Source organism: Ramlibacter pallidus (assembly GCF_015070875.1).
Lineage (GTDB): Bacteria > Pseudomonadota > Gammaproteobacteria > Burkholderiales > Burkholderiaceae_C > Ramlibacter > Ramlibacter pallidus.
This window is the reverse complement of sequence record NZ_JADDIV010000005.1, coordinates 112,240-222,991: the sequence shown is the minus strand read 5'-3', so window position 1 is coordinate 222,991 and position 110,752 is coordinate 112,240. Positions and strand designations below refer to the sequence as shown.

Annotated in this window: 106 protein-coding genes and 1 tRNA gene (2 of these 107 running past the window's edge); 47 read left to right on the top strand and 60 right to left on the bottom strand. The window is 69.4% G+C overall.

The genetic code is table 11. The annotated features are described in order from the left end of the window. The 23 genes from IM787_RS18010 to IM787_RS17910 form a co-directional block, all read right to left on the bottom strand. Positions 1-584, bottom strand: partial view of a DUF4124 domain-containing protein gene (locus IM787_RS18010; RefSeq protein WP_193678092.1) — the 5' portion only. It extends 217 nt beyond the left edge of the window; 584 of the gene's 801 nt are visible here — the first part of the coding sequence; it begins with the start codon at positions 582-584; its stop codon lies beyond the left edge, outside the window. A gap of 4 nt (positions 585-588) precedes the next feature. Further along, on the bottom strand, positions 589-2,313 hold the full coding sequence (locus IM787_RS18005; protein ID WP_193678091.1) for an ATP-dependent DNA ligase: 1,725 nt from the start codon (positions 2,311-2,313) through the stop codon (positions 589-591). A 3-nt stretch (positions 2,314-2,316) separates the two neighbouring features. Continuing rightward, positions 2,317-2,658 carry a DUF2269 family protein gene (locus IM787_RS21585; protein ID WP_354004441.1) on the bottom strand — a complete coding sequence of 114 codons (342 nt, stop codon included), beginning with the start codon at positions 2,656-2,658 and terminating at the stop codon, positions 2,317-2,319. Further along, positions 2,646-2,795, bottom strand: coding sequence for a DUF2269 family protein (locus tag IM787_RS21690; RefSeq protein WP_354004440.1), 150 nt, complete (start codon positions 2,793-2,795; stop codon positions 2,646-2,648). The genes IM787_RS21585 and IM787_RS21690 overlap by 13 nt, the downstream gene beginning before the upstream one ends. After that, complete coding sequence (locus IM787_RS21580) at positions 2,792-3,091, bottom strand: SRPBCC family protein (RefSeq protein WP_227494469.1); 300 nt, start codon at positions 3,089-3,091, stop codon at positions 2,792-2,794. The genes IM787_RS21690 and IM787_RS21580 overlap by 4 nt, the downstream gene beginning before the upstream one ends. Before the next feature lie 180 nt (positions 3,092-3,271). Beyond that, positions 3,272-4,390: a saccharopine dehydrogenase family protein gene (locus tag IM787_RS17995; protein WP_193678090.1), complete on the bottom strand. Its 1,119-nt coding sequence runs from the start codon at positions 4,388-4,390 to the stop codon at positions 3,272-3,274. Further along, on the bottom strand, positions 4,387-5,412 hold the full coding sequence (locus IM787_RS17990; protein WP_193678089.1) for a ligase-associated DNA damage response exonuclease: 1,026 nt from the start codon (positions 5,410-5,412) through the stop codon (positions 4,387-4,389). The genes IM787_RS17995 and IM787_RS17990 overlap by 4 nt, the downstream gene beginning before the upstream one ends. A gap of 2 nt (positions 5,413-5,414) precedes the next feature. Further along, a complete protein-coding gene (gene clsB, locus IM787_RS17985; protein ID WP_193678088.1) occupies positions 5,415-6,635 on the bottom strand; it encodes a cardiolipin synthase ClsB in 1,221 nt (406 codons plus the stop codon). Positions 6,636-6,641: 6 nt separating this feature from the next. Further along, positions 6,642-7,370, bottom strand: coding sequence for an endonuclease/exonuclease/phosphatase family protein (locus tag IM787_RS17980; protein ID WP_193678087.1), 729 nt, complete (start codon positions 7,368-7,370; stop codon positions 6,642-6,644). Continuing rightward, on the bottom strand, positions 7,367-7,819 hold the full coding sequence (gene nudB / locus IM787_RS17975) for a dihydroneopterin triphosphate diphosphatase (protein WP_193678086.1): 453 nt from the start codon (positions 7,817-7,819) through the stop codon (positions 7,367-7,369). The genes IM787_RS17980 and nudB overlap by 4 nt, the downstream gene beginning before the upstream one ends. Before the next feature lie 119 nt (positions 7,820-7,938). Next, positions 7,939-9,726 carry an aspartate--tRNA ligase gene (aspS, locus tag IM787_RS17970; protein ID WP_193678085.1) on the bottom strand — a complete coding sequence of 596 codons (1,788 nt, stop codon included), beginning with the start codon at positions 9,724-9,726 and terminating at the stop codon, positions 7,939-7,941. A 53-nt stretch (positions 9,727-9,779) separates the two neighbouring features. Then, positions 9,780-10,388 (bottom strand): DUF502 domain-containing protein, encoded by a 609-nt coding sequence (locus IM787_RS17965; RefSeq protein WP_193678084.1) that lies wholly within the window; start codon positions 10,386-10,388, stop codon positions 9,780-9,782. Positions 10,389-10,395: 7 nt separating this feature from the next. Continuing rightward, positions 10,396-10,716, bottom strand: coding sequence for an FmdB family zinc ribbon protein (locus IM787_RS17960; RefSeq protein WP_193678083.1), 321 nt, complete (start codon positions 10,714-10,716; stop codon positions 10,396-10,398). An 84-nt stretch (positions 10,717-10,800) separates the two neighbouring features. Then, complete coding sequence (locus tag IM787_RS17955; protein ID WP_193678082.1) at positions 10,801-12,273, bottom strand: high affinity choline transporter 1; 1,473 nt, start codon at positions 12,271-12,273, stop codon at positions 10,801-10,803. A gap of 59 nt (positions 12,274-12,332) precedes the next feature. Then, positions 12,333-13,889, bottom strand: a complete 1,557-nt coding sequence (ubiB, locus tag IM787_RS17950; protein ID WP_193678081.1) for a ubiquinone biosynthesis regulatory protein kinase UbiB — start codon at positions 13,887-13,889, stop codon at positions 12,333-12,335. After that, on the bottom strand, positions 13,886-14,470 hold the full coding sequence (locus IM787_RS17945; RefSeq protein WP_193678080.1) for a ubiquinone biosynthesis accessory factor UbiJ: 585 nt from the start codon (positions 14,468-14,470) through the stop codon (positions 13,886-13,888). Before IM787_RS17945 ends, ubiB begins: the two co-directional genes overlap by 4 nt. Before the next feature lie 43 nt (positions 14,471-14,513). Further along, the gene (locus tag IM787_RS17940; protein WP_193678079.1) at positions 14,514-15,536 is read right to left on the bottom strand and encodes a Tim44 domain-containing protein; all 1,023 of its coding nucleotides are present in this window, start codon (positions 15,534-15,536) and stop codon (positions 14,514-14,516) included. A 31-nt stretch (positions 15,537-15,567) separates the two neighbouring features. Beyond that, positions 15,568-16,299 carry a bifunctional demethylmenaquinone methyltransferase/2-methoxy-6-polyprenyl-1,4-benzoquinol methylase UbiE gene (gene ubiE, locus IM787_RS17935; protein ID WP_193678078.1) on the bottom strand — a complete coding sequence of 244 codons (732 nt, stop codon included), beginning with the start codon at positions 16,297-16,299 and terminating at the stop codon, positions 15,568-15,570. Position 16,300: 1 nt separating this feature from the next. Beyond that, entirely contained in the window at positions 16,301-16,720 is a 420-nt protein-coding gene (locus IM787_RS17930; RefSeq protein ID WP_193678077.1) for a gamma-butyrobetaine hydroxylase family protein, read from the bottom strand. A gap of 23 nt (positions 16,721-16,743) precedes the next feature. Further along, complete coding sequence (locus tag IM787_RS17925; protein WP_193678076.1) at positions 16,744-18,375, bottom strand: ShlB/FhaC/HecB family hemolysin secretion/activation protein; 1,632 nt, start codon at positions 18,373-18,375, stop codon at positions 16,744-16,746. A 76-nt stretch (positions 18,376-18,451) separates the two neighbouring features. Next, a complete protein-coding gene (locus IM787_RS17920; RefSeq protein ID WP_193678075.1) occupies positions 18,452-19,828 on the bottom strand; it encodes a FecR family protein in 1,377 nt (458 codons plus the stop codon). Positions 19,829-19,966: 138 nt separating this feature from the next. Next, positions 19,967-20,404 carry an HIT family protein gene (locus tag IM787_RS17915; RefSeq protein ID WP_193678074.1) on the bottom strand — a complete coding sequence of 146 codons (438 nt, stop codon included), beginning with the start codon at positions 20,402-20,404 and terminating at the stop codon, positions 19,967-19,969. Beyond that, a complete protein-coding gene (locus IM787_RS17910) occupies positions 20,401-24,297 on the bottom strand; it encodes a DUF3683 domain-containing protein (protein WP_193678073.1) in 3,897 nt (1,298 codons plus the stop codon). Before IM787_RS17910 ends, IM787_RS17915 begins: the two co-directional genes overlap by 4 nt. Positions 24,298-24,486: 189 nt before the next feature. Between IM787_RS17910 and ugpB the strand changes: the two genes are divergently transcribed. The 5 genes from ugpB to ugpQ all read left to right on the top strand — a co-directional run bounded on the left by ugpB (position 24,487) and on the right by ugpQ (position 29,458). Then, the gene (ugpB, locus tag IM787_RS17905; protein ID WP_193678072.1) at positions 24,487-25,797 is read left to right on the top strand and encodes a sn-glycerol-3-phosphate ABC transporter substrate-binding protein UgpB; all 1,311 of its coding nucleotides are present in this window, start codon (positions 24,487-24,489) and stop codon (positions 25,795-25,797) included. Between the two features lie 182 nt (positions 25,798-25,979). Then, positions 25,980-26,861 carry a sn-glycerol-3-phosphate ABC transporter permease UgpA gene (gene ugpA, locus IM787_RS17900; RefSeq protein ID WP_193678071.1) on the top strand — a complete coding sequence of 294 codons (882 nt, stop codon included), beginning with the start codon at positions 25,980-25,982 and terminating at the stop codon, positions 26,859-26,861. Between the two features lies 1 nt (position 26,862). Further along, the gene (ugpE, locus tag IM787_RS17895; RefSeq protein ID WP_193678070.1) at positions 26,863-27,717 is read left to right on the top strand and encodes a sn-glycerol-3-phosphate ABC transporter permease UgpE; all 855 of its coding nucleotides are present in this window, start codon (positions 26,863-26,865) and stop codon (positions 27,715-27,717) included. Then, a complete protein-coding gene (locus IM787_RS17890) occupies positions 27,717-28,727 on the top strand; it encodes a sn-glycerol-3-phosphate import ATP-binding protein UgpC (RefSeq protein ID WP_193678069.1) in 1,011 nt (336 codons plus the stop codon). Before ugpE ends, IM787_RS17890 begins: the two co-directional genes overlap by 1 nt. Then, entirely contained in the window at positions 28,724-29,458 is a 735-nt protein-coding gene (gene ugpQ, locus IM787_RS17885; protein ID WP_193678068.1) for a glycerophosphodiester phosphodiesterase, read from the top strand. Before IM787_RS17890 ends, ugpQ begins: the two co-directional genes overlap by 4 nt. Here ugpQ and IM787_RS17880 read toward each other — a convergent pair whose 3' ends face one another. The 3 genes from IM787_RS17880 to IM787_RS17870 all read right to left on the bottom strand — a co-directional run bounded on the left by IM787_RS17880 (position 29,459) and on the right by IM787_RS17870 (position 31,915). After that, positions 29,459-30,049, bottom strand: a complete 591-nt coding sequence (locus IM787_RS17880; RefSeq protein ID WP_193678067.1) for a DUF3501 family protein — start codon at positions 30,047-30,049, stop codon at positions 29,459-29,461. It abuts the gene before it with no gap. Position 30,050: 1 nt separating this feature from the next. Further along, positions 30,051-31,406 carry a (Fe-S)-binding protein gene (locus tag IM787_RS17875; RefSeq protein WP_193678066.1) on the bottom strand — a complete coding sequence of 452 codons (1,356 nt, stop codon included), beginning with the start codon at positions 31,404-31,406 and terminating at the stop codon, positions 30,051-30,053. 86 nt (positions 31,407-31,492) lie between these two features. Continuing rightward, entirely contained in the window at positions 31,493-31,915 is a 423-nt protein-coding gene (locus IM787_RS17870; protein WP_193678065.1) for a rubrerythrin family protein, read from the bottom strand. Between the two features lie 240 nt (positions 31,916-32,155). On the opposite strand from IM787_RS17870, the gene IM787_RS17865 reads away from it, so the two are divergent. The 4 genes from IM787_RS17865 to IM787_RS17850 are packed head-to-tail and all read left to right on the top strand — an operon-like array spanning position 32,156 to position 37,570. Next, positions 32,156-32,773: a VOC family protein gene (locus tag IM787_RS17865; RefSeq protein ID WP_193678064.1), complete on the top strand. Its 618-nt coding sequence runs from the start codon at positions 32,156-32,158 to the stop codon at positions 32,771-32,773. 41 nt (positions 32,774-32,814) lie between these two features. Next, positions 32,815-34,533 (top strand): FAD-dependent oxidoreductase, encoded by a 1,719-nt coding sequence (locus tag IM787_RS17860; protein ID WP_193678063.1) that lies wholly within the window; start codon positions 32,815-32,817, stop codon positions 34,531-34,533. Next, on the top strand, positions 34,530-34,718 hold the full coding sequence (locus IM787_RS17855) for a DUF2783 domain-containing protein (RefSeq protein ID WP_193678062.1): 189 nt from the start codon (positions 34,530-34,532) through the stop codon (positions 34,716-34,718). Before IM787_RS17860 ends, IM787_RS17855 begins: the two co-directional genes overlap by 4 nt. A 35-nt stretch (positions 34,719-34,753) precedes the next feature. Then, positions 34,754-37,570: a valine--tRNA ligase gene (locus tag IM787_RS17850; protein WP_193678061.1), complete on the top strand. Its 2,817-nt coding sequence runs from the start codon at positions 34,754-34,756 to the stop codon at positions 37,568-37,570. On the opposite strand, the gene IM787_RS17845 is transcribed toward IM787_RS17850, so the two are convergent. Beyond that, on the bottom strand, positions 37,571-38,578 hold the full coding sequence (locus IM787_RS17845; RefSeq protein WP_193678060.1) for an NAD(P)-dependent oxidoreductase: 1,008 nt from the start codon (positions 38,576-38,578) through the stop codon (positions 37,571-37,573). A gap of 102 nt (positions 38,579-38,680) precedes the next feature. Between IM787_RS17845 and galU the strand changes: the two genes are divergently transcribed. Beyond that, the gene (gene galU, locus IM787_RS17840) at positions 38,681-39,568 is read left to right on the top strand and encodes a UTP--glucose-1-phosphate uridylyltransferase GalU (protein ID WP_193678059.1); all 888 of its coding nucleotides are present in this window, start codon (positions 38,681-38,683) and stop codon (positions 39,566-39,568) included. A gap of 12 nt (positions 39,569-39,580) precedes the next feature. Here the strand turns inward: galU and IM787_RS17835 are convergent, their stop codons facing one another. Genes IM787_RS17835 through cysM form a run of 3 tightly spaced genes read right to left on the bottom strand, consistent with a single transcriptional unit; the run spans position 39,581 to position 41,258 of the window. Further along, positions 39,581-39,808, bottom strand: coding sequence for a sulfurtransferase TusA family protein (locus IM787_RS17835; RefSeq protein ID WP_193678388.1), 228 nt, complete (start codon positions 39,806-39,808; stop codon positions 39,581-39,583). Further along, positions 39,808-40,353, bottom strand: a complete 546-nt coding sequence (locus IM787_RS17830; protein WP_193678058.1) for an NUDIX hydrolase — start codon at positions 40,351-40,353, stop codon at positions 39,808-39,810. The genes IM787_RS17835 and IM787_RS17830 overlap by 1 nt, the downstream gene beginning before the upstream one ends. Next, the gene (gene cysM, locus IM787_RS17825; protein ID WP_193678057.1) at positions 40,350-41,258 is read right to left on the bottom strand and encodes a cysteine synthase CysM; all 909 of its coding nucleotides are present in this window, start codon (positions 41,256-41,258) and stop codon (positions 40,350-40,352) included. Before cysM ends, IM787_RS17830 begins: the two co-directional genes overlap by 4 nt. 39 nt (positions 41,259-41,297) lie before the next feature. Between cysM and IM787_RS17820 the strand changes: the two genes are divergently transcribed. Next, positions 41,298-41,384 (top strand) — tRNA-Leu (locus tag IM787_RS17820). 229 nt (positions 41,385-41,613) lie between these two features. Next, positions 41,614-42,717 (top strand): MraY family glycosyltransferase, encoded by a 1,104-nt coding sequence (locus IM787_RS17815; RefSeq protein ID WP_193678056.1) that lies wholly within the window; start codon positions 41,614-41,616, stop codon positions 42,715-42,717. 9 nt (positions 42,718-42,726) lie between these two features. On the opposite strand, the gene IM787_RS17810 is transcribed toward IM787_RS17815, so the two are convergent. Further along, entirely contained in the window at positions 42,727-43,059 is a 333-nt protein-coding gene (locus IM787_RS17810; protein WP_193678055.1) for an H-NS histone family protein, read from the bottom strand. A gap of 126 nt (positions 43,060-43,185) precedes the next feature. Between IM787_RS17810 and IM787_RS17805 the strand changes: the two genes are divergently transcribed. Continuing rightward, positions 43,186-44,208, top strand: a complete 1,023-nt coding sequence (locus IM787_RS17805; RefSeq protein ID WP_193678054.1) for a S1C family serine protease — start codon at positions 43,186-43,188, stop codon at positions 44,206-44,208. 301 nt (positions 44,209-44,509) lie between these two features. Continuing rightward, positions 44,510-46,612 (top strand): hypothetical protein, encoded by a 2,103-nt coding sequence (locus IM787_RS17800; protein WP_193678053.1) that lies wholly within the window; start codon positions 44,510-44,512, stop codon positions 46,610-46,612. A 5-nt stretch (positions 46,613-46,617) separates the two neighbouring features. Here the strand turns inward: IM787_RS17800 and IM787_RS17795 are convergent, their stop codons facing one another. After that, positions 46,618-47,544, bottom strand: coding sequence for an SDR family oxidoreductase (locus IM787_RS17795; protein ID WP_193678052.1), 927 nt, complete (start codon positions 47,542-47,544; stop codon positions 46,618-46,620). 43 nt (positions 47,545-47,587) lie between these two features. On the opposite strand from IM787_RS17795, the gene IM787_RS17790 reads away from it, so the two are divergent. The 10 genes from IM787_RS17790 to IM787_RS17745 all read left to right on the top strand — a co-directional run bounded on the left by IM787_RS17790 (position 47,588) and on the right by IM787_RS17745 (position 59,133). Further along, positions 47,588-48,640 (top strand): CDP-6-deoxy-delta-3,4-glucoseen reductase, encoded by a 1,053-nt coding sequence (locus IM787_RS17790; protein ID WP_193678051.1) that lies wholly within the window; start codon positions 47,588-47,590, stop codon positions 48,638-48,640. Positions 48,641-48,705: 65 nt separating this feature from the next. Further along, the gene (locus IM787_RS17785; RefSeq protein WP_193678050.1) at positions 48,706-49,452 is read left to right on the top strand and encodes a polysaccharide biosynthesis/export family protein; all 747 of its coding nucleotides are present in this window, start codon (positions 48,706-48,708) and stop codon (positions 49,450-49,452) included. Between the two features lie 65 nt (positions 49,453-49,517). Beyond that, positions 49,518-51,869 (top strand): GumC family protein, encoded by a 2,352-nt coding sequence (locus IM787_RS17780; protein ID WP_193678049.1) that lies wholly within the window; start codon positions 49,518-49,520, stop codon positions 51,867-51,869. An 11-nt stretch (positions 51,870-51,880) separates the two neighbouring features. Next, positions 51,881-53,482, top strand: coding sequence for a J domain-containing protein (locus tag IM787_RS17775; RefSeq protein ID WP_193678048.1), 1,602 nt, complete (start codon positions 51,881-51,883; stop codon positions 53,480-53,482). Between the two features lie 7 nt (positions 53,483-53,489). Then, entirely contained in the window at positions 53,490-54,656 is a 1,167-nt protein-coding gene (locus tag IM787_RS17770; protein WP_193678047.1) for a tetratricopeptide repeat protein, read from the top strand. A 68-nt stretch (positions 54,657-54,724) separates the two neighbouring features. Then, positions 54,725-55,168: a hypothetical protein gene (locus tag IM787_RS17765; protein WP_193678046.1), complete on the top strand. Its 444-nt coding sequence runs from the start codon at positions 54,725-54,727 to the stop codon at positions 55,166-55,168. 86 nt (positions 55,169-55,254) lie between these two features. Continuing rightward, positions 55,255-56,604, top strand: a complete 1,350-nt coding sequence (locus tag IM787_RS17760) for an O-antigen ligase family protein (protein ID WP_193678045.1) — start codon at positions 55,255-55,257, stop codon at positions 56,602-56,604. A gap of 101 nt (positions 56,605-56,705) precedes the next feature. Next, a complete protein-coding gene (locus IM787_RS17755; RefSeq protein ID WP_193678044.1) occupies positions 56,706-57,500 on the top strand; it encodes a tyrosine-protein phosphatase in 795 nt (264 codons plus the stop codon). A gap of 27 nt (positions 57,501-57,527) precedes the next feature. Continuing rightward, entirely contained in the window at positions 57,528-58,505 is a 978-nt protein-coding gene (locus IM787_RS17750; RefSeq protein WP_193678043.1) for a Bug family tripartite tricarboxylate transporter substrate binding protein, read from the top strand. Between the two features lie 100 nt (positions 58,506-58,605). Continuing rightward, a complete protein-coding gene (locus IM787_RS17745; protein ID WP_193678042.1) occupies positions 58,606-59,133 on the top strand; it encodes a hypothetical protein in 528 nt (175 codons plus the stop codon). Positions 59,134-59,155: 22 nt separating this feature from the next. Here IM787_RS17745 and IM787_RS17740 read toward each other — a convergent pair whose 3' ends face one another. From IM787_RS17740 to IM787_RS17720, 5 genes are all read right to left on the bottom strand, one after another. After that, a complete protein-coding gene (locus tag IM787_RS17740; RefSeq protein ID WP_193678041.1) occupies positions 59,156-59,872 on the bottom strand; it encodes an ABC transporter ATP-binding protein in 717 nt (238 codons plus the stop codon). Next, entirely contained in the window at positions 59,869-60,690 is an 822-nt protein-coding gene (locus tag IM787_RS17735; protein WP_193678040.1) for an ABC transporter ATP-binding protein, read from the bottom strand. Before IM787_RS17735 ends, IM787_RS17740 begins: the two co-directional genes overlap by 4 nt. A 10-nt stretch (positions 60,691-60,700) precedes the next feature. After that, entirely contained in the window at positions 60,701-61,819 is a 1,119-nt protein-coding gene (locus IM787_RS17730; RefSeq protein ID WP_193678039.1) for a branched-chain amino acid ABC transporter permease, read from the bottom strand. Positions 61,820-61,829: 10 nt separating this feature from the next. After that, the gene (locus IM787_RS17725; protein WP_193678038.1) at positions 61,830-62,759 is read right to left on the bottom strand and encodes a branched-chain amino acid ABC transporter permease; all 930 of its coding nucleotides are present in this window, start codon (positions 62,757-62,759) and stop codon (positions 61,830-61,832) included. 164 nt (positions 62,760-62,923) lie between these two features. Continuing rightward, entirely contained in the window at positions 62,924-64,210 is a 1,287-nt protein-coding gene (locus tag IM787_RS17720; protein ID WP_193678037.1) for a replication-associated recombination protein A, read from the bottom strand. Between the two features lie 23 nt (positions 64,211-64,233). On the opposite strand from IM787_RS17720, the gene IM787_RS17715 reads away from it, so the two are divergent. Further along, on the top strand, positions 64,234-64,605 hold the full coding sequence (locus IM787_RS17715) for a hypothetical protein (protein ID WP_193678036.1): 372 nt from the start codon (positions 64,234-64,236) through the stop codon (positions 64,603-64,605). Here IM787_RS17715 and lolA read toward each other — a convergent pair. The 3 genes from lolA to IM787_RS17700 form a co-directional block, all read right to left on the bottom strand. After that, the gene (lolA, locus tag IM787_RS17710; protein ID WP_193678035.1) at positions 64,602-65,237 is read right to left on the bottom strand and encodes an outer membrane lipoprotein periplasmic chaperone LolA; all 636 of its coding nucleotides are present in this window, start codon (positions 65,235-65,237) and stop codon (positions 64,602-64,604) included. The genes IM787_RS17715 and lolA overlap by 4 nt on opposite strands. Before the next feature lie 81 nt (positions 65,238-65,318). Beyond that, complete coding sequence (locus IM787_RS17705) at positions 65,319-67,655, bottom strand: DNA translocase FtsK (RefSeq protein WP_193678034.1); 2,337 nt, start codon at positions 67,653-67,655, stop codon at positions 65,319-65,321. Positions 67,656-67,743: 88 nt separating this feature from the next. Beyond that, complete coding sequence (locus tag IM787_RS17700) at positions 67,744-68,418, bottom strand: Crp/Fnr family transcriptional regulator (protein ID WP_193678033.1); 675 nt, start codon at positions 68,416-68,418, stop codon at positions 67,744-67,746. Between the two features lie 158 nt (positions 68,419-68,576). Between IM787_RS17700 and trxB the strand changes: the two genes are divergently transcribed. From trxB to rpmG, 3 genes are all read left to right on the top strand, one after another. Beyond that, positions 68,577-69,530 carry a thioredoxin-disulfide reductase gene (gene trxB, locus IM787_RS17695; RefSeq protein ID WP_193678032.1) on the top strand — a complete coding sequence of 318 codons (954 nt, stop codon included), beginning with the start codon at positions 68,577-68,579 and terminating at the stop codon, positions 69,528-69,530. A gap of 230 nt (positions 69,531-69,760) precedes the next feature. Next, complete coding sequence (rpmB, locus tag IM787_RS17690; protein ID WP_193678031.1) at positions 69,761-69,994, top strand: 50S ribosomal protein L28; 234 nt, start codon at positions 69,761-69,763, stop codon at positions 69,992-69,994. Between the two features lie 12 nt (positions 69,995-70,006). Next, positions 70,007-70,177: a 50S ribosomal protein L33 gene (gene rpmG, locus IM787_RS17685; protein ID WP_055899695.1), complete on the top strand. Its 171-nt coding sequence runs from the start codon at positions 70,007-70,009 to the stop codon at positions 70,175-70,177. 117 nt (positions 70,178-70,294) lie between these two features. On the opposite strand, the gene IM787_RS17680 is transcribed toward rpmG, so the two are convergent. Further along, positions 70,295-70,828, bottom strand: a complete 534-nt coding sequence (locus IM787_RS17680; RefSeq protein WP_193678030.1) for a hypothetical protein — start codon at positions 70,826-70,828, stop codon at positions 70,295-70,297. Positions 70,829-70,953: 125 nt separating this feature from the next. Here IM787_RS17680 and IM787_RS17675 point away from each other — a divergent pair, with 125 nt between their 5' ends. Further along, positions 70,954-71,361, top strand: coding sequence for a DUF3597 domain-containing protein (locus IM787_RS17675; protein WP_193678029.1), 408 nt, complete (start codon positions 70,954-70,956; stop codon positions 71,359-71,361). Positions 71,362-71,418: 57 nt separating this feature from the next. Here IM787_RS17675 and IM787_RS17670 read toward each other — a convergent pair whose 3' ends face one another. The 3 genes from IM787_RS17670 to purN form a co-directional block, all read right to left on the bottom strand. Next, the gene (locus IM787_RS17670) at positions 71,419-72,633 is read right to left on the bottom strand and encodes a DesA family fatty acid desaturase (RefSeq protein WP_193678028.1); all 1,215 of its coding nucleotides are present in this window, start codon (positions 72,631-72,633) and stop codon (positions 71,419-71,421) included. Between the two features lie 116 nt (positions 72,634-72,749). Beyond that, positions 72,750-74,018: an RsmB/NOP family class I SAM-dependent RNA methyltransferase gene (locus IM787_RS17665; RefSeq protein WP_193678027.1), complete on the bottom strand. Its 1,269-nt coding sequence runs from the start codon at positions 74,016-74,018 to the stop codon at positions 72,750-72,752. A gap of 7 nt (positions 74,019-74,025) precedes the next feature. Beyond that, complete coding sequence (gene purN, locus IM787_RS17660) at positions 74,026-74,607, bottom strand: phosphoribosylglycinamide formyltransferase (RefSeq protein WP_193678026.1); 582 nt, start codon at positions 74,605-74,607, stop codon at positions 74,026-74,028. A gap of 45 nt (positions 74,608-74,652) precedes the next feature. On the opposite strand from purN, the gene IM787_RS17655 reads away from it, so the two are divergent. The 4 genes from IM787_RS17655 to IM787_RS17640 all read left to right on the top strand — a co-directional run bounded on the left by IM787_RS17655 (position 74,653) and on the right by IM787_RS17640 (position 79,135). Next, entirely contained in the window at positions 74,653-75,348 is a 696-nt protein-coding gene (locus IM787_RS17655) for a YceH family protein (RefSeq protein WP_193678025.1), read from the top strand. Between the two features lie 26 nt (positions 75,349-75,374). Beyond that, positions 75,375-76,553 carry an acyl-CoA dehydrogenase family protein gene (locus tag IM787_RS17650; protein WP_193678024.1) on the top strand — a complete coding sequence of 393 codons (1,179 nt, stop codon included), beginning with the start codon at positions 75,375-75,377 and terminating at the stop codon, positions 76,551-76,553. A gap of 11 nt (positions 76,554-76,564) precedes the next feature. Continuing rightward, entirely contained in the window at positions 76,565-77,680 is a 1,116-nt protein-coding gene (locus IM787_RS17645; protein WP_193678023.1) for an acyl-CoA dehydrogenase family protein, read from the top strand. Positions 77,681-77,761: 81 nt separating this feature from the next. Then, entirely contained in the window at positions 77,762-79,135 is a 1,374-nt protein-coding gene (locus IM787_RS17640) for an alpha/beta fold hydrolase (RefSeq protein WP_193678022.1), read from the top strand. A gap of 3 nt (positions 79,136-79,138) precedes the next feature. Here the strand turns inward: IM787_RS17640 and IM787_RS17635 are convergent, their stop codons facing one another. Continuing rightward, positions 79,139-79,696 (bottom strand): HNH endonuclease, encoded by a 558-nt coding sequence (locus tag IM787_RS17635; protein WP_193678021.1) that lies wholly within the window; start codon positions 79,694-79,696, stop codon positions 79,139-79,141. A gap of 166 nt (positions 79,697-79,862) precedes the next feature. Between IM787_RS17635 and IM787_RS17630 the strand changes: the two genes are divergently transcribed. The 4 genes from IM787_RS17630 to IM787_RS17615 all read left to right on the top strand — a co-directional run bounded on the left by IM787_RS17630 (position 79,863) and on the right by IM787_RS17615 (position 86,118). Continuing rightward, positions 79,863-80,873, top strand: coding sequence for a bifunctional riboflavin kinase/FAD synthetase (locus tag IM787_RS17630; protein WP_193678020.1), 1,011 nt, complete (start codon positions 79,863-79,865; stop codon positions 80,871-80,873). A gap of 96 nt (positions 80,874-80,969) precedes the next feature. Then, entirely contained in the window at positions 80,970-83,810 is a 2,841-nt protein-coding gene (gene ileS, locus IM787_RS17625; RefSeq protein WP_193678019.1) for an isoleucine--tRNA ligase, read from the top strand. Further along, positions 83,810-84,325 carry a signal peptidase II gene (gene lspA / locus IM787_RS17620; RefSeq protein WP_193678018.1) on the top strand — a complete coding sequence of 172 codons (516 nt, stop codon included), beginning with the start codon at positions 83,810-83,812 and terminating at the stop codon, positions 84,323-84,325. Before ileS ends, lspA begins: the two co-directional genes overlap by 1 nt. A gap of 125 nt (positions 84,326-84,450) precedes the next feature. Next, positions 84,451-86,118, top strand: a complete 1,668-nt coding sequence (locus IM787_RS17615; protein WP_193678017.1) for a Na/Pi cotransporter family protein — start codon at positions 84,451-84,453, stop codon at positions 86,116-86,118. 1 nt (position 86,119) lies between these two features. On the opposite strand, the gene IM787_RS17610 is transcribed toward IM787_RS17615, so the two are convergent. The 3 genes from IM787_RS17610 to IM787_RS17600 form a co-directional block, all read right to left on the bottom strand. Next, positions 86,120-87,055 carry a sugar kinase gene (locus IM787_RS17610; RefSeq protein ID WP_193678016.1) on the bottom strand — a complete coding sequence of 312 codons (936 nt, stop codon included), beginning with the start codon at positions 87,053-87,055 and terminating at the stop codon, positions 86,120-86,122. Between the two features lie 31 nt (positions 87,056-87,086). Then, positions 87,087-87,488, bottom strand: a complete 402-nt coding sequence (locus tag IM787_RS17605; protein WP_193678015.1) for a response regulator — start codon at positions 87,486-87,488, stop codon at positions 87,087-87,089. Positions 87,489-87,625: 137 nt separating this feature from the next. After that, positions 87,626-88,609, bottom strand: a complete 984-nt coding sequence (locus IM787_RS17600) for a quinone oxidoreductase family protein (RefSeq protein ID WP_193678014.1) — start codon at positions 88,607-88,609, stop codon at positions 87,626-87,628. A gap of 101 nt (positions 88,610-88,710) precedes the next feature. Here IM787_RS17600 and IM787_RS17595 point away from each other — a divergent pair, with 101 nt between their 5' ends. Next, complete coding sequence (locus tag IM787_RS17595; RefSeq protein WP_193678013.1) at positions 88,711-89,610, top strand: DMT family transporter; 900 nt, start codon at positions 88,711-88,713, stop codon at positions 89,608-89,610. A 4-nt stretch (positions 89,611-89,614) separates the two neighbouring features. On the opposite strand, the gene IM787_RS17590 is transcribed toward IM787_RS17595, so the two are convergent. Further along, positions 89,615-90,412, bottom strand: coding sequence for an SDR family oxidoreductase (locus IM787_RS17590; RefSeq protein ID WP_193678012.1), 798 nt, complete (start codon positions 90,410-90,412; stop codon positions 89,615-89,617). Positions 90,413-90,445: 33 nt separating this feature from the next. Between IM787_RS17590 and IM787_RS21685 the strand changes: the two genes are divergently transcribed. Then, the gene (locus IM787_RS21685; RefSeq protein ID WP_193678011.1) at positions 90,446-91,027 is read left to right on the top strand and encodes an SH3 domain-containing protein; all 582 of its coding nucleotides are present in this window, start codon (positions 90,446-90,448) and stop codon (positions 91,025-91,027) included. Further along, positions 91,024-91,923, top strand: coding sequence for a M48 family metalloprotease (locus IM787_RS17580; RefSeq protein WP_193678010.1), 900 nt, complete (start codon positions 91,024-91,026; stop codon positions 91,921-91,923). The genes IM787_RS21685 and IM787_RS17580 overlap by 4 nt, the downstream gene beginning before the upstream one ends. A gap of 3 nt (positions 91,924-91,926) precedes the next feature. On the opposite strand, the gene IM787_RS17575 is transcribed toward IM787_RS17580, so the two are convergent. The 6 genes from IM787_RS17575 to IM787_RS17550 all read right to left on the bottom strand — a co-directional run bounded on the left by IM787_RS17575 (position 91,927) and on the right by IM787_RS17550 (position 98,940). Further along, the gene (locus IM787_RS17575) at positions 91,927-92,823 is read right to left on the bottom strand and encodes a DMT family transporter (protein ID WP_193678009.1); all 897 of its coding nucleotides are present in this window, start codon (positions 92,821-92,823) and stop codon (positions 91,927-91,929) included. A 97-nt stretch (positions 92,824-92,920) separates the two neighbouring features. Next, complete coding sequence (locus IM787_RS17570; RefSeq protein ID WP_193678008.1) at positions 92,921-94,432, bottom strand: tripartite tricarboxylate transporter permease; 1,512 nt, start codon at positions 94,430-94,432, stop codon at positions 92,921-92,923. A 13-nt stretch (positions 94,433-94,445) separates the two neighbouring features. Next, entirely contained in the window at positions 94,446-94,934 is a 489-nt protein-coding gene (locus IM787_RS17565) for a tripartite tricarboxylate transporter TctB family protein (protein WP_193678007.1), read from the bottom strand. A gap of 127 nt (positions 94,935-95,061) precedes the next feature. Beyond that, positions 95,062-96,852, bottom strand: coding sequence for a type IV pilus assembly ATPase TfpB (gene tfpB, locus IM787_RS17560; protein ID WP_193678006.1), 1,791 nt, complete (start codon positions 96,850-96,852; stop codon positions 95,062-95,064). Positions 96,853-96,883: 31 nt separating this feature from the next. Further along, a complete protein-coding gene (locus tag IM787_RS17555; protein WP_193678387.1) occupies positions 96,884-97,645 on the bottom strand; it encodes a spermine/spermidine synthase domain-containing protein in 762 nt (253 codons plus the stop codon). A gap of 8 nt (positions 97,646-97,653) precedes the next feature. Then, the gene (locus IM787_RS17550; protein WP_193678005.1) at positions 97,654-98,940 is read right to left on the bottom strand and encodes a serine hydrolase domain-containing protein; all 1,287 of its coding nucleotides are present in this window, start codon (positions 98,938-98,940) and stop codon (positions 97,654-97,656) included. Between the two features lie 195 nt (positions 98,941-99,135). Between IM787_RS17550 and IM787_RS17545 the strand changes: the two genes are divergently transcribed. Next, positions 99,136-100,080, top strand: a complete 945-nt coding sequence (locus IM787_RS17545; RefSeq protein ID WP_193678004.1) for a hypothetical protein — start codon at positions 99,136-99,138, stop codon at positions 100,078-100,080. Between the two features lie 3 nt (positions 100,081-100,083). Here the strand turns inward: IM787_RS17545 and IM787_RS17540 are convergent, their stop codons facing one another. Next, positions 100,084-100,899, bottom strand: a complete 816-nt coding sequence (locus tag IM787_RS17540; protein WP_193678003.1) for a TatD family hydrolase — start codon at positions 100,897-100,899, stop codon at positions 100,084-100,086. Between the two features lie 117 nt (positions 100,900-101,016). Here IM787_RS17540 and IM787_RS17535 point away from each other — a divergent pair, with 117 nt between their 5' ends. From IM787_RS17535 to IM787_RS17520, 4 genes are all read left to right on the top strand, one after another. Next, complete coding sequence (locus tag IM787_RS17535; RefSeq protein ID WP_193678002.1) at positions 101,017-102,030, top strand: S1C family serine protease; 1,014 nt, start codon at positions 101,017-101,019, stop codon at positions 102,028-102,030. Positions 102,031-102,067: 37 nt separating this feature from the next. Then, positions 102,068-103,075, top strand: coding sequence for an AAA family ATPase (locus IM787_RS17530; protein ID WP_193678001.1), 1,008 nt, complete (start codon positions 102,068-102,070; stop codon positions 103,073-103,075). A gap of 103 nt (positions 103,076-103,178) precedes the next feature. Next, a complete protein-coding gene (locus tag IM787_RS17525) occupies positions 103,179-104,111 on the top strand; it encodes a DUF58 domain-containing protein (protein WP_354004438.1) in 933 nt (310 codons plus the stop codon). An 18-nt stretch (positions 104,112-104,129) separates the two neighbouring features. Next, complete coding sequence (locus tag IM787_RS17520; protein ID WP_193677999.1) at positions 104,130-105,170, top strand: VWA domain-containing protein; 1,041 nt, start codon at positions 104,130-104,132, stop codon at positions 105,168-105,170. A gap of 418 nt (positions 105,171-105,588) precedes the next feature. Here IM787_RS17520 and lolD read toward each other — a convergent pair whose 3' ends face one another. Together lolD and IM787_RS17510 are read right to left on the bottom strand one after the other, a co-directional pair. Continuing rightward, complete coding sequence (lolD, locus tag IM787_RS17515) at positions 105,589-106,287, bottom strand: lipoprotein-releasing ABC transporter ATP-binding protein LolD (RefSeq protein ID WP_193677998.1); 699 nt, start codon at positions 106,285-106,287, stop codon at positions 105,589-105,591. Next, entirely contained in the window at positions 106,280-107,533 is a 1,254-nt protein-coding gene (locus IM787_RS17510) for a lipoprotein-releasing ABC transporter permease subunit (RefSeq protein ID WP_193677997.1), read from the bottom strand. The genes lolD and IM787_RS17510 overlap by 8 nt, the downstream gene beginning before the upstream one ends. A gap of 156 nt (positions 107,534-107,689) precedes the next feature. Between IM787_RS17510 and IM787_RS17505 the strand changes: the two genes are divergently transcribed. Next, the gene (locus IM787_RS17505; protein ID WP_227494468.1) at positions 107,690-108,619 is read left to right on the top strand and encodes a hypothetical protein; all 930 of its coding nucleotides are present in this window, start codon (positions 107,690-107,692) and stop codon (positions 108,617-108,619) included. Beyond that, a complete protein-coding gene (recJ, locus tag IM787_RS17500; protein ID WP_193677995.1) occupies positions 108,616-110,325 on the top strand; it encodes a single-stranded-DNA-specific exonuclease RecJ in 1,710 nt (569 codons plus the stop codon). Before IM787_RS17505 ends, recJ begins: the two co-directional genes overlap by 4 nt. A 4-nt stretch (positions 110,326-110,329) precedes the next feature. Here recJ and IM787_RS17495 read toward each other — a convergent pair whose 3' ends face one another. Continuing rightward, positions 110,330-110,656 (bottom strand): hypothetical protein, encoded by a 327-nt coding sequence (locus IM787_RS17495; protein ID WP_193677994.1) that lies wholly within the window; start codon positions 110,654-110,656, stop codon positions 110,330-110,332. A gap of 9 nt (positions 110,657-110,665) precedes the next feature. After that, positions 110,666-110,752 carry the 3' end of a hypothetical protein gene (locus tag IM787_RS17490; protein ID WP_193677993.1) on the bottom strand. 237 nt of this gene lie beyond the right edge of the window, so only the last 87 of its 324 coding nucleotides appear in the window; its start codon lies beyond the right edge, outside the window — the gene reads right to left on this strand; the stop codon is at positions 110,666-110,668.

Genomic DNA, 110,752 nt, shown 5'->3' with positions numbered 1-110,752 from the left:
TGCTTGTGCGGCAGGCCGAGGACGTGCCCCATCTCGTGGATCAGGACCGACAGCATGTGGCCTTCGTGGAAACGCGGCTTGAGCGCGATGCCGCTGGAAAGGCTGCCGGTGCCGGCGATCCCGCTGCGGGCATCCGCCGGGTGCGCGAGCCGCATGTACTCGGGCGCCCAGCGCACCGGCACGTGCTCCGGCGTGCCCGGCAGGCGGGCCGGCCGGCGGCCGCCATAGGCGAGGCGCACGTTGCAGCCGGCGTTCCAGGCGGCGATCGCGGCCTGCAGGTCCGCCTCCATCTGCGCCGAGGAGAACCCGACCGGCTCGTCCTTCGGGTCGTAGTAGAAGGTCATGGCGGCCACCTTGGGTGGCGTGTAGCCCTTCCACGCGCTCTGGCGCGGCGCCGCCGGCGTGGCGGGCGCGTCGTCGCGCAGCTTCACCCGCGTCTCGGTCGCACCTTGCTCGCACGGTACGGCCTGGAAGGCCACCTTGCCACCGGGCGCCAGGCAGCGGAACACCGGCTGGGCCCCGACGGCAGGCGCCGCGCCCAGCACGGCGAGCGGCACGAGGAGGAAGCGGAGGCCAAGACGCATGCCCTCAGAGCTTAAGGAGCGCCTCCAGGTCCTGCAAGCTGTTCGCCTCGTGCAGCGGCTTGTCGTGGCGGATGCGCAGCATCCGCGGGAAGCGCACGGCGATGCCGCTCTTGTGCCGCCCGCTGCGGTTGATGCCCTCGAAGCCCAACTCGAACACCAGGCTGGGCTTCACGCTGCGCACGGGGCCGAACTTCTCGATCGTGTTCCTGCGGATGATCGCGTCGACCTGCCGGAACTCCTCGTCGGTCAGGCCCGAGTAGGCCTTGGCGAACGGCACCAGCTGCAGTGCTTCGGGCTGCGCAGGCTCCTTGCGCGCGATCGCTTCGAGCACGGCGTCGGCTTCGGCCTTGTCGACCGGCGGACGGTTCCACACCGCAAAGGTGTAGTCGGTGTAGACCGACGCGCGGCGCCCGTGGCCCGCCTGCGCGTAGACCAGCACGCAGTCGATGGTCATGGGATCGATCTTCCACTTCCACCAGAGACCTTCGGCCTTGGTCCGCCCCGTGCCGTACGCGGCGTCCAGGCGCTTGAGCATGAAGCCCTCGACGCCGCGCTCGCGCGACTGCTCGCGCCGGCGGGCGAACGCCAGCCAGGAGGTGTCGGTCTCGACGGGCGACAGCTTGAAGCCGGTGCCCGCGAGCAGGGCTTCGAGCCGCTGCCGGCGTTCGCGCTGCGGCAGTGCGCGAACGTCCACGCCGTCCTGCTCCAGCAGGTCGTACGCCATGAAGCTGACGGGCGCGTCGGCGAGCACCTTCTTCGTCAGGTTCTTGCGGCCGATGCGCTGCTGCAGCAGGGCGAAGGGCGCGGGACCCGGCACGATCTCGCCGGTTGCCGGATCGGCCGCCTCCTTCCACACCAGGATCTCGCCATCGAGCACCGTCCCGTCCGGCAGGGCCTGCGCCAGCGCCTCGATCTCGGGGAAGCGCTCGGTCACCAGTTCCTCGCCGCGCGACCAGATCCAGGTCTTGCCGCCGCGGCGCACCACCTGTCCGCGGATGCCGTCGTACTTCCACTCCACCATCCAGTCGCTGACCGGGCCGAGCCGCGCGGTGAAGAGCTCCGCCGGCAGGTCGAGCTGGTGCGCCAGGAAGAAGGGATAGGGCTGGCCTTCGTCGCGTTGCTCCGGCACGCCCTCCTCGGCGCGCGCGATGAGGGCCTCGTATCGTTCCGGCGAAGGCAGCGACTTGCCGTCGGTGTAGCCCATCATGCGCTGCGCCACGCGCTTGGCGTCGATGCCCGCGTGCGTGGCAAGCGCCCGCTGCACCAGCAGCTTGCTGACGCCGACGCGGAAGCCGCCGCCCACCAGCTTGGTGAGCAGGAACCGTCCGAGCGTGTCGAGCTCGCGCCAGTAGCCGGCGACGCGCTGCGCCACTTCCTCGTCCGGCAGGCCGCGCAGCGGCAGCAGCCGGTCCTCCACCCACTCGGCCAGGCCGACGTCCGAGGGCTCGTCCCCGCGCGGCAGCACCAGCGCGATCGTCTCGGCGAGGTCGCCAACCGACTGGTAACACTCGTCGAAGAGCCAGTCCTCGATCTGCGCGATGTGGCAGGCGAGCCCGACGAGCGACCCGGTCTTCACCACCTGCCGCGGCTTGCCGCCCGCGAGGAAGTACACGGCCCAGGCCGCGTCGCGCGGCGGGGCCTCGTCGAAGTAGCGCGTGAGCGCCTCCACCTTCTCGTTGGTGGAAGTGGTGGCATCCAGCTCGCTGAACAGGCGGGAGAAGCGTTTCATCCTTCAGCGGAAGTAGCCGCGGGTGATCATCAGCACGAACAGGCCCATCACGCCGAGGAAAGCGGGGATGCCGAGCGCGAACCAGAGGGCGAAGCGGCGATGGAAGCGCGCGTCGAGCCGTCCCACGGTCCCCGCGCGCTGCGCCGCATTGCGCAGCTGCACCTGCAGGGCGACGACGGGCAGCCAGCAGGCACCGACGAAGACGTAGAGCACCAGCACCCACAGCAGCCAGGCATCCGGCCACTGCCCGCCGGTCATGCGCCAGAGGAAGTAGCCGGTGACGGGTTGCAGCACGGCCGCCGTCGCCGTGAAGACGGTGTCGGCGATCACGGTCAGGCGCAGCACCCCCGGATCAGCCCGATGTCGCCTTCCTGCATGCCGCGCCGGTACCCGAACCAGGCGAAGAAGGCGATGCCGAGGCCGGTGCCGAACAGCAACGCGGCGCCGACCAGGTGCAGCCACTTGAGGACGAGGTAGGTCACCGGGACGCCTCCTGCCAGGCCCGTACCTCGGACGCGTGCGCCGCCAGGAAGCGGCGCATCCGCGCGAAACGCTTGCGCGTCTGCCAGTCGAAGGCGGCCTTCGCGACGGGGTCGAGCACCCACCGCAGCGGCCGCGGCGCGGTTTCGAAGCTGTAGGTGTAGACCATCACGGAGCGGCTTTCGTCGATCGGCTGGTGCCGCATGGAAGCCGCCCAGCGGGCGAACGGGAAGGCGCGGCCGCGCATCTTCGCCGCGGCCACCCGGGGACGGTCGTACGCGATGAACTCGGTCTGCATCGACAGCGGGCGCAGCAGGCCGCCCCGGCGTTCTCGGTGACCGCCCCCACGTACGGGCAGGGCGCGCCGCCGAGGACATGCGTGGCGTGCACCAGCGAATCCCAGCGTGCCCGCCAATGATGGTAGTGGAAAGCGTCGAACACCACGTCGGCCGCCGCCGGCATGTCGAACTCGAAGCGCTCATGCACCATGGCCGGCCTCCGGTTCCTCCAGGACCTCGGTGCGCATGTTCCACCGCGAGAACTCCGGCGCGAACTCGAACAGCGCCAGTTCGCCCATGCACGCCCTCGCACCTGGGGCCAGGCCTTCGCCGCGGGCCAGGCGCCGCGCCAGCAGGATGGCCGCCATGCAGGGGATCTCCGGGCCATGGTGGTCGCCCGCGGTGAGATGCCAGGCCAGTTGCAGCGGCACCCCTCCATCACCTTCACCGCGCAGCCGGACCACCATGCCGCCCTGGGGGGTGCCGAGCCGGTCGAACACCTTTCCCGCCTCGTGCATCAGCGCCGGCAGGGCACGCTGTCCCAGCGGCACGCCGAAGCGACGCAAGGCGGCCAGGCCCGCGAAGGCGGACTGCGTCAGGCCCACCTCGAGCGCCGCCCGGAACATCACGTCGCGCACGCCGGCATACCGCGCCGGGAACAGTTCCAGGTCGGGGATGTCGCACAGCGCCCCGCGCCGCGGCTTCAGCCGCGCGAACCGGATGGGCTGGGGATCGGCCCAGCCGCGCAACTGCTGCCAGCGGCCGTCCTTCCAGACCTGCACGGGCGTGCCGCAGTAGCTGAGGACCCCGGCGATCGTGGCGGGACCCCGCGGTGCCTGCTGCGCCGGCGCGATGCAGAAGTCGATCGCGTCGAGTCGCGCGAACCGGGGGCGCAGGGCATCGACCACCGCGGACGACAAGGCCGGCACGGTGCTGGCGCCGGTGATCGCGCAGCGTCTGGCCTGGCGGAAGGTCGCATCGAGGCCACCCGCGAAGTCGCAGACGAAACGGCGGCCGTCGGCGAGGTCGATGTAGTGGCAACCGGCGGCGGCCGCGGCGCGTGCCACGGCATAGCCCTGGTCCTGGAAGGGACCCGCCGTGTGGATCACCAGCTGGGCGCCGAGCGCACGCAGCCTGTGCGCCAGGCCGGCGTCGCCGGTGTCGAGCACCGCCGCGGCCGCGCCCAGCGGACCCGCCAGGGACTGCGCGCGCGCCAGGTCGCGTCCGGCCACGACCAGCGCGATGGCGGGATCGCCCGCGAGGGCACGGACGATGCGTGCGCCGAAGTTGCCGTAGCCCCCCAGCACGACGACCTTCATGCGCCCTCCCCCGCCGGCAGCTGCAGGTCCGCCTCCACGACGTCGTCGCCATACTCCGTCTCGAACGCCTCCGCCTGCAGCCCGCGCTCGCGCAGGTGGCGCACCATCACGGGCACGCTGCCATGGGTGACGATGACGCGCGGCGCGCCGGTGGCCTCGATCGCGGACATCAGGCCCGGCCAGTCCGCGTGGTCCGACAGCACGAAGCCGCGGTCGTAGCCGCCACGCCGGCGGTTGCCGCGCACCTGCATCCAGCCGCTGGCGAAGGCCGTCTGCGCATCGCCGAAGCGGCGCATCCACGGGCTCGCCGCGGCGCCCGGGGGACACACCACCAGGCAGCGCCGCAGGTCCGCCTTGTCGGCGACTTCCGTGACGAGCCGCGTGTCCGGCAGCGGCACGCCGGCCGCGCGATAGGCCGCGTTGAGGGGCTGCACCGCGCCGTGCACGATCACGGGGCCGATCGACGGGTCAATGCCGCTCAGCACGCGCTGCGCCTTGCCGAAGCTGTAGCAGCAGAGCACGCTCGCCCTGCCGTGGCTGGCGTTGCGCGCCCACCAGGCGTTGACGTCCGCGAAGATCTCCTCGTCGGGACACCAGCGGTAGATCGGCAGGCCGAAGGTCGACTCGCTGATGAACACGTCGCAGCGCACGGGCTCGAAGGGGGCGCAGGTCGGGTCGGGCGCCACCTTGTAGTCGCCGCTGGCCACCCACACGCGGCCGCCGTGTTCCAGCCGGACCTGCGCGGAGCCGAGCACATGGCCGGCCGGATGCAGCGACAGCGTCACGCCGTGGTGCTGCAGCCTTTCGCCGTAGCGCGCGACCTGCAGGTGGATGTCGCCGAGCCGCGTGCGCAGCACGCCCTCGGCGTCGGCCGAAGCGAGATAGTGGCCGCTGCCGTAGCGTGCGTGGTCGGCATGCGCATGCGTGATCACCGCGCGCGGCACCGGGCGCCAGGGATCGATGTAGAAGTCGCCGGGCGGGCAGTACAGCCCTTCCGGGCGCTGGACGATGAGGTCTTCCATGGCTAGAGGTACTTCTTGCCCTGCACCAGCAGCGCCAGCCGCATCAGCACCAGCGCCACCCACTCCTTGGCACGGGTCGCGCGGGAGCGGTTGTCGTAGGCGGCGGCCTCCATGCGGCGGCCCTCGTGCTGCACCGCATGCAGCAGGCGCTGGCGCAGCCGGTGCGCGAAGGCGCGGTCCTCGACGATCACGTTGGCCTCGCGCGCGAGCAGGAGCGACAGCGGATCGAGGTTCGAGGACCCGACCGTGGCCCAGTGCCCGTCGACCACGGCGACCTTGGCGTGCAGGAAGCTGGGCTCGTACTCGGTGATCTCCACGCCGGCCCGCAGCAGCGCGCCGAACACCGGCCGCGAGGCGTAGTACTGCATGAAGTACTCGTAGCGGCCCTGCAGCAGCAGCCGCACGTGCACGCCGCGGCGCGCCGCGTTGACCAGGGCGCGCCGCATGCGCGCGCCCGGCACGAAGTACGCATTGGCGATGATCACTTCGCGGTGCGCCCGCCCGATGGCCCGGAGGTAGGCGCGCTCGATCACGGCGCGGTTGCGCAGGTTGTCCCGCAGCAGCAGGGCCGCCTTGGCCCGCGGCAGGCCGTGGCTGAGCACCGGCGGCGCGGGAACCGCCGCGCGGGTGCCGGACGCGCGCAGGGAGGTGAGCGTGCCGCGCAGGTGCGCCGACCGCAGCCGCCGCACGGCCTCGATCCGGCGCCAGAGCCGCTCCATGGTCTCCTGCATGCGCGCCACCAGCGGCCCGGTGACGCGCACGGCGAAGTCCAGGCGCGGTGCTTCCAGCGCGCCGTGGTTCGGGTCGTGGAAGTCGTCCAGGATGTTGATGCCGCCGCAGAAGCCCACCGCGCCGTCCACCACGCACAGCTTGCGGTGCAGGCGCCGCCATTGCCCGGGCCACAGCAGCCCCAGCGTGCCGGTGGGCGAATAGACGTGCCACTGCACGCCCGCCATCTCCAGCCGCTGCAGCTGCGCCGGCGGCAGGTCGCCGGAACCCAGGCCGTCCACCACCACCTGCACCGCCACGCCGCGGCGGGCGGCGCGTTCCAGCGCGTAGGCCACCTCCGCGCCGCTCTCGTTGAAGTCGAAGATGTAGGTCTCGAGCCGGACCTCGCGCAGCGCGGCGTCGATCGCCGTCACCATCGCGGGGAAGAGCTCGACGCTGCCTTCCAGCAGCTGCAGGTGGTGGCCGCTGCGCAGGGGTGGAATGCCGTGCGCCATGCCGGGTCAGAGCTTGAATTCCGCGATCAGCGGAAGGTGGTCGGACATGCGCCACCAGATGCGCCCGCGCGGGATCTCGACGCCGTTCGGCTTCATGCCGCGCGCGTAGACGTAGTCCAGCTGGGTGAGCGGCAGGCGCGAAGGATAGGTCAGCGCGCGCTCGGCGACGAAGTCCTTCAGCCCCAGGCCGTTCATGGTGGGACGCAGCTTGCCGCCCCAGTCGTTGAAGTCGCCCGCGACGACCACGGGCGCGGTGCGCGGGATCTCGCGCTCGATGTAGCGCCCGAGCTGTTCGACCTGCCGCACGCGGCTGGCGGCGATCAGCCCGAGGTGCAGCACGATGACGTGCACCTGCCGCCGCCCGACCTTCACCTGCACGTGCAGCAGGCCGCGCTGCTCGAAGCGGTGGTCCGACATGTCCTCGTGGCCGTGCGAGACCACCGGCCAGCGGGAGAGCAGCGCGTTGCCGTGCTCCCCGTGCTTGGTCCTCGCGTTCGTCTGGTAGACGGCCTGGTAGCCCTCCGGGCAGAGGAACTCCGCCTGCGGCAGTTCGGGCCAGCGCTTGAAGTACATCTCCTCGGTGCGGTGGAGCTTGCGCACCTCCTGCAGGCACACGATGTCGGCGTCCAGCCCTTCGACCGCATGGCCGAGGTTGTGGATCTCGAGCCGCCGCACCGGCCCCAGGCCCTGCACACCCTTGTGGATGTTGTAGGTGGCGATGCGCAGCAGGCTCATGCCATGAATTCTGGCAGCATCAGGATGGCTTCGGCGTTGGACGGCGAGAAGCAGGCATCGGCCGCCTGCCGCCAAGGTAACCAGCGGTAGGTCGTGTGCTCGCGGGGGTTCAGGACGACGGGCGTCCCCGCCGCGACCTGGAGGCCGAACACGTGCTCGGTGTTGCGCGTGACGCCCGGCGCGTAGCGGTGCAGCCAGCGCGGATAGATGTCGTAGACGTTCTCCAGCCGCCAGTCCGCCAGGCGGCCGGCCGCGCAATCGATCCCCGTCTCCTCGCGCACCTCGCGGATCGCCGTTTCCTCGAAGCTCTCGTCCTCCCGGTCCTTGGCGCCCGTCACGGATTGCCAGAATTCCGGTGCGTCCGCACGGTTGATCAGCAACACGTCGAGCGCGGGCGTGTGGATCACGACCAGCACGGACTGCGGGATCTTGAAGGGCCGAGCGGACACGCATCCGAGAATATCGTCATTCCCGCGCAGGCGGGAATCCAGGGCGCCCAAAGAAAAAGCGGCCACCGGCCGCTTCCTCGAAAGCCCTGAATCCCCGCCTTCGCGGGGAGGACGGTTGGTCAGGCCGCGGTCGGGTTCCGCAGCCGGATGTGCAGCTCGCGCAGCTGCTTCTCGTCGACGGGGCCGGGCGCCTGGGTCAGCAGGTCCTGCGCGCGCTGGGTCTTGGGGAACGCGATGACGTCGCGCAGCGACTCGGCGCCCGTCATCAGCATGACGAAACGGTCCAGGCCGATGGCGATGCCGCCGTGCGGCGGGGCGCCGTACTGCAGCGCGTCCAGCAGGAAGCCGAACTTCGCCTTGGCTTCCTCCTCGCCGATCTTCAGCGCGCGGAACACCTTGCTCTGCACGTCCTCGCGGTGGATCCGCACGGAACCGCCACCGAGCTCGATGCCGTTGAGCACCGCGTCGTAGGCCTTGGCCAGGCACCGGCCCGGGTCGGTCTCCAGCCAGTCCTCGTGGCCGTCCTTGGGCGAGGTGAACGGGTGGTGCACCGCGTTCCAGCGCTGCGCGTCCTCGTCGAACTCGAACATGGGGAAGTCGACCACCCACAGCGGCTTCCACTGGCCCTCGATCAGGCCGCGCGCCTTGCCGAACTCGCTGTGGCCCACCTTCACGCGCAGCGCGCCGATGGCATCGTTCACCACCTTGGCGCGGTCCGCGCCGAAGAACAGCAGGTCGCCGTTCTGCGCGCCGGTGCGCTTCAGGATCTCGGCGATGGCGGCGTCGTGCAGGTTCTTCACGATCGGCGATTGCAGGCCCTCGCGGCCGGCGGCGACGTCGTTCACCTTGATCCAGGCCAGCCCCTTGGCGCCGTAGATCTTCACGAACTCGGTGTAGCCGTCGATCTCGCCCCGGCTCATCTCGCCGCCGCCCGGCACGCGCAGGCCCACGACGCGGCCGTCTTCCTGGTTCGCGGGGCCCGAGAACACCTTGAAGTCGACGTCCTTCATGACGTCGGTCAGCTCGGTGAACTCCAGCTTCACGCGCAGGTCCGGCTTGTCGGAGCCGTACAGGCGCATCGCGTCGGCGTGCGTCATGACCGGGAAAGCCGGCATGTCGACGTTGATGACGTTCTTGAAGGTGCTGCGGATCATGCCCTCGAACATCGCGCGGATCTCCTCCTCGGTGAGGAAGGAGGTCTCCACGTCGATCTGGGTGAACTCGGGCTGGCGGTCGGCGCGCAGGTCCTCGTCGCGGAAGCACTTGGTGATCTGGTAGTAGCGGTCGAAGCCGGACACCATCAGCAGCTGCTTGAACAGCTGGGGCGACTGCGGCAGCGCGAAGAACATGCCGTCGTGCACGCGGCTGGGCACCAGGTAGTCGCGCGCGCCCTCGGGCGTCGACTTGGTCAGCATCGGCGTCTCGATGTCGATGAAGCCGTTGGCGTCCATGAACTTGCGCACTTCCATCGTCACGCGGTAGCGCAGCATCAGGTTGTTCTGCATGTACGGCCGGCGCAGGTCCAGCACGCGGTGCATCAGGCGCGTCGTCTCCGACAGGTTCTCGTCGTCCAGCTGGAAGGGCGGCGTGACCGACGGGTTCAGCACCGTCAGCTCCTGGCACAGCACCTCGATCTTCCCGCTCTTGAGGTTGTCGTTGACGGTACCGGCGGGACGGGCGCGCACCAGGCCCTTGACCTGGATGCAGAACTCGTTGCGCAGGCCCTCGGCGGCCTTGAACATCTCCGGCCGGTCGGGGTCGCACACCACCTGCACGTAGCCCTCGCGGTCGCGCAGGTCGACGAAGATCACGCCGCCATGGTCGCGGCGGCGGTTCACCCAGCCGCAGAGGGACACGGTCTGGCCCATGAGGGCTTCGGTCACGAGACCGCAATAGGTCGTACGCATGGATTGGGAAGTCACGGACATCACACCCCGCCTTGCGGCGGCGCGTCCTTCGATTAAGGGCTGATCCTGGGGGCGACGACGCCCATGGACACCACGTACTTGAGCGCCTCGTCGACGCTCATCTTCAGTTCGATGCAGTCGCTCTTGCGCAGCATCACGAAATAGCCGCCCGTGGGGTTGGGCGTGGTCGGCACGTAGACGCTCACGAAGTCGTCGCCGCGCAGGTAGTTGGTGACGTCGCCGCCGGGCGAGCCGGTGACGAAGCCGATGGTCCAGACGTCCGGGCGCGGCCACTGCACCAGCACCGCGGTGCGGAAGGCATTGCCGCTCGGCGAGAACAGGGTGTCGGAGACCTGCTTGACGCTGGAATAGATGGAGCGCACCACGGGGATGCGCGAGACGATGCGGTCGCCGACGTTCACCAGCTTCTTGCCGACGAAGTTGCTGGTGATGGCGCCGACGATCAGCAGGATGGCCAGCGTGAGCAGCACGCCGAAGCCGGGGATGTGGATCCCGAAGACCTCGTCGGGGTGCCAGGCACGCGGCAGGATCAGCAGCGTCTGGTCGAGGGTGTCGATGATCCAGCGCAGGACCGCCAGCGTGATCGCGACCGGGACGATGACGAGCAGCCCCGCCAGAAGCCATTTGCGCAGGGCGTGCATCGGATCCTCAGTGGCAGGCGCAGGACGCGCCGCAGCCGCCGGACGCGCTCGGCGCATCCGTCTTGGTGGAAGCGGGAGTGCTGTCCGTCTTGGCCGTGTCGGCCGGCTTGTCCGCGGCCTTGTCGGCGGCGGGGGCGGCGGTGTTGCCGCCGCGGAAATCGGTGGCGTACCAGCCGGAACCCTTGAGCTGGAAGCCGGCAGCCGTGAGCTGCTTGCTGAAGGACTCCGCGCCGCAGGCAGGGCAGACGGTCAGCGGCGCATCCGAGACTTTCTGCAGGACGTCCTTGGCATGGCCGCAGGACCCGCATTTGTAGGCGTAGATGGGCATGGCGTCGGGCGGGCTAGGGATGCAAAGCCCTCAATTATAGGCGGGGGGCGGTTTCTCAAGCCGCCCGCCGGGGGAAAGCCGCCCTCACCGCGCCGGCAGGCCGGCGACGTGCTTCACCGCCTCGTGGCGGTTGCGCAGCTTCTGCGGCGCCAGCGAACCGGCGATCATGCCCAGGAACGCCGCGATCAGGCCCGCGAGCTGGCCCGGGAAGCCTTCGGCCAGCGCCTCGCCGCCCACCTGCGGGAAGAACAGCACCCAGACCGCGATGCCGGCCGCCACCGAGCAGATGGCGCCCTGGGTCGTCGCGCGCTTCCAGTAGATGCCCATGACCAGCGGCACGAACGCCCCGACCAGGGTGACCTGGTACGCGGACGAGACCAGGTCGTAGATGGAGGTGCCCTTCATGGCGATCGCGTAGGCCAGCACGATGGCCGTGAACGCCACGATGGTGAAGCGCATGGCCAGCAGCTGCTCGCGGTCGGTCATGCCGGGACGCAGGTTCTTCAGGATGTTCTCGACGAAGCTGGTCGAAGGCGCCAGCAGCGTCGCCGACGACGTGCTCTTGATGGCGGACAGCAGCGCGCCGAAGAAGAGGATCTGCATCACCAGCGGCATCTTGGTCAGGATGAAGGTGGGCAGCAGGCGCTGGTAGTCGTTCTTGGCCAGCTCCATGGCGCTGTTGCCCATCACGACCACGGCCGCGGCGACGATGAACATGGGCACGAAGGCGAACAGGATGTACGACACGCCGCCGATCACGGCGCCCTTCTGCGCCGTGCCGGCGTCCTTGGCGGACATGACGCGCTGGAAGACGTCCTGCTGCGGGATGCTCCCGAGCATCATGGTCAGGCCGGCGGCGATGAAGAACGCGATCTCGGTGAAGGTCGGCGCCGGGAAGAACTTCCACAGGTCCTGCTGGCTGGCCAGGTCGAACACGGCACCGGCACCGCCGGCCAGTTCCGCGGAGAACACCGCGATGATCGCCAGGCCCACCACCAGCACGATCATCTGGATGAAGTCGGTCCAGGCCACGGCGAGGAAGCCGCCCACCACCACGTACACCAGCACCGCCAGGGTGCCCACGATCATGCCGGCCGTCTCGGACATCGCACCGTTGGTGAGCACGGAGAACACCAGCCCCAGCGCGGTGATCTGCGCGGCGACCCAGCCCAGGTAGCTCAGGATGATGGCGATGGAACAGAAGATCTCGATGCCGCGGCCGTAGCGCTGCCGGTAGAAGTCGCCAATGGTCAGCAGGTTCTGCTTGTACAGGCGGGCCGCGAAGAACACGCCCACCAGGATCAGGCAGGTGCCGGCGCCGAACGGGTCTTCCACGATGGCGTTGAGGCCGCCCTGGACGAACTTGGCCGGGATGCCCATCACGGTTTCGGCCCCGAACCAGGTGGCGAAAGTGGTGGTGATCACCATCGCGAGCGGCAGCCGCCTGCCGGCGATGGCGAAGTCCGCGGTGTTCTTGACGCGGGTGCCCGCCCACACGCCGATGGCGAGGGTGCCGAGCAGGTAAAGGACGACAAACGTGATGAGCGTGGTGTTCATGACAGTCCCCCTGCCCTCCCATGGGCAGCGGCGGCATTATGCATGAGCAAGTTGCGCGCCTAGAACAGCCGCACGCGCACGATGAACTGCATCACGAGCAGTCCCAGGGCGAACCCCAGGCCGCCGTAGATGATCCCCTGCAGCAGGCGGTTGGTGCGGCGCTGCTCCTGCACCAGCTCGCGCAGCTCCTGCTTCTCGCGGTCGTCCCGGCTCGAAAGGTAGGAATGCAGCAGCCGCGGCAGTTCGGGCAGGATCTTGGCGTAGCGCGGCGCCTGGTCGCGCAGTTCCTGGAACAGCTTGTGCGGGCCCACCTGGTCCAGCATCCAGCGCTCCAGGAAGGGCTTGGCGGTGTTCCACAGGTCGAGGTCGGGGTCGAGCTGGCGTCCCAGGCCTTCGATGTTCAGCAGCGTCTTCTGCAGCAGCACCAGCTGCGGCTGGATGTCGACGTTGAAGCGCCGCGACATCTGGAACAGGCGCATCAGCACCATGCCCAGCGAGATCTCGCGCAGCGGGCGGTCGAAGTACGGCTCGCAGACCGTGCGCACCGCGGCCTCCAGCTCGTCGACGCGCGTGCCGGGCGGGACCCAGCCCGATTCGATGTGGAGTTCCGCCACGCGCTTGTAGTCGCGGCGGAAGAAGGCCGTGAAGTTCTGCGCCAGGTAGTCCTTGTCAAACTCCGTCAGCGTCCCGATGATGCCGAAGTCCAGCGAGATGTAGCGGCCGAAGCTGCCCGGCTCCACGCTCACCTGGATGTTGCCCGGGTGCATGTCGGCGTGGAAGAAGCCGTCGCGGAACACCTGCGTGAAGAAGATCGTGACGCCGTCGCGCGCGAGCTGCCGCAGGTCGACGCCGGCGGCCTGCAGGCGGTCCACCTGGGCGATCGGGATGCCGCGCATGCGCTCCATCACGATCACCTCCGGGTGCACGAAGTCCCAGTGCATCTCGGGGATCATCACCAGGTGCAGGCTGGCCATGTTGCGGCGCAGCTGCGCCGCATTTGCCGCCTCGCGCACCAGGTCGAGTTCGTCGTGCAGGTACTTGTCAAACTCCGCCACCACCTCCAGCGGCTTCAGGCGGCGCGCATCGTGGGAGACGGCCTCCACCCAGCCCGCCATCATGCGCATCAGGTCCAGGTCCTTCTCGATCACCGGCAGCATGCCGGGACGCAGGACCTTCACCGCGACGTCGCGCAGTTCGCCATTGCGCAGCCGGATGGTGGCGAAGTGCACCTGCGCGATCGAGGCGCTGGCCACCGGCTCCTGCTCGAAGGTCTCGAAGACCGCCGCCAGCGGGCGCCGGAATGCGCGCTCGATGGTGGCCACCGCCACCGAGGAAGGGAACGGCGGGACGCGGTCCTGCAGCAGCGTGAGCTCGTCGGCGATGTCGGGCGGCAGCAGGTCGCGGCGGGTCGACAGCACCTGGCCGAACTTCACGAAGATGGGGCCGAGGTGTTCCAGCGCCTGGCGCAGGCGCTGGCCGCGCGGCGCATCGAGCTTGCGCCCGAAAGTGATGATCCGCGACAGGCCCCGCAGCCGGAAGCCGGAGAGCGCCAGCTCGTCCAGCCCGTAGCGCAGGATCACCCAGAGGATGAAGGCGGCGCGCAGGTAGCGCGTCATCCGCCGGCCTGCCCGGGAGGCGTGGGCGTCGCCGGCGGCACCGTGCCGGCGGGCGCGGCGTCGCGGCCGCGACCGGCGAACTGCCGCACGGCGTCGGCCATGCGGCGCAGCACCTGCCCGGCCGCATGGGCCGGCGCGTCGCCGAACACCCGGGCCAGGTCTTCCTCGACGTCCCAGCGGACGTGGTCCACCAGCCACTGCACTTCGGCGGCGAGCTGCACGTCGCCGTCGATCCGCACCGGCGGCTTCTCCCCGCGCAGCGCGGCCTGCGCCAAGGACCAGGGCGAATCCTCGCCCACCGTCAGCGTGAGGTCCGGCGCCTGGGTCGGCGCGGCAAGGTCCAGCAACCCGGCCGGCGTCGCCTGCAGGCGCATGCTGAACTGGCGCCAGTGCGCCTCGACCACCCGGCCGGACTGGCGCCTGAGCCGGGCCTGCGCTTCGGGCTCCTGCTGCAGCACGTGGTTCAGGAGCAGGACGGTGCGGTGCTGGACCTCATGGACCATCCAGGCCGGCGGCTGGAGGGCGTCGCCCACCCGGTCGAAGATCTGCCGCAGGAACGAATCGGGGGACTGTGTCGCCATAGTCCCCCGATTATTGATGATGCAGGGCCCCGCGGGCCCTCGATCACTGCAGGGCCTGCACCCCGGCGACCAGCCAGCCGGCGCTGCCGCTCTTCGGCTTGACCATGTTCCAGACCTCGCGGAACGGCGCGGGCCCGGCGGAAGGATCCTCGCGGATCATCCCGGAGAACTCCACGCTGGCCATGTACTCGGTCGCCAGCTCCTCGATGCCGAGCAGCTGCGCCTCGAGCATCACGACGTCGGTGCGCGCGCCGGCCGGCGCCGGCTGCCGGTCCCGTTCGGCCATCTGGTTGCGGATCTCGTGCAGCATGTCGTCGGTCATCATGCTGCGCAGCGTGCCCATGTCCGAGCGGTCCCAGGCGTCCTGCAGGGTCGTGAAGTTGCGCTTGGCCGCCGCCAGGAAGCCTTCGGTGTCGAAGCCGGGCGGCACGCCCCAGTTCTGCGAGCCATCCAGCGCGCCGCGGGCCTGCGCGCCGCTGCCGAGCGCCGAGCCGATGCGGACGCCGCCGGCCGCCGATTCGCGGGATGCGCCGAAGCCCGACGTCGGATCTTCCCAGGGACGCGCGGAAGCATCGTTGCCGACCTTGGCCGGGTTGTACTGGCGCGGCGACACCGGGGCGTCGGCCGAGGCGCCGGCACCCTGGTAGGCGTAGCCCTGGCGCGGCCCGGCCCCGGCGCCGGCACGCCGGCGCAGGATCATGCCGATGACCGCCATGACGACGACGGCCAGCAGGGCGATCAGGAGGATGTTGGCGAACGCCTCGCCGAAGCCGAGGCTGTGCGCCAGCCACGCCAGGCCGAGGCCGGCGGCCAGCCCCGCCAGCATGCCGCCGAAGCCACGCCGCTGCGGCTGTGCCGCGGCAGGCGCCGTGGCGGGCTGCTGGGTAGCGTTGCGCTGCTGTGCATTGGTCGGCGCGCCCGGGGCGGCGGGCGGGGTTGCCTGCCGCTGCGTCACGTTGGGCGACTGGCGGCCGAGCGATCCGCCGCCGCCGAGGCGCCGCGCCGCGTCGGCGTCCATGGCGCCCACGGCCAGCACGCCGGCGAGCAGTACGGTCCAGAGTTTCATGCGTGTCTCCTAGTCGCCTGCAGATGCGGGCTCAGCACTTGATTGCAACATGCAGCGCCGCCACGCCGCCGGTGAGGTTGTGATAGTCGACGTGGCCGAAGCCGCTCTTCCTCATCAGGTCCTTGAGTTCTTCCTGCCCCGGGTGCATGCGGATCGACTCGGCCAGGTACCGGTAGCTGGATTCGTCGCCGGCCACCAGCCGCCCGAGCCGCGGGAGCACCGAGAACGAGTACCAGTCATACGCCTTTTCCAGCGGCCGCGCCACCTTGGAGAACTCCAGCACCAGCAGTTTGCCGCCCGGGCGCAACACCCTGTGCATTTCGGCCAGCGCGGCATCCTTGTGGGTCATGTTGCGCAGGCCGAAGCCCACGGTCACGCGGTCGAAGCTGCCCGTCTCGAACGGCAGTTTCTCCGCGTCGCACACCACCGTGGGCAGGACGACGCCGGCATCGAGCAGGCGGTCGCGTCCGACGCGCAGCATGGAACTGTTGATGTCGGTGTGCACCACCAGCCCGCCGGGGCCGACCTTCGCGGCGAAAGCCTGCGCGAGGTCGCCGGTGCCGCCGGCGAGGTCGAGCACGCGATGGCCCGGCCGGACGTCGGCGACGAGCACCGTGTAGGCTTTCCAGGCGCGGTGCAGCCCCATCGACATCAGGTCGTTCATGAGGTCGTAGCGCGGCGCGACGGAGTCGAACACGCTGCGCACGCGCTTCGCCTTCTCGCGCTCGTCGACCGACTGGAAGCCGAAATGCGTGTTGCTCATGTCAGTGCCCGCACGAGTGGCCGCCGCCGTGCCCCTTCGGGGCCATGGGCGCGTCGCGGTCGACGCCGGCGGCCTCGAGCCGCCGCTGGTAGTCCTCCCACAGCTCCTGCTGCTGCGTGCCCAGGAAGTGGAGGTAGTCCCACGAGAAGATGCCGCTGTCGTGGCCGTCGGTGAACGTCGGCTTGATGCCGTAGTTGCCGACCGGCTCGACGTCCTGGATGCCGACGTCGCGCTTGCCGGTCTGCAGCACCTCCTGGCCGGGGCCGTGGCCCTGCACCTCGGCCGACGGCGAGTACACGCGCATCAGTTCGAAGGGGATGCGGAACTGGGATCCGTCGGAAAAACCCACCTCCAGCACGCGCGACTGCCCGTGCAGGGTGATGGATTCGAGAGTGGGTGTCGCGCTGCTCAGACCGGCCATTGCGCCAGTTTAAGCGCACGCGCTCAGAAGCGCAGGGACACCGTCACGTAGAAGCGGTCGTCGCCCTTCTTGGGCGCGGCGGAATTCACCGCCAGCGGCACGCGGCTGCCCTTCACGATGTAGCCGTAGTCGGCGGTCGCCTCGAAGGCGCCGCGCACGAAGCGCAGGCCGAGGCCGACGCTGGCGAGGCCATCGCTGCTGGGCTTGTTGAAGCCGTTCGGGTTGTTGTTGCGCAGCAGTCCCGCGTCGACGAAGCCGATGGCGCGCAGGCCCTGCGCCAGTTCGGGCGTCGTGATCTCGACGGTGGTCGAGATGCCGCTGTCGCCGGAGATCGGGCGCTCGAGTTCGGTGCCGCGCACCGAGGCGATGCCGCCCAGGCCGAACTGTTCGCCGGAGATCAGCACGTCCGGGCTGTACTGGAACGCGTAGCGGGCCGACCACAGCCAGTCGCCGGCGAGCGGCGCGGTGTAGCTGGCGGCGGCGCGCAGCGCCTTCCAGTGCACGGTGTCCACCCGCGGGTCCTCGCTCTGGTAGGAGGCGAGGTCGTTGTGCGAGCCGCTGCCGGTGTTCCACGCCAGGGCGACGTCGTAGCCCCAGACGGCGGCGTCGGTTTCGGTGCGCGAGGTGTAGCCGAGCACCAGCGGACGGCTGCGGCGGTCCAGGGCGCCGGGCACCACGATGTCGTTGATGCGCGCGGCGTCGAACTGCTTGTCCTCGATGCCCAGGCTCACGTAGCTGCGGCGGCCGCCGCGCGGCGCGAGGTAATGCGTGTAGGCCAGGGCGAAGGTGTGGCCGGCACCGGTGCTGCTGAAGGCGCCGAAGTTGCCGACGACGTCCGACCGCGTGAAGGTGGCACTCACCACGCCGCCCTGCGCGTAGAGCGGCACCTTGTACGACAGGCCCAGCTGCCGCACGTCGTCCGGTTCGGCCAGCGAGGTCGTGTACGCGGCGACGAACGCGTGGTCCAGGTTGAACAGGTTGGTGTGCCCGCCGGAGACGGTGAAGCGGTCGCGCCCGGTGTTCTCGGAGCCGGCATTCGAGAGCGCCACGCCGAAGGTCCACGGGCGCTGCTCCTTGACGGCGATCGTGGCGTCGATCCGGTCCGGCTGCTCGGATTCGCGCAGGCTGACCTGCACCTGCTTGTTCGGGTTCTCGTTGCCGATGGCCGTCTGGATGGCGAGCGTGCGGAAGTTCGGGCTTTCGCCCTCCTTCAGCTCCGGCAGCGCGCGGCGCACGTTCGTGGCATCGTGGATCTGCGCGCCTTCGATGGCCACGCGCCCCACGGTGAACTTGACGATCTGCAGCCTGACCGTGGCGCCCACGTCCTGGGGCGGCAGGGCGACGCGGTGCAGGCCGTAGCCGGCATCGCGCAGCGCCGTCTCGAGCGCGGCGCTGGCCTGCTGCAGCGTCTCCATGGTGGCTTGCGGGCGGACGAACGGGGCCAGGACGCGCTGGGCCTGCGCTTCGCCGAGCGGGTTCTCGCCTTCCACGCGGAAGCCACCGATGGCGAACACGGGCGCCGCCGCCGGGGTGGCCATGGGGGGTGCCGCGCGCTGGACCGCGGGTGCCTGCGCGCCGGCGGCTCCGCTGGCCAGGGCGATGAAGGCAAGCAGGACGTGCCGGGCGGGCCGCGGCGTGACAGGGCCTACGTTCATGTTTCTTTGCCGCTTGTTAGACAGGGAAGTCGGCCATTCTCGTCGCGGGTGAACAATTTGTCACCCGCCACACGGGCTACCTGCAGACGTTGCTGCTGCGGATGCCCAGCTCGCCGAGGATGCTGGTGAGCATGGGGTTGCGCGACGTCGGCATCGGGATGCGGTCGAAGTCCATGAACTTCGGGATCACCGGGGGCCGCCCGACGACGGCGCCGGCGAACCCGGCCTCCCCGTTCCCGAGGTGCAGGATCTCGCGGCCGCTGATGATTTCCACGTGGCCGTCGCGCACGAAGACGAACAGGCCCTCGCTCGCGTCGTTGACGTCGCCGGCGCCGAACAGGTTGCCCGGCACGTCGACCTGGTCGGGCCGCGGGCCGTCGATGTTCGGCTGGTTGGTGATCTGCTGGATCGGGCCGCTGGGCGGGATGAAGAGGCCCTGGCCGGACTGCAGCACCTGCAGCGCCGTCTGCCCGGGCTGGCCGACCTCGATCGAGCCGAGCCACGTCCACAGGGTCGTGCCGGTGCCGCCGTCCGTGGACGGCTCGCCGGCGCACGGCCCGGTGCAGAGCACGTCGAAGCCGGTGCCGCGGATGCCGATGGTGGCGGTGGCGGTGCTGAAGCCGACGTTGCGCGTGTTGGCGCGGGCGATGAGCCCGGTCAGCGCGCGAACCGAGCCGCGCAGGATGGACGCCAGGAAGCGGCCTTCGCCCGCGTTGCGGTCGTCATAGACGAAGTTGTCCAGGCGGAAGCGCGTCTGCGATCCCAGCGACACGCGGCTGTCGTCGCGGAACACGAGCACGGCCTGGCCGCCACGCGCCGTCTCGACGACGTCGCCGGGGTAGACGCTGCCGCCGTTGACCAGGCGCCGGCGCCCGCCGGCACCGTCCAGCGCGTACACCTCGCCCTGGGCATTGACGATCTTCGCGCTCGCCTGCGCCGCGTTGGGGCGGGCGGCGTCGGGGATCTGGTTGGACTCCTGCACGCACTCGCGGCCGCTGCACAGACGGGCGTCGAAGTCGGTGCCGCGGATGCCGATGGTGGCCGTGCTGGTCTGCACGCGGGCCGCGTTGGGGGAATTCTTGGAGATCACGCCCGTGACGGCGCGGAAGCCGCCGCGCACCAGCTGCATCAGGAAGCTGTTGTCCGGCGCGTTCTCGCGGAACTGGTACTGCTGCAGCACGAGTTCGGAGTTGGGCCGCACCGTCATGCGCGTGCCGTCGTTCAGCCGGATGATCGCGCTGGCGCCTTCGGACGTGGTGAGCCGGTCACCTTCGCGCAGCGGCAGGCCGCGGCCCAGGGTGCGGGGCGTCTGCCCCGGCGTCTGGGCGAATCCGACGCCGCGCGAGAACTCCACCTCGCCGGCGGACTGGGCGTGCACCGCGGGCGCGGACAGGAATGCCGCGGCGACGGCCAGGGCGGCCAGCCATGGGTGGCGATGTGTTGCGGCAAGCATGGACCAACCTCCGGTAACCGGTGTTGCAACCGGAATCCTCGACTCCCCGGGTTATACACGGTTGAGGCAGAGCCTACCGCATCCGGTCGGGAGAGGGCCGCGGGAGCGTCGTGCGGGATTTCACGGCGCCGTGCGTTTTCAGGCGGGGGGCTGCAGCCGCGAAACCAGGTCCGCTTCAAGCGAGGGAAGCAGCGCCGACAGGCCGGCGATCCGTTCGCGATCGGCGGTGCGCAGGGGCTGCGCCCAGACGGCGCCGGGGAAATGGCTGTCCCAGTCGAACCGGGCGATCACGTGCCAGTGCAGGTGCGGCACCGCATTGCCCAGGCTCGCGAGGTTCACCTTGGCCGGCCGCAGGTGGCGCAGGAGGGCCTGCTCCACGGCGACCACGACCTCCAGGCACTCCGCGCGATCCGCCGGCGCCAGCGCGGAGAACTCCCGCACATGCTCCTGCCAGACGACGCGGTAGAACGCCGGGAACCCGGGTTCGTCGGCATGCACCAGGCGCCAGCGCGCACCCTGCACCAGCAGGCGGCCGCCCGGCCCCTCGCACAACGGGCAGCCGGCCGGCGCCGTCACACCAGCACCCGCTCGATGCCGCCCGCGTTGGCGGCGCGCACGTAGTCCTTCATCCAGTCCGCGCCGAGGATCTTGTTCGCCATCTCGACGACGATGTAGTCGGCCTCGAGCAGGCCGTTCTGCAGGTCGTGGTTGTAGCGGTGCATACCCTGCAGGCAGCTGGGGCAGCTGGTGAGGATCTTGATGTTGTCCTTCTCGCCGACCGCGCCGGTGGCCCGCAGCGCCGCTTCGTCCTTGCGCAGCTCCTCTTCCTTGCGGAAGCGGACCTGTGTCGCGATGTCGGGGCGGGTGACGCCGAAGGTGCCGGATTCGCCGCAGCAGCGCTCGGACTTGCGCACGTTCTCGCCCACCAGCGCCTTGACCGTCTTCATCGGCTCCTGCAGCTTCATCGGCGTGTGGCAGGGGTCGTGGTACAGGTAGCCGCCGGCGCCTTCGAGCTTGATGCCCTTTTCGAGCAGGTACTCGTGGATGTCGATGATGCGGCAGCCCGGGAAGATCTTGTCGAACTCGTAGCCCTGCAGCTGGTCGTAGCAGGTGCCGCAGGAGACCACCACGGTCTTGATGTCCAGGTAGTTCAGCGTATTCGCCACGCGGTGGAACAGCACCCGGTTGTCGGTGATCATCTTCTCGGCCTTGTCGAACTGGCCGGAACCGCGCTGCGGATAGCCGCAGCACAGGTAGCCGGGCGGCAGCACGGTCTGCACGCCGGCGTGCCAGAGCATCGCCTGCGTCGCCAGGCCGACCTGCGAGAACAGCCGTTCGGAGCCGCAACCGGGGAAGTAGAAGACCGCTTCCGACTCCGCCGTCGTGGCCTGCGGGTCGCGGATGATGGGGACGTAGTCCTTGTCCTCGATGTCCAGCAGCGCGCGCGAGGTCTTGTTCGGCAGGCCCTTGGGCAGCTTCTTGTTGACGAAGTGGATCACCTGCTCCTTGATGGGAGCGGCGAAGTGCGTCTCCGGCGGCTTCGTCACCTGCAGGTGGGCGAAGCCGCGCAGCAGGTTGTTGGCGAGGCGCTGCGCCTTGAAGGCCACGCCCACCATCGCGCCGCGCACCAGCTTGATCGTCTGCGGATTCGTCGCGTTCAGCATGAACATCGCCGCGGCATTGCCGGGCCGGAAGCTCTTCTGCCCCATCTTGCGCAGCAGGTTGCGCATGTTCATGGAGACGTCGCCGAAGTCGATCTTCACCGGGCAGGGGTTGGCGCACTTGTGGCAGACCGTGCAGTGGTCGGAGACGTCCTCGAACTCCTCCCAGTGCTTGATCGACACGCCGCGGCGCGTCTGCTCCTCGTAGAGGAAGGCCTCCACCAGCAGCGAGGTGGCCAGGATCTTGTTGCGCGGGCTGTACAGCAGGTTGGCGCGCGGCACGTGGGTCGCGCAGACGGGCTTGCACTTGCCGCAGCGCAGGCAGTCCTTGATGGAATCGGAGATCGCGCCGATGTCCGACTGCTGCATGATGATCGACTCGTGCCCCATCAGCCCGAACGAAGGCGTGTAGGCGTTCGTGAGGTCCGCGTAGACCGAGGTGTCGGCATCCACCCCGCCGACGGTGGACGGCCGCAGCAGCTTGCCCTTGTTGAAGCGGCCTTCCGGGTCGACGCGATTCTTGTAGTCGGCGAAGGGCGCGATCTCCTCGTCGGTCAGGAATTCGAGCTTCGTGATGCCGATGCCGTGCTCGCCGGAGATCACGCCGTCGAGCGACCGCGCCAGCGCCATGATGCGCTTCACGGCCTCGTGCGCCGACTGCAGCATGGCGTAGTCGTCGCTGTTGACCGGGATGTTGGTGTGCACGTTGCCGTCGCCGGCGTGCATGTGCAGCGCCACCCAGACGCGGCCCTTGAGCACGCGCTGGTGGATCGCGTTCACCTCGCCGAGGATGGGCGCGAACGGGTTGCCCGAGAAGATGGCGGCCAGCGGCGCGCGGATCTGCGTCTTCCAGCTGGCGCGCAGGGTGTGGTCCTGCAGCTGCGGGAACAGGTCCCCGACGTTGGCCAGCCAGTCCTGCCACTGCGCGCGCACGCCGCGCACCAGGGCCAGCGCCTGCTGCACGCGGTCCTCCAGCAGCTCGGCGGACGGGATCTCGCCGGCGTCGTCCTGCTTGCCCAGGGGCAGGCGGCCGCGCTCGAAGAACGCTTCCAGTTCGTCGGCCAGCTGGATCTTGTTGCGCAGCGACAGCTCGATGTTGATGCGCTCGATGCCGTCGGTGTATTCCGCCATCCGCGGCAGCGGGATCACGACGTCCTCGTTGATCTTGAAGGCGTTGGTGTGCTTGCTGATCGCCGCCGTGCGCTTGCGGTCCAGCCAGAACTTCTTGCGCGCCTCGGGGCTCACCGCCACGAAGCCTTCGCCGCTGCGCGAGTTGGCCAGGCGCACGACTTCGGACGTGGCGCGGGCCACCGCGTCGGGATCGTCGCCGGCGATGTCGCCGATCAGCACCATCTTCGGCAGGCCGCCGCGCTTGGACTTCGTGGCATAGCCCACGGCCTTTAGGTAGCGGTCGTCCAGGTGCTCCAGGCCGGCCAGCACGACGCCCGTGCGCTTCTGCTCGGCGAACATGAAGTCCTTGATCTCCACGATCGACGGCACGGCGTCGCGCGCGTTGCCGAAGAATTCCATGCACACGGTGCGCGTGTGCTGCGGCATGCGGTGCACCACCCAGCGCGCGCTGGTGATCAGGCCGTCGCAGCCTTCCTTCTGGATGCCGGGCAGGCCGGACAGGAACTTGTCGGTGACGTCCTTGCCGAGGCCTTCCTTGCGGAAGCTCGCGCCCGGGATCTCCAGCCGCTCCGTGCGCCGCGGTTTCGTCCAGTCGATCTTCGATGCGGCGTCGAAATAGCGCAGCTCGAAGGTCGCCACCGGCGCGTCATGGATCTTGCCGAGGTTGTGGTCGAGGCGGACGACCTCGAGCCAGTCGGCCTGCGGTGTGACCATGCGCCACGACACGAGGTTGTCCAGCGCCGTGCCCCACAGCACCGCCTTCTTGCCGCCCGCGTTCATCGCGATGTTGCCGCCGATGCAGGACGCTTCCGCCGAGGTCGGGTCGACGGCGAAGACGAAGCCGGCGCGCTCGGCGGCGTCGGACACGCGCTGCGTGACGACGCCCGCTTCGGTCCACACCGTGGCGACCGGCTCGGCGTGGCCGGCGATCGCGATCTTCTCGACCTCGGTCATGGTCTCGAGCTTCTCGGTGTTGATCACCGCGCTCTTCCAGGTCAGCGGGATCGCGCCGCCGGTATAGCCCGTGCCGCCGCCGCGCGGGATGATGGTCAGGCCCAGCTCGATGCAGCCCTTGACCAGGCCGGCCATCTCGGCCTCGGTGTCCGGGGTCAGCACCACGAACGGGTATTCGACGCGCCAGTCGGTCGCGTCCGTCACGTGCGAGACACGCGACAGGCCGTCGAACTTGATGTTGTCCTTGGCCGTGTAGCGGCGCAGCAGGCGCGTGGCTCGGGTGCGCAGGGCTGCGGTTTCCGTGAAGGCGGCGTCGAAGTGGTGGACCGCGGCACGCGCGGCCTCCAGCAGTTCGCCGACCAGGGCGTTGCGCTGTGCATCGCTGTCCGGGTCGCGCCGCTTCTCGACCTCGTGCAGCCGGTGCTGCAGGGCTTCGACCAGCAGCCGCCGCCGCTTCGGGTTGTCCAGCAGGTCGTCCTGCAGGTACGGGTTGCGCTGCACGACCCAGATGTCGCCCAGCACCTCGTAGAGCATCCGGGCGGAGCGGCCGGTGCGGCGCTCCTCGCGCAGCTGGTTCAGCACCTCCCACGCACGCGAGCCGAGCACGCGGATCACGATCTCGCGGTCGGAGAACGAGGTGTAGTTGTAGGGGATCTCGCGCAGGCGCGGCGCTTCGCCGCCGACCGCAGCCATGAGTTGTTCGAGTGTGGTTGGCGCGTTCATTCGGTCAGTGCAATGTCAGCCAAACGGATGCAGCCCCGGCTGAATAGGCATGTTACCGCAGCGCAGCAAAGGACATGGTCCAGGGTCATGGGAAACCCGCTTGCCGCTGCCAGGGGCGGCCTGTCTAATCCGCGTCACAAAGACACCGTAGAGTTACGCCCTTTGAGGCACACGCAACAGGAGTGATTGATGAAACTTAAGCTTTCTGCGCTGGCACTTTCGGCCGCATTTTTCGCCGCCGGGCCGGCCCAGGCGCAGACGGAGATCCAGTGGTGGCATTCGATGGGCGGCGCCCTGGGGGAGTGGGTGAACGACCTGGCCAAGGACTTCAACGCCAGCCAGAAGGACTACAAGGTGGTGCCCACGTTCAAGGGCAGCTACGCCGAGTCCATGACCGCCGGCATCGCCGCGTACCGCGCCGGCAATGCCCCGCACCTGATCCAGATCTTCGAGGTCGGCACCGCGACGATGATGAACGCCAAGGGCGCGATCGTGCCGGTGGCCGACGTGATGAACAAGGCCGGCCTGAAGTTCGACCCCAGCGTCTACGTGCCCGCCGTGGCCGGCTACTACACGGCCCCCAACGGCCAGATGCTGAGCTACCCGTTCAACAGCTCCACGCCCGTCTTCCACTACAACAAGGACGCGTTCAAGGCCGCCGGCCTGGACCCGGAGAACCCGCCCAAGACCTGGCCTGAAGTGGCCCTGGCGGCCGCCAAGCTGAAGGCTTCCGGCCACAAGTGCCCGTTCACCACCAGCTGGATCAGCTGGACGCAGCTGGAGACCTTCTCGGCCTGGCACAACGTGCTGTACGCGTCAAAGAACAACGGCTTCGGCGGCCTCGACACGCGCCTGGCGTTCAACAGCCCGCTGCACGTGCGCCACATCGAGAATCTGGGCAACATGGCCAAGAGCGGCCTGTTCGTCTACAAGGGCCGCGAGAACAAGGCCGACTCCACCTTCGTGTCCGGCGAGTGCGCCATGATCACCGGCTCGTCGGGTCTCTCCGGCAACGTGAAGCGCAACAGCAAGTTCGGCTATGGCATCGGCACCCTGCCCTACTACCCGGACGTCCCCGGCGCCCCGCAGAACACCGTCATCGGCGGCGGCAGCCTGTGGGTCATGGCCGGCAAGAAGCCCGAGGAGTACAAGGGCGTCGCGCTGTTCCTGGCCCACCTGTCCAAGCCGGAAGTCGCGGCGGCCAGCCACCAGCGCACGGGCTACCTTCCGGTGACCAAGGCCTCGTTCGAGCTGACGGAGAAGTCCGGCTTCTACAAGCAGAACCCCGGCTTCGACGTCTCGGTGAACCAGATGGTGCGCAAGACCACCGACAAGTCGCGCGGGGTGCGCCTGGGCAACTTCGTCCAGATCCGCACGATCATCGACGAGGAACTGGAAGGCGTCTGGCAGGGCAACAAGAGCGCGAAGGAAGCCCTGGACAATGCCGTGAAGCGCGGCAACGAACAGCTCGAGCGCTTTCAGAAGGCCAACAAGGGCTAAAGCCCTTGCCGTCCTTCTGGCGCGCTCCGCTGCTCGCATCGGATTGACGGCACCCCCTCCCCAGCCCTCCCCCGCCAAGCGGGGGAGGGTTTCAGGGAGAACAACGATCCTTAGGGTGGGCAAGCACGTTTTGCCCACCTTTTTTGTTTGGCACCTCGACAGTTCATAGACAATACGCGCCCATGGAGAAGAGGGTCTTATTCAAATCGGCGTGGCTGCCGTGGGTGCTGATCGCGCCCCAGATGGCCATCATCCTGGTGTTCTTCTTCTGGCCCGCGGGCCAGGCGCTGTACCAGAGCGTGCTGCAGGAAGACGCGTTCGGCTCGAGCAGCGAGTTCGTCGGGCTGGAGAACTTCCAGCGCCTGTTCAACGATCCCGGCTACCTCGACTCGTTCCGCATCACGGCGCTTTTCTCGGCGCTGGTGGCGGTGGGCGGACTGGCGGTCTCGCTGCTGCTGGCCGTCATGGCCAACCGCGTCGTGCGCGCGGCGGGCATCTACAAGACGCTGCTGATCTGGCCGTATGCCGTCGCCCCCGTGGTGGCCGGCGTGCTGTGGCTGATGATGTTCGCGTCTCCCTACGGCGTGATCCGCTACGCCCTCATCGAGATGGGCTTCGAGTGGAACCACGTGCTCAATGGCAACCACGCGATGGCCCTGATCGTGATGGCCGCGATCTGGAAGCACATCTCGTACAACTTCCTGTTCTTCCTGGCCGGCCTGCAGTCCATCCCGCACTCGCTGATCGAGGCCGCCACGATCGACGGCGCCGGCCCCTGGAAGCGCTTCTGGAGCATCGTCTGGCCGCTGCTGTCTCCCACGACCTTCTTCCTGCTGGTGATCAACGTCGTCTACGCGTTCTTCGAGACCTTCGCGATCGTCGACGCCGCCACCAACGGCGGCCCGGGCAAGGACACCTCCATCCTCGTCTACAAGGTCTACTACGACGGCTTCAAGGCGATGGACATCAACGGCTCCGCCGCGCAGTCGGTGGTGCTGATGGTGATCGTCGTCGCGCTGACGGTCGTGCAGTTCAAGTTCGTCGAGAAGAAGGTGCATTACTGACATGATCCAGCGCACCCCCATCCTCAATTTCTTCTCGCACCTGATCCTGATCCTCGGGGTCGTGGTCGTCTTCTTCCCGATCTACGTGACCTTCATCGGGTCGACGCAGACGGCGGAGCAGATCAACTCCAGCAACCCCATCTCGCTGCTGCCCGGCAGCAACATGCTCGAGAGCTACCGCTTCGCCCTGTTCGGCGGCAAGACGGAAGCCGGCGCCACCGTCGCCCCGGCGATGCCCATGATGGGCATCAGCCTGGCGAGCGCGCTGATCATCGCCATCGGCAAGATCGCCATCTCGATCCTGTCGGCCTTCGCCATCGTCTACTTCCGGTTCCCCGCGAAGAACATCGTGTTCTGGATGGTGTTCGTCACGCTGATGCTGCCGGTGGAGGTGCGCATCGGCCCGACGTACGAGGTGATCTCGGACCTGAGGATGCTCAACTCGATGGCCGGCCTGACGGTACCGCTGATCGCGTCGGCGACCGCCACGTTCCTGTTCCGGCAGTTCTTCATGACGGTGCCCGACGAACTGGTGGAAGCGGCGCGCATGGACGGTGCCGGGCCGATGCGCTTCTTCAAGGACGTGCTGCTGCCGCTGTCGAAGACCTCCATGGCCGCCCTGTTCGTCATCCAGTTCATCTACGGCTGGAACCAGTACCTCTGGCCGCTGCTGGTGACGACCGACGAGCGCATGTACCCGATCGTGATGGGCATCAAGCGCCTGATGTTCGGCGAGGTCTACGTCGAGTGGAACGTCGTGATGGCCACCGCGATCCTCGCGATGCTGCCGCCGGCGGTGGTGGTGATCCTGATGCAGAAGTGGTTCGTCAAGGGCCTGGTCGATACGGAAAAGTAATGGCTTCTATCTCTCTTCGCAACGTCGTCAAGAAGTACGGCAAGGGCAAGCAGGAACTGCAGGTGATCCACGGCGTGAACGCCGAGATCGCCGACCGCGAGTTCATCGTCATCGTCGGGCCCTCCGGCTGCGGCAAGTCCACGCTCCTGCGCATGGTCGCGGGGCTGGAAGAGATCAGCGGCGGCGAGATCGCCATCGGCAGCCGCGTGGTGAACGACCTCGAACCGGCCGAGCGCGACATCGCCATGGTGTTCCAGAACTACGCGCTGTACCCGCACATGAGCGTGTTCGAGAACATGGCGTACGGCCTGAAGATCCGCAAGATGCCGATCGAGGAGATCAAGCAGCGCGTCGACAAGGCCGCCGGCATCCTCGAGCTGGGCCACCTGCTCGATCGCAAGCCGCGACAGCTCTCGGGCGGCCAGCGCCAGCGCGTCGCCATGGGCCGCGCCATCGTGCGCCAGCCGCAGGTGTTCCTGTTCGACGAGCCGCTGTCCAACCTCGACGCCAAGCTGCGCGCGCAGACCCGCCTGGAGATCCAGAAGCTGCACCGCGAACTGGGCATCACTTCGCTGTTCGTCACGCACGACCAGGTCGAGGCCATGACCCTGGCGCAACGGATGATCGTGATGAACGCCGGCAACATGGAGCAGTTCGGCACGCCGGAAGAGGTCTACCACCGCCCGGCGTCCACCTTCGTGGCCAGCTTCATCGGCTCGCCGCCCATGAACCTGCTGAAGAATGCGCAGGGCGGCCGCGCCGGGGCGATCACGGGCATCCGCCCGGAGCACCTGGACGTGAGCGACAGCGGCTGGGAGGTGCGCACGGAAACGGTCGAACTGCTCGGTGCCGAGCGCCTGGTCTACGGCCGTATCAATGGCGAACAGGTGATCGTGCGCATCGAGGAAGGTGCGCCCTCGCCGGCGCCCGACGAGGTCATCCGCGTGAAGCCGCGCGAAGACCGCCTGCACTGGTTCGACGCCGCCAGCGGCAAGCGCCTCGCGGCATGACGCCCTGGCCTTACCCGCAGTGGGTGGCCCACCGCGGCGCGGGCAAGCTCGCGCCGGAGAACACGCTGGCCGCCTTCAAGCTCGGTGCCGAGCACGGCTACCGCATGTTCGAATGCGACGTGAAGCTGTCGGCGGACGGCGTGCCCTTCCTGATGCACGACGCGACGCTGGAACGCACGACCAACGGCGTGGGCACCGGCGGTGACCAGCCGTGGGACCAGCTGTCGCGGCTGGACGCGGGGAGCTGGCATTCCCGCGCCTACGCCGGCGAACCGCTGCCGACCTTCGAGAACATCGCGCGCTACTGCCTGGCCAACCGCTTCTTCCTGAACATCGAGATCAAGCCCACGCCCGGCTTGGAAGCGAAGACCGGCGAGGTGGTGGCGAACCATGCCGCCCGCCTGTGGGCCGGCCAGGACGTCCCGCCCGTCCTCACGTCGTTCCGTCCCGAGTCGCTGCTGGCTGCCCTGCAGGCGCAGCCGCAGCTGCCGCGCGGCCTGCTGCTGGACACGCTGTGGGACGGCTGCTGGGACTACGCGCAGAAGCTGCAGTGCATGGCGGTGGTCTGCAACCACGCCCTGTGGGACGCCGCCACCGTGGCCAAGGCGAAGGGCCTCGGCATGCGCTGCCTGAGCTACACGGTGAACGACGAGTGGGCCGCCCAGCGGCTGCTGGACCTGGGCACCGACGCGGTCATCACCGACCGCGTGGACCTCTTCCCCGCGGCCTGATCAGCGCAGGTCGCCCGCCAGCGAGGCCAGGGTCTCGGGCGCCAGCGTGACGTGCGCCGGGTAGTTGGTGTGGTCGCACCCCAGCTTCACGGACGCGCCGGCCTGCACGGCCGCACGCAGGGCCGCCCCGAGTTCGAAGCGCAGGAAATGCACCGCGGAGGTCTTCTCCTCGTTGTCGCGCGGCAGGTCCTCGTCGGCGATGGCGTAGACGCGCGCGTGCCCCTCGACTTCGACGAACATGCGGTCCTGCACGCCGATCAGGCGCGCCAGCTCGCGGCGCCGCTCGTTGATGTCCGGGTATTCGATCAGCATCGTGGCCTTCCAGTTGCCGCCGTCCGGCACCAGCGCCGCGTAGGCGTCGACTTCGGCCTGGATGCCCTCTTCCTCGAAGATCTTCTCGATGCGCAGCATCTCCTGCACCTGGTAGCGCATGGTCAGTTCGCTCTCGAACTGCACCGTGATGTGCTCCCCGAGGGCCACGCTGCGCAGCTTGCGGTGCGCGATCACTTCCTTCTGGTGGAGCTTGCGCCACTTCGCATAGGCCTCCAGCGTCATCAGGCTGTCGGCGGTGATGCGGCCGGTCAACTGCATGTCATTCGTCCAGGCCGTAGGCGGTGCGCAGCAGCGTGAGCGGGTGCGCCAGGCGTGGCGCACCCAGCTGGTTGCGGTCGAATCCCTGGGCGATGTGGTGGCCGCCCAGCGGGCAGTCGGAGCTGATGTAGTCGGGTGCGCCGCCCTGCGGGTGCTCCGCCATGCGCTTGAAGAGCGGCTTGCCGATCTTCATCGCGACCTCGTGGTAGGGCTTCTTGACGCCGAAGGTCCCGGCATGCCCCGAACAGCGTTCGTTGGTGTGCACCGAGGTGCCGGGCACCATCTTCAGCATCTCCTCGGTCTTCTTCCCGAAGTTCTGCACCCGGCTGTGGCAGGGGACGTGGTAGCTCACCTTGCCCAGCGGCGTGGGGAACTCGGTCTTGATCAGGCCGTCGCGCCGGCGCGCGGCGAGGTACTCGAACGGGTCCCACATCGCCGCCTTCACGGCCTGCACCTCGGCGTCGTCCGGGTACATCAGCGGGATCTCCTGCTTGAACATCAGGGTGCAGCTGGGCACCGCGGACAGGATCGCGTAGCCCTCGGCCGCATACCTGGCCAGCACCGGGATGTTGGCGCGCTTGCTCGCATCCACCGACTCCAGGTCGCCCAGCTCCAGCTTGGGCATGCCGCAGCACTTCTCCTTCTCGACGAGCACGTACGGGATCTCGTTGTGCGCGAGCACCTTCAGCAGGTCGAGCCCGATGCCGGGCTCGTTGTAGTTGATGTAGCAGGTCGAGAAGATCGCCACCTTGCCGGGCGTGCGTTCGCCGTTCTTCACCGGCAGGTCCGCCGATGCCGGCGCCGCCTTGCGGAACTTGCGGGTGGCGAGGGCCGGCAGCCAGGCGTTGCGGTCGACATGCAGCGTGCTTTCCATCAGCGCGCGCACCGGCTTCGTCTGGTTCACCGCGTTGACGACCTGCACGACCACCGGGATGCCCGCGAGTTGCCCGTGCACGTCGGTCGACGACATGAGCTTCGAGCCCGCGTCGACGCCGCCCTTGCGGAACTTGATCGCCTTGGCCCGCAGCATGGTGTGCGGGAAGTCCAGGTTCCATTCGTGCGGCGGCACATAGGGACACTTGGTCATGTAGCAGAGGTCGCACAGGTAGCACTGGTCGACGACCTTCCAGTAGTCCTTCCGGTCCACGCCATCGAGCTCGCCCGTCCGGCCTTCGTCCACCAGGTCGAACAGGGTGGGGAAGGCCCCGCACAGGCTGACGCAGCGGCGGCAGCCGTGGCAGATGTCGAAGATGCGCTCCATTTCCCGGAAGGCCGCCGCCTCGTCGTGGTACTCCGGCGTCTTCCAGGCGATGGGATGGCGGGTCGGCGCCTCGAGGCTGCCTTCTCGGACGGGCATGCGGTCTCCGTGTGCGTTCTGCGTTGCGCGGGACGTCCGGCGAAGGGCGCCGGCATCCGCCGCGCCGTCCGCTCGATGCCCGGCGCTCAGTCGGCCAGTTCGTTCAGCGCCTTGGTGTAGCGGTTCGCGTGCGACCGCTCCGCCTTGGCGAGGGTCTCGAACCAGTCGGCGATCTCGTCGAAGCCTTCCTCGCGGGCGGTGCGCGCCATGCCCGGGTACATGTCGGTGTACTCGTGGGTCTCGCCCGCCACGGCCGCCTTGAGGTTGTCGCGCGTGCTGCCGATCGGCAGCCCGGTGGCCGGGTCGCCGCACTGCTCCAGCCATTCGAGGTGGCCGTGCGCGTGGCCCGTCTCGCCCTCGGCCGTGGAACGGAACAGCGCCGCCACGTCGTTCTGCCCTTCCACGTCGGCCTTGTTCGCGAAGTACAGGTAGCGGCGGTTGGCCTGGGACTCGCCGGCGAACGCGGCCTTCAGGTTCTCTTCGGTCTTCGATCCTTTGAGGGCTGCCATGGATGTCTCCTGGGTTGCGGGGTGAAGAAGCCTGCCCCGGATGCGCCGGGGACGCTGCAAAGGGTAGTGAGGCGAGGCAGCGCCGTCTAATAGCCTGCCTCAATGGCAAGCCATGGCCGATGGCTATGAAATCGATCCAGTTGATAAGCGTTCTCGAACCGGTCGGCATGGACGCGTTTGGCCGCCGCTGAGCGTTACGTTATAGTAAATGCATTACGCATAGTTGAATCAGGAGCCCCCATGGCCGCCGTCCTGAAGGACCCGCAGACCCTGCCCGCGCCCGCGCCGATCCACCAGCTGCACCACTACGCCTACCGGGCGAAGGACGCGGAGGAGACGCGCCACTTCTACGAGGACATCCTCGGCCTGCCGCTGTACCACATCATCCAGAGCGACGTGGTGCCCAGCACCGGCGAGTACTGCCCGTACACGCACTTCTTCTTCCGCCTGCAGGACGGCTCGTTCATCGCCTTCTTCGACCTCGGCGACGACCAGGCGGCGGAGCCCTCGCCCAACACGCCGAAGTGGGTCAACCACATCTCCTTCCGCGTCGACTCCGTGCAGGCGCTGCGCGACATGAAGGCCCGGCTGGAGGCGCACGGCGTCGAGGTGCTCGGCATCACCGACCACCACATCTTCCACAGCATCTACTTCTTCGACCCGAACGGCGTGCGCCTGGAACTCACCGCGCAGCTGGCCGACGAGTTCCAGATGCTGCAGGAGAGCAAGACGGCGCACGCGCGCCTGAAGGAGTGGACCGCGCGCAAGGAGCAATGGCGCCGCGACCGCGCCGAGGGCAAGGCGGCCGCGCCGCTCAAGCCGCAGCAGAACGACCGGCCGGAGTTCGTGAAGAAATAGGTCGGCAGGCCTGCCGCGCCGGCAGGCGAACAGGAGGCAAGATGGCGGATCGCTACGCCGAGATGGCGCATTCCAACGGCTATGAGTTCACCTCCGGCAGCGGCTACGAGCTGCCGGAGTACCCCTTCCGCGAACCGCCGGAGATCGCCTCCGGCCAGGCGAGCCACCATCCCGTCGTGATCGTGGGCGGCGGCATCACGGGGCTCACGGCGGCCTGCGCGCTGGCGCAATACGGCATCCCCGCGGTGCTGCTCGACGAGGACAACACGGTCGGCGTGAAGGGCGCGTCGTCGCGCGGCATCTGCTACACGCAGAAGTCGCTGGAGATCTTCGAGCGCCTGGGCATCTACGGTCACATCGCGGCCAAGGGCATCCAGTGGAGCGTCGGGCGCACCTTCGCCGGCAACGACGAGGTGTATTCGTTCGACCTGCGCCAGCAGAGCGCCTACAACCTCTCCACCCAGCCCCCCTTCATCAACATCCAGCAGTTCTACATCGAGGCCTACCTCGTCGATCGCATCTATGCGCTGGGCCAGGTCGAACTGCGCTGGCAGAACCGCGTCACGTCCTTCCGCCAGGACGGCGAGGCGGCAACGCTGGCCGTCACGACGCCCGCGGGCGACTACACCCTGCGCGCCGACTACGTGATCGACGCCACCGGCTCGCACAGCCCTTTCCGCCAATGGGTGGGCGCCTCCGTCACGGCGAAGAAGGGTGACGACCGCTGGTGCATCGCCGACGTGCGCTTCACCAAGACCCCGCCGGTGGAGCGGCACACCTGGATCGAGGCGCCCTTCAACGAGAACCGCGCGGTCTGGCAGCACCTGATGGGCGACAACGTCTGGCGCATCGACTACCAGATGGCGCCCGATGCCGACCCGGCGGAGGTGAGCCGGGAAGACGTCGTCCGCGAGCGGCTCACGCGCCAGTTCGGTGCCGATGCCGGCATCGAGATCGTCTGGGTCGGGCCTTACGCATACCGCAGCGAATGCGTCGACCGGATGCGGCACGGGCGCGTCTTCTTCATGGGCGACTCGGCCAAGGTGGTCAGCCCGTTCGGCGCGCGCGGCGGCAACACCGGCATCGCGGACGCGGACAACCTGGCCTGGAAGCTCGCCGCCGTGCTGCACGGCCGCGCCGCCCCCGCCCTGCTGGACAGCTACCACGAGGAGCGGCACGAGGCGGCGCAGCAGAACGTGCTGGTCACCAACCGCACCGCGCGCTACCTGCGCCCGGCAACGCCGGTCGAGAAGCTGTTCCGGGACGCAGCCTTGAGCCTGGCGCGGCAACAGGTGTTCGCCCGGATGTTCGTGAACACGGGGCGCATGGCGATCGCGAATCCGTACACGCGCACGAGCGCCTGCGACCGCACCGGCGGGCAGTCGGTGCAGAACGTGGCTTTCGAATGGGCCGACGGCAGCCGCGGCGAAGTGAACGACCTGCTGCGCTGGGCCGACGGTGCCTTGCTGGTGCTGCTGTTCGGCACGGCCTCCGCGGGCGCCCTGGCCCGGCTGCGCGGCCTCGCCGAGACGGCCCCGGTGCGCTGCGTGCAGGTGCTGGGCCCGCAGGACCGGCCCGGCGCCCTCGAGCACGTCCGCGACCCGAAGGGCCACCTGCAGGGTGCCTGCCACGTCTTCGGGCATGCGTGGGCCCTGGTGCGGCCGGACAGCTACGTCGCCGCCACGGGCGAAGGCGTGGACGCCTTCCTGGTGCACGCCGTCGGCCAGGCCCTCGGCGCGCAACTGGAGGAGAACGCATGAAACCGACCCTGAGCCAGCCGGACGCCGACGCGTTCTACGAGCAGCTGCTCGATGCGCACCAGGGCCTGGACGAACGCCAGTCCGCCCTGCTGAACGCGCGCCTGATCCTCCTGCTCGCGAACCAGGTGGGCGATGCCAGGGCGCTGAAGGAATGCGTGGAGGCGGCGCGGCAGCTTCCCTCCTGAAGGCACGGCACCGGGCGGGCTCTTAAAATCCCCCGGTGAGCAACGAACAACCTGGGCTGAACAGCCTCTCCAAGTCCTTCGAACCCGCCGCCATCGAGGCCAAGTGGGGACCGCTGTGGGAACAGCGCGGCTATGCGCGCGCGGGCTTCCGCGGCACCGGCGAGCCGCGGGCCGGCGAACCCTCGTTCGCCATCCAGCTGCCGCCGCCGAACGTCACCGGCACCCTGCACATGGGGCACGCGTTCAACCAGACGATCATGGACAGCCTCACGCGCTACCACCGGATGCGCGGGTTCAACACGCTGTGGGTCCCGGGCACGGACCACGCCGGCATCGCCACGCAGATCGTCGTCGAACGCCAGCTGCAGGAACAGGGCACGAGCCGCCACGACCTCGGCCGCGAGGACTTCGTGCGCAAGGTCTGGGAGTGGAAGGAGAAGTCCGGCAACACCATCACCACGCAGATGCGCCGCATGGGCGACAGCGTGGACTGGTCGCACGAGTACTTCACGATGGACGAGAAGCTCTCGAAGATCGTGACGGAAACCTTCGTGACGCTGTACCGCCAGGGCCTGATCTACCGCGGCAAGCGGCTGGTGAACTGGGACCCGGAGCTGAAGACGGCGGTGAGCGACCTGGAGGTCGAGAGCGAGGAGGAGGACGGCTTCCTCTGGCACATCCGCTACCCCCTTTCCGACGGCTCCGGCCACCTGACGGTGGCCACCACGCGTCCCGAGACGATGCTCGGCGACGTGGCGGTGATGGTGCATCCCGAGGACGAACGCTATCGGCACCTGGTCGGCAAGTCGGTGCGGCTGCCGCTCAGCGAGCGCGACATCCCCATCATCGCCGACGACTACGTCGACAAGGCCTTCGGCACCGGCGTCGTGAAGGTCACGCCCGCGCACGACGCGAACGACTACGCCGTGGGCCAGCGCCACCAGCTGCCGATGATCGGCGTGCTGACGCTGGACGCGAAGATCAACGAGCACGCGCCGGCGGCGTACCAGGGGCTCGACCGTTTCGTCGCGCGCAAGAAGGTCGTGGCGGACCTGGAGGCGCAGGGCCTGCTGGCCGAGACGAAGAAGCACAAGCTGATGGTGCCGCGCTGCGCCCGCACCGGCCAGGTCGTCGAGCCCATGCTCACCGACCAGTGGTTCGTGGCGATGACGAAGGCCAGCGCGCAGGATCCCACGGGCAAGTCCATCGCGCAGAAGGCCATCGACGCCGTCGACAGCGGCGCGGTGCGCTTCGTGCCGGAGAACTGGGTCAACACCTACAACCAGTGGATGCACAACATCCAGGACTGGTGCATCTCGCGCCAGCTCTGGTGGGGCCACCAGATCCCCGCCTGGTACGACGAGCTCGGCAACGTGTACGTCGCGCGCAGCGAGGAAGAAGCGCAGGCGCAGGCGCCCGGGCACAAGCTCGTGCGCGACGCCGACGTGCTGGACACGTGGTACTCCTCCGCGCTGGTGCCCTTCTCCACGATGGGCTGGCCGGAGAAGACGCAGGACATGGACCTGTACCTGCCCTCCAGCGTGCTGGTGACCGGCTACGACATCATCTTCTTCTGGGTCGCCCGGATGATCATGATGACGACCCACTTCACGGGGCAGGTGCCGTTCCGCCACGTCTACATCCACGGCCTGGTGCGCGATGCGCAGGGCCGCAAGATGAGCAAGTCCGAAGGCAACGTGCTGGACCCGGTCGACCTGATCGACGGCATCGCCCTGGCACCGCTGCTGGACAAGCGAACGACCGGCCTGCGCAAGCCGGAGACGGCACCCGCCGTGCGCAAGAACACGGAGAAGGAATTCCCGGAGGGCATCCCGGCGTATGGGGCCGATGCGCTGCGCTTTACCTTTGCGGCGCTGGCCACGCTGGGCCGCTCGATCAACTTCGACGCCAAGCGCTGCGAGGGCTACCGCAACTTCTGCAACAAGCTCTGGAATGCGACGCGGTTCGTACTGATGAACTGCGAGGGCCACGACCTGTCGGAACAGGGCGCCACGCTCACGCAGGCGGACCGCTGGATCATCTCGCGCCTGCAGAAGGCCGAGGCGGCCGTCGCCGCCGGCTTCGCCGAGTACCGCCTCGACAACGTCGCCAACACGGTCTACCAGTTCGTCTGGGACGAGTACTGCGACTGGTACCTCGAGATCGCGAAGGTGCAGGTGCAGGGCGGCGACGCTGCGCAGCAGCGCGGCACGCGCCGCACGCTGATCCGCGTGCTCGAGGCCATCCTGCGGCTGGCCCATCCCGTGATCCCGTTCATCACCGAGGAGCTGTGGCAGAAGGTCGCGCCCGTCGCCGGCAAGACCGGCGACTCCATCAGCGTGGCTCCCTATCCCGAGAGCAACCCCGCCAACGTGAGCCCCGAGGCCGAAGCCTGGATGGCGCGCCTGAAGGCGGTGGTGGATGCATGCCGGACCCTGCGCGGGGAGATGAACGTGTCGCCCGGCACCCGCCTGCCCGCCTACGTGCTCGGAGACGCGGCATTCATCCGCGAAGCGGCGCCCGTGCTGCAGGCCCTCGCGAAGCTCAGCGAAGTGAAGGTCTTCGAGGACGAGGCCTCCTGGGCCGCGGCCGCCCAGGCCGCGCCCGTGGCGGTCGCCGGGGATGCGCGCCTGTGCCTGTACATGGAGATCGACGTGGCGGCCGAGAAGGCACGCGTCACGAAGGAGATCGCCCGCCTGCAGGGGGAACTCGCCAAGGCGAACGGCAAGCTGTCCAACGAGGCCTTCGTGGCGAAGGCACCGGCGGCCGTGATCGAGCAGGAGCGCAAGCGGATCGCCGAATTCACCGCCCTGCTGCAGAAGCTGCAGGAACAGCTCCGGCGCCTGGGCTGATCAGACGAGGTCCTGCGGCCGGCTGGCCGGCACGCTCTCGGGGTTGTCCAGCCCCATGGGCGCGCTCAGGATGGTGTCGTACCCCGAATTGCGCGGGGCGGTCAGCGTCTCGTGCAGGCGCTGCGCCACGTACCAGCTCGCGCGCAGGCGCGACTCGCGCGTGAGCGACCCGAGCCGCGGCGTGAGGTGCAGGTTCTGCGCGTCGTGCAGCGGCGTGCCGCGCGACGCGAACCCGTTCTCCGCGCCATCGAGCATGGCGGCTTCGATGCGGCCGTCCTTCAGCGCGGCGGCGAGCGCCTCCGGCTCGAACAGCGCGGACCGCGTGGTCCCCACCCAGACCTGGCCCTTCCTGCAGTTCGCCAGCACCGCCTCGTTGACGAAGTGGTGGTAGCGGGACGCGTAGAGCACCTGCACCGAGACGGCGTCCGCCTGCGCGGTGAGCTCCTGCAGCGTCACCGGGCGGATCTTCAGGCGCTGCCAGATGCTCGCCGTGTGGTGCACCGCAGGGTCGTACCCGATCAGCTTGGCGCCCAGCGAATCCAGCATGGCGGCCAGCGCATGGGCCGACGGGGCCAGGCCCAGGAAGCCGATGGTGCTGCCATGCACCTCGCGGCCGATCGTCCCGGGTGCATGGCGTTCGCCGCGCAGCGTGGCGCCGATGCCGCGCCGGTACAGCAACAGCAGGCTGGCCAGCAGGAATTCGGCGTTGGAGCGCACGTGCGCGTTGATGGCCTGGACCACGCGCACGCGGCGGTCGCGGCACGCCTCGAGGTCGGTGTTGTCGGTGCCGACGTGCATGCGGGCGACGGCGCGCAGCACGGGCGCGAAATCGAGAAACTCGCGGGTGACGGCGACCTTGCGTGGCAGCACGAGGGCCTGCACGTTGTAGAGCTGCTTGCGCAGCTCGGCCGGCTCGGCGGCGAGCTCCGGCCGGTACGCGACCTGGTGCCGCGCTTCCAGCCATGCGTGGGCCTCGGGGACCAGCCGCTCAAGAAGGAGAATTTCCAAGGGGGACGTTCCTCGCCTTCACCGGAATGACCGCTTCTTCAGCACAATGAACGGCCTCTCGAGAGAATCCGCAGACTCTAGCCTTACAAGAACACACCGTCGATGAAAAAGTTCACACATGTTAACAAAGCGGTCTTTCCCGTCGCGGGCCTGGGAACACGCTTCCTTCCGGCCACCAAGGCGCAGCCCAAGGAAATGCTGCCGGTGGTGGACAAGCCCCTGATCCAGTACGCCGTCGAGGAGGCCTATGAGGCCGGCATCCGGCACATGATCTTCGTGACCGGGCGCAACAAGCGCGCGATCGAGGACCACTTCGACACCGCCTACGAGCTCGAGAGCGAACTCGAGGCCGGCGGCAAGGAAGAACTGCTGGAGATGGTGCGCACCCTGGCACCGGCCGACATGGACTGCTCCTACGTGCGGCAGCCGCGGTCGCTGGGGCTCGGCCATGCGGTCCTGTGCGCGCGCCACATCGTGCGCAACGATCCCTTCGCCGTGCTGCTTGCCGACGACCTCATGATCGGCAACGAGGGCGGACCGGGCGTCCTCACGCAGATGGTGGACGTGTTCATGCGGGTGCAGAGCTCCGTGCTCGCCGTGCAGGAGGTGCCGCTGGAGCACGTCAAGCGCTATGGCATCGTGGCCGGGGAGCCGGCAGGCGAACGGCTTGTGAAGGTCTCGCAGATGGTGGAGAAGCCCTCGCCGGAGAAGGCACCGTCGCGCCTGGGCGTGGCCGGCCGCTACATCCTGACGCCCTCCGTCTTCGACCGCATCGAGAACCAGCCGCGCGGCAGCGGCGGGGAGATCCAGCTCACGGACGGGATCGCGCAACTGATCGCGACGGAAGGCGTCTACGCCTACCGCTACGAGGGCAAGCGCTACGACTGCGGCAGCAAGCAGGGCTTCCTGGAAGCGTCCGTCGACTTCGCCCTGAAGCACCCTGAGGTGGGCGCGTCGTTCCGCGAATACCTTTCCGGGCTGAAGATCTAAGGGACCCGGCGCTCAGCGCCGGCGCAGGACGTGGATGTACTCCTCGCCCACGGTCTGCTGTTCCACCAGGTCGTTGCCGGTCTGGCGGGAGAAGGCCTGGAAGTCACGCAGCGACCCGCCGTCGGTGGAAACCACCTTCAGCAGCTGACCGCTCTGCATGTCGGTCAGCGCCTTCTTCGCCTTCAGGATGGGCAAGGGGCAGTTCAGCCCCCGCGTGTCGATTTCCTTGTCGATCTGCATCATGTCTCCTCGCTGCGCCGCGGCGGTTCCATGAACCTCGGCTCGTGGCCCCGGCTGCGCAGCCAGTCGGCGAGTGCCTGGCCCGTGCCGGCGGGCCAGCAACGCAGCTGGTCCAGGGCGAAGAGCCGGTACTCGGCGAGTTCCGGGGACAGCTTCACCTCGCCTTCGCAGACCGCATGGTAGGCGATGATGACCTGGTTCATGCGCTGGAAGTCGTAGACCCCGATGAGGTCCAGGGACTCGGCACGCAGGCTGGTCTCCTCGGCGATCTCGCGGCGGATGCCCTCCTGCGGCGTCTCGCCGGCCTCCATGAAGCCCGTGACCAGGGCGAACATCTTCTGCGTCCACGCGGCGTTGCGGGCCAGCAGCACCTGGCCCCGGTACTCGATGACGGCCGCGAGCACGGGGGTCGGGTTGTTCCAGTGCGTCCAGCCGCAGGCCGCGCAACGCAGCCGCTGCTTGTCACCGCCGTCCTCCCGTTGCACGATCCATGACAGCGGCGCCGCGCACTGCGGGCAGAACCGGTACTCCGCAGGGGCGCTCACGCGGGAAACACGCCGGTCGAAAGGTAGCGGTCCCCGCGATCGCACACCACGAAGGCGATGGTGGCGTTCTCGACCTGGCGCGCGACCTGCTGGGCCACCCAGCAGGCGCCGGCGGCCGAGATCCCGGCGAAGATGCCCTCCTCGCGCGCGAGGCGCCGGCACATCTCCTCGGCGTCGTCCTGGCTCACGTACACCAGTTCGTCGACGGCGGACGGATCGTAGATCTTCGGCAGGTATTCCTGCGGCCACTTGCGGATGCCCGGGATGCGCGAGCCTTCGCTGGGCTGGGCGCCGATGATGCGCACGGCCGGGTTCTTCTCCTTCAGGAAGCGGGACACGCCCGTGATCGTGCCCGTCGTGCCCATCGCACTGACGAAATGGGTGATGCGGCCGTGCGTCTGCTCCCACAGCTCCGGCCCGGTGGTCTCGTAATGGATGCGCGGGTTGTCCGCGTTGGCGAACTGGTCGAGCACGCGGCCCTTGCCCTCGCGCTGCATGTTCTCCGCCAAGTCGCGCGCGTACTCCATGCCGCCGCTCTTGGGCGTCAGCAGCAGTTCGGCGCCGAAGGCCTTCATGGTCTGGGCCCGCTCCACCGACAGGTCCTCCGGCATGATGAGCACCATCCGGTAGCCCTTGATGGCTGCCGCCATGGCCAGCGCGATGCCGGTGTTGCCGGACGTGGCTTCGATCAGGGTGTCGCCGGGCTTGATGTCGCCGCGCTCCTCGGCGCGCTGGATCATGGAGAGCGCCGGGCGGTCCTTCACCGAGCCCGCGGGATTGTTGCCTTCGAGCTTGCCCAGGACGACGTTGCCACGCGGCCCGTTTTCAGCCGCGCCGATGCGTTGCAGGGCCACCAGCGGGGTCTTGCCGATCGCGTCCTCGATCGTTGGATAAGAGGGATGCATGGAACGACTGTGCCATAATTTCCGGTTCCCCTTCCCGCTGCCGGAGTGGCGAAATCGGTAGACGCAGCAGACTCAAAATCTGCCGGTGGCAACACCGTGCCGGTTCGATTCCGGCCTCCGGCACCAAGGCCCGCCCCGGTCAGCAAGCGGGCAGGTTTACGCAAGTTCCCCAGTCATGACACCCTGAAACGTGTGAATCCGGGCACACTTCGCCGCTGCCATCGTGGTGTCACATCCATTTGCCCCAATGGAAGGATTGCCATTGACGGGTGTTTTGCAATAAAGTGCGTCTCCCTGTCACAGTTTGTGGCATTTGCCCCAAGCCCGAGGTGATGGAGATGGAGAAGAGGTCGTCTTGCTGTCCCTGAGTCCGTTCTGGTCGATTGCCCTCACGCTGGTCGTCGCGCTGGTGCTGGCGCAAGCCCTCGTGCTGAGCGCGCACAAGCACGGCCATCTCACGATGGACCTGCCCACGGGCGTCCAGAAGTTCCACTCCGTGCCGACCCCCCGCGTGGGCGGCATCGCCATCTATGCCGGCGTCACCGCCGCCTGGGCGCTCATCGCGGGCGAACACGAGCGCCGGCTGCTGTCGGTCATCCTCCTGGCCGGCATGCCCGCGTTGCTGGTCGGCCTGCTGGAAGACGTCACCAAGCGGGTGAGCGTGCGCACCCGGCTGCTGGTGACCATGGGCGCCGGCGGGCTGGCGGCGGTGCTCACGGGCATCGGCCTCACCCGCGTCGACATTCCCCTGGCGGACGTCCTCCTGTCGGTCTGGCCGCTCGCCGTCCTGTTCACCGCGTTCGCGGTGGGCGGGGTGGCCAACGCGATCAACATCATCGACGGCTTCCATGGCCTGGCCAGCGGCACCGTGATCATCTCCACCGCCGCCCTGGCGGCGATCGCCTATGCCCTGGGCGACGCCCCGCTGGCCATCGCCGCGCTGGTCGTGGCCGCGGCCATGGGCGGGTTCTGGCTGGTGAACTACCCCTGGGGCAAGCTGTTCCTGGGTGATGGCGGCGCCTATTTCTCCGGCTTCGCCCTGGCGTGGCTGTCGGTGGAACTGCTCGCCCGCAATCCCTCGGTTTCGCCGTGGGCGAGCGTCCTCCTGTGCGGTTACCCGACGATCGAGGTCGTCTACAGCATCCTGCGCCGCCGCAAGCTGCGGCAGTCGCCCGGCCAGGCGGACCGCCACCACCTGCACAGCCTGGTGGCCCTGCGGATCGTGCACCCGCGCCTGAGCGGCGCCCGCCCGAACGTCCGCAACGCGGCGGTCTCCCTGGTGATGTGGGTCTGTGCGGCCGTGCCGGTCATCCCGGCCATCCTGTTCCCGACCCGGCCGGACATCCTCCTGCCGGCACTCGGTGGCTGCGCCCTCGCGTACCACCTGTTCTACCGCCGGCTGGCGGACAGCTCCGAGGCCGGCAACGCCGCCGATTCCGCGGCCGATGTGCGCGCCTGAGGGCGCCGGCTAGCGCCCGTTCACCGCGAAGTCTTCGAGGCTGCGCCCCTCCTTGAGGGCCTGCGTCACCCATTGCGGCTTGCGGCCCCGGCCGCCGGACCAGGTCTCCCCGTTCGGCCCGCGGTATTTCACCGGCGCCTTGGCCACGGATTTCCCCGGCTTCGCGCGCTGCGCCATCCCAGGTCCGGAACGGGCAAATCCCAGGTCCGCGGCCGTCAATCCATAAAGATCGATCTTGCGCCGGATATCCGCGATGGCATCCGCGATTTCCTGCTCGCGCATCCTTTCGGCTTCGGCCAGCAGCTTTTCGGCCTGCTCTTTCAATTCCTGGTAGGTCGCCACGGAGATTCCTCGGGAATTCGGAAAAGCCGGATTATGCAAAAACGGCTCCCTTGAATTACGAAAGACCGGCGCTTGCACGGCCCCGGGATTTGGCGCATTCTGGCTGTCCACTCCGGGGGAGTTCCCATGTCGCTGCTGCACCGCGCGCGCCGGCTGGCCGCGTTCTTCCTGGGCACCGGGCTGCTGGCGGCGGCACACGCGGCGTCGCCTGCCGCCGCGCCGCCGGGCATCGACACCATGGCGCGTGCCCTGGAAGCGGTGGTCGGCGTGCAGGTCACGGCCGCGGAGGGAGCACGTTCGGCCGAGACCCTCGGCCGGCAGCGCAACGGCTCCGGCGTCGTGATCGGACCGGACGGCCTGATCCTCACGATCGGGTACCTGCTGCTCGAGGCGGACGCGATCCAGGTGACCACGCATGACAACCGGATCATTCCGGCGCGCCCGGTCGGCTATGACCTCGCCACCGGATTCGGGCTGCTGCGCACGCTGCTGCCCCTGCGCGGCGTGCAGCCCGTGATGCTCGGAAGCGCGGCGGGCGCCGCCCCCCGCGCGCCGCTGGTGGCCGCCACAGGCGGAGAGGACGGCGGCATCGCGCTCACGCGCCTGGTGGCCAACCGGCCGTTCTCGGGCTACTGGGAGTACCACATCGAAAGCGCGCTGTTCACGAGCCCGCCGCTGCGCAACCACAGCGGCGCGGCCCTGTTCAACCCGCGCGGCGAGTTGCTGGGCATCGGGAGCCTGTTCGTGGGCGACACCGCCGACGACCGCAGCGGCCAGCCCGGGAACATGTTCGTGCCGGTGGACCTCCTCAAGCCGGTTCTCGCGGAGATGCAGCAGACCGGCAGTACCCAGGCCAGCCGGCGCCCCTGGCTCGGTGTGAGCTCCGCCGAGCGGGGCGGGCGCGTATATGTGGTGCGCGTCAACCGGGAGGGCCCGGCGAGCGAAGCGGGTCTCGCGCCCGGCGACGTGGTGCTCGCCGTCGACGGCGAACAGGTCGGCACGCTGGAAGCGTTCTACAAGCGGCTGTGGGCGCGCAACGATCCGGAGGCCGAGGTCCGGCTGACGGTGCAGCAAGGGTCGCAGGTGCGGCAACTGACGATCAAGGGCGTCGACCGCATGAAGACCCTGCGCAAGCCGTCCGGCATCTGAATCCGGCCGTTCGGGATCTGACAGCCGTGTCCGACACGGCCTCCGGATGAAGGCTGACAGGAAGGCAGGCCGTGGTCCCTAGCCTTGGCGGTCGGCACAACCGGGGGAGCGCAGGCATGGAGCCAGTTTCGGGGAAGGGCGCGGAAGTCGCGGGCACGGGCCCCGGATGGCGTCCATGGCTGCGGGTCGCCCTCGCTGCCCTGGCGTTGCTGGTCGCGTCGGAAGCGCTGTGGCTCTGGCAGACCTGGCCGGTGCGTGAACTGCTCCAGCCGCCGGCGACGTCCCGCCCCGCGGGGGCCCGATGAGGAACTTCCTCGACTGGCTTCGCCCCGCACCGGGGCGCTTGCAGCGCATCGCGCTGGCGATGGTCTGGCTGCTGCTGGCGGTCTGGGCCACCGGCATCCTGCTCGCCGCGGTGCAGCTCGGTACATGGCGGCAGGAGCTCACGCGCACGCTGACGCATCTCAACGCCGACGCGTATTTCCGCGCCCGCGTGCAGAACCGCGAGTCGGTGGATCCCGAGTGGTACCGGCGCAAGGCGACGGCGCTCATCTCCGCCACCGAGCGGCTGCAACGCGACACGCTGTGGACCCTCTTCCTCCCGGGTTCCTGGGCCGCCTTCGACCGGCTCGAGGAGCAGGTCCAGGCCCGCCTCGCACGCGAGTTCGGCGACATCGTCGTCGAGACGGTGCGCCGCGAGCTCTATGCCCGTGCATCGACGCTGACCGGCGTTGCGCTGGTGCGCCGGACGGGCGACCTGCAGGCCGGCGCGGAGTGCCAGTCCCCGGTGCCGCGCGACGTCGAGCGCAAGCTCGCCGCCACGGCCGAGGACCTGCCCGAGTTCGTCGCCGTCACGGACTACGTGGCGGCGGTCGAGCGTCTCGACGCGGCCGTGCAGTCCTTCCTGTCCCTGCACTACAGCGTCGGCCATCCCGAGCAGCTGCGCCAGCTGCTCGCCTACACCCTGGGCAAGGACGTTCCGGGCGCACTGGCGGGCAGCGTGCGCATGTTCCAGGGCGCCGACGAGGTCGACGTGCAGCGCTCGCTCATGCTGGCCCGCCTGCAGTGGGCCACGCGTTGCTCGCTGGGCAAGGCGATGGGCGCGCTGCACACCCGCCTGCTGAACACCAACGACCTGTTCGCCCTGGAGCAGGGGCTGGTCGAACGCAGCACCGGCTTGTTCGAGGTCTCCGCGCGCCCCGCCGCTTTCGACCGCACGCTGGAGCGTTACCGCGCGGTCCATGCCCTGCTGGAAGACCAGCATGCACTGCTGGCGCGCGGCCGCAACGACTGGATGCGGCAGGCGAAGCTGCAGCTGGGGCCGGCCTACCAGGACGTGATGCGGCGCATCGAGCGCACCCGCCTGTTCGGGCCGGAGATGGTGCACCAGCTGCACCACCAGTCGGGCGCGGCCTTCGCCGAGTTCCGCCGCCACTTCGAGGAGGCCTTCGGCAGCCGCGGGCAGGCCGGCATCGTGTGGGTGGACGGCGAGCAGCGCTTCGCCCTCTCCGGCGAGCGCGGGGCGTTGCGCGCGGGACTGGCGGGGCTGCTCCAGGCCTCCTTCATGGCCGAAGAGCCCGCCCCGGCCGGCCGGAGCGTGCGCGAGAACCCGAACCTCGCCAGGGTCACGCAGGAGGCCAGGGCGCTGGCCGCCGAACGCGCGCGCGTCAGGGCGGAAGTGCTGCCCCTCTTCCCTGCGCAGGCACAGCCCGTGGTCGCACGGGTGGTGGACGCGCGGGTCGCGGAACTGATCTACCAGCGGGCCTACCGCACGCTGCAGTCCGCCTGGCCGGCGGAACGGAAGGTGCCGTTCGATGCCCTCCTGTTCCGCCAGCAGCGCGAGCAGGTCGCGCATCTGCAGGCCGTCCTGAAGGAAACGGGAGCCGGCGCGCTGGGCGAGCGCCTGGAAGCCACGCTGGACGCCGAACTGGCGCGGCGGCTGGCGGCGCTGCACGACGAATGGCAGCAGCATCCGCTGCAGGACGCGCGCGCCACGGATTTCGCCGCGTGGCAGGGCGAACCCCTGTCACCGGCGCAGGCCCTGGGCGCGGCGCCTGCCCGCCTGGAAGCGCTCGTGCAGCAGGCGCAGCCGCTGCTCGCCCTCGGCAGCCCTCGGCTGCTGGCCGACGCCTCCGCGGCGCGCTGGCCCGCGCTGCAATCGGAGCTTCAACGCTACCAGGCCCGCGCCGGCGACAGCAGCTTGCTGCGGCTGGAACGCTACCTCGCCGCGCTCGGCCCCGACCTGCGCCGGGACAACTGCGCGGAGCGGCTGGCCGCTGCGCCCGCCCCCGCCGGCGACGACGAGATCGCGCAGCGGCACCTGCAGGTGCACCAGGGGCTGTCCTTGCGCTGCCACCAGTTGCGCACCCAGGCCAGCGCGCCCGCGGACAGCGCGGCGCAGTAGCCGGATCAGGCGCGCAAGCCGCTTGCCACCGTGGGGTGGCGCAGCACGAGGCGCAGTTCCTCCTTCAGCCTGCGGTTGGCCAGGCGCCGCGACTCGCCCATGAAACTCAGGAGCATCAGCGGCAGCTGCTCCTGCGCGGTGCTGCGCGCCACGCGGGGCGGGCGCGCGAGGCCGTAGAGATCCGCGGCCAGGTCGAAGTAGTCGCCCATCTTCAGCTCGCTGTCGTCGCTCGCGTTGTAGACGCGCTGGGGCCGGCCGCGCCACACCGCGGCGAGCACCGCGCGCGCGAGGTCGTCGGCGTGGATGTGGTTGGTGAAGACGTCGTCCTGCGCCGCCAGCACCGGCGTCCCTTTCAGCAGGCGCTCGCGCGGCGTGCCGCCCGGGCGGTCGGGCGCGTAGATGCCCGGGATGCGCAGCACGCTCGCGCGGGTGCCGGCGCCGCGGGCGAAGACGCGCACCTGCCGCTCCGCGTCGACGCGCCTTTGCGCCCGCGGCGTGCGCGGCGCGACGGGTCGCGATTCATCCACCCGCGCGCCCCCGCAGTCCCCATAGACGCCGCTCGTGGAGGCATACACCAGGGTGAGCGGCGCGCCGCGCAGGCGCAGCGCCCGCAGCAGTGCCTGCGTGCGCCGGTCGCGCCACCATTCCTCCTGCGCCTCGGCGGCGGGCGGCGCGAGGTGCACCACGTGGCCGGCCAGGCCCGCCAGCCGCCGCAGCGATGCGGGCTCGTCCAGGTTTCCCGGCAGGGGCACGATGCCGCGCGCGCGCAGTTCCGGCACGCGGTCGGCGCTCGACGTGAGGGCGAGCACGCGGACACGCCGCGGCAGCGCGCGGGCCACCCGCAGGCCGACGTCACCGCAGCCCACGATGAGCATGCGCGTGCGGCGAAAGCGCGCCGGCAACGCGCCGAGGGGGGATTGGTTTGAGGGCAAAATCGCGGGGAGACACAGCCAGAGCCCGAGAGGATAACCAAGCATGACCGCCGCCACGGCCGCCGCCGGCCCGTTCCAGATCACCGTGCAGCCCAGCGGCCGTGCGTTCAGCGTGGAGAACGGCGAAGCCATCCTGCCGGCGGCGATCCGCCAGGGCATCGGCATGCCCTACGGCTGCAAGGACGGCGCGTGCGGCTCCTGCAAGTGCAGGAAGCTCGAGGGCACCGTGGTCCACGGGCCTCACCAGGCCAAGGCGCTTTCTCCCGAGGAGGAGGCCAAGGGGCTCATCCTCACGTGCTGCGCGGTGCCGCAGACCGACGTGGTGCTCGAATCGCGGCAGGTCACCGACGAGAGCGCGTTCCCGGTGCGCAAGATGCCTTCGCGCGTCAGCGCACTCGAGAAGGTGTCGCACGACGTGATGGTGGTCAGGCTGCAGCTGCCCGCCAACGACACCCTGCGCTACCACGCCGGCCAGTACATCGAGTTCATCCTGCGCGATGGCGCGCGCCGCAGCTACTCGATGGCCAACGCGCCGCACAACGGCCCCGGGGTGGAGCTCCACATCCGCCACATGCCGGGCGGCAAGTTCACCGACCACGTGTTCACCGCGATGAAGGAGAAGGAGATCCTGCGCGTGGAAGGCCCGTTCGGCAGCTTCTACCTGCGCGAGGACTCCGGCAAGCCGCTCGTGCTGCTGGCCTCCGGCACCGGCTTCGCGCCGATCAAGGCGCTGCTCGAACACATGCAGTTCAAGGGGATCCAGCGGCCCGCCACCCTCTACTGGGGCGGCCGCCGGCCGGGCGATCTTTACATGGACGCCTGGGTGCGCGAACGGCTGGCCGACATGCCGAACCTGCGCTATGTCCCGGTGGTCTCCAACGCATTGCCCGAGGACGACTGGACGGGCCGCACCGGCTTCGTCCACAAGGCGGTGATGGAGGACTTCCCCGACCTCTCCGGCCACCAGGTCTATGCCTGCGGCGCGCCCATCGTGGTCGATTCCGCGCGCGCCGAGTACAGCGCGCACTGCGGCCTGCCGGCGGAGGAATTTTTCGCGGATTCCTTCACCACCGAGGCGGACAAGCACGGCCCCTAGGGGAACCCGGGTTGGAGCGGAAGTGATACTTCCCTAGAATCCGTCCTTTTAGGGATGCTCCGACCATGATCCGTCAAGCGCTCGCGGCGGCAGCACTGTTGTTCTGCACAGCCGGCTTCGCCCAGCAGCCCACCACATTGGGGAACGCTGCTTCCTCCGCCACCGCCCAGGGGAACGGCACCTTCCGGCCCGCCAGCAGCGAGTCCTCCGCGGGGCAGCAGCCCGTGCCGGTGATGGGCCTCGACAAGGAATACCGCGTGGGCGCCAACGACCTGCTGGACGTCGAGGTGCTGAACCTCGAAAGCGGCAAGCGGACGGTCCGCGTCAACGCCGCCGGCTTCGTGACGCTGCCCCTGGTCGGGCCCGTGGCGGTCGCCGGGCTGACGCAGCAGCAGGTCGAGCAGCACGTTGCCAGCCTTTACGGCGCGAAGTACCTGCAGGACCCGCAGGTGTCGGTGTTCATCCGCGAGTTCACGACCGAACGCATCACCATCGACGGCGCCGTGACCAAGCCGGGAATCTACCCGCTGGTCGGCCAGATGACGCTCCTGCGGGCCCTGGCGCTCGCCGGCGGCTTCGGCCAGATCGCGAATTCCACCGAGGTGAAGGTGTTCCGGCAGGGGGACAAGGGCGAGCGCCAGGTGGCCACCTTCGACGTGGACCGCATCCGGGCCGGCAAGGACGAGGACCCGTCCGTGCGCGGCGGCGACCTCATCGTCGTCCAGCGCGACCCGACCCGTGCCCTTTTGAAGGATTCCGTGTTCCGGGATATCGTCGACTCGATCAATCCTTTCTCCGTGTTTGGTCGTTAAGCTCGGCGTACCCACAGGCCGCGCGATCCACGGCCCGGACCGTTCCAACTCGAAAAAGCGCCACCATGTCTGCCTCCGAAATCTCGCGCGACGACGCTTCGGGATTCGCCCCGACCGTCGCCAACAACGAACTGGCCCTGCGCCAGCCTTACCAGTTGCAGACGGGGCTCCTCCCCAAGGGCGAGGAAGAACAGGTCGCGGACGATTCGCTGACCCTGACCGACATCGGCCGGATCATCCTCAAGCACAAGTGGACGCTGCTGCTGGTGATCTCCCTCGCCTGCGCCATCGCGGCGATCCGCACCTTCCTGAGCACGCCCGTCTACCGTTCGACGGTCATCCTGCAGATCGAGCGCGCGACCCCCCGCGTGGTCCGCTTCGAGAACGATCCCGAGCAGGAACGCAGCAGCGACGACGCGGTGTCCATGCGCACGCAGCAGGAACTCCTCAAGAGCCGCTCCCTCGCCGAGCGCGTGATCGACGAACTGCGCCTGGACAGCTCGACGCCCTCGGGCCAGGCCGCGCTCACGCTCTCGCCCGCGCGGCAGCTCGGTGAGGGCGCCGAGGCGCCGGCGGACGACGAGGCGGGCGGCGACTACCTCGGCCGCCTGATGCAGGGCTACAAGAAGATGACAAAGCCGAGCACCCGCAACGCGGAAGTGCTCGGGCGGGAAGCCGTCGTCCGGCGCTTCCTGAACTCGGTCACGGTGGAGCCGGTCCGCAGCTCGCGCCTGGTGAAGCTGCACGTCGACAACACGGACCCGCAGCTCGCCGCGCGCATCGCCAACTCCACGGTGCAGGCGTTCATCGCGATGGGCATGGAGCGCCGGCTCGACGCGTCTTCCTATGCCAAGAGCTTCCTCGAGGACCAGATCAAGCAGATGAAGGCCAAGCTCGAGGACTCCGAGCGCCGCCTGAACAGCTATGCCCAGGCGAACCAGATCCTGACGCTGGACGACAAGACCAGCGCGATCAACCAGACGTACATCGACTACGCCTCGGCCCTGGCGAAGGCGGAGCAGGACCGCATCAAGGCCGAGGCCGTGCTCGCCGAGATGCGCCGCAACCCGGAAGCGTCGAGCGCCATCGTCGACAACAAGAGCGTGCAGGCCCTGAAGGAGCGCCGCACCAAGCTGCAGATCGAGTACCAGGAGAACCTGCGCATCTACAAGCCGGAATTCCCCAAGATGCTGCAGATCAAGGCGCAGCTGACGGAAATCGACGTGCAGATGAAGGAGGAGATCGCCGCCGCCTCCGCCACCTTGCAGGCGCAGTACGACGCCGCCGCGCGCCAGGAAAACCTGATCCGCGACAAGGTGAACCAGACGCGCAAGCAGGTGCTGACGACGCAGGACCACAGCATCGACCTCAACCTGCTGAAGCGGGAGGTCGACACCAACCGCCAGCTGTACGACAGCCTGCTGCAGCGCTTCAAGGAACTGGGCATCTCCGGCAACATCGTCAGCAACAACATCTCCGTCGTCGACGCGGCGGAGCCGTCGCTGTTCCCGTACGAGCCGAACCTCTTCGGCAACCTCCTGATCGGCCTGGTGGTCGGCATGCTGCTGGGCGGCGCCATCGTCGTCGCGCTGGAGGTGATGGACGATTCCATCAAGTACCCCGACGAAGTCGAGCGGATCCTCGGCCTGCCCTTGCTGGGCATCATCCCCAAGCTCAATCGCAGGCGCGGGGGCAACAAGCCGGTAGCGATGGAGGTCCACGAGGATCCCCGCTCGGCCCTGGCGGAAGCCTACCGGTCGGTCCGCACGGCGCTCCAGTTCTCCACCGCGGAAGGCGCGCCCAAGCGCCTCGTCATCACCAGCACGACGCGCAACGAAGGCAAGAGCACCACGTCGCTCGCCCTGGCCATCAACTTCGCCCAGATGGGCCAGCGCGTCCTGCTGATCGACGGCGACATGCGCAACCCGACGATCCACAAGCTGCTGGGCATCTCCAACGATTTCGGCCTTTCCAACCTGCTTTCCAGCGACAACCGCGGCGACAAGATGATCACGCCGACGGTGATCCCGAACCTTTCGGTCCTCACCGCCGGGCCGGTGCCGCCCAACCCGGTCGACCTGCTGACGGGCCCCAAGCTGCTGCTGCTGCTGAACATCACGTCAGCGCTCGGCATCGACTACGTCATCGTGGATGCACCGCCGATGCTCGGGCTGGCCGACTCCGTCGTGCTGGGCAACCAGCTGCAGAACGTGCTCTTCGTGGTCCAGGCGAGCAGCACGCGCAAGGCGCAGATCAAGTCCGCGCTGCGCAGGCTGCGCCAGGGCGGCCTGGTGCCGCGCGGGGTCGTCCTGACCCAGACGCTCAACCACGCGATGCCCCAGGACTACGAGTCCTACTACGGCTACGGCCCGGACACCCCCGTCCCGCAAGGCAGGGCCTTGTCCCGGTCCCGCTAGGCACGGCGGGCATGAAAGAACCCGCCGAGCCGTCGAGCCCTCCGTCCGCCGCGCAGTTGCACGCGGCGCTCCTCGACTACTTCTCCGCACCGGGCAAGTACCAGCTCACGCTGCGGCAGCCCACGGTGCTGTTCGCATCGGTGCGGGACATCCTGCAGCTCGCCGTCGGCCGCACGCAGCCGGCGGGCGTGGCGCCGGCCGAAGCGGCGGCGCTGCACGAGGCCGCGATGTTCTTCATCCGGGCGGCCCTCCTCTATCCCGGAGCGGATCATTACGCGGTCCTGGGCCTGCCTTCGCGGACGGAGCCCGTCGAACTGAAGGAACGCTACCGGCTGCTGATGCGGCTGACGCATCCGGACTTCACCACCGGGCCGGCCGCCGCGTGGTCCGCCGATGCGGCCGTGCGCGTGAACCGTGCCTACGAGGTGCTCTCGTCCCCGGTGCAGCGCCGGGAGTACGACGAGCAGCTGGCGGGCGTGGGCGTGCCTCCGCGGGCCGATGCGCCACCGCCGAAGACTGCCTATCCGCCGGCGGCCGCCCGCCGGCACAAGACCTGGCAGGTGAATCCCGTGGCCGCCTGGGGGCTGGCGCTCTCCATGGGGACGCTGGGGATCTGGGCGCTGCTGCCGGACAGCGAGACGACCCACCTGGTGCAGAAGTCGCCGCAACGCACCTCCCTGCCGGCCCCTGCCGCCCCGATGCCGTCCGAACCGGCCGCACTGGTGCCGACGGAAAGCCTGCCGCAGGCCGCCTCGCCGGCCCTGCCGCTGGTGGCGGACGGTGCTCCCGCGGTGCCCGTCGACATCCGGCCGCCCGCGGTCGCCACCGACGGACCCACCGTTGCGCGCGCCCCATTGCCCGACGCACCGATCCAGCGCGTCGCGCCGCCGGCCACGAGTGCCGCGCCAGCCGTCGCCGCCGTCGCCCCGCCTGCGGCTGCGCCTGCACTTGCGGCTCGGCCGCCTTCGCCCGCGGCACCGCGTCCGGCGGTGGCCACGGCCGCGGCCCCGGGCCAACCACCCGCCCCGGTCGGCGTGCCCCCGAACGTCCCGACGGCCGCGGAGCTGGCCGCAGCGCACAGGCGCGCCGTGGCGCAGGGCGCACGGCCTCCTGGAGAGGGCGCGGCGGTCGCGCCCCCTGCGCCGGTGGCCGCGTCGCGCGGCTTCGAAGCCGGCGTGCCGCCACCCCCCGCCCCCGTCGTCGCTGCGGTTCCCCCGCCGCCGGTTGCCGCGCCACGACCCGCGGCCGGACCGCAGGCCCCGGCGCTGAGCGACGCCCAGCCCCTCCTGACCCAGCTGTTGCAGCAGCTGGAGACCGGCAGCGGCGACCAGCTCCTGCGCCTGCTGGAAAGCGACGCGCGCCAGGCGCCGCCCGCACAGGCCTTGTCGCGCCAGTACGAGCAGCTGGTGCGGGGAGCAAGACCCGTGCGGCCGTCGAACGTCGAATTCAAGGGCGAGACCCGCGACGGCGTGCTGCTCGTCACGGTGCGGGTCCGGCTCCACGCGGGCGAGCCGACGATCGGCTCGCACGGAGAGCGGCTGCTCCTTCGCGCGGAGTTCCAGTCCCGGGGCGGCAAGGTGCTGCTCACCGGCCTCAGCGGCGCGCAGGACTGAGGCGAGGATGCAAGCCCGGCCCTGGCTCCTGCCGGCGCTGGCCGTCGCGGCGGCAGCGGCGGTGTTCCTCGCGGCGGCGGCGGCGCACCTGGATCGCGCCTGCGTCGTGATGGATACGCCCTACCTTCCGCTCTGCCCCGACGCGACCGAGGCACCGGAGCAGGTCCAGGCGGAACTCCGGGCGCGGCTGCAGGCCAACCCCGGCGATTCGACGGCCTGGACGCGCCTGCTGGTCAGCATCGGCAACCTCCAGGCGGAGGCCGTGCTGCGCGCCGCATCCATCGTCGCGCCCAACAACGGCAACGTCCTGCGCTGGCGCGCCGCCAAGGCGGCCGATCGCGGCGAATCGGTCGAGGCCGTGCGGCTCCTCGTCCAGATGCTGCGCAACCGCGGCTCCGTGGAGGCCGCCAAGGTGCTCGCGCAGCTGGCCGCCAGCAAGGAGGGCGCCGCCCTCCTGCGCCCCCATCTCGCCGATGCGCAGTACTGGCTGCCCGCCGTGCTGATGCACATGAACGCGCAGAAGATCCCGCCCAGCGAGATCCTCCCGCTGATGGCCGAGGCCATCGAGAAGGGCGTGGTTCCGCCGGCGGTGCTGCAGTCGTACATGCGGTCCCTCAAGGCGTCCGGGCAATGGCTGGATGCCTATGGCCTGTGGCTCACGCGGCACAAGCAGGTGGTGCCGCTCCTCTACAACGGCGGGTTCGACCAGCCGCTGGAGGGGGACGGATTCGACTGGGAACTCGCGCCCGCCATGCGCAGCCGCGCCGGGGTGATCGCCGAGCAGCGCTCCGTGGCGCGCCGCGGCCTGGTGCTGGAACTGGAATTCACCGGGCGCACCTTCCGCCGTCCCGTCGTGCGGCAGTTCGTCTTCGCGCCGCCGGGCAGCTACCGCCTGCGGGGCGAGTACAACGCCTCGAAGCTGCGCAGCGAAGGCGGGCTCGCGTGGAAGGTGGTGTGCACCGCCGGCCCGAAGGAACTGAAGACCGACGCCCCCGCGCTGAAGGACACCGGCGGCACGTGGCGGACCTTCGAGGTGCAGTTCACGGTGCCCGAGGACTGCGGCCCGGTGGCGGGCATCCAGCTCGAACCGGCCGCAGCCTTCGAAGCGGCGACCGGGATCAAGGGCCGGGTCGCCTTCGACGCCTTCAGCCTCGCCCGCGCGGCGCAGGAGTGAGGCAAATTCCCTAGGCAGCGACGGCCTGCGTGCTATAGTCCGGCCGTCACCTATTGAGGAGCATCCAAGTGGCTGTCACGAAATTCCTGGTCGCTGCCGCCGCTCTCGCCGCCGCTTCTGCATTCGCGCAAACCCCGCTGGGGAACGTCGTGAACGTGCAGGGCGTGGTCACGGCCACGCAAGGCGCCACCGGCATGACGGTGGCCCCCGGCCAGGTGATCCAGAACGGGATGCGCTTCGTGACCACCTCCAACGGCACGGTCACCCTGCGCCTGAACAGCGGCTGCACCGTCACGGTGCCCGCGGGGCACGGCGTCACGGTGCTCCAGTCCATGACCTGCCAGCAGCTCACCGCCGCCGTCCAGCCGGTCGTTCCGGTGGCGGCAGCGGCGCCGGCCGGCACGAGCGCGGGCCTGGTGAACGGCATCGTGGCCGGCGGGGCAGCCCTCATCGTGGTGCAGGGCGTGCGCACGGTGCTGGACGACGACGACCGGCCGCTCAGCGCCCGGTGAGCACGGCCACCACGACAGAGCCAGGCGGGTTCAGCGACCCGGCCGAAGAGACGGGGCCCATCGGCCCCGTTGCTCTTTATGCCTTCGTGGTCCTGCTCGTCGTCGCGCCGCTGATGCGCGGCGGCAACCGGAACGTCGCCCTCATCGCGCTCGAAGGCCTGGCCCTGGCCTTCCTGGCGGCCCTGGCAGCGCGCGCCGCGACGCGCCCCTGGCGGGCTGCCCTGCCCGACGTACCCGTCGCCGTCCTCGTCCTGAGCCCCCTGTGGCTGGCGCTGGCCTACCTGCTCCCGCTGCCGGCGTCCCTCTGGGGCGCGGCGGAGGGCCGGTCCCTCTACGCCGAACTCCTCGCTGGCGCCGGGATCCCGCTCGAAAGCTGGCTGCCGCTGTCGCTGGTGCCTGACGCCACCCGCGTCTCCCTGTTCGCCGGCTTGCCGCTGGTCGCCGCGTTCCTGGCGGGATACGCGAGCACGAACGACCAGGTCAAGCTGCTCCTCCGCGTGTTCGTGCTCGTGGCGTTCGCCGAGATCGGCATGGGCCTGCTGCAGGCGGCGGGCGGCGGCAGGTCGGCCCTCAACTTCGGCGCGATCGGCGGCCGGCCGTTCGGCACCTTCGCCAACCCGAACCACTTCGCGAACTACGTGGGGATGGCCCTCGCCGTCTACATCTGGCTGGGCTGGGTGCGCTTCACCCGGACGCGGGAAAGCCACGTGGCCCACCACCGGCATGCCCGGGGCCGGGCCATGGCGCTGTGGTCCGCCGGCGCGATGCTGATGGTCGTCGGCGTGCTCGCCTCGCGTTCCCGCGGCGCGGCACTCTCGGGGATCCCGGCCGCCGCACTGGCCGGGCTGCTCGTGGTCTGGCTCGGCACCCGCTTCCGGTCCTGGCGGACCCTCGCCCTCGCCGCGGGGGCTGCCGCTGTCCTCGGAATCTCCCTCGTCGGCTTCGACATGCTCGCGGCGCGCTTCGACATCGACCAGCTCGCCCTTGCCGCGCCGAAGCGGGCCATCCAGGCCGCGACCACGCTCGAAGGCGCCTGGGCCTTCTGGCCCTGGGGCGCCGGATGGGGCACGTACTACGAGGTCTACCCGCGCTTCCAGCCGCCGTCCCTCGTCGGGACCGCCGACTACGCGCACCACGACTATGCCCAGATGCTCTTCGAAGGCGGCATCTTCGCGGCGCTTCTGATGCTTTGCTTCGCGGGGCTGGCGGTGCGACGCGCCGCGGTGCTCACCCGGCTGGCCCTGTTGCACCGCCGGCTTCGCCGCCAGGAGATGGCCAGCGCCGTCTGCGGCGTGGGGCTGGCGGGCTTCCTGCTGCACTCGCTGGTCGAGTTCAACATGCACATCCCCGCCAACGCCATCGTGGCATGCCTCCTGGCAGGGATCTACCTGCGCCCGCTTCCGCCGCGTAAAGCCGGGGATTCCGCGGACATTTGATCCCGACGCGCACCTCTGCCTCGCCGCCGGCGCTATAGTGGCGCTGCCCTGGGCGTGCACTCCCGCCCGCAGCCGCGGCGCGTACCGGCCGGCCTCCGCCGATGATCGACCTCCACAGCCACATCCTCCCCTGCATCGACGACGGCTCCCGCAGCATGGAGATGTCGCTGGAGATGGCGCGCATGGCCGTCGACAGCGGCATCACGGCGATGGCTTGCACGCCGCACATCTACCCCGGCCTGTACATGAACGACACGTCCGGCATCGTGGCGGCACGCGACGTGCTGCAGCGCGAGCTCGACGACAAGGGCATCCCCCTCCAGCTCACGATCGGGGCCGACGTGCACCTGGTGCCCGGCCTGGTCGAAGGCCTGCGCGCGGGCCGCATTCCCAGCCTGCACCGCACGCGTTACCTGCTGCTCGAACCCTCGCACCACGTGGCACCGCCGCGCTTCCAGGAATCCGTCTTCCAGCTGGTCGCCGCCGGCTACGTTCCGGTCATCACCCATCCCGAACGCCTGACCTGGGTCGAGGACAACTACGGCGTCTTCGGGGACCTCGTGCGGCAGGGCGCGTGGATGCAGGTCACCGCGGGCGCGCTGACCGGTGTGTTCGGCACCCGCGCCAAGTACTGGGGCGAACGCTTCATCGCGGACGGCCTCACGCACATCATCGCCAGCGACTGCCACTCTTCCGGCAAGCGTTCGCCGCTGGCGATGGAGAAGGCCGGCGAGATCGCGCAGCGCATGCTGGGCAAGGAAGAAGCGGCGCTCGTGATGCGCGGCCGCCAGCAGATGATCCTGGAGAACGCGGTGCCCTCCACCGTGCCCCCGCCGCCGCGGGTGGAACCCGCCGGCAAGAGCTGGTGGAAGGGCCTGTTCGGCGGCCGCGGATAGCGCGCGCGTTCGGGCGAGAATACGCCCATGCAACGCCGCCAGATCCTCCTCTCCGCACTCGCCACCTCCGCTTGCGTCGCCGCCCCCGGCGTGTTCGCGCAGGCCGGCGGCCGTCCGATCCGCCTGATCGTCCCCTATGCCGCCGGCGGCCCCATCGACGTCACGGCGCGCGTCCTCGCCGAGCGCGTGAAGGACTCGCTGGGCACCGTCATCATCGAGAACCGTCCCGGCGGCGGCGGCAACATCGGCGCCGACGCCGTGGCGAAGGCGGCCCCGGACGGCACGACGATCGGCATTTCCGCCGTCGCCACCCACGCGATCAACCCCTGGCTGTTCTCCCGCATGCCCTACGACGCGGCGAAGGACTTCACCCCCATCACGCAGATGGTGCGCGTGCCCAACGTGCTGGTGATGAACGCGGAGACCGCCGCGCGCCTGAAGATCGAGACGCTGCGCGACCTGATCGCCTATGCCAGGGCGAATCCCGCGAAACTGAACTACGGCAGCGGCGGCAACGGCAGCGCGGGCCATCTCGCCGGCGAGATGTTCAAGCGCGACGCCGGCGTGTTCGCCGTGCACATCCCCTACAACGGCGGCAACCCGGCGCAGCTGGCGCTGCTCTCGGGCCAGGTGGATTTCAACTTCGACAACCTCGCCACCGCCGCGCCGAACATCCGCTCCGGCAAGCTGAAGGCACTGGCCGTGACGACGCTGCAACGCTCGCCCAGCCTGCCGGACGCTCCGCCGGTCGCGGACACCCTCAAGGGCTTCTCCATCGACACCTGGTGGGGCCTGGTGGGCCCCGCGGGGATGCCGCGGGACGCGGTGCAGCGCCTGAACCAGGCCTTCGTGGCGGCGCTGAATTCGCCGGAAGCGAAGGCCCGCTTCGCCGGGCTGATGGCGGAACCCGTGCCGACGTCGCCCGATGAATTTGGCCGATTCATGCGCGCCGAACTCGCCAAATATGAAAAAGTCGTGAAAGCCTCCGGCGCTAAGGTGGATTGACAGCTGAGCCGCGGCGCCTACAGCGCCTGTGAGACTTGTCCGACACGCGGTCGGCGTAGCTGAGCGGCACATTGGCTCAACCACAACGAGGGAGCCCGCCATGTCCGCACACCGCATCGCCTGGGGCCTGGTCCTTGGATGGGCCGCCGCGTGCGCCGCGTCCGCCGAATCCACCGGCGCGTTGCGATGGCGGAGCGGCACCGAGCCGCTCGGGCTGCAGGCGAACGGCTGGCGCGTGCCCTGCGGCAGCGTCGCCTTCCCCTGCGAAGGTGCCGGCGTCATTCCGCTGTATGCGAGCGAGGCCGCCCCGCGCACCCTCAGCATGCAGATCGGCCCCCTCAAGGAAGCCGCGGGCTCCGGCGCCGGTGCCACTCCCGACTTCAGCTTCGTGGGCAAGGCGGGCTTCGCCGCGGACTTCGGCGTCTACGGCCGCATCGGCACGGTCACGCCGCGTTCCATGCCCGGCTGGGTGGCCGAACCAGGCCTGCGCTACGGCGTCGGCCTGAGCTGGGATTTCTCGCGCCGCGGTTCGGCCAGCGTGGGCTGGGACAGCTACGACCTGCGCAGCGCGGCCGGCGACAGCCGGGACGTCCGCGCCACCAGCCTCGGGCTGCAGTGGCGCTACTGACGCGCCGGCGGCCGGTGCGCGTTCACTCGCCCAGGTAGGCGGCGCGCACCTTCGGGTCGTCCAGCATGTCGCGCGCATTGCCGCTCATGCTGATCATCCCGGACTCCATGACGTAGCCGCGGTCGGCGATCTCCAGCGCCCGGCTCGCGTTCTGCTCCACCAGCAGGATGGTCACGCCCTGCTGGTGCACGTCGCGCACCACTTCGAAGATCTTGTCGACCATGATCGGCGACAGGCCCATGGAGGGTTCGTCCATCAGCAGCACCTTGGGACGGCTCATGAGGGCGCGCCCCATCGCGAGCATCTGCTGTTCGCCGCCCGACATCGTGCCGGCCAGCTGGTCCTTGCGTTCGCGCAGGCGCGGGAACGTGGTGAACACGCGCTCCATGTCCTCCGCGATGCCCGCCTTGTCGCTGCGGATGTGCGCGCCCATCTGCAGGTTCTCGGTGATGGACATGCGCGTGAACACGCCGCGGCCTTCCGGCACCATGGCCAGGCCCTGCTTGACCAGGTCCCACGCGCCGCGTCCGCGGATGCTCTGTCCGAGGTACTGGATGTCGCCGTCGTTGAGCGGCAGCAGGCCGGTGATGGCCTTCATCGTGGTCGTCTTGCCGGCACCGTTGGAGCCGATCAGCGTGACCAGCTCGCCCTCGCGCACTTCGAAATCCACGCCCTTCACGGCCTGGATGCCGCCGTAGGCCACCTTCAGGCCGCTCACCTTCAGCAGCGTCTCGCTCATTGCTTTTCTCCCGACTCCAGCGGGGCGCCCGTGGGCAGGCCCGCGGTGGGCTTGTGGCTGTGGCCCAGGTAGGCCTCGATCACCTTCTCGTTGCGCTGCACGTCGTACGGCGAGCCTTCGGCGATCTGCTTGCCGTAGTCCAGCACGGTGACGCGGTCGCACAGGCCCATCACCAGTTTCACGTCGTGCTCGATCAGCAGGATGGTGCGGCCGTCCTTGCGGATGCGGTCGATCAGTTCGCGCAGCACCACCTTCTCGGTGGAGTTCATGCCGGCGGCGGGTTCGTCCAGCGCGATCAGCTTTGGATCGGTGGCGAGCGCGCGGGCGATCTCCAGCCGGCGCTGGTCGCCATAGGACAGCGTGCGCGCCTTGTACTCGGCGAAGTGGCCGATGCCGACGTAGTCGAGGAGTTCCTGCGCACGCTTTGCGATCGCCGCTTCTTCCTCGCGGAACTTGCGGGTGCGGAACATGGCGCCCATGAGGCCCGAGCCCGTGCGCACGTGCCGCCCGACCATCACGTTCTCCAGCGCCGTCATGTCGGCGAAGAGACGGATGTTCTGGAAGGTGCGCGCGATGCCGGCCTTGGCGACCTCGTGCACGGCGGACGGCTTGTAGGGCGCGCCATCGAGTTCGAACGTGCCGCTGTCCGGCGTGTAGAGGCCCGTGATCACGTTGAAGAACGTGGTCTTGCCGGCGCCGTTGGGGCCGATCAGGCCGTAGACCTGGCCGCGCGAAATGGTGAGGCCCACGTCCGACAGGGCCTGCAGCCCGCCGAAGCGCTTGGAGATGCCCGCGACGCGGAGAACGATGTCAGACATGCGTCGCTCCTTACCTGGCCGCCGGCTGCAGGGCCTTGCCGTGCTCGCGCGTCGGCCACAGGCCGCGGGGGCGCAGCAGCATCACGATGATCATGGCCAGCGCGATCAGCAGCTGGCGCAGGATGGAGGCGTCGAGCCGCCCGCCGGTCACGGCCTGCAGGTCGAACACGCCAGATACCCAGCGCAGCACCTCGGGCAGCGCCGACAGCAGCACCGCGCCGAGGATCACTCCCGGAAGGTGGCCGATGCCGCCCAGCACCACCATGGCGACGATCATCACCGACTCCATCAGCGAGAAGGACTCGGGCGACACGAAGCCCTGGAAGGCCGCGAACATCACGCCCGACACGCCGCCGAAGGTGGCGCCCATGCCGAAGGCCAGCAGCTTCATGTTGCGGGTGTTGATGCCCATCGCCTTGGCCGCGATCTCGTCCTCGCGGATCGCCATCCAGGCCCGCCCGATGCGCGAGAGTTCCAGGCGGTGGCAGATGATCACGCTGAAGACCACCAGCACGAGGAACAGGTAGTAGTAGAGCGTCACCGAGTTGATGGTGAAGCTGCCGAGGTCCAGCGGTCGCGCGAGGTTCAGGCCCGGGATGTTGAGCGCGTCGAACTTGAACAGCGTGATCGAGTCGATCTGGCTCAGTCCCTTGGGTCCGTTGGTCAGGTTGACCGGGTGGTCCAGGTTGTTCAGGAACACGCGGATGATCTCGCCGAAGCCGAGCGTCACGATCGCGAGGTAGTCACCGCGCAGCTTGAGCGTGGGGGCGCCGAGCAGGATCCCGAAGATCCCCGCGATGGCCGCCCCGAGTGGAATGACCAGCCACACCGAGGTGTGCAGTCCGTTCGGGAACATCTGCTTGAACCAGGGGAAGTTCTCGGACAGGTGCGGCGACGCCATCAGGCCGTACATGTAGGCGCCGATGGCGAAGAAGGCGACGAAGCCCAGGTCCAGCAGGCCGGCGTAGCCGACCACGATGTTCAGGCCCAGCGCGAGCAGCACGTACAGGAGCGCCGTGTCGGCGATCCGCACCCAGAAGTTGCCGGCGGTCTGCAGCAGCAGCGGCAGGATTGCCAGTGCCAGCGCGCCGAGCGCGTAGACGACGTACTTGTTCTGCTTGGTGATCATGGCCGGCTCCTCAGGCGCGATCGGCCACGCGTTCGCCCAGCAGGCCCGAGGGGCGCAGCGTGAGCACGACGATCAGCACGATGAACGCGAAGATGTCCGAGTAGTGGCTGCCCAGCACGCCGCCGGTCAGCACGCCGAGGTAGCCCGAGCCGATCGACTCGATCAGCCCCAGCAGGATGCCGCCCACCACCGCGCCGGCGAGGTTGCCGATGCCGCCGAACACCGCCGCCGTGAAGGCCTTCAACCCGGGCAGGAAGCCCATGGTGTGCTGCACGGTGCCGTAGTTGGAGGCGTACATCACGCCCGCGATCGTGGCGAGCACCGCGCCGATGATGAAGGTGGCCGAGATCACCATGTCCGGCTTCACGCCCATCAGCGCCGCGACCCGCGGATTCTCCGCGGTGGCGCGCATGGCGCGACCCAGGCGGGTGTAGTTCACCAGGTACATCAGGACCGCCAGCGAGATGGCGGTCATGCCCAGGATCATGATCTGCGTCGTCGTGATCACCGCGCCCGCGAACTGGATGGGCACGGGCGGCAGCAGCGTCGGGTAGGGTTTGTAGTTCGGCTTGAAGATGATCATCGCCAGCGTCTGCAGCAGGATCGACATGCCGATGGCGGTGATGAGGGGCGCGAGCTTCGGGCTGTTGCGCAGCGGCCGGTAGGCCACCTTCTCGATCGTGAAGTTCAGGGCCGCGGCGACCACGCAGGAGATGACGAGCGCCACCAGCAGCAGCAGCCAGCCCGGGATGCCCGGCATGGCGGCCTGCGCGGTGGTGATGATCGCCCAGCTCGTGAGCGCCCCGACCATCAGGACCTCGCCGTGCGCGAAGTTGATCAGGTTGATGATGCCGTACACCATGGTGTAGCCCAGGGCCACCAGCGCGTACATGCTGCCCAGGACCAGACCGTTGATGATCTGCTGCAGCAGGATCTCCATAGAGGCTTTCTCCGTTTCTTTTGCCGCTCGTCGTGGCGGGGGATGCCTTTGTGGGGCATTTCGCCATGTAGCAAAAAACCCGCCAAGCGGATCCGTGGGCGGGTTCGTTCGGGCGGGATTGTAGCGGTGCCGTCAGGGGCCCCCGGCCGCCGTTTCTAGGGGTTTTACCCTTGTGGTCGGCCCAGCGCCCGCAGTTCGCGCAGCTTCTCGGCGATGCGGATCTCCAGTCCCCGCTCGACCGGGCGATAGAACTGCGGCGCCTTCATGCCTTCGGGGAAGTAGTTCTCGCCGGCCGCGAACCCGCCCTCCTCGTCATGGGCATAGCGATAGCCCTTGCCGTAAGCGAGGTCCTTCATCAGCTGGGTCGGCGCATTGCGCAGGTGCAGGGGCACCGGCCGGGTGCCATCCTTGCGGACGAGCGCCTTGGCCTCGTTGTAGGCCACGTAGACCGCGTTCGACTTGGGCGCCACCGCCAGGTAGACCAGCGCTTCGGCCAGCGCCAGCTCGCCTTCCGGCGAGCCCAGGCGCTCGTACACGTCGGCCGCGTCCAACGCGATCCGCAACGCGCGGGGGTCGGCCAGGCCGACGTCCTCGACCGCCATGCGGATCATGCGCCGCGCCACGTAGCGCGGATCGACGCCGCCATCGAGCATGCGCACGAACCAGTACAGCGTCGCATCGGGGTCGGAGCCGCGCATCGACTTGTGCAGGGCGCTGATGGTGTCGTAGAACTGCTCGCCGCCCTTGTCGTAGCGGCGCATGCGTTCGCCCAGCACCTTCAGCAGCCATTCGTCGGTGACCGCCTCGCGCTTCTCCTTGGTCGCGGCGACGGCGAGGGTCTCCAGCGTGTTCAGCAGCCGGCGCGCGTCACCGTCGGCATAGCCGATCAGGCGGTGCAGCGCCTTCTCCTCGATGGGCGGCACGGCGTCGATCGCCTGCGCTCGCTGGACGATCTGCTTCAAGTCGTCTTCGGTGAGCGGCTGCAGCACGTAGACGGCGGCGCGGGAGAGCAGCGCCGAATTGACCTCGAACGACGGGTTCTCGGTGGTCGCGCCGATGAAGGTGAACAGGCCCGACTCGACGTGCGGCAGGAAGGCGTCCTGCTGGCTCTTGTTGAAGCGATGCACCTCGTCGACGAAGACGATGGTGCGGCGGCCGTGGCCCTGCGCGACCTGCGCCTGCTCCACCGCCTCGCGGATGTCCTTCACGCCGCCCAGCACCGCGCTGATCGTGATGAACTGGGCGTCGAAGGCGTCGGCCATCAGCCGCGCGATGGTGGTCTTGCCGGTGCCCGGCGGGCCCCAGAGGATGCAGCTGTGCGGCTGCCCGGATTCGAAGGCGATGCGCAGCGACATGCCTTCGCCCAGCAGGTGCTGCTGCCCGATCACCTCGCCCAGCGTCCGGGGCCGGAGGCGCTCCGCGAGAGGCGCGTGGGTGCTGGGCGTGCTCATCCAACGAGTTTATATTGCGCCCCATGGAAGCGGCGCTCTGGTCCACCCTCTCCGCCCTGCTCGGCGCGCTCGTCGGCGGCGGCATCAGCTATCTCCTCAACCGCCAGCAGTTCCAGAACCAGCTGCGGGTGCTGCAGGAGCAGCACAAGGTGGAATACATGGCGGAGGAGACGGCGCGCCATTTCCTCGGCCACAAGAGCTTCACCGACCGCTCGTTCGAGACGCTGCGCAACCACCTCGGCGGCTTCACCGACGACGAGCTGCGCAAGATCCTCGTGCGCGCCGGCGCGATCCGGATCTACCGTGCGGACGGCACCGAATGGTGGCGGCTGCTGTCGCGGATGGAGGAGTTCATCGAGCGCAAGCAGCTGGACCAGATCGCGCGGGAGATCTAGGGGGCGTTCACCACGTCCGCGCCCTTGGGCGGGACGAACTTGAAGGCCTCGGCGGCCACGGCCGCATTCACCTGCATGTTGGTGAAGGTCAGCACCGAACGCTGGCCGAAGCTGTCGAGGATGTCCAGCGCCGCCAACTGGTCGCCGCGGAAACCGACCTTCATGTTCGTGAGCTGGCCTTCCTTCTGCTTCGGCGTGGCCTGCACCCATTGCAGGCCGTCGCGATCGGGCAGCGGCTGCAGGTCGAAGTCGCGCTTGAGCGTCGCGAGGTCGGGCGAGGCGGCGATCAGCGCCGCCGGCGTGGAACCCAGCACCTTGGCCTGCTTGCGCTGGCTCACCTGGTTCAGGTCCTTGTCGTGCAGCCACAGGGTGTCGCCATCGGCGACGATGGTCTGCTCGAAGGGCTTGCGGTACTCGAAGCGGAAGCGGCTCGGGCGCTGGAACTCGAAGGTGCCGGAGGACGACTTGGTCCGCGCGGCCTGGCCGTCGCGCGACGGGGCGGTGATGACCTGGGTGAAGTCGGCGCGCCCCGTCTTGGCGTTGCGGATGAAGTTCTCGAGGCTTTCCATCGGCCCGGCGTGGGCGGCGATGGCGAGGACGGAAAGGGCGAGCGAGGCGAGCGTTTTCTTCATGAGCTTGGTGTTCTCCCAACAGGGCATTGTCCGTTGGGTGGCCCGGCCTTGCGGAAGTTCGTTACCGAACGTTATGGAAACCTATTCGGGACGGCCGGGCACCAGGATCTCACGCTGGCCGCGACCGTTCATCGCGCTGACCAGTCCGGCCTTTTCCATGGCTTCCAGCAGGTTGGCCGCCTTGTTGTAGCCGATGGCCAGGTGCCGCTGCACCAGCGAGATGCTCGCCTTCTGGTTCTTGAGCACCACTTCCACGGCACGGTCGTAAAGCGGGTCGCCCTCGCCGCCGCCTTCGGCGCCGCCGCCCAGCAGGTCGCCCCCCTCGCCGTCCACCGTGCCGCCTTCCAGCACGCCGTCGATGTAGTTCGGCTCGCCGCCCTGCTCCTTCAGGTAGGCGACCACGCGGTGCACTTCCTCGTCGCTCACGAAGGCGCCGTGCACGCGCACCGGCAGGCCGGTGCCGCTGGCCATGTACAGCATGTCGCCCATCCCCAGCAGCGCCTCGGCGCCCATCTGGTCCAGGATGGTGCGGCTGTCGATCTTGCTGGAGACCTGGAAGGAGATGCGCGTCGGGATGTTGGCCTTGATCAGGCCGGTGATGACGTCGACGCTGGGACGCTGCGTCGCCAGGATCAGGTGGATGCCGGCGGCGCGGGCCTTCTGCGCCAGGCGGGCGATCAGTTCCTCGATCTTCTTGCCGACCACCATCATCAGGTCGGCGAGCTCGTCGATCACCACCACGATGTACGGCAGCCGCTCCAGCGGCTCGGGGCTTTCCGGCGTGAGGCTGAAGGGGTTGTAGATGAACTGTTCCTTCGCCTTCGCCTCGTCGATCTTGTGGTTGTAGCCGGCCAGGTTGCGCACGCCCAGCTTCGACATCAGCTTGTAGCGGCGCTCCATCTCGGCGACGCACCACGTCAGGCCGTTGGCCGCCTGCTTCATGTCGGTGACGACGGGCGCCAGCAGGTGCGGGATGCCCTCGTAGACCGACATCTCCAGCATCTTCGGGTCGATCATCAGCAGGCGCACGTCGCGCGCCTCGGCCTTGTACAGCAGGCTCAGGATCATCGCGTTGATGCCGACCGACTTGCCCGAGCCGGTCGTGCCGGCCACCAGCACGTGCGGCATCTTCGCGAGGTCGGCCACCACGGGGTTGCCCACGATGTCCTTGCCCAGCCCCATGGTCAGCTGGGACTTGGCCTCGTTGTACGCCTGCGAACCGAGGATCTCCGACAGCCTGATCGACTGGCGCTTGGCGTTGGGCAGTTCCAGCGCCATGTAGTTCTTGCCCGGGATGGTCTCGACCACGCGGATGGACACCAGCGAAAGCGAGCGCGCGAGGTCCTTCGCCAGGTTGACGATCTGCGAGCCCTTCACGCCGGTGGCCGGTTCGATCTCGTAGCGCGTGATCACCGGGCCGGGCTGGGCCAGCACCACCCGCACCTCGACGCCGAAGTCCTTGAGCTTCTTCTCGATCAGCCGCGAGGTCATCTCCAGCGTCTCGGGCGACACGGTCTCCTGGCGGCCGGCGGCGCCGTCGAGCAGGTCCACCTGCGGCAGCTTGCTGTCCGGCATCTCGGAGAACAGCGGCTTCTGGCGTTCCTTGGCGACGCGCTCGCTGCGCGGCACGTCGACGACGACCGGCTCGATCAGGACCGGCGTGGGATGGTGTTCCTCGCTCTCGATGCGCTCTTCCAGCACGATCTCCTCGCGCTCGCGGGCGGCGCGCTGGCCGACGGCGAGGTCCTCGGCGATCTCGCCCTTCTTGCGCCGCGATTCGATGAAGCCGTCGATGCGCGCGCCGATGCGTTCGGCCACGTGGCTCCAGGAGAACCGGAACACCACGGCGGCGCCCAGCACCAGCAGCGCCACGGCCACCAGGCCGGAGCCCGTGAACCCGAGCCACTGCACGGCGGCCGGGCCGGTGAGGTAACCCAGCGCGCCGCCGGCGTGGTCCGGCAGTCGCGGTTCGAAGCGGTACAGGCGCGACCACTCCAGCGCGGAGCTGGCGACGAGCAGCAGCGCCAGCCCCAGCCAGAAGGCCAGGCGCGTCTGCAGCCACCGCCGGCCCGGGAGTTCCGGCGCCGGATGGTCCGCGCGCATCCAGCGCGCCAGCGAAGCGAGCCAGGAGCGCACGCCGGCGGCCAGGCACCACCAGGCGGAGTAGCCGAGCAGGAAGTAGCTGCCGTCGGCCAGCCAGGCGCCCAGGCGGCCGCCCCAGTTGCGCACGGGGCCGCCGTCACCGGAGGTGGAGAACGCCGGGTCGAAGGGGGAGTGGCTCGCCATGGCGAGCAGCCAGAACACGAGCGCCGCGGCGCCGAGGACCAGCGCGGTCTCGTGGGCGAAGCGGGCAAGGCCTGCACGGGGGCCGGAGGCCGCCGTCGCCGTGTCCGTCAGGGTGTGGAGCGAGTACGTCATGCGCAAGCGCGAGCTTAGCGCAGCGCCTCAACCGCTCCGAGCGGGGTGTTGTTTGCACGTCATGCGCCGCGGCCGGCGCCTGCGCGCGTCAGCCCAGGGTGGTGAGGCGGTCCTTGACCAGCATGGAGCCGTCGTCGCGGGTCTCGATGAAGCCCCGGTCCTCGAGGTCCTTCATCACGCGGCTGACCATCTCGCGCGAGGCCCCCACCATCTTGGCGATGTCCTGGCGCGAGATGCGCTCGCGGATCGTCATGAGGCCCTCGCGATCGGGCTGCGCGAACTCCAGCAGCGCGCGGGCCACGCGGCCGTACACGTCCATGAGCGCCAGCGATTCGATCTTGCGGTCGGCCTGCCGCAGGCGCTGCACCAGTCCCTTCATGATCGCGTACGACATGGAGCTGTTCTCGGGCAGGCAGCGCGCGAACTCGGCGCGGCCCAGCGTCAGCATGTCGGTCTGCACTTCCGCGCGGCAGGTGGCGGAATGCGGTTCGTTGTCGATCAGGCTCATCTCGCCGATGTAGTCGCCCGGGTTCAGCGTGGCCAGGATCACCTCGCGCCCGCGCTTGTCGGACGTGACGACCCGGACCCGGCCGGTCAGGATGATGAAGAGCGTGTTGGTCTTCTCGCCCTGCTCCACGATGGTCTCGCCGCGCTTGAAGCGCCGCTTGACCACCGCGTCGGCGACCGCCTCCGCCTGGTTGGAGGTCAGCAGGGCAAACAGGGGCACCCGGCGGATCAACTCCAGGTTGGACAGCATCGACATGTTCTAAATCCCTCCGTGCATGGCGGCTGGCAATGGGTTCTTACAATCGCCCCGATTGAGACGACGCAAGGATTGTTGTTGCTTGCGTGCTTGATACTTCGCGAACCGGCCAGAAATGTACACCGGCCTGTGGCGTTTCCCACACAGGTTTTTCCATCATGACGAACACCAAGCACGCCAAAGTCCTGATCCTCGGCTCCGGCCCCGCCGGCTACACCGCCGCCGTTTACGCCGCCCGCGCCAACCTGCAGCCGCTGCTGATCACCGGCCTCGCGCAGGGCGGGCAGCTGATGACCACGACCGAGGTCGACAACTGGCCGGCCGACGTGCACGGCGTGCAGGGTCCCGAGCTGATGCAGCGCTTCCTCGAGCACGCGGAACGCTTCAAGACCGAGATCGTCTTCGACCACATCAACAAGGTCGACTTCGGCAAGCGGCCCTTCACGCTCACGGGCGACAGCGGCACCTACACCTGCGACTCGCTGATCATCGCCACCGGCGCTTCGGCGCAGTACCTCGGGCTGCCGTCCGAGACGGCGTTCATGGGCAAGGGCGTCAGCGCCTGCGCGACCTGCGACGGCTTCTTCTATCGCGACCAGGTCACCTGCGTCATCGGGGGCGGCAACACCGCGGTGGAGGAAGCGCTGTACCTGTCGAACATCGCGAAGAAGGTCTACCTGGTCCACCGCCGCGACAAGTTCCGCGCCGAGCCGATCCTGGTCGACAAGGTCAAGCAGAAGGTCGCCGAAGGCAAGATCGAGCTGAAGCTGTTCAAGACGCTCGACGAGGTGATGGGCGACCAGACCGGGGTGACCGGCGTGCGCCTGAAGGACACCCAGACCGGCGCCACCGAGGACCTGAACCTGCAGGGCTGCTTCATCGCGATCGGCCACCGCCCGAACACCGAGATCTTCCAGGGCCAGCTGGAGATGAAGGACGGCTACATCCTCACCAAGTCCGGCCTGCAGGGCTTCGCCACCATGACCAGCGTGCCCGGCGTGTTCGCGGCCGGCGACGTGCAGGACCACGTGTACCGCCAGGCGATCACCAGCGCCGGCACCGGCTGCATGGCCGCCCTCGATGCCCAGCGCTTCCTCGAACAAGAGGAATAGGGCCCACCCCCGAAGCGGCCTGCGGCCGCCTCCCCCTCAAGGGGGCGCCCCCAGCGGCCCGGCAAAGCCGGTTCCGCGGCGGCACTGGAGGGTTCGGGCTATAATCGCGGGCTTCGCTGGGCTCGTCCGGCCGGTTACCGCCCCCGTCAGGGCGAGGTGAGCCCAGTCCCTCGGAGCGAACGCCAGCGTTCGCGGTGAGCGACGGGCGGAAGTCGAAAGAGAAATTCCAGATGTCCAAAGTCTGCGAAGTCACGGGCAAGGGCCCGATGGTGGGGAACAACGTCTCCCACGCCAACAACAAGACCAAGCGCCGGTTCCTGCCGAACCTGCAATACCGCCGTTTCTGGGTCGAGAGCGAGAACCGCTGGGTCCGCCTGCGCGTTACCAACGCCGCCGTGCGCCTGATCGACAAGAACGGTATCGACGCTGTGCTGGCGGACATGCGCGCCCGCGGCCAGGCTTAAAGGAGCAAGACCATGGCAAGCAAAGGCGGACGCGAAAAGATCAAGCTGGAATCCACTGCGGGCACCGGCCACTTCTACACGACCAGCAAGAACAAGAAGACGATGCCCGAGAAGATGTCGATCATGAAGTTCGACCCGAAGGCGCGCAAGCACGTCGAATACAAGGAAACAAAGCTGAAGTGACGGCTGGCGCCGCCGGCGCTCCCGTCACCCATCCCCGCGCTCGCGGGGATCCAGGAAGCCCCGCATCGCGGGGCTTTTTTTTGCGCGGCGACATTCCCGGCCGATGCGCGGGCCGGCTCACTCCAGGAAGCGGAGGGTCGAAAGGATCGACCCGGAGGTCTTGTCCAGCCCCTGCTGCGACGCGGGCCTGCGCAGCGTGACCTGGAAGATGTCCGTGGCGTTCAGGGCCACGTAGTAGCTGAAGTGCGTGCTGCCGCCAGCGGTCGCTTCCCTTCGCACCGCGGTCCGCCCGCCCAGCGAGGTGGTCGCGGGGGCCGGCAGCGACGATTTCATCGCGCGCACCTGCTCGGCATACCACGTCGCTATCGGCAGGCCGGTCGGGTTGGCATTGCGCTGCACCCAGAACTGCACGGACAGGCCGGCCCCGCCCGATGGGGCCGCCTCGTCGAACGAGACGGTCTCGGGCCCCGTGCCGGATGCCTGACGCACGCGCCAGCCGGCGGGAAGGCGGGCTTCGAACCCCATGGCCTTGGCCGAGTAGGTACGCCATCCCGGCAAGTCGACCCCGCCATGGGGCTGCGCGTAGGCGGGCGTGGTGGCCAGCTGGAGCGCCAGCACGGCGACCGGCAGGAATCTTGCCATTGCGTTCATGGCGCCCATTGTGGCGGACTGCGGATGGGCTGCGAGGCCGCTCTCGAGCGGGCAAATCGGTTTCGTCCGACACATCCACGGTGGCTGGCAGCCGCAAGATGCGCGTCCGTACAAGGAGAACGACGATGAGCATCCTCGGCAAGATCTTCGACCGCATCCGCGGCCACGCCAGCCCGGACGCGGTGGCGACGGCACAGGCCGCCCCCGGCCCCGCCCCCGCCACGCCCGTCCAGGCTCCCGCACCCAGCCAAGCCGCCCCTGCCCCCGCAGCCCAGCAGCCTGCGGCGGCGCCGGCGCCGGCCATCCAGCGCGTGGACATGGAAAAGCAGCTGGACGACATGGCGGCCAAGAACCCGCAGAAGCTGAACTGGCGCAACTCCATCGTCGACCTGATGAAGCTCGTCGGCATGGACAGCACGCTGCAGGAACGCAAGGAGCTCGCCGACGAGATGGGCTACACCGGCGACAAGAACGACACCGCCGCCATGAACACGTGGCTGCACAAGAAGCTCATGGAGCGCCTGAAGGCCTGACCGCCGCGCCATGAAAAAAGGCCCCTGACGGGGCCTTCCTTTCGCAGCGTACGCCTCTCAGGCGTGCGCGGCGCGCAGCTTGAAGGAGAACTGGCGCAGGGCCTCGATGCCGCTTTCCTCGGCGCGGCGGCACCAGGACTGCAGGTCGGCCGCCAGCTGCTCGCGCGACTGGTTCGTGTTGAGCCACATCTGGCGCAGTTCCTCGCGCATGCTGACCATCTTGTCCAGCACCGGGTGTTCGGCGCGCACCTGCTGCAGCTGCTGGCGCGCGGCGGCCGGCACCTTGTCGTCGTCGCGGTGCAGCCAGCGCTTGGCGGCCTTCAGCGTCGCGAGGTCGTGGCCCTTGGCCTTGAGCACCTCGATCTCCGCCTTGCAGGCCCGGCGCATCTCGCGGGCGTAGCCGGCCATCACCTCGTAGCGGTTGGCGATCACGGCCTCCAGCGTCTTCTCGTCGGCGACCGGCTTGATGGTGCCCAGGCGCAGCTTCGGCGGCACCTTCTTCACCGTGGCCCAGCCGACCTTCTGCATCAGGCTGATGTAGACCCAGCCGATGTCGAACTCGTACTTCTTGACGGAGAACTTGGCCGACGTCGGGTACGTGTGGTGGTTGTTGTGCAGTTCCTCGCCGCCGATGATCAAGCCCCAGGGCGAGATGTTGGTGCTGGCGTCCTGCGCCTCGAAGTTGCGGTAGCCCCAGTAGTGGCCGATGCCGTTGATGATGCCGGCCGCCGTCACGGGGATCCACGCCATCTGCACGGCCCAGACCGCCAGGCCGGCGAAGCCGAACAGCGCCACGTTCAGGATCAGCATCAGGCCCACGCCCTGCCAGCTGTAGCGGGAGTACAGGTTGCGCTCGATCCAGTCATCGGGCGTGCCGTGGCCGAACTTCGTGATGGTCTCGCGGTTCTTGGCTTCGGCGCGGTACAGCTCGGCGCCCTTCCAGAACACGGTGTCGATGCCGCGCGTCTGCGGGCTGTGCGGGTCGTCCACCGTCTCGCACTTGGCGTGGTGCTTGCGGTGGATGGCCACCCATTCCTTGGTCACCATGCCGGTGCCCAGCCACAGCCAGAAGCGGAAGAAGTGCGACGGGATCGCGTGCAGGTCCATCGCCCGGTGCGCCTGGGCGCGATGCAGGAAGATGGTGACGCTGGCGATGGTGATGTGCGTGGTCACCAGGGTGTACAGGACGATCTGCCACCAGGACAGGTCCCAGAGGCCGTTGGCGAGCCAGTCGATCGCCGCGTTCAGCACGGCCCAGTCGGGAAGCAACATGGATGAGGTATCTCTTTCTCTCAGGGTTCAACACGCAGGATTCGTACCGCGTACCGATTGGAGGGATTCTACGGACCGGGGTTCACCTGTAGGAGCTTTCCGACCGACCAGCGGTGTCAGCTTGGGGCTTTTTCCCACGCTGCGGCATAGAAACCGTCCGTCCCGTGCCGGTGCGGCCAGAGGCGGAGGTCCTGTCCGCCCTCGCTGCAGAGCTGCGCCGCGTCGGCGATCCTGGCCTGTTCCAGCAGTTCCTGCACGGAAAGTCGCCTGAAATCGGGGTTTGCGGCCGTGAAAGCGGCGGCGATCGCCTCGTTCTCCTCCCGCAACAGGCTGCAGGTGGCGTAGACGATGCGCCCGCCGGGCTTGAGCAGCCGGGCCGCGCTTTGCAGGATCGCCGACTGCTTAGCCGTCAGCTCTTCCGAAGCTTTGGGTGATTGCCGCCACTTCAAGTCGGGATTGCGGCGGAGGGTGCCCAACCCGGAGCACGGCGCGTCCACGATCACGCGGTCGATCTTGCCGGCGAGGCGCTTGATGCGCTCGTCGCGCTCGTGCGCGATCGCCGCCGGGTGCACGTTCGACAGCTTGCTGCGGGCCAGCCGGGGCTTGAGGTTGTCGAGCCGGTGCGCCGACACGTCGAAGGCATACAGGCGCCCGGTGTTGCGCATGGCCGCGCCGAGGGCGAGCGTCTTGCCGCCCGCGCCGGCGCAGAAGTCCACCACCATCTGGCCGCGGCGGGCATCCGTGAGCAGCGCCAGCAGCTGGGAGCCTTCGTCCTGCACCTCGATCGCGCCGCGCGCGAACGCATCCAGCTTCGTCAGCGCGGGCTTGCCTTCCACGCGCAAGCCCCAGGGCGAATACGGCGTCGGCTGCGCGGCGATGCCGGCGATCTTCAGCTCCTGTCGGACGTCGTCGCGCTTGTCGTTCAGCGTGTTCACGCGCAGGTCCAGCGGCGCCACCTGGTCGAGGGCGTCCACCAGGGGCCAGAAATCCTCGCCCAGCTGCGCCTTCAGCGGCTCGGCCAGCCACTCCGGCAGGTTGTGGCGGTGCCGCTCGATCAGCGTGGCCCGATCGACGGCGTCGCACTGGTCCAGCCACGCCTTCTCCTGCTCGTTCAGCGCGCTCTTGAGGAAGTCGCGGGGACCGGCGAACCCGAGGATGGCGAGACGCCGTTCGCGCGAGCCGCTGCCGGAGCCGGCGAAATGCTCGAACAGCAGCTTGCGTCGCAGCACGGCATACGCCGTCTCGGCCAGCGTGGCCCGCTCGCGCGGACCGAGCGAACGGTGCTCACGGAAATAGCGCGACACCACCGCGTCGGCGGGGTGTTCGAAGCGGAGGACCTGGGCGACCAGGTCGGCGCACGCGTCCAGCAGGGCTTTGGGATGCATGCGGGTCCTAGAGGCGGGGCAGCAGGGCGGCGATGGCCCGCGGGTAGATCAGGTGCTCCTGCGTCAGCACGCGCGCCGCGAGCGTTTCGGCCGTGTCGCCCGGGAGCACGGGGACGACGGCCTGCTCCAGGATCGGGCCGTGGTCCAGTTCGGCGGTCACCTGGTGCACGGTGGCACCGGCGAAGCGGCAACCTGCCTCCAGCGCACGCTGGTGGGTGTGCAAGCCGGGAAAGGCGGGCAGCAGCGAAGGATGGATGTTCAGCATCCGGCCCTGGTAGCGGGCGACGAAGCTGGGCGTGAGGATGCGCATGAACCCGGCCAGGACGACCAGCGCCGGCTGGTGGCGGTCGAGGACGGCGCCCAGCGCGTCTTCGAAAGCCTCGCGGGTGGGGAATTGCTTGTGGTCCACGGCTTCCGCGGCCAGCCCTTGCTCCCGCGCGAACGCGAGGCCGCCCGCGTCCGGCCGGTTGCTGACCACCGCCACGACCTGGGCGCCGTACGCCGCGCGCCAGTTGTCGCGCTGCGCCGCGCGCACAATGGCGGCCATGTTGGAGCCCCCGCCGGAGACCAGGATCACGATGTTCTTCATGTGTGCCGCGATTATCCCAGCCATGCCGGGGGGCCTGCCTTGCCGATGCAGCCGCTGACCGCCGCCGAGGCGCGCGTGCTCGGCACGCTGATGGAAAAGGCCCGCACCGTCCCCGACAGCTACCCCATGTCGCTCAACGCCATCGTCGCCGGCTGCAACCAGAGGAGCAGCCGCGACCCGGTCACGAACCTCGGGGACGCGGAGGTGCAGGAGGCGCTCGACGGCCTGAAGCACCGTTCGCTCGCCTTCACCATGCGCGGCAGCCGCGTCGAACGCTGGGAGCACAACTTCCAGCGCGCCATGGTCGTGCCGGAGCAGTCCGCGGTGCTGCTGGGCCTGCTGATGCTGCGCGGGCCGCAGACCGCCGGCGAGCTGCGCATCCACAGCGAGCGGTGGTACCGCTTCGCCGACATCTCTTCGGTGGAAGGCTTCCTGGAAGAGATGCGCGACCGCTCCGAAGACAAGGGCGGCCCGCTGGTGGTGCAGCTGCCCCGCGCCCCGGGGGCCCGCGAGACGCGCTGGGCCCACCTGCTGTGCGGGCCGGTCGACGTCACCCAGTGGGCCCCGATCGCCAGTGCGGCGGCCGGCCCCACGGCCGACGGCGGCGAAGTGGCCGCCCTCTCCACCCGCATCGGCGCGCTCGAAATGGAGGTGGCCCTGCTGCGGGCCCAGCTGTCCGACCTGTCGGCCCAGCTCGGTTTGTCGCCACCTGGACACCCCGAATCGAACGACCGTGCTTAAATTCCCGATCGCTCCGGAGACAAGAGATGGACCTCGCATTCACCCCTGAAGAACAGCAGTTCCGCGAGGAGGTCCGCGCCTGGGTGCGCGCCAACCTCCCCGAGGACATCGCCCACAAGGTGCACAACGCGCTGCACCTGACGCGTGACGACATGCAGCGCTGGGCCAGGATCCTCGGCAAGAAGGGCTGGCTGGGCTACGGCTGGCCCAAGCAGTTCGGCGGCCCGGGCTGGACAGCGGTGCAGAAGCACCTGTTCGAGGAAGAAACCGCGCTCGCCGGCGCGCCCCGCATCGTGCCCTTCGGCCCGGTGATGGTGGCGCCCGTGATCATGGCCTTCGGCTCGCCGGAGCAGCAGAAACGCTTCCTGCCCGGCATCGCCAGCGGCGAGGTCTGGTGGAGCCAGGGCTACAGCGAACCGGGTTCGGGCTCCGACCTCGCCTCCCTCAAGACCCGCGCCGAGCGCAAGGGCGACAAGTACATCGTCAACGGCCAGAAGACGTGGACCACGCTGGCGCAGTACGGCGACTGGATCTTCTGCCTGGTGCGCACTTCCACCGAAGGCAAGCCGCAGACCGGCATCTCCTTCCTGCTGGTCGACATGAAGTCGCCGGGCGTGACGGTGCGCCCGATCATCATGCTGGACGGCGGCCACGAGGTGAACGAGGTGTTCTTCGACAACGTCGAAGTGCCCGCGGAGAACCTGATCGGCGAGGAGAACAAGGGCTGGACCTACGCCAAGCACCTGCTGTCGCACGAGCGCACCAACATCGCCGACGTCAACCGCGCCAAGCGCGAACTCGAACGCGTCAAGCGCATCGCCCGCAACGAAGGCGTCTACAACGACACCCGCTTCCGCGACGAGATCGCCAAGCTGGAAGTGGACGTCGTCGCACTGGAGATGCTGGTGCTGCGCGTGCTGTCGGCCGAGAAGTCGGGCAAGAACCCGCTGGACATCGCCGGCCTGCTGAAGATCAAGGGCAGCGAGATCCAGCAGCGCTACACCGAGCTGATGATGCTGGCCGCGGGCCCGTACGCCGCCCCCTTCGTCAAGGAGGCGATGGAAGCCGGCTACCAGGGCGAGTACGTCGGCGCCGCGTACATCGCGCCGCTGGCCGCCAGCTACTTCAACATGCGCAAGACCACCATCTACGGCGGTTCCAACGAAGTGCAGCGCAACATCGTCGCCCAGACGGTGCTGGGCTAAGGAGGCAGGACATGGATTTCGATTTCAGCGACGAACAGGAACAGCTGCGCGACGCCGTGCGCAAGTGGGTGGACCGCAGCTACGGCTTCGAGCGCCGCCAGGGCATCACGAAGGCCGGCGGCTTCGATCGCGCCGCCTACGGTGAACTGGCCGAACTGGGCCTGACCGGCCTCTACGTGTCCGAAGAACATGGCGGCATGGCCATGGGCCCGGTCGAGGCGATGGTGGTGCTGGAGGAACTCGGGCGCGGCATGGTGCTGGAGCCCCTGGGCCAGACCCTGGTGGCCAGCGGCGTGCTGGGCGGCTATGCGCCGGAGGAAGTGAAGCAGCAATGGCTGCCCCGGCTGGCCGCCGGTGAAGCACTGGTGGTGCTCGCGCACCAGGAACGCAAGGCACGCTACCGGCTGGACGCGTGCGAAGCGCAGGCCACGCAGGCGGGCGGCGGCTGGAAACTGTCCGGCGAGAAGAGCATCGTGCCGGCCGGTGACCAGGCCGACGCCTTCCTCGTGCCGGCCAAGGCCGACGGCAAGATCGCCCTCTTCCTCGTCGAACGCGGCGCGCAAGGAGTGACGGCGCGCGGCTATCCGACCATGGACGGTGCGCGCGCGGCCGAGGTCACCTTCCGCGATGCGGCGGCCACGCTGGTCACGGCCGATGGCGCGACGGCGCTGGAGCACGCCGTGGACATCGGCATCGCCTGCACCTGTGCCGAAGCGGTCGGCGTGATCGACAAGACGATGCAGCTCACGGCGGAATACCTCAACACCCGCAAGCAGTTCGGCGTGACGCTCGCCACCTTCCAGGCGCTGCGCCACCGCATGGCCGACATGAAGATGCAGCAGGAACTCGCCCGTTCCATGAGCTACTACGCGTCGCTCAAGCTGAACGCGCCGGCCGACGAGCGCCGCCGCGCGATGGCGCGCGCCAAGTACCAGCTGGGCGTGGCGATGCGCTTCGTCGGCCAGAACTCGGTGCAGCTGCACGGCGGCATCGGGGTGACCGACGAATACGTGGGCAGCCACTACTTCAAGAAGCTCACGCAGCTGGAGCTGGCCTGGGGCGACACCCTGCACCACCTCGGCGAGGTGTCGCAACGGATGCAGGACACCGCAGGCGTGTTCGCCTAAAGTCCGGGACACGGGCGAAGGAAGAAGCGGCCACGGGCCGCTTTTTCTTGGGCCCTGCAAAAACGAAGGAGACATCGAAGCATGACCACCCGCCGCCATTTCCTCGCCGCCACGGCCGCCCTGGGCCTGGGCGCCTGCGCCACCGGCCCTTCCATGACCGACCATCCGCCCATCGTCTTCGTCCACGGCAACGGCGACACCGCCGGCATCTGGCAGTCGACGATCTGGCGCTTCGAGTCGAACGGCTGGCCGCGCGAGCGCCTGCACGCCATCGACGTGCCCTACCCGCTGGCGCGTGACGACGACACCAAGCCGCAGCCCGGGCGCACATCGGCGGCCGAGCACATGGCGCACCTGCGCGCCGAGGTCGACCGCGTGCTGCAGGCCACCGGCGCCAGCCGCGTCGTGCTGGTGGGCAACTCGCGCGGCGGCCTGGCCATCCGTAACTACATCCAGAACGGCGGCGGCGCGGCCAAGGTCAGCCACGCGATCCTGGGCGGCGTGCCCAACCACGGCATCTGGAACGTGCCCGGGCGCAACCCGGGCAGCGAGTTCGCCGGCAATGGCCCCTTCGTGCAGGGCCTGAATGCGCCGAAGAACGCGGCCGGCGACGAGGTCGCCGGGCCCGTGAAGTGGATGACGCTGCGCTCGGACAACAACGACAAGTACGCGCAGCCGCACGGCCGCTGGATCGGCGCGCCGGACCTGCAGACGAACGTGGGCTACGACGGCCCCGCGCTCAAGGGCGCGGAGAACGTGGTGCTGGCGCGCGCCGACCACCGCGAGGTGTCCTTCTCGCCCGCCGCCTTCGAGGCGACCTACCGCTTCATCACCGGCCGCGCGCCGCGCACGCTGGAGATCGTGCCGGAAGACCGCGTGCAGCTGTCCGGCAAGGTCAGCGGCCTCGGCCTGGCGTCGGCCGACCCCGCCTCCGGCAACTTCCAGAACAACCTGCCGCTGGCCGGCGCCCAGCTGGAGGTCTTCGCCCTCGACCCGGCGACCGGCGAGCGCCGGGGCGCCGCCGCCCACGCGCAGGTGATCGGGGCGAACGGCGCCTGGGGCCCGTTCGCCGCGCAGAGGGGCGTGCCGTACGAATTCGTGGTCCGCTCGCCCGGCTATGCCGTCACGCACATCTACCGCAGCCCGTTCCCGCGTTCCGGCAGCGTTGTGAACATGCGGCCGCAGCGGGTCACGGCCGAGGCGGACCGCAACGCGCCTTCGCTGGTCATCCTGGACCGCCCGCGCGGCTACTTCGACCCCGGCCGCGACCGCATGGCGTTCGACGGCCAGAACCCGCCGCCGGGCGCGCTGCCGGGCGCCGGCGTGTCGTCCTCCCGCATCCGGCCGCCGCTGCCCTCACGCGCCGTCGCGGCGGAATTCAACGGCGAGCGGATCGTGGGCCGGAACTGGCCGGTGGCCGAGGGCCACGTCTCCGTGCTGGAACTGACCTACTGACGGTCAGGCGTGCAGCCTGGAGTTCTTCGGCAGGTGCGCCATCAGGAACTCCATCTGGTCCGCCAGGATGCGGCGGTTGCGCAGGATGAAGTCCTCCCACAGGCTCGGCACGTAGGGCGCGTACAGGAGCGACATGCCGGCCTGCTCGGGCGTGCGGCTGCCCTTGCGGTGGTTGCAGGCCCGGCAGGCGGTCACCACGTTCATCCAGTGGTCCTTGCCGTTCTGGGCGAAGGGAATGATGTGCTCGCGGGTGAGCTCTTCCTCTTCGTGCAGTTCGCCGCAGTAGGCGCAGACGTTGCGGTCGCGCGCGAACAGCTTGCCGTTGGTGAGGCCGGGCTTGAGGTCGAAGGGGTTGATGTTCGGCACGCCCTTGGTGCCGATGATGCTGTTGACCGTGATGACCGACTGCTCGCCCGTGCGGGCGTTGGTCCCGCCGCGGAACATGGCGACCTCGGCCCCGGCCTCCCAGCGCACCTGGTCGGCGGCATAGTGCAGAACGGCCTGCTCCAGCGAGATCCACGACTGCGGGAGCCCTTGGGCGGACAGCTTCAAGACCTTCAAGACGCGCCTCCATTCATCACGGACGACGCCTTCCGCGAGGCTGTCTGCGCCTCGCGGCAGCGTGAGAGACAATATACCGTGTTTTCGTGAGGGGCTCGTGGCAGGCCATGCGTGCGTTGGCCTTCGCCAACGGCGCCCCGGCGCTATCAAAAAGATACCAACCCCGATGCAGATCCTGCGAGGCTTCCACCACCCCCAGACCGCCGAAGCCTGCGCGCTCACCATCGGCAACTTCGACGGCGTGCACCGCGGCCACCAGGCGATGCTGGCCTTGCTGAACAGCGAGGCCCGGCACCGCGGCGTGCCCAGCTGCGTGCTCACCTTCGAGCCGCACCCGCGGGATTATTTCGCCGCCCTGCACCGCAAGCCGGAGCTGGCGCCCGCGCGCATCGCCACCCTGCGGGACAAGCTGACCGAGCTGCGCAAGTGCGGCGTCGACCAGTGCGTGATCCTGAAGTTCGACGCCCGCCTGTCCGGCCAGTTGCCGGAAGCCTTCATCGAGGAGGTGCTGGTCCAGGGCCTGGGCGCGAAATACGTGCTGGTGGGCGACGACTTCCGTTTCGGGGCCAAGCGGGCCGGCGACTACGCGATGCTGGACTCGGCCGGCAGCCGGCGCGGCTTCGACGTCGCCCGCATGAACAGCTACGAGGTGCATGGCCTGCGGGTCTCGAGCTCGGCCGTCCGCGAGGCGCTGACCCGCGGCGACATGGCCGGCGCCGCCGCCCTCCTCGGGCGGCCCTACAGCATCAGCGGCCACGTGGTGCACGGCCGCAAGCTGGGGCGGGACCTCGGCTTCCGGACGCTCAACCTGCGCTTCGCCCACTGGAAGCCGGCGGCCGGCGGCATCTTCGCGGTCAAGGTGCACGGCCTGGGCGACACGCCGCTGGTGGGGGTCGCCAACCTCGGCGTCCGGCCTTCCCTGGACCCCAGGGACGTCAACGGCGGGCGGGTGCTGCTGGAGACCCATTGCCTGCAATGGCCCGCCGACCTGGGCCCCGAGGGGGCCTACGGTAAAATCATCCGCGTGGAACTGCTGCACAAACTGCACGATGAGCTGCGCTACGACGGCCTCGATGCCCTGAAGGCGGGCATCGCGCGCGACTGCGACGCCGCGCGCGCCTTCTTCGCCGCCACGCACGCCGAGACCCGGCGGCAGACCACGCGCGACCGAATTTAGCGATCTTGTCATTGCGGGCCCGCCCCGCGATCCCTCCCCACGCCCTCCGTGGATGCCGGCCCCAGACCGGCGTGACGATTTCGCCCAAGGCTTTCCATGACCGACAAGACCGACTACCGCGCCACCCTGAACCTGCCCGACACGCCCTTCCCGATGCGGGGCGACCTGCCCAAGCGCGAGCCGGGCTGGGTGAAGGAGTGGGAGGACCAGGGCCTCTACAAGCGCCTGCGCGTGGCCCGGGCCGGGCGGCAGAAGTTCGTGCTGCACGACGGCCCGCCGTACGCCAACGGCCAGATCCACATGGGCCACGCGGTCAACAAGATCCTGAAGGACATGATCGTCAAGTCGCGCCAGCTCAAGGGGCTGGACGCCGCCTACATCCCGGGCTGGGACTGCCACGGGCTGCCGATCGAGAACGCGATCGAGAAGAAGTTCGGCCGCAACCTGCCGCGCGACGAGATGCAGGCGAAGAGCCGTGCCTTCGCCACCGAGCAGATCGACCTGCAGCGCGTCGACTTCAAGCGCCTGGGCGTCCTGGGCGACTGGGACCACCCTTACCGCACGATGGAGTTCCAGACCGAGGCCAACGAGATCCGCGCCTTCAAGCGCGTGGTCGAGCGCGGCTTCGTGTACCGCGGGCTGAAGCCGGTCTACTGGTGCTTCGACTGCGGCTCGTCGCTGGCCGAGTTCGAGATCGAGTACGCGGACAAGAAGTCGCAGACGCTCGACGTGGGCTTCAAGGCCGATGACGCGGCCAGGGTCGCCGCCGCCTTCGGCGTGGCCGACGCGGTGCCGGACACGTTCATCGTGATCTGGACGACGACCGCCTGGACCATCCCGGCGAACCAGGCGCTGAACCTCAACCCCGAGATCGTCTACGCGCTGGTGGAGACGCCCCGCGGCCGCCTCATCGTGGCCGAGACGCTGGTGGAGAAGGCGCTGGCCCGCTACAAGCTGGAAGGCAGGGTGCTCGCGACCACCGCCGGCAAGAACCTGGGGGGCCTGGAGTTCCGCCATCCCTTCTACGACGTGGACCTCGGCTTCCGCCGCCTGTCCCCCGTCTACCTGGCCGACTACGCCACGGCCGAAGACGGCACCGGCATCGTGCACTCCTCGCCCGCCTACGGCCTGGACGACTTCAACAGCTGCGTGGCGCACGGGATGAAGTACGACGACATCCTGAACCCGGTGCAGGGCAACGGTTCGTATGCGCCCGACTTCGCGCTGTTCGGCGGGGAGAACATCTGGAAGGCGGTGCCGCACATCATCGGCAAGCTCGAAGAAGCCGGCCGCCTGTTCGCCACCGAGACCATCACCCACAGCTACCCGCACTGCTGGCGCCACAAGTCGCCGGTGATCTACCGCGCCGCGGCGCAGTGGTTCGTGCGCATGGACGAGGGCGAGGGCGTCTTCACCAGGGACAAGGCGCCCAAGACCCTGCGCCGGATGGCGCTGGAAGCCATCGAGGAAACCAGCTTCTATCCGGAGAACGGCAAGGCGCGGCTGCGCGACATGATCGCCGGCCGGCCCGACTGGTGCATCAGCCGGCAGCGCAGCTGGGGCGTGCCCCTGCCGCTGTTCCTGCACAAGGACAGCGGCGAACTGCACCCGAAGACCATGGAGATCCTCGACCTCGCGGCCGACATGGTGCAGGCCGGCGGCGTGGAAGCCTGGAGCAAGGCCACGACCGAGGAGATCCTCGCGAAAGCGGGCGCGGCCGCCGACGCGGCGCAGTACACCAAGAGCCAGGACATCCTGGAGGTCTGGTTCGACTCCGGCACGACGCACACCACGGTGCTGCGCGGCTCGCACGCGGGCGCGGCGCACGAGAACGGCCCCGAGGCCGACCTGTACCTGGAAGGTCACGACCAGCACCGCGGCTGGTTCCACTCCTCGCTGCTCACGGCCTGCGCGATGTACGGACGCGCCCCCTACCGCGGGCTGCTGACCCACGGCTTCACAGTGGACAGCCAGGGCCGCAAGATGAGCAAGTCGCTCGGCAACGGCATCGAGCCGCAGCAGGTGAGCAGCAAGCTTGGCGCCGAGATCATCCGCCTGTGGGTGGCCGCCTCCGACTACTCCGGCGACATCGCTGGCGACGACAAGATCCTCGCGCGGGTGGTCGATGCCTACCGCCGCATCCGCAACACGCTGCGTTTCCTGCTGGCGAACGTGAGCGACTTCGACCCGGCGAAGGACGCCGTGCCGCTGTCGGAGCTGCTGGAGATCGACCGCTACGCCATGGCGCGCGCGGCGCAGTTCCAGGCGGAAGTGCTGGGGCACTACGAGGTGTACGAGTTCCACCCCGTGGTCGCGAAGCTGCAGGTCTACTGCTCCGAAGACCTCGGCGCGTTCTACCTCGACGTGCTGAAGGACCGCCTCTACACGACGGCGCCCAAGTCGCTGGCCCGCCGCAGCGCGCAGACGGCGCTGTGGAACATCACGCATGCCATGCTGCGCTGGATGGCGCCCTTCCTCAGCTTCACGGCGGAAGAGGCCTGGAAGGTGTTCGGCACCTCCGACTCGATCTTCCTGGAGGAGTACGCCGAGATCGGCGGCCCCGACGAAGCGCTGCTGGCGAAGTGGGAGCGCATCCGCGCCATCCGCGACGCGGCCAACAAGGAGATCGAGGCCGTGCGCGCGCAGGGCCAGGTGGGCTCCTCGCTGCAGGCGAACCTGGTGATCACCGCGCCGGCCGACGATTTCGCCCTGCTCCAGGGCCTGGGAGACGACTTGAAGTTCATCTTCATCACGTCCGCGGTGCGGCTGCAGGCCGGCGACGCCCTGGCGATCCAGGCCGTGCCCAGCACCGACACCAAGTGCGAGCGCTGCTGGCACTGGCGCGCCGACGTCGGGCAGGACGCCGCGCACCCGACGATCTGCGGCCGCTGCGCCGCCAACCTGTTCGGCGCCGGCGAAGCGCGGGTGCACGCCTGATGGCCCGCGCGACCGGCTCCCTCTTCCCGCGCGAAGGCGCGTCGCACAGCCTGCTGCCCTGGCTGGGCCTGGCGCTGATCCTGCTGATCGCGGACCAGTTCACCAAGGTGCTGATCCTCGGCTACTACAAGCTGGGGGACTCGACCACCATCACGTCGTTCTTCAACATCGTGCGGGCCCACAACACCGGGGCGGCGTTCTCCTTCCTGGCGGCCGCCTCCGGCTGGCAGCGCTGGCTGTTCACCGGCATCGGCATCGCCGCGACGCTGTTCATCGTGTACCTGCTGCGGACGCACCCGGGACAGAAGCTGTTCTGCTTCGCCCTGGCCTGCATCCTGGGCGGTGCCGTCGGCAACGTCATCGACCGCCTGCTGCACGGCTACGTGGTGGACTTCCTGCAGTTCCACTGGGGTGGCTGGTATTTCCCCGCCTTCAACGTGGCGGACGCGGCCATCACCGTGGGCGCGGTCGGCCTGGTCCTCGACGAACTGCTGCGCGTGCGCGGAAGCAAGTAGCCGCCCCTGGCGGAACCCCCATGTAAAGGCCGGGGCACGGAACGTGCAGGGGATCACGCCTGCCCGTGGTTGACGGGAAACACCCTGTCCCCTTCCGCCGGGCCGCGGCGTATCATTGTTCAAAAATGAAGCATCTGCTGAACCTGCTGGCGGCCGTCGCGCTGCTGGTCTGGGGCACGTACCTCGTTCGCACGGGCATCCTGCGCGTCTTCGGTGCCAACCTCCGCCACGTGCTGGCGCGCAGCATCGGCACCCGCCCCGCCGCCGCCTTCGCGGGCCTGGGCGTGACGGCGCTGGTCCAGTCCAGCACCGCCACGGCCCTGATCGTCTCCTCCTTCGTCGGCCAGGGCCTCGTCGCCCTGCCCACGGCGCTCGCGGTCATGCTCGGGGCCGACGTGGGCACCAGCCTGATGTCGGTGGTGTTCTCCTTCGACCTGTCCTGGCTGTCGCCGCTGCTGATCTTCGTCGGCGTCGTGCTGTTCATCACCCGCCAGGCGACGGCGCTGGGTCGCTTCGGCCGCGTGCTGATCGGCCTGGGCCTGATGCTGCTGGCGCTGCGCCTGGTCTCGGAATCGACGGGCGTGATGGTGCAGTCGCCCGCGGTGAAGGCGCTGCTGCTGTCACTGTCCAGCGATGTCCTGCTGGAGATCACCGTCGGCGCCGTGATGGCCGTGGTGGCCTATTCCAGCCTGGCCATCGTGCTGCTCACCGCGACGCTGGCCGCCTCCGGCGCGATCCCGCTCGACGTGGCGCTGGGCCTGACGCTGGGCGCCAACCTGGGCAGCGGCCTGCTGGGCGTGCTCGCCACCGCCAAGTCCACGGTGGAAGTGCGGCAGGTGCCGATGGGCAACCTGGTCTTCAAGATCGTCGGCGTGATGATGGCCGCGCCCTTCGTCGGCCTCTGGCTGAAGCTGCTGCAGCCCTACCTGCCGGAACCCGCGACCGTCGTGGTCCTGTACCACCTGGTCTTCAACATCCTGATCGCGCTGATCTTCCTGGCCCTTACGCACATCGTGGCGCGATGGGTGGAGCAATGGCTGCCCAAGCCCGACAAGCACACGGTGGCCGGGCGGCCGCACCACCTCGACCCCTCCGCGCTGGCCACGCCTTCGCTGGCCATCTCCAACGCGGCGCGGGAGGCCCTGCACCAGGCGGACATCGTCGAGACCATGATGCTGGGCATGCTGCGGGTCATCAAGGACAACGACCTGCGCCTGGCCGAGGAACTGCGGAAGATGGACGACACCGTCGACCAGCTCTACTCCGCGATCAAGTACTACCTGACCAAGATCTCGCGCGAGGCGCTGGGCGAAGAGGAAAGCCGCCGCTGGACGGACATCATCAGCTTCACGATCAACATGGAGCAGATCGGCGACATCATCGAGCGGATCCTGCTGGACATCGAGGACAAGAAGATCAAGAAGGGCCGCAACTTCTCCGAGGCCGGGATGGCGGAGATCTGCGAGCTGCACGCGCGGCTGATCGACAACCTGCGCCTGGGCATGAGCGTGTTCCTCAACGGCTCGGTGCGCGACGCGCAGAAGCTGCTGGAGGAAAAGGCGCGCTTCCGCGACCTGGAGCGCGCCTACGCGGGCACCCACCTCACGCGCCTGTCCGAGAACACGGTGCAGAGCATCGAGACCAGTTCGCTGCACCTGGACCTGATCAGCGACCTGAAGCGGATCAACTCGCACATCTGCTCCATCGCCTACCCCATCCTCGATTCGGCCGGCGCGCTGGCGCCCAGCCGCTTCCGCGGCGTGCCGGACGACCGGCAGGGCGCCCTGCTCTGACCTAGGCGCTCGCGCCCTGCGCCAGCGCGGCGCGCACCTGCTCCGCCCGCGGGATCGGGTCCACCGCACCATACCCTTCGGTGGACAGTGCGGCGGCGACCACCGCGTAGCGTGCCGCGTCCTGCAGCGCGTCCCCGGCCACCAGTCGCGCCAGGAGCGTGCCGCCGAAGGTGTCGCCGGCACCGGTGGCGTCGACCGGCCGGCAGCGGTGCGGCGGCACGTGCCAGCGGTTCGTCCCGTCGCTCACCAGCGCGCCCTTCGCTCCCAGCTTCAGGGCGACGACCCGCGGCCCGAGATCCAGGCAGAAGTCCAGCAGCGCGTCGGGGTCCTCGAGGCCGCTGATCGCCTGCACGTCGTCCAGGCTGGGCAGGCAGATCTCGCTGAGCCGGATCAGCTCCCGCATCACTTCGCGCGCCACGTCGAGGGGCCACAGCTTCAGGCGCAGGTTGGTGTCGAAGGAGACCCGCACGCCGGCCGCGCGCGCGGCCGCGACGGCCGCGAAGCAGGTCTCTCGCGCGCTCCCGGAGATCGCCGCGGAGATGCCGGACAGGTGCAGCACCTTCGCCCGCGCGATCCGCTCCAAAGGCAAGTCCTGCGGCCGCATGCGGCTCGCCGCGGAGCCCTTGCGGAAGAAGCTGAAATGGTGGCCCTGCGCGTCGTGCGTGACGAAGTAGATGGCGGTGAAGGCTTCCGGGTCCGTGCGCACGCCCGTGTCATCCACGCCTTCGCGCCGCCACAGCGCGCGCAGCATGCCGCCGTAGGGGTCGTCGCCGACCGCGGACAGGTAGCCGACGCTCGCGCCCTGGCGCGCGGCGGCGATGGCGGCATTCGACGTGTCGCCGCCGAAACCCTGCAGGTAGATGCGGCCTTCGCGCTCGCCGGTCTGGTTGAATTCGACCATGGGCTCGCCCAGGGCCAGGATGTCGCAGCGGCTCATGGCCGCACCCAGGAAGCGGTCGGCGCCTGGCCTACGCCGCGGCCTGCGCGGCCGGCTGCGTGCTGCCGCGCGGCGGCTGCTGCCGGCAGAACTCCACCAGCGCCTCGAGCTCGGTGGACTTGTCGAACACCGCGTCGGCGCCGAGCTGCTTGCAACGCCAGCGCACGTCGCGCGAAGAATGGTTGCTGAGCACCACGATCCTCTGGTCCGGGCGCGCGCGGCGCACCGACTGCAGCACGTTGATGCCGCTGCCCTCGCGCAGGAACAGGTCGATGATGGCCAGGTCCCAGTCGTTGGCGGCCAGCCAGCGTTTCGCCTCGTGCTCGGTCTCGGTCGCGCCGGCGAGCTCGACCTGCGCGAGCTCCTTCAGCGTATCGATCAGGTTCTCCCGGATCGTCGAGCTGTCCTCGACGATGTAGGCGCGAAACGTCATTTGGGGTTCTCCAAGCGGCCGTCCACGCGGGCGGCCGTCTGGAGGGGGACTGTAGGGGCGGCCTAGGGAAGCGGCTGCAAGCGGCCAGGCCATGCGTTTGTAGGAAAGCACTTCTCGAGCGCACGCGGCCCCCGTCTTTACAAAGTGAGGATGGTGCAGCCGGTCGTCCTGCGCGCCTCCAGCGCCTCGTGCGCATCGCGCACGCGCTCCAGCGGGAAGCGCTGGTCGATGCGGATGTCGACCTTGCCGCTCGTCACCGCGTCGAACAGGTCGTCGGCCATCTGCTGGTTGGCTTCGCGCGTGGCGATGTGCGTGAACAGCGTCTGCCGGGTGACGTACAGCGAGCCCTTGTTGGCGAGCACCGCGGGGGCGAAAGGCGGCACCGGGCCGGAGGAATTGCCGAAGGTCGCCATCAGGCCGAAGGGCGCCAGGCAATCGAGCGACTTCTCCCACGTGTCCTTGCCCACCGAGTCGTACACGACCTTCACGCCCTTGCCGCCCGTGATGTCCTTCACGCGGGCCTGGAAGTCTTCCTTGGCGTAGTTGATCATGTGGGCGGCGCCCAGGGACTTGGCGAGCGCGCACTTCTCGTCGCTGCCCGCGGTGCCGATCAACTGCAGGCCGAGCGCCTTCGCCCATTGCACCGCGATCAGGCCGACGCCGCCGGCGGCCGCGTGGAACAGCACGAAGTCGCCTTCCTGCAGGCCGCCCTGCGGCAGCGTGCGCTTGAGCAGGTACTGCGCCGTCAGGCCCTTGAGCATCATTGCCGCGCCGGTCTCGAAGCTGATGGCGTCCGGCAGCTTGCAGACGTTCTTCGCCGGCATCACGCGCACCTCGCAGTACGAGCCCGGCGGATGGCTGGCGTAGGCCGCGCGGTCGCCGGCCTTCAGGTGCGTGACGCCTTCGCCGACCGCTTCGACGATGCCGGCGCCTTCCATCCCGAGCGACAGCGGCAGCGGGTTCTTGTACAGGCCGGTGCGCTGGTAGACGTCGATGAAGTTCAGGCCCGCGGCGCGATGGCGGATGCGGATCTCGCCGGGGCCGGGCTGCCCGACCTCGACGTCGACGAACTCCATTTGCTCGGGGCCGCCGTACTGGCGGATCTGGACGGCTTTGCTCACGTCGGTCTCCTGTGGCTGTGGGTGCGAACCGGCGCATCCTGCCACGAAAGCCCGTCTGCCGCCCCGGAAGGGACGCCGCACTCCGCTACAGTGCCCCGGCGATGAACCAGCGACTGAACCTCTCCACCGCCGTGCTGCTGACCGTGCCGCCGCTGCTCTGGGCCGGCAATGCGGTCGTCGGCCGCCTGATGGCGCCGCTGGTGCCGCCGATCACGCTGAACTTCCTGCGCTGGGCGCTGGCGCTGCTCCTGCTGCTGCCGTTCGCCTGGGCGCTGCTGAAGCCGGGCAGCCCGATCTGGCCGCGCATGGGCCGCTACGCGGTGCTGGGGCTGCTGGGCATCGGGTTCTACAACGCGCTGCAGTACCTCGCCCTGAAGACCTCCACGCCGGTGAACGTGACGCTGGTCGCCTCCAGCATGCCGGTGTTCATGCTGGCGCTGGGCGCCGCGTTCTTCGGCCAGCGCATCACGCGGCGGCAGATGGTCGGGGCGGTGCTGTCCATCGCCGGCGTGCTGCTGGTGCTCGCGCGCGGCGACCTCGAGCACCTGGCGCAGGTGCGCTTCGTCGTCGGCGACCTGTACATGCTGGTGGCGACCGCGTCCTGGGCGGTGTACAGCTGGCTGCTCACGCGGCCCGGCGACCCGCCGGAGGTGCGTTCCGACTGGGCCGGCTTCCTGATGGCGCAGCTGGTGCCCGGCGTGGTGTGGTCCGGGCTGTTCGCCGCGGCGGAGGCGGCGACCACCACGCAGGCGATCCAGTGGGGCTGGCCGCTCGCCGCCGCCCTCGCGTACGTCGCGATCGGCCCGGCGCTGGTCGCCTACCGGTGCTGGGGCATGGGCGTGCAGCGCGTCGGGCCCAACATCGCCGGCTTCTTCTCCAACCTCACGCCCCTGTTCGCCGCGATCTTCTCGGCCGCCTTCCTGGGCGAGCCGCCGCGCCTCTACCACGCGCTCGCCTTCGCGCTGATCGTGGGCGGCATCGTCGCGTCGTCCCGGCGCTAGGGCGCTAGTACGTCCCGGGGTACGCGCCGCCGTCGATCAGCACGTTCTGGCCGGTGATGTAGCCGGCGTGCGCGCTGCACAGGAAGGCGCAGGTGGCGCCGAACTCCTCTGCGGTGCCGAAGCGCAGCGACGGGATCGTCTTGATGCGCAGGTCGCGCACCTCGTCCACCGTCTTGCCGCTCTTCTTCGCGCCGCCTTCCAGCGTCGCCTTCAGCCGGTCGGTGTCGAAGGCACCGGGCAGCAGGTTGTTGATGGTGACGTTGGCGGAGGCCAGCTTGCTGGTGCGCGAGACGCCGGCGACGAAGCCGGTCAGGCCGCTGCGCGCGCCGTTGGACAGGCCCAGGATGTCGATCGGCGCCTTCACCGCGCTCGACGTGATGTTGACGATGCGGCCGAAGCCCCGCGCCGCCATGCCGTCGACGGTCGCCTTGATCAACTCGATCGGCGTGAGCATGTTCGCGTCCACCGCCTTGATCCACGCGTCCCGGTCCCAGTCGCGGAAGTCCCCCGGCGGCGGGCCGCCGGCGTTGGTGACGACGATGTCGAAGTCCTTGCGGAAGGCGAACACCTTGGCGCGGCCTTCCACCGTCGTGATGTCGGCGGCGATCGCCTCGATCTGCGTGACCGGGGTCACTTGCGCATCAGAGCGAAGCCGATCGGCGGCACTTTTCAACGCTTCCGCGCCCCGCGCCACGATGACAATGTGCGTGCCTTCCCGGGCGAGCGCCAGGGCGCAGCCGTACCCCAGTCCCTTGCTCGCGCCGCACACCAACGCCCATTTGCCTGCAATGCCCAGGTTCATACAATCCCCGCGGTAAAAAGAATCGAGCCACGCATGATACGCACCGTCCTCGCGGCGCTCCTCGCCGCCACCCTGGCGCCCCTGGCCTCGGCGCAGGAAGCCGCCGCGACCCGCCGGGCCGTCGAACTGCGCGACACCCCCGGCGACCGCGGCCGCGCCATCGCATCGCTGCCCGCGCAGGCGCCCGTGACGCGCCTGGCCGAACGCCAGGGCCCCTGGGTGCGGGTGCGCACCGAAGCCGGCGCCACCGGCTGGGTCCACCTCTTCGACGTCGGCCCGGTGTCTTCCGCGGCCAGCAGCACCACCGGCAACGCCCTGCGTGGCGTGACCGGCCTCTTCGGCGGCCGTTCCACGCAGGCCAGCACCACCGCAGCCGGCATCCGCGGCCTCGACGCCGCCGACCTGGCCCGCGCACAGCCCGACGCCTCCGCGGTGGCTCGGATGGAAGCCACGCGCCAGAGCGAGGCCGACGCGCGCAGCTTCGCGGGCCGTTCGGGCTGGCGCCCGGCCGCCGTGGAACCGCTGCCCGAACCGGCGCGCTCGTCCTCCTCCTCCTCCTCCTCCTCTTCCTCGTCCCGCCCCGCCGGCAACCCCGGCCAGCCCGAATCGCCATGAAGCCGCTGCAACGCCTCCTCGCCGCCGCCCTGCTCGCTGGCCTCGCCGGCACCGCGCAGGCCCAGTTCGGCGACCTCCTGCGCCAGCTGCCGATCCCCGGCGCCGGCAACATCCTCAACACGCCGGCGGCACCAGGCGGTGCCGCCGCGGCCGGCGACCTGCTGCAGATGCTGGCGCAGTCTGTGGACAACATCGACGAGCCGCGCGAGATCGAGATCGGCCGGCAGCTGGCCGCGGTGCTGCTCGGGAGCAAGCCGCTGCATTCCGACGCGAACCTGCAGCGCTACGTGAACCGGCTGGGGCGCTGGCTGTCGCTGCAATCCGAGCGGCCGCACCTGCCCTGGACCTTCGGCGTGCTGGACGACGCCGGCTTCAATGCCTTCGCGGCGCCCGGCGGCTACATCTTCGTGACCAAGGGCCTGGTGGACCGCGTGGACGAAGCGGAGCTCGCCGGCATCCTGGCGCACGAGATCACGCACGTGACGGCGCGGCACCACCTGAAGGCGCTGGCCGCCAAGGCGCGCTCCGGCATCGCGACCCAGCTGATCGCCTCGCAGGTGCGCAGCAACATCGTGGGCAACGCCATCTCCGCGCAGATGCTCGCGCTCGGCCGCGACCTCTACACGAGCGGCCTGGACCGGGCCGACGAGCACGATGCCGACCGCCAGGGCGTGACGCTGGCGGCGCGCGCCGGCTTCGACCCCTACGGTCTGCCTTCGGTGCTGCAGCAGCTGCGCACCGCGGCGCCGGACAACCCGCTCTTCACGCTGACCCTCAGCACGCATCCGCCGGCGCAGCAGCGGCTGGAGGTGCTGGAGGCGGCGATGGGCAACCGGCTCGACGCGCTGTCCGGCAAGCCTTCGGTGCCGATCGCGACGCGCCTGCGCGCGCGCTGAGGTTCAGCGCGGCGGGCGGGTGAAGACGTAGATCCCCGCCAGCACCAGAAGCGTGCCCGCCGCGAGCCAGGCCGTGAAAGGCTCGCCCAGGAGCCAGATCCCGAGCAGGATGGTGGAGATCGGCCCGACCATCCCGGCCTGCGCGGTGGCCGCGGCACCGATCCGTTCGATCGCCATCATCACCAGCAGCACGGGCACCGCCGTGCCCAGGCTGGCGTTGGCGATCGACAGCCAGACCACCTCGGGCGCCACCGCGAGCGCGGCCTCCACCGGCCGCAGCAGGAGGAACTGCGCGATGCAGCAGACGCACGCCACCGAGGTCGCCAGCCCCACCAGCCGCAGCGAGCCCAGGCGCTGCACCACCTGACCGCTGTAGACCATGTAGAGCGCGTAGCTCACCGTGCTGGCGAACACGAGCGCGGCGCCGAGCGCCACGTTGCCGCCTTCGATGCGCAGTTCCTGGCCGAACACCAGCGCCACGCCGCAGTAGCTGATGCCCATGCCGACGACCTGCCGCGCGGTCCAGCGCCGTCCGTACAGCAGCCATCCGAACAGCAGCACCATCGTCGGGTTGAGGTACAGGATCAGGCGCTCGAGCGAGGCGGTGATGTACTGCAGCCCCACGAAATCGAGGAAGCTGGAGAGGTAGTACCCGCAGAAGCCGAGCGCGATGACCGCGCCCCAGTCCCGGCGCGTCAGCGGGGGCTTGCCGCGCCCGGCCCACCACGCCATGCCGGCGAACAGCGGCAGCGCGAACAGCATGCGGTACATGATGAGCGTGACCGCGTCCACGCCGTAGCGGTACGACAGCTTGACGACGATGGCCTTGCCGCTGAAGGCGATGGCGCCGCCGAGTGCGAGGGCGAGCCCCGGCAGGCGCGCGGAGGCGGCGTCCGTCATGCGGCGAAGGGACCGGAAGGCATGGCCGATTGTCTCCGCCCCATGCAAAAGGCGCCCCGCGGGGCGCCTTCCGTTTGGCGAGGGCCGCCGTCGCGGATCACTCCTCGACGAAGGCCTCCTCCCGCTTGTTCTTCACCGCGGGCAGCAGCACGATGATGACCAGCAGGACGGCCGCGGCCAGCAGGCCGGCGGACAGCGGGCGCGTGACCAGCACGCTCCAGTCGCCGCGCGACAGCAGCAGCGCGCGCCGCAGGTTCTCTTCCATCATCGGGCCCAGGATGAAGCCCAGGAGCAGCGGCGCGGGCTCGCACCCCAGCTTGATGAAGATGTAGCCCACGACGCCGAAGATGGCGACCATCCAGATGTCCCAGGTGTTGTTGTTCGTGGAGTACACGCCGATGGCGCAGAACAGCACGATGGCCGGGAACAGCCAGCGGTAGGGCACGGTCAGCAGCTTGATCCACATGCCGATCAGCGGCAGGTTCAGGATGATCAGCATCGCGTTGCCGAGCCACATCGAGGCGATCAGGCCCCAGAACAGCTGCGGGTTGCTGGTCATCACCTGCGGGCCCGGCTGGATGTTGTGGATCGTCATCGCGCCGACCATCAGCGCCATCACCGCGTTGGGCGGGATGCCCAGCGTGAGCAGCGGGATGAAGGAGGTCTGCGAGCCGGCGTTGTTGGCCGCCTCCGGCGCCGCGACGCCGCGGATGTTGCCCTTGCCGAAAGGCACTTCGCCCGGCTTCAGCTTGGTCTTCTTCTCGATCGTGTACGCGGCGAAGGCCGACAGCAGCGCGCCGCCGCCCGGCAGGATGCCCAGCGCCGAACCGAGCGCCGTGCCGCGCAGGATGGCGGGCGCCATGCGCTTGAAGTCGTCGCGGGTCGGGAACAGGCCGGTCACGTTGGCGGTGAACACCTGGCGCTCGCTCTCGTGCTTGCCGAGGTTCGAGATGATCTCGCCGTAGCCGAACACGCCCATCGCGATCACGATGAAGCCGAGGCCGTCGGTCAGTTCCGGGATGTCGAACGAGTAGCGCGCGACGCCCGAGTTCACGTCCGTGCCGATCAGGCCCAGCAGCAGGCCCAGCAGGATCATCGCGATCGCCTTGACCAGCGAGCCGGAGGCCAGCACCACGGCGCCGATCAGGCCGAGCACCATCAGCGAGAAGTACTCCGCGGGGCCGAACTTGAAGGCGACCTCGGTCAGCGGCGCCGCGAAGGCCGCCAGGATCAGCGTGGCCACGCAGCCGGCGAAGAACGACCCGATGCCCGCCGCGGCCAGCGCTGGCCCCGCGCGGCCCTGCCTGGCCATCTGGTAGCCGTCGATGATCGTCACCACCGAGGACGACTCTCCTGGCAGGTTCACCAGGATCGCCGTGGTGGAGCCGCCGTAGGCCGCGCCGTAGTAGATGCCGGCCAGCATGATCAGCGCGGACACGGGGGGCAGCGCATAGGTGGCGGGCAGCAGCATCGCGATGGTCGCGACCGGGCCGATGCCGGGCAGCACGCCGATGGCGGTGCCCAGGACGCAGCCGATGAAGCAGTACAGCAGGTTGATCGGCGTGAAGGCGACGCCGAAACCCAGCGAAAGGTTGCTGATCAGGTCCATGGGGAGGCGTCCTTTAGCGGGTCAGGAAGCTGGGCCACACGGGGAACTGCAGCTTCAGCAGGTAGATGAACGCGACGTAGCTGATGATCGCCAGCACCGTGGCCAGGACGATCACTTCCCTGTTCTTGTGCTCCTCGCCGGCCAGGCTGGCGATGAAGGTCAGCGCGTAGATGCCGACGATCAGGCCCAGGGCCGGGATGCCCAGCTTGGGGATGCCGCCGATGCAGATGCCGAACACGACGTTCGAGAAGATGATGAAGAACAGCGGCTTCCAGGCGAACTTGCCGACCTTCTCGCCGTCTTCCGTCTCCACCACCAGGGCTTCGAAGGTGACGAACAGGCCGACCAGGGCGAGCAGGATGCCCAGGATCAGCGGGAAGTAGCCCGGACCCATGCGCGCGGCGTCGCCGATGGTGTAGTTGGTGGCGCCCCACGCGAACGCGATGCCGGCCACCATGAACATGAGGCCAGCGAAGAAGTCCTTCTCGCTCTTGATTCTCATGGGGTTGTCTCCTAAGCGGATTGCTGAACCGGCGGATTTTGGGGGGAAACCGACTTCGGGCCGATGTGGGTATCACCTACAACCCGTTACCCGCATGTTGCCCAGGCGACACCGCCTGCGCGTGCGCTCACTCCAGCGGCGGGGTCGCGCTCAGGACTTCCTCGACCGTCGTGAGCCCTTCCGCCACCCGCAGGGCCCCCGCCAGCCGCAGCGGCCGCATGCCGTCGGCGATGGCCTGGCGGCGGATGGCGGCCATGTCCGGGGCGCCGCCGATCTTCCCCTTGAAGTCCTCGGTGACGGCCAGCAGCTCGTACAGGCCCATGCGGCCCCGGAACCCGGTCATGCGGCAGTCCTCGCAGCCGACCGGCCGGTACGGCTGCCAGGTCCCGGTGATCTTCCAGGGCTTCACCACCTCGTCGAGGGCGGTCCGGGCCGTTTCCTGGTCCGGCTCGCGGCACTGGGCGCACAGCGTGCGCACCAGGCGCTGGGCCAGCACCCCGATGACGGTGGCGTTGATGAGGTAGGCCGGCACGCCCAGCTCCATCAGCCGCGAGATGGCCGACGGCGCGTCGTTGGTGTGCAGCGTCGAGAACACCAGGTGGCCCGTGAGGGCCGCCTGCACCGCCATCTCCGCGGTCTGCAGGTCGCGGATCTCGCCGACCATGATGATGTCCGGGTCCTGCCGCATCAGCGCCCGCAGCCCCGTGGCGAAGTCCAGGTCCAGCTGCGGCTGCACCTGCGTCTGGTTGAAGGAGGGCTCGATCATCTCGATCGGGTCCTCGATGGTGCTGACGTTCACTTCCTCCGTCGCCAGCCGCTTCAGCGTCGAATAGAGCGTCGTGGTCTTGCCCGAACCGGTCGGGCCGGTCACCAGCAGGATGCCGTGCGGCCGCTTCACCAGCGCCTCCCAGCGCTGCGCGTCATGCGGCGCGAAGCCGAGGGCGTCGAGGTCCTTCACCGCCGTGTCCGGATCGAAGATCCGCATCACCATCTTCTCGCCGAAGGCGGTGGGCAGCGTGGACAGGCGCATCTCCACCTCGTCGCCGCGCGGGTTGCGCGTCTTGATGCGGCCGTCCAGCGGACGGCGCTTCTCCACCACGTCCATGCGTCCCAGCAGCTTGACCCGCGCGATCATCGCGTTGAGCACCGTCATCGGCATCTGGTACACCGGATGCAGCACGCCGTCGATGCGGAAGCGGATCACGCCCTGCTCGCGGCGCGGCTCCAGGTGGATGTCGCTGGCGCGCTGGTCGAAGGCGTACTGCCAGAGCCAGTCGACGACCTGCACCACGCCCTGGTCGTTGGCGTCCAGCTGCTTGTTGCTCTTGCCCAGCTCCACCAGCTGCTCGAAGCTGGCGGCTCCCGCATTGCCGCCGGCCTTCTGCGCGCTGCGCACGGACTTGGCGAGCGCGAAGAACTCCGCGGTATAGCGGTGGATGTCCTGCGGGTTGGACACGACGCGCCGCACGTTGCGCCGGGCCTGCCGCTGCACCTCCTCGATCCAGCCCTCGATGAAGGGTTCGGCAGTGGCGATCACCACCTCCGTCGCGGTCACCTGCACCGGCAGCACCTTGTGCCGCTCGGCATAGCCGGCGCTCATGATGTCGGCCACCTTGGAGACGTCCACGCGCAGCGGGTCGATCCGCAGGTACTCCAGGTTGGCTCGGCCGGCGAGGTATTGCGTGAGCGCCTCGATGTCCAGCGGCTTGCCGTCCGATGCCCGCGCCATCGCCACGGCGGCCAGCCGCACCAGCGGGTTCTGCGCGCTTTCCGCCTGCGAACAGCGGGCGATGGTGCGCCGCGCCTCCTCGGGGGAGATCACCCCGTCCTCGCTGAGCCACTCGACGAGGTGCTGCCAGTGCAGGGGGCCGCTCGGACGGCTGCGGGCGGAGATCCTGGGTTGGGGTTGCGCGCTCATGGCGCCATGGTAGCGATTCGCCGCCCGGCGCTCACGCCCGCCGGAACACCCGCAGCCACTTCTTCGCGGGCAGTCCCCAGCGCGATTCGATCTCCGCCGCGCGCGCGTCCAGCTCCGCGCGCGTGGGCCATGCCGGCTCGCGCAAGGCGAGCACCACCGTGTTGCCCTCGCGCGTCGGCTTGAAGGCCCACACGGCGTCCGCCCCGAAGGCGCCGCGGATGCGCTTGAGGCTGCGCTCGTAGCTGGAGGAGCGGCCGAAGAGGTTCACCGTCATGCAGCCGTCTTCCGTCAGCAGGCCACGGCAGTCGCGGTAGAAGTCCTCGCTGTCCAGGACGGGCGCCGCGGCCTCGTGGTCGTAGAGGTCGACCTGCAGGGCATCGACCTGCCCGCGCCAGTGCGCGTGCGCCGCCACCTCCGCCGCGTCGCCCAGCACCACCGACAGGCGCGCATCGTCCTTCGGCAGCTTGAACCAGATGCGGCAGGCGGCCACCACCTGCGGGTTCAGCTCGATGGCCGTGGTCTTCATCCGCAGCTTCCTGTGGCAGAACTTGGTGAGCGAGGCGGCCCCCAGCCCCATCTGCATGGCGTGCCGCTTCGCCACCGACTGCGGCTGCACGAACAGCAGCCAGGCCATCATCCGCTGCACGTATTCCAGCTCGATCGCATACGGCTCGTCGAGGCGCATCGAGCCCTGGATCCACTCCGTGCCCAGGTGCAGGTAGCGGATGTCGCCGTGGTCGGAGAAATTGACTTCGGGGAGCTGGCGCGCGGCGGGTTTCACTTCGCCGCGCATCATACGGGCTACCTCTCCATCGCCGCGTAGACCATGTTGCGCAGGATCGAGCGGTAGGGCACGCGCTGCTTCGGCGATTGCATCATGAACACCACGAACATGCTGTTCCGCGGGTCCACCCACATGTAGGTGCCGCCGGCGCCGCCCCAGTAGTACTCGCCCGCCGGGCTCGTGTACGCCGCCTCGCCGTTCACCTTGCGCACCGCGAAGCCGAGGCCGAAACCGTAGCCGGGCCCCGGCAGGTACAGCGGGGTGGTCGCGATGGACGTGCCCAGGTGGTCGGCGGTCATGAACTCCAGCGTCTTCGGGCCCAGGTAGCGGCGGCCGTCCAGCACGCCGCCGTTGGAGAGCATCAGCAGGAAGCGCGCATAGTCGTCCGCCGTCGACACCAGGCCGCCGCCGCCGGACTCGAACTTCTGCACCACGCGCGGGTCGCCCATGGCGGCGCCGGCGCCGAACGAGCGGTCCTCGGGGAAGGGCTCGGCGATGCGCGCCTGGCGGGCGGCTTCCGGCACGTAGAAGCTGGTGTCCTTCATGCCCAGCGGCGTGAACAGGCGCGCCTGCAGCAGCGAACCGAGGCTCTGGCCGGTCGCGACCTCCAGCACGCGGCCGAGCACGTCGGTGGAATAGCTGTAGTCCCACGTGCTGCCCGGCTGGTAGTGCAGCGGCAGGGTCGCGAGCTTCTCGACGAATTCCGCGCTGGTGAAGTCGCCGGCGCCGACGCCAGCGTCGAGGTAGGCCTTCTTCACCAGGGAATCGCCGAAGAAGCCGTAGGTGAGGCCGGAGGTGTGCCGCAGCAGGTCCTGCACGGTCATCTGCCGGCGCATGGGCACGAGCTCGAGGCTCTTCGCCCCGGAGGCATCGACCTTCTCCACGCCGACGCGCAGGTTGGCGAAGCTGGGGATGTAGCGCGAGACCGGCGCCTCCAGCTGCAGCCGGCCTTCTTCCACCAGCATCATGGCCGCCACCGAGACGATCGGCTTGGTCATCGAGTAGATGCGGAACAGGCTGTCGCGCGCCATCGGCCGGGAGGTGCCGGGGTCCTGCTCGCCGAAAGCCTGGGCGTAGGCGACCTTGCCCTTGCGCACGACCAGGACGACGGCGCCCGGCACGCGCCTGGCCGCCACTTCGCCCTGCATCCACTGGCCCAGGCGCTCCAGGCGCTCGGGGCTGAAGCCGAGTTCCTGCGGGCGGCCGGCGGGCAGCGGTTGCGCGACGAGCGCCGGCACGGCGGCCAGGAAGCCGGCGGCGAACAGCCAGGGGCGCAGCCGTCGCGCCAGGGTGCGGAAAGTCATGGGGCGTCTCCTTTGTAATGGGGCGCCGTGCTTATCGCATGGACGTCCGCGTCCCCGCAATCGCCTGCGCGTCGGGCGCCCCAGCAACAGCGGGCGGACCGCCTGCCCCTGGAAGGTGACCGGCGGGCGCCGGGCGGAACTCTTCCGTGCGCTTCTTCACGGCGGGAGACCCCGAACGGGTTACAAAATGTTGCCATGACCGACTTCACGCCGGAATCGCAGCTTTCCGGTTACCCCAGCCTCGTGCCGCAAGGCATGTGGACCGACGCGCAGGAACCCACGCCGGCCCGGCCCGCCAGCGCCCCGCAGCAATCCGCCGCCTCGCTGGCGGCCGCCGCGCAACACCTGCTCGACAGCATGGTGCGCAAGCGCGTGCCGCGGGTGGACGCCCTGCGCCGCCAGCTGCAACTCGCAACCGCGGGGCCGAGCCTGGAGCACGTGGACGCCGCGCTGGCGGACCTGCACGACGCGATCGCCGCGCTCGACTTCATCGCCGGCCGCAACGGCGGCGACCGGGCGCTCGAGTTCCTGCAGCAATGCGCCGCCATCCACCGGGCCGGCAAGAGCCTGCAGGACCTGGCCGGCCGGTTGACGGAGCACCACGCCACGCAGGCGCCGGTGTCGCGCCTGCTGTGGATCGAACTGGTGCTGGAGTCGGCTTCCCTCCAGAAGCGTGTGCGCCAGGGCGCGCACTGGCTGGCCCAGATGGACCGCGAATTGCACAAGCGCCGCCAGTCCGCCACGGCCGAGGTGTCCCATCGCGCGCTGGAGGAACTGGGCCGCCGCGGCCGCACGCTGCGCGAGCGGCTGCAGACCGTCCACCGCCTCTGCGGGCTGGCGCGCAGCGTGCATGCCGCCTGCGAGCAGCTGGCCCAACAGCGTGCCGTGCTCGGCACCACGCTGCAGGTCAAGGTGCCGGCCGCCGGCGACCGGCTGCACGACGCGCTGCAGCCGCTGATCGAGGCCCTCGCCTACCGGCCGCTGGTGCCCGAGGAACTCGTCGCCGCCATCGACACGCGGCATGCGATGCAGGTCACCCTCACCCAGGCGCGCGCCGAAGTCGCCCTGCTGCAGTCGGGCGTGCAGGACCTGGCGGTGCAGCTCGCCGGCATCGAGCAGAAGGCGCAGCACCTCTCCTGACGGTCACGCGGCGAGCGCCGCCAGCCGCGGCAGGGCGGCGCGCGTGTTGGCGCTGGTCGCCGCGGCCAGTGCGTCGCTCTCCATGCCGCGCAGCTGCGCCAGCACCGCGCCGATCCGCGGCAGCTCCCCGGGCTCGTTGCGCCCCTGCGGCGTGCCCTCCGCGCGCTGCTCCGCCGTCCGGTAAAGCCAGTGCGGCGGGATGTCGGGCGCGTCGGTCTCCAGCACCAGCGAGTGCAACGGAAGTTCCACCGCCAGCCGCCGGATCTGCAAGGCCCGCTCGTACGTCAGGGTTCCCCCGAAGCCGAGCCGGAAGCCCAGCTGCACGAACGCCTGCGCCTGCTGCGCGCTGCCGTTGAAGGCGTGCGCGATGCCGGTGACGGGAACGCGCCGCAACTGCTTGAGCAGCTGGTCGGCCGACCGCCGGACGTGCAGCAGCACGGGCAGGCCGTGGCGGTGCGCGATCGCGAGCTGCTCGGCGTAGAACCATTCCTGCCGCGCGGCATCGAGGCCCGGCACGAAGTAGTCCAGCCCGATCTCGCCCACCGCCACCAGCCGCGGATCGTCGCGGTGTTCCGCGAGCGCATGGTCGAGCGCCTGCAGGTCGGCCTCGCGCGCCTCGCCCGTGCAAAGCGGATGGATGCCGAGCGCGTAGACGTCGCCGTGGCGGTGCGCGAGTGCGCGGACGGCATGGAAGTTCCCGGCGTTCACCGCCGGCAACACGCAATGCACCACGCCGGCGCGCGCGGCGCGCTCGCGCACCGCGTCGGCGTCGCCCGCGAATTCCGCGGCATCCAGGTGGCAGTGCGTATCAATCCACATCAGGGTTTCGATGATGCCGCAAGCCGTGCACGGCCCGGAAAAGCGTGATACCGTGTGCCATCGCCAGGGCTGCATCGGCGTGCCCCGGCCCTTGATCGAACAGCCCAAGGAACACGGATGCGCAGGCCCGCCCTCTACAGCTCCAGCCGCCCCGCCCGGCCTGCCGCGTCCCCCCAGGACGCGCCCGCTTCCCCCGCCGCCACGCCGGACCAGCCCGGTGCCTCCGCTGCCGTTGCGCCGGCCGGCACGCGCAGGCGCCGCTTCGCCTTGTCGCCCACCAGCCCCGCAATGATGTGGGCCGCGATCGTGCTGCTCGCGATCGCGCTGGCGGGCAGCCTCGCGCTGCGCCCCATGCAGCGCAAGCTGACGCAGGAAGACATCAACGCCGCCGTCATGAAGACGATGGAGACGCAGGTCATGCCGTCGGAATACGCGCGGGCCTACGAGAACGTGCGGCCGGCGGTCGTGCGCGTGATGAGCTACATCAAGAAGAGCCGGCTGAAGGAAACCGAGCAGAAGCTCGCGAAGCCAGGTGCCAAGCCCAAGTCCCTCGGCCCGCACGACACCGACGTCACCGGCGAAGGCGACGAGGTCGAGAACGGCGTGGGCACCGGCGTGGTCATCATCGACAAGGGCGTGATCCTCACCAACCTGCACGTGGTGCAGGGCGCCGACCGCATCAAGATCGTGTTCTACGACGGCCTCGAAGCCGAAGCCACGGTCACCGGGGTGCAGGCGGAGAACGACCTCGCGGTGCTGCAGGCCAGCAAGATCCCCGACGACATGATCGCGGCCACCATGCGCTCGACCAACGACCTCGCACCCGGCGACAAGGTGCTGGCGGTCGGTTTCCCGTTCGGCATCGGTCCCTCCGCGTCGGGCGGCGTGGTCTCCGGGCTGGGCCGGGTGTTCCGCTCGCCCGAAGGCAAGCAGGAGATGAAGAACCTGATCCAGTTCGACGCGGCGGCCAACCCCGGCAATTCGGGCGGGCCGCTGGTCACCATGGACGGCGAGGTGGTCGGCATCGTGACGGCCATCCTCAACCCGACCTCCGCGCGCACCTTCCTCGGCATCGGCTTCGCCGTGCCGATCGAGAACGCCGCTTCCGCCGCCGGGCTGCCGCCGTTCTGACGGCGCGCCCCCCTTCCCCTTCCTTCCGCAGGACCGCATGGACACCACCAGCCGCACGGACAGCGCCACGGCGCAGATGATGGAACAGATTCTCTACGAGGTGAAGCGCGTGGTCGTGGGCCAGGACCGCTTCCTCGAGCGCGTCATGGTCGCGATGCTCGCGCAGGGCCACCTGCTGGTCGAAGGCGTGCCCGGCCTGGCCAAGACGCTGACGGTGAAGACGCTCGCCAACACGATGCGCGGGCAGTTCAAGCGCATCCAGTTCACGCCCGACCTCGTGCCGGCGGACCTGGTGGGCACGCGCATCTACAACCAGAAGACGGGCGACTTCAGCACGTCGCTGGGACCGGTGTTCGCCAACCTGCTGCTGGCCGACGAGATCAACCGTGCGCCCGCCAAGGTGCAGAGCGCGCTGCTCGAGGTGATGCAGGAGCGGCAGGTCACCATCGCGGGCGAGACGCACAAGGTGCCCAACCCGTTCCTGGTGATGGCGACGCAGAACCCGATCGAGACCGAGGGCACGTATCCCCTGCCCGAGGCGCAGGTCGACCGCTTCATGATGAAGGTGCTGGTCGACTATCCCACGGACGAGGAAGAGTTCGTGATCGTGCAGCGCGTGACCGGGCCGGCGGTGGACGTGACGCCCGTCGCCACGACCGAGCAGCTGGCCGCCCTGCAGCGCGAGTGCCGCGAGGTCTACGTCGACCCGTCGCTCGTGCAGTACGCGGTGAAGCTGGTGTCGGCCACCCGCGCGCCGGAGCGCCATGGCCTGAAGGACCTGCGGGCCTTCATCACCTACGGCGCCAGCCCGCGCGCCACCATCAACCTGGTCGAAGGCGCGCGCGCCATGGCCATGCTGCGCGGCCGCGGCTATGCGCTGCCGGAGGACATGGTCGACCTCGTGCCCGACGTGCTGCGCCACCGCGTGGTGCTGTCGTACGAGGCGCTGTCCGAAGGGCTCACGTCGGACGCCATCGTGCAGAAGATCATGGCCAAGGTCCCGGCACCGGCCAAGCCGCTCGAGCATGAAAAACTGGCTGCGTAAACTCACCCCCCCCCGAAGCGCCTCCGGCGCCTCCCCCCAGGGGGGGCGCCACCAGCGGCCCGGCGGAGCCGGTTCCGCGGTGGCACTGGAGGAGACGCCCCCCGTGGGCGCGGCGCACCATGCCGAACAGGTGCTGCGCCGCCTGGAGTGGAAGGTCATCAAGCGCCTGGACGGCCTGCTGCAGGGTGACTACCGCACGCTGCTGCGCGGCACCGGGCTGGACCTGGCCGACCTGCGCGAATACCAGCTGCACGACGACGTGCGGCACATCGACTGGAACGTCACGGCGCGCATGCAGTCGCCGCACGTGCGCGTGTTCACCGAGGACCGCGAGATGTCGGCCTGGTTCCTGCTGGACCTCAGCCCCTCCATCGACTTCGGTTCCGGCGAGCTGCGCAAGCGCAACGTGTCCGCCGAGTTCGTGACCGTGCTGGCGCGCCTGCTCACGCGCCACGGCAACCGCGTCGGCGCCATGCTGTACGGCTCCGGCGTCGACACGGTGATCCCCACCCGCAGCGGCCGCCGCCACGTGCTGCACCTGCTGCACAGCATGCTGGACCGCGCGGCGTCGACCGAGAACGGCCCGACTCGGCTGCACGAGCTGCTGGCCTCCGCCGGCAGCCTGATCAAGCGCCGCTCCACCGTCTTCGTCGTCTCCGACTTCATCAGCGAACCGGGCTGGGAAAAGCCGCTGGCGCAGCTGGCGCAGCGGCATGAAGTCGTCGCCGTGCGCGTGCTCGACCCGCTGGAACTCGAGCTGCCCGACCTCGGCCTGCTCACGCTGCGCGACGCCGAGACCGGCGAGCAGCTGGTGGTCGATACCCACGACGCGGGCTTCCGCAAGCGCTTCGCGCGCATCGCCGCGCAGCGGGAGGCCGAACTGCGCGAGGCGCTCGTCAAGAGCAACGTCGACGCGCTGGAACTCTCCACCGACGCCGACCTGGTCGACGCCATCGTGCGCTTCGTCGACATGCGCAAGCGCCGCACCCAACTGTCCGCTGGCGGCATGCCTGCGCACCTGCGCCGGGCCGCCTGATCCCCGGGGAGACCACCCATGCAATTCCTCTGGCCCCAGTTCCTCTGGCTGCTGCTCGCGCTGCCGGTCCTCGTCGGGTTGTACGTCCTGCTGCTGCGCCGCAAGAAGAAGATGGCGGTGCGTTATGCCTCGCTGTCCCTCATCAAGGAAGCGATGGGTGCCGGCCAGCAGGTGCGGCGGCACATCCCGCCGGTGCTGTTCCTGCTGTCCATCGCGGCGCTGCTGCTCGCGGCGGCCCGCCCCGTCGCCGTCGTCACGCTGCCGTCGAACCAGCAGACCATCATCCTGGCGATGGACGTGTCCGGTTCCATGCGCGCCACCGACGTGCAGCCGAACCGGCTGGTCGCGGCGCAGAACGCCGCCAAGGCCTTCCTGCAGGAACTGCCGCGCCACGTGAAGGTGGGCATCGTGGCCTTCGCGGGCTCGGCGCAGGTGGCGCAGCTGCCCACCGTGAACCGCGAAGACCTGGTGACCGCCATCGACCGCTTCCAGCTGCAGCGCGCCACGGCGACCGGCAACGCGATCGTGATCTCGCTGGCCACGATCTTCCCCGATGCCGGCATCGAGCTCGAGTCGCTGCAGGCCGGCCGCAACCGCGCCCGCGGCATGTCGCTGGACACCGAACGCAAGCCGCAGAAGGAGTTCACGCCGCAGGCGCCCGGCTCCTATCCGTCGGCGGCCATCATCATGCTGACCGACGGCCAGCGCACCACCGGCGTCGACCCGCTGGAAGCCGCCAAGATGGCGGCCGACCGCGGCGTGCGGGTATACACGGTGGGCGTGGGCACGGTCGACGGCGAGACGATCGGCTTCGAAGGCTGGTCGATGCGCGTGCGGCTGGACGAGGAGACGCTCAAGTCGATCGCCAACAAGACGTCCGCCGAATACTTCTACGCCGGCACCGCGCAGGACCTGAAGAAGGTCTACGAGACGCTCAGCTCCAAGCTCACCGTGGAGAAAAAGGAAACCGAGATCTCGGCGCTGTTCGCCATGGTGGCCGCCGCGCTGGCGGTCCTCTCGGCCGGGCTGTCGCTGGTCTGGTTCAACCGGATCCTGTAAGCCGTCGGCCATCCCGCTCCGTCATTCCCGCGGAGGCGGGAATCCAGGGCTCCCGCATTCCATCGGGGTCCGTCGCGCCAGGCGGCGGGCAGTGCCGTCCCGCGGTGCCTCGCCCTGCACTTCGCTGACGCTTCGTTCCGGGTGCGCTGGAAGGCTGCTCCCGGCGGCGATCCGGCCTAACTCACTTCCGAGTTTTGCCGCGCGCGGCAAACTCTCCGTTCAGACAGAAGCCCGGAAATCAGTGCACAGTCGCAGCGCTCGATCCGCGCTACGCGCTCTCGTAGCCCTGCTTCGCCGCCGGGAACAGCCTTCCAGCCGAGGCCCCTGATCGCGGGACGACACCGCCCGCCGCCTGGCGCGACGCGATGCGGCTGGAGCGCTTCCCGCCGGATCCCGGCCTGCGCGCGGATGACGGTGGCTACGCGTCCAGCTTTCCCGACGTCAGCCGCACCATCCGCCCGCACTTCGCGGCCAGCTGCTCGTCGTGCGTGACCATCACGAAGGCCGTGCCGCGGTCGCGCGCCAGCTGCAGCATCAGCTGGAACACCGCATCGGCCGTGCCGCGGTCGAGGTTGCCCGTGGGTTCGTCGGCCAGCACGCAGGCAGGGTGCGCCACCAGCGCCCGCGCGATCGCCACCCGCTGGCGCTCGCCGCCCGAGAGCTCGGACGGCCGGTGCTTCATGCGCGCCTTCAGGCCCACGGCCTCCAGCATCTCCGCCGCCTGCGCATGCATCTTCTCCACCGGCTCGCGGCGGATGCGCAGCGGCATGCCGACATTGTCGAGCGCGCTGAATTCCGGCAGCAGGTGGTGGAACTGGTAGACGAAGCCCAGGTGCAGATTGCGCAACCGGCCCTGCTCCGCCGCATCCAGCTTCGACATCTCCCGGCCCATGAGGCGCACCGTGCCCGAGGTCGGCGCGTCGAGCCCGCCCAGCACGTGCAGCAGCGTGCTCTTGCCGGAGCCGGAGGCACCGACGATCGCGAGCGTTTCGCCCGCATGCACGTGCAGGTCCACGCCACGCAGCACTTCGACGTCGAGGCCGCCTTCGCTGAACCGCTTGGTGATGCCCTCGCCGGACAGCACGACGCCGGTGTGGGGAATGACGGCCTCACTCATAGCGCAGGGCCTCGGCGGGGTTGACGCGGCTGGCGCGCCAGCTGGGGTAGAGCGTGGCGACGAACGCCAGCACCAGGGAGATGATGGCGATCGGCACGATGTCGGAGGACTGGGGGTCGCTCGGCATGCGGCTGATCAGGTAGATGTCCTTCGGCAGGAAGCTCGCGTTGAGCGCGCTTTCCATGGCCGGCACGATGACGTCGATGTTCGCCGCGATGCCGAGCCCGAGCAACAGCCCGGCCAGCGTGCCGATCACGCCGACCGCCGCGCCCTGCACCACGAAGATGCCCATGATGCTGGCCGGGCTCGCGCCCAGCGTGCGCAGGATCGCGATGTCGGCGCGCTTGTCCTGCACGGTCATCACCAAGGTGCTCACCAGGTTGAAGGCCGCCACCGCCACGATCAGCGTGAGGATGATGAACATCATGCGCTTTTCCAGCTGCACCGCGGCGAACCAGGTGCGGTTCTGGCGCGTCCAGTCGCGGATCAGGAAGTCGCCGGACAAGGTGGTGGAGAGCTGCGCCGCCACCTCGCGCGCCTGGTGCAGGTCGCGCAGCTTCAGGCGCACGCCGGTCGGGCCTTCCAACCGGAACAGGCGGGCGGCGTCCTCCACGTGCATCAGCACCAGGCCGCTGTCGTATTCGAAGTGGCCCGAATCGAAGGTGCCCGCCACCGTCATCTGCTTCAGCCGCGGAACGACGCCGGCAGGCGTGACCTGGCCGCCGGGGGCGATCACCGTCACCGGGTCGCCTTCGCGCACGCCCAGCGTGCGCGCGAGTTCCGCGCCCAGCACGACGTTGAAGGCGCCGGGGGTGAGCTTGTCCAGCACCGGCTGCGAGGCGGCCGCCAGGTCGGTCACCTGCGACTCCAGCTTCGGGTCGATGCCGCGCACGATGGTGCCGCGCATGTCCTCGCCGCGGGCCAGCAGCGACTGCGCGGCCACGAAGGGCGCGGCGCCGACCACGTCGGGGTTGCGCCGCACTTCGCGCAGCGTGCGGTCCACGTCCTGCAGCACGCCGCCGCCGGGGCCGTAGATCTCGATGTGCGAGACCACGCCCAGCATGCGGTCACGGACCTCCTTCTGGAAGCCGTTCATGACGGACAGCACGATGATCAGCGCCGCCACGCCCAGGGAGATGCCGAGCATCGACACGCCGGAGATGAAGGAAATGAAGCCGTTGCGCCGTGTGGCCCGGCCGGCGCGGGTGTAGCGCCAGCCGAGCACGAGTTCATACGGAAGCGCCATCTTTGCGTCGGGGCTTTCTTGCGGGGGCCACCGCGGAACCGGCTTCGCCGGGCCGCGGGTGGCGCCCCCTTGAGGGGGAGGCGGCCGCAGGCCGCTTCGGGGGTGGGCCCGTATTCTGGCATCCCCGACAATACGGCTGTGTCAGACGGTGTCCACTTGCTCGTTCCCTTCGCCAGCTGCGCCGCTTCCGGCTGCCAGGAGGCGCTCCGCGGCCTGCGGCTGCCCCACCTCCAGCGGCTGCTGCGGCAGATGGGCGTCGAAGGCACGGACGCGGGCGACCCCGGCAGCCTGTCGGCGCCGCACGAGCGGGCGCTGGCGCGCGCCTGGGGCCTGCCGTTCGAGGACGGCCTGGTCCCGCTGGCGGCCCTGCAGGTCCGGCAGGCGGGGCAGGAAGCGGGCACCGAGGGCTGGGCCTGGATCACGCCTGCGCACTGGCGGGTGGGCCGCGACCACGTCGACATGGCACTGCCGCACGACCTGGCGCTCGATGCCGACGATTCACAGGCCCTGCTGGAGGCCATGCGCCCTTATTTCGCCGAGGACGGCATCACCCTCGCGTACGATGCGCCCTTGCGCTGGCTGGCCCGCGCCGACGTGTTCCGCCGGCTGCCCAGCGCCTCGCTCGACCGGGTGATGGGCCGCACCATCGACCGCTGGATGCCTTCCGGCGACGCCGGGCGCCCGGTGCGCCGGCTCCAACAGGAAATGCAGATGCTCCTCTACACCCTGCCGCTGAACGACGCGCGCCAGCGCGGCGGGCTGCTGCCGGTCAACTCCTTCTGGGTCAGCGGCACCGGTGCCCTGCCTCCCGGCTTGCCGACGCCGCTCGGACTGCAGGTCACGCCGTACCTTCGCGACACCGCACTGGTGGGCGACTGGGCCGGCTGGGCCGCGGCCTGGGAACAACTGGATGCGCGCGACGGCGCGCGCCTGCTCAGGGAACTGGAGCAAGGGCGCACCGTCCGCCTCACGCTGTGCGGCGAAGCCGGCACGCGCACCTGGTCGTCCGCGGCCCGCGGCGCCTGGCAGCGCTTCACCGGCCTGTTCTCCGCGCCCGCACCTTCGGCGCTGCTGGAGGGCCTGTGAAGATCCTGACCCGCGACGTCCCGCCGCGCGCCGCCTGGGCGCTCGAGCAGGCGGGCATCCACCCGCTGCTCGCGCGCCTCTACGCCGCGCGCGGCGTGCTGGGCAAGGACGAACTGGACAACGGCCTGGGCCGGCTGCTGCCGCCGGCCACGTTGAAAGGCGCGCAGGACGCCGCCACCCTGCTCGCCGATGCGATCGCGGCGCAGCGCCGGCTGTGCATCGTCGCCGACTACGACTGCGACGGCGCCACGGCCTGCGCGGTGGCCGTGCGCGGCCTGCGGCAGCTGGGTGCGCGGCACGTCGACTACCTCGTGCCCGACCGGGTCGTCGATGGCTATGGCCTCACGCGGCCGATCGCCCAGCGCGTGAAGGCCAAGGGCGCGGACGTGCTGATCACCGTCGACAACGGCATCGCCAGCCTCGACGGCGTGGCGGCGGCCCTCGACCTCGGACTGCAGGTGCTGGTGACCGACCACCACCTGCCCGGCCCCGAGCTGCCGCGGGGCGCGCTGATCGTGAACCCCAACCAGCCCGGCTGCGGCTTCGAGAGCAAGTCCATCGCCGGCGTCGGCGTGATGTTCTACGTCCTGCTGGCCCTGCGCGCCGAACTGCGCGCCCGCGGTGTGTTCGACGAGGGCACGCAGCCCCGGCTCGACGCGCTGCTGCCGCTGGTGGCGCTGGGCACCGTGGCCGACGTCGTGAAGCTGGACGCGAACAACCGGCGGCTGGTGGCGCAGGGCCTCAAGCGCATCCGCGCCGGCCAGCTGCCCTGCGGGCTCGCATCGCTGTTCGCCATCACGGCGCGCAAGGCGCAGGCGGCCACCACCTTCGACTTCGGCTTCGCGCTCGGGCCGCGCATCAACGCGGCCGGCCGGCTGGCCGACATGACGCTCGGCATCGAATGCCTGCTCACCGACGATGCCGCGCGCGCCGACGAACTCGCGCGCACCCTGGACGGCATCAACCGCGAACGCCGCGAGATCGAGGGGGACATGCGGGAACAGGCGCTCGCCATGGCCGAATCGCTGTTCGACGAAGGCGAGGAGCCGCCCCCGGCCATCTGCGTGTTCGACCCCGACTTCCACGAAGGCGTGGTCGGCATCGTCGCTTCGCGCATCAAGGACAAGCTGCACCGGCCGACCTTCGTGTTCGCCGCCAGCCAGGCGCCGGGCAAGGAGCACGAGCTCAAGGGCTCCGGGCGCTCCATCCCCGGCTTCCACCTGCGCGATGCGCTGGACCTGGTGGCCAAGCGGCACCCCGGCGTGCTGCTGCGTTTCGGCGGCCACGCCATGGCGGCGGGCTGCACCGTCGCCGAGGAACACCTGGACGTGTTCGAGCAGGCGCTGGCGCAAGTGGCACAGGAGTGGCTGGACGCGGCGACCCTGCTGCGCAGCCTGCACACGGACGGCCCGCTGTCGCCCGAATACCGCCGCGCGGACCTCGTGGACACCCTGCACCAGGAGGTGTGGGGCCAGGGCTTCGCGCCGCCGGTGTTCAGCGAGGAAGTGGAGATCGTGTCGCAGAAGCTGGTCGGCGAGAAGCACCTGTCGATCAAGCTGCGCCACCAGGGCCAGCCGGTCGACGGCATCTGGTTCGGCCGCACCGAACCGCTGCCCGCGCGTTGCAGGATCGCGTTCCGCCTGGAGGCGGACGAATGGCAGGGAACGCGGCGGGTGCGCTTCCTCGTGGAAGGCGCGGAGTTCTAGGCCCTCAGGCCGTGCCCATCACCGGCAGCGAAGGCTGGCGGGCATCGTCGAAATAGGAGAAGAGGCGCGTGGCGACCTGCGAGAGTTCGTCGTCGTCCATCGCGCGGGCGCACGCCAGCTGCCACATCGCGTATTCGCGGTCGCCGAGCATCATGTCGGTGTTCACGCAGCGGCCGTGGCCCGCCATCAGCAGCGCGAAGCCCGCGAGCAGCCCGGTGGGACAGTAGCGCGGTGAGGACGACGGCGCCAGAAGCGCGTCGGACGCTTCGAGCGAAGCGAGGCCCGCGGCCGCGGTGGCGTGGGCGGCCGGGGTAGCGTGTTGCGTCTGCATGGTGGCCTCTCAGCGGGGGCTGAACGTGAAGCTGACCGGGACCGCACCGGCCAGGGCGGAAGGCGCCGCAGCCTGCATCGACTGCGCGTCGGGCGC

What these genes read in the sequence shown, in the direction of transcription:
- IM787_RS18005 (WP_193678091.1), bottom strand. Translation starts at nt 2,313, where the DNA reads ATGAAACGCTTCTCCCGCCTGTTCAGCGAGCTGGATGCCACCACTTCC.
- cysM (WP_193678057.1), bottom strand. Translation starts at nt 41,258, where the DNA reads ATGCATCCCTCTTATCCAACGATCGAGGACGCGATCGGCAAGACCCCG.
- IM787_RS17800 (WP_193678053.1), top strand. Translation starts at nt 44,510, where the DNA reads ATGAGGAACTTCCTCGACTGGCTTCGCCCCGCACCGGGGCGCTTGCAG.
- IM787_RS17510 (WP_193677997.1), bottom strand. Translation starts at nt 107,533, where the DNA reads ATGGCGCTTCCGTATGAACTCGTGCTCGGCTGGCGCTACACCCGCGCC.
- IM787_RS17955 (WP_193678082.1), bottom strand. Translation starts at nt 12,273, where the DNA reads ATGAACACCACGCTCATCACGTTTGTCGTCCTTTACCTGCTCGGCACC.
- rpmB (WP_193678031.1), top strand. Translation starts at nt 69,761, where the DNA reads ATGTCCAAAGTCTGCGAAGTCACGGGCAAGGGCCCGATGGTGGGGAAC.
- IM787_RS17960 (WP_193678083.1), bottom strand. Translation starts at nt 10,716, where the DNA reads ATGCCCATCTACGCCTACAAATGCGGGTCCTGCGGCCATGCCAAGGAC.
- IM787_RS17835 (WP_193678388.1), bottom strand. Translation starts at nt 39,808, where the DNA reads ATGCAGATCGACAAGGAAATCGACACGCGGGGGCTGAACTGCCCCTTG.
- IM787_RS17590 (WP_193678012.1), bottom strand. Translation starts at nt 90,412, where the DNA reads ATGAACCTGGGCATTGCAGGCAAATGGGCGTTGGTGTGCGGCGCGAGC.
- IM787_RS17520 (WP_193677999.1), top strand. Translation starts at nt 104,130, where the DNA reads ATGCAATTCCTCTGGCCCCAGTTCCTCTGGCTGCTGCTCGCGCTGCCG.
- IM787_RS17675 (WP_193678029.1), top strand. Translation starts at nt 70,954, where the DNA reads ATGAGCATCCTCGGCAAGATCTTCGACCGCATCCGCGGCCACGCCAGC.
- IM787_RS17495 (WP_193677994.1), bottom strand. Translation starts at nt 110,656, where the DNA reads ATGCAGACGCAACACGCTACCCCGGCCGCCCACGCCACCGCGGCCGCG.
- IM787_RS17770 (WP_193678047.1), top strand. Translation starts at nt 53,490, where the DNA reads ATGCAAGCCCGGCCCTGGCTCCTGCCGGCGCTGGCCGTCGCGGCGGCA.
- IM787_RS17580 (WP_193678010.1), top strand. Translation starts at nt 91,024, where the DNA reads ATGAAGCCGCTGCAACGCCTCCTCGCCGCCGCCCTGCTCGCTGGCCTC.
- ugpA (WP_193678071.1), top strand. Translation starts at nt 25,980, where the DNA reads ATGGAGAAGAGGGTCTTATTCAAATCGGCGTGGCTGCCGTGGGTGCTG.
- IM787_RS17805 (WP_193678054.1), top strand. Translation starts at nt 43,186, where the DNA reads ATGTCGCTGCTGCACCGCGCGCGCCGGCTGGCCGCGTTCTTCCTGGGC.
- trxB (WP_193678032.1), top strand. Translation starts at nt 68,577, where the DNA reads ATGACGAACACCAAGCACGCCAAAGTCCTGATCCTCGGCTCCGGCCCC.
- IM787_RS17655 (WP_193678025.1), top strand. Translation starts at nt 74,653, where the DNA reads ATGCAGCCGCTGACCGCCGCCGAGGCGCGCGTGCTCGGCACGCTGATG.
- IM787_RS17990 (WP_193678089.1), bottom strand. Translation starts at nt 5,412, where the DNA reads ATGGAAGACCTCATCGTCCAGCGCCCGGAAGGGCTGTACTGCCCGCCC.
- IM787_RS17875 (WP_193678066.1), bottom strand. Translation starts at nt 31,406, where the DNA reads ATGCCCGTCCGAGAAGGCAGCCTCGAGGCGCCGACCCGCCATCCCATC.
- IM787_RS17630 (WP_193678020.1), top strand. Translation starts at nt 79,863, where the DNA reads ATGCAGATCCTGCGAGGCTTCCACCACCCCCAGACCGCCGAAGCCTGC.
- IM787_RS17720 (WP_193678037.1), bottom strand. Translation starts at nt 64,210, where the DNA reads ATGAGCACGCCCAGCACCCACGCGCCTCTCGCGGAGCGCCTCCGGCCC.
- clsB (WP_193678088.1), bottom strand. Translation starts at nt 6,635, where the DNA reads ATGGCGCACGGCATTCCACCCCTGCGCAGCGGCCACCACCTGCAGCTG.
- tfpB (WP_193678006.1), bottom strand. Translation starts at nt 96,852, where the DNA reads ATGAGCGCGCAACCCCAACCCAGGATCTCCGCCCGCAGCCGTCCGAGC.
- IM787_RS17755 (WP_193678044.1), top strand. Translation starts at nt 56,706, where the DNA reads ATGATCGACCTCCACAGCCACATCCTCCCCTGCATCGACGACGGCTCC.
- IM787_RS17735 (WP_193678040.1), bottom strand. Translation starts at nt 60,690, where the DNA reads ATGTCTGACATCGTTCTCCGCGTCGCGGGCATCTCCAAGCGCTTCGGC.
- IM787_RS17790 (WP_193678051.1), top strand. Translation starts at nt 47,588, where the DNA reads ATGACCGCCGCCACGGCCGCCGCCGGCCCGTTCCAGATCACCGTGCAG.
- lspA (WP_193678018.1), top strand. Translation starts at nt 83,810, where the DNA reads ATGGCCCGCGCGACCGGCTCCCTCTTCCCGCGCGAAGGCGCGTCGCAC.
- IM787_RS17865 (WP_193678064.1), top strand. Translation starts at nt 32,156, where the DNA reads ATGGCCGCCGTCCTGAAGGACCCGCAGACCCTGCCCGCGCCCGCGCCG.
- IM787_RS17595 (WP_193678013.1), top strand. Translation starts at nt 88,711, where the DNA reads ATGAACCAGCGACTGAACCTCTCCACCGCCGTGCTGCTGACCGTGCCG.
- IM787_RS17715 (WP_193678036.1), top strand. Translation starts at nt 64,234, where the DNA reads ATGGAAGCGGCGCTCTGGTCCACCCTCTCCGCCCTGCTCGGCGCGCTC.
- IM787_RS17750 (WP_193678043.1), top strand. Translation starts at nt 57,528, where the DNA reads ATGCAACGCCGCCAGATCCTCCTCTCCGCACTCGCCACCTCCGCTTGC.
- IM787_RS17740 (WP_193678041.1), bottom strand. Translation starts at nt 59,872, where the DNA reads ATGAGCGAGACGCTGCTGAAGGTGAGCGGCCTGAAGGTGGCCTACGGC.
- IM787_RS17920 (WP_193678075.1), bottom strand. Translation starts at nt 19,828, where the DNA reads ATGCTTGCCGCAACACATCGCCACCCATGGCTGGCCGCCCTGGCCGTC.
- ugpE (WP_193678070.1), top strand. Translation starts at nt 26,863, where the DNA reads ATGATCCAGCGCACCCCCATCCTCAATTTCTTCTCGCACCTGATCCTG.
- ubiB (WP_193678081.1), bottom strand. Translation starts at nt 13,889, where the DNA reads ATGACGCGCTACCTGCGCGCCGCCTTCATCCTCTGGGTGATCCTGCGC.
- IM787_RS17775 (WP_193678048.1), top strand. Translation starts at nt 51,881, where the DNA reads ATGAAAGAACCCGCCGAGCCGTCGAGCCCTCCGTCCGCCGCGCAGTTG.
- IM787_RS17570 (WP_193678008.1), bottom strand. Translation starts at nt 94,432, where the DNA reads ATGGACCTGATCAGCAACCTTTCGCTGGGTTTCGGCGTCGCCTTCACG.
- IM787_RS17565 (WP_193678007.1), bottom strand. Translation starts at nt 94,934, where the DNA reads ATGAGAATCAAGAGCGAGAAGGACTTCTTCGCTGGCCTCATGTTCATG.
- IM787_RS17880 (WP_193678067.1), bottom strand. Translation starts at nt 30,049, where the DNA reads ATGCAGTTGACCGGCCGCATCACCGCCGACAGCCTGATGACGCTGGAG.
- IM787_RS17535 (WP_193678002.1), top strand. Translation starts at nt 101,017, where the DNA reads ATGCGCAGGCCCGCCCTCTACAGCTCCAGCCGCCCCGCCCGGCCTGCC.
- ugpB (WP_193678072.1), top strand. Translation starts at nt 24,487, where the DNA reads ATGAAACTTAAGCTTTCTGCGCTGGCACTTTCGGCCGCATTTTTCGCC.
- galU (WP_193678059.1), top strand. Translation starts at nt 38,681, where the DNA reads ATGAAAAAGTTCACACATGTTAACAAAGCGGTCTTTCCCGTCGCGGGC.
- ileS (WP_193678019.1), top strand. Translation starts at nt 80,970, where the DNA reads ATGACCGACAAGACCGACTACCGCGCCACCCTGAACCTGCCCGACACG.
- IM787_RS17980 (WP_193678087.1), bottom strand. Translation starts at nt 7,370, where the DNA reads ATGAGCCTGCTGCGCATCGCCACCTACAACATCCACAAGGGTGTGCAG.
- IM787_RS17610 (WP_193678016.1), bottom strand. Translation starts at nt 87,055, where the DNA reads ATGAGCCGCTGCGACATCCTGGCCCTGGGCGAGCCCATGGTCGAATTC.
- IM787_RS17550 (WP_193678005.1), bottom strand. Translation starts at nt 98,940, where the DNA reads ATGACTTTCCGCACCCTGGCGCGACGGCTGCGCCCCTGGCTGTTCGCC.
- IM787_RS17700 (WP_193678033.1), bottom strand. Translation starts at nt 68,418, where the DNA reads ATGTCGATGCTGTCCAACCTGGAGTTGATCCGCCGGGTGCCCCTGTTT.
- ugpQ (WP_193678068.1), top strand. Translation starts at nt 28,724, where the DNA reads ATGACGCCCTGGCCTTACCCGCAGTGGGTGGCCCACCGCGGCGCGGGC.
- IM787_RS17995 (WP_193678090.1), bottom strand. Translation starts at nt 4,390, where the DNA reads ATGAAGGTCGTCGTGCTGGGGGGCTACGGCAACTTCGGCGCACGCATC.
- IM787_RS17730 (WP_193678039.1), bottom strand. Translation starts at nt 61,819, where the DNA reads ATGATCACCAAGCAGAACAAGTACGTCGTCTACGCGCTCGGCGCGCTG.
- IM787_RS17925 (WP_193678076.1), bottom strand. Translation starts at nt 18,375, where the DNA reads ATGAACGTAGGCCCTGTCACGCCGCGGCCCGCCCGGCACGTCCTGCTT.
- IM787_RS17705 (WP_193678034.1), bottom strand. Translation starts at nt 67,655, where the DNA reads ATGACGTACTCGCTCCACACCCTGACGGACACGGCGACGGCGGCCTCC.
- IM787_RS17645 (WP_193678023.1), top strand. Translation starts at nt 76,565, where the DNA reads ATGGATTTCGATTTCAGCGACGAACAGGAACAGCTGCGCGACGCCGTG.
- rpmG (WP_055899695.1), top strand. Translation starts at nt 70,007, where the DNA reads ATGGCAAGCAAAGGCGGACGCGAAAAGATCAAGCTGGAATCCACTGCG.
- IM787_RS17680 (WP_193678030.1), bottom strand. Translation starts at nt 70,828, where the DNA reads ATGAACGCAATGGCAAGATTCCTGCCGGTCGCCGTGCTGGCGCTCCAG.
- purN (WP_193678026.1), bottom strand. Translation starts at nt 74,607, where the DNA reads ATGAAGAACATCGTGATCCTGGTCTCCGGCGGGGGCTCCAACATGGCC.
- lolD (WP_193677998.1), bottom strand. Translation starts at nt 106,287, where the DNA reads ATGAGTGAGGCCGTCATTCCCCACACCGGCGTCGTGCTGTCCGGCGAG.
- IM787_RS17555 (WP_193678387.1), bottom strand. Translation starts at nt 97,645, where the DNA reads ATGCGCGGCGAAGTGAAACCCGCCGCGCGCCAGCTCCCCGAAGTCAAT.
- IM787_RS17860 (WP_193678063.1), top strand. Translation starts at nt 32,815, where the DNA reads ATGGCGGATCGCTACGCCGAGATGGCGCATTCCAACGGCTATGAGTTC.
- IM787_RS17785 (WP_193678050.1), top strand. Translation starts at nt 48,706, where the DNA reads ATGATCCGTCAAGCGCTCGCGGCGGCAGCACTGTTGTTCTGCACAGCC.
- IM787_RS17745 (WP_193678042.1), top strand. Translation starts at nt 58,606, where the DNA reads ATGTCCGCACACCGCATCGCCTGGGGCCTGGTCCTTGGATGGGCCGCC.
- IM787_RS17605 (WP_193678015.1), bottom strand. Translation starts at nt 87,488, where the DNA reads ATGACGTTTCGCGCCTACATCGTCGAGGACAGCTCGACGATCCGGGAG.
- IM787_RS17640 (WP_193678022.1), top strand. Translation starts at nt 77,762, where the DNA reads ATGACCACCCGCCGCCATTTCCTCGCCGCCACGGCCGCCCTGGGCCTG.
- IM787_RS17575 (WP_193678009.1), bottom strand. Translation starts at nt 92,823, where the DNA reads ATGACGGACGCCGCCTCCGCGCGCCTGCCGGGGCTCGCCCTCGCACTC.
- IM787_RS17665 (WP_193678027.1), bottom strand. Translation starts at nt 74,018, where the DNA reads ATGCATCCCAAAGCCCTGCTGGACGCGTGCGCCGACCTGGTCGCCCAG.
- IM787_RS17870 (WP_193678065.1), bottom strand. Translation starts at nt 31,915, where the DNA reads ATGGCAGCCCTCAAAGGATCGAAGACCGAAGAGAACCTGAAGGCCGCG.
- IM787_RS17530 (WP_193678001.1), top strand. Translation starts at nt 102,068, where the DNA reads ATGGACACCACCAGCCGCACGGACAGCGCCACGGCGCAGATGATGGAA.
- IM787_RS17540 (WP_193678003.1), bottom strand. Translation starts at nt 100,899, where the DNA reads ATGTGGATTGATACGCACTGCCACCTGGATGCCGCGGAATTCGCGGGC.
- IM787_RS17545 (WP_193678004.1), top strand. Translation starts at nt 99,136, where the DNA reads ATGACCGACTTCACGCCGGAATCGCAGCTTTCCGGTTACCCCAGCCTC.
- aspS (WP_193678085.1), bottom strand. Translation starts at nt 9,726, where the DNA reads ATGCGTACGACCTATTGCGGTCTCGTGACCGAAGCCCTCATGGGCCAG.
- lolA (WP_193678035.1), bottom strand. Translation starts at nt 65,237, where the DNA reads ATGAAGAAAACGCTCGCCTCGCTCGCCCTTTCCGTCCTCGCCATCGCC.
- IM787_RS17910 (WP_193678073.1), bottom strand. Translation starts at nt 24,297, where the DNA reads ATGAACGCGCCAACCACACTCGAACAACTCATGGCTGCGGTCGGCGGC.
- IM787_RS17930 (WP_193678077.1), bottom strand. Translation starts at nt 16,720, where the DNA reads ATGGCCGGTCTGAGCAGCGCGACACCCACTCTCGAATCCATCACCCTG.
- ubiE (WP_193678078.1), bottom strand. Translation starts at nt 16,299, where the DNA reads ATGAGCAACACGCATTTCGGCTTCCAGTCGGTCGACGAGCGCGAGAAG.
- IM787_RS17890 (WP_193678069.1), top strand. Translation starts at nt 27,717, where the DNA reads ATGGCTTCTATCTCTCTTCGCAACGTCGTCAAGAAGTACGGCAAGGGC.
- IM787_RS17940 (WP_193678079.1), bottom strand. Translation starts at nt 15,536, where the DNA reads ATGAAACTCTGGACCGTACTGCTCGCCGGCGTGCTGGCCGTGGGCGCC.
- IM787_RS17650 (WP_193678024.1), top strand. Translation starts at nt 75,375, where the DNA reads ATGGACCTCGCATTCACCCCTGAAGAACAGCAGTTCCGCGAGGAGGTC.
- IM787_RS21580 (WP_227494469.1), bottom strand. Translation starts at nt 3,091, where the DNA reads ATGCAGACCGAGTTCATCGCGTACGACCGTCCCCGGGTGGCCGCGGCG.
- IM787_RS17670 (WP_193678028.1), bottom strand. Translation starts at nt 72,633, where the DNA reads ATGTTGCTTCCCGACTGGGCCGTGCTGAACGCGGCGATCGACTGGCTC.
- IM787_RS17725 (WP_193678038.1), bottom strand. Translation starts at nt 62,759, where the DNA reads ATGGAGATCCTGCTGCAGCAGATCATCAACGGTCTGGTCCTGGGCAGC.
- IM787_RS17855 (WP_193678062.1), top strand. Translation starts at nt 34,530, where the DNA reads ATGAAACCGACCCTGAGCCAGCCGGACGCCGACGCGTTCTACGAGCAG.
- IM787_RS17945 (WP_193678080.1), bottom strand. Translation starts at nt 14,470, where the DNA reads ATGGCGACACAGTCCCCCGATTCGTTCCTGCGGCAGATCTTCGACCGG.
- IM787_RS17780 (WP_193678049.1), top strand. Translation starts at nt 49,518, where the DNA reads ATGTCTGCCTCCGAAATCTCGCGCGACGACGCTTCGGGATTCGCCCCG.
- IM787_RS17615 (WP_193678017.1), top strand. Translation starts at nt 84,451, where the DNA reads ATGAAGCATCTGCTGAACCTGCTGGCGGCCGTCGCGCTGCTGGTCTGG.
- IM787_RS17965 (WP_193678084.1), bottom strand. Translation starts at nt 10,388, where the DNA reads ATGCACGCCCTGCGCAAATGGCTTCTGGCGGGGCTGCTCGTCATCGTC.
- IM787_RS21685 (WP_193678011.1), top strand. Translation starts at nt 90,446, where the DNA reads ATGATACGCACCGTCCTCGCGGCGCTCCTCGCCGCCACCCTGGCGCCC.